At 67.8% G+C, this 101,329-nt stretch carries 95 protein-coding genes and 2 tRNA genes; 48 read left to right on the forward strand and 49 right to left on the reverse strand.

Annotated features, from left to right (window positions below; genetic code table 11):
* Positions 1–121 precede the first annotated feature (121 nt).
* The 3 genes from bcp to ACZ5ZX_RS07750 all read right to left on the reverse strand — a co-directional run bounded on the left by bcp (position 122) and on the right by ACZ5ZX_RS07750 (position 1,551).
* Positions 122–595 (reverse strand): thioredoxin-dependent thiol peroxidase, encoded by a 474-nt coding sequence (gene bcp / locus ACZ5ZX_RS07740; protein WP_465501218.1) that lies wholly within the window; start codon positions 593–595, stop codon positions 122–124.
* 27 nt (positions 596–622) lie between these two features.
* The gene (locus tag ACZ5ZX_RS07745; RefSeq protein WP_465501219.1) at positions 623–1,168 is read right to left on the reverse strand and encodes a hypothetical protein; all 546 of its coding nucleotides are present in this window, start codon (positions 1,166–1,168) and stop codon (positions 623–625) included.
* A gap of 200 nt (positions 1,169–1,368) precedes the next feature.
* On the reverse strand, positions 1,369–1,551 hold the full coding sequence (locus ACZ5ZX_RS07750) for a hypothetical protein (RefSeq protein ID WP_007028251.1): 183 nt from the start codon (positions 1,549–1,551) through the stop codon (positions 1,369–1,371).
* Between the two features lie 130 nt (positions 1,552–1,681).
* Here ACZ5ZX_RS07750 and ACZ5ZX_RS07755 point away from each other — a divergent pair, with 130 nt between their 5' ends.
* Entirely contained in the window at positions 1,682–2,644 is a 963-nt protein-coding gene (locus ACZ5ZX_RS07755; protein WP_465501220.1) for a glycoside hydrolase family 25 protein, read from the forward strand.
* A gap of 68 nt (positions 2,645–2,712) precedes the next feature.
* Here the strand turns inward: ACZ5ZX_RS07755 and ACZ5ZX_RS07760 are convergent, their stop codons facing one another.
* From ACZ5ZX_RS07760 to ACZ5ZX_RS07790, 7 genes are all read right to left on the reverse strand, one after another.
* A complete protein-coding gene (locus ACZ5ZX_RS07760) occupies positions 2,713–3,177 on the reverse strand; it encodes a (2Fe-2S)-binding protein (RefSeq protein ID WP_465501221.1) in 465 nt (154 codons plus the stop codon).
* The gene (locus tag ACZ5ZX_RS07765) at positions 3,174–4,025 is read right to left on the reverse strand and encodes an FAD binding domain-containing protein (RefSeq protein ID WP_465501222.1); all 852 of its coding nucleotides are present in this window, start codon (positions 4,023–4,025) and stop codon (positions 3,174–3,176) included. The genes ACZ5ZX_RS07760 and ACZ5ZX_RS07765 overlap by 4 nt, the downstream gene beginning before the upstream one ends.
* Positions 4,022–6,358, reverse strand: coding sequence for a xanthine dehydrogenase family protein molybdopterin-binding subunit (locus tag ACZ5ZX_RS07770; RefSeq protein WP_465501223.1), 2,337 nt, complete (start codon positions 6,356–6,358; stop codon positions 4,022–4,024). Before ACZ5ZX_RS07770 ends, ACZ5ZX_RS07765 begins: the two co-directional genes overlap by 4 nt.
* A gap of 71 nt (positions 6,359–6,429) precedes the next feature.
* On the reverse strand, positions 6,430–6,906 hold the full coding sequence (locus ACZ5ZX_RS07775) for a DUF3237 domain-containing protein (RefSeq protein WP_465501224.1): 477 nt from the start codon (positions 6,904–6,906) through the stop codon (positions 6,430–6,432).
* Entirely contained in the window at positions 6,903–7,181 is a 279-nt protein-coding gene (locus ACZ5ZX_RS07780) for a nuclear transport factor 2 family protein (RefSeq protein ID WP_465501225.1), read from the reverse strand. The genes ACZ5ZX_RS07775 and ACZ5ZX_RS07780 overlap by 4 nt, the downstream gene beginning before the upstream one ends.
* Positions 7,182–7,228: 47 nt before the next feature.
* A complete protein-coding gene (locus ACZ5ZX_RS07785; RefSeq protein ID WP_465501226.1) occupies positions 7,229–8,158 on the reverse strand; it encodes a LysR family transcriptional regulator in 930 nt (309 codons plus the stop codon).
* A gap of 5 nt (positions 8,159–8,163) precedes the next feature.
* Positions 8,164–8,685, reverse strand: coding sequence for a DinB family protein (locus ACZ5ZX_RS07790; protein WP_465501227.1), 522 nt, complete (start codon positions 8,683–8,685; stop codon positions 8,164–8,166).
* A gap of 223 nt (positions 8,686–8,908) precedes the next feature.
* Here ACZ5ZX_RS07790 and ACZ5ZX_RS07795 point away from each other — a divergent pair, with 223 nt between their 5' ends.
* Genes ACZ5ZX_RS07795 through ACZ5ZX_RS07810 form a run of 4 tightly spaced genes read left to right on the forward strand, consistent with a single transcriptional unit; the run spans position 8,909 to position 12,536 of the window.
* Positions 8,909–10,063 (forward strand): aminotransferase class V-fold PLP-dependent enzyme, encoded by a 1,155-nt coding sequence (locus ACZ5ZX_RS07795; RefSeq protein ID WP_465501228.1) that lies wholly within the window; start codon positions 8,909–8,911, stop codon positions 10,061–10,063.
* Between the two features lie 23 nt (positions 10,064–10,086).
* The gene (locus ACZ5ZX_RS07800) at positions 10,087–11,094 is read left to right on the forward strand and encodes a methyltransferase (RefSeq protein WP_465501229.1); all 1,008 of its coding nucleotides are present in this window, start codon (positions 10,087–10,089) and stop codon (positions 11,092–11,094) included.
* Between the two features lie 33 nt (positions 11,095–11,127).
* Positions 11,128–11,931, forward strand: coding sequence for a metalloregulator ArsR/SmtB family transcription factor (locus ACZ5ZX_RS07805; RefSeq protein WP_465501230.1), 804 nt, complete (start codon positions 11,128–11,130; stop codon positions 11,929–11,931).
* 5 nt (positions 11,932–11,936) lie between these two features.
* A complete protein-coding gene (locus ACZ5ZX_RS07810) occupies positions 11,937–12,536 on the forward strand; it encodes a dihydrofolate reductase family protein (RefSeq protein ID WP_465501231.1) in 600 nt (199 codons plus the stop codon).
* Here the strand turns inward: ACZ5ZX_RS07810 and ACZ5ZX_RS07815 are convergent.
* Positions 12,518–12,946: an effector-associated constant component EACC1 gene (locus ACZ5ZX_RS07815; protein ID WP_465501232.1), complete on the reverse strand. Its 429-nt coding sequence runs from the start codon at positions 12,944–12,946 to the stop codon at positions 12,518–12,520. The two genes, ACZ5ZX_RS07810 and ACZ5ZX_RS07815, sit on opposite strands and share 19 nt — an antisense overlap.
* The gene (locus ACZ5ZX_RS07820; RefSeq protein WP_465501627.1) at positions 12,943–14,400 is read right to left on the reverse strand and encodes a caspase, EACC1-associated type; all 1,458 of its coding nucleotides are present in this window, start codon (positions 14,398–14,400) and stop codon (positions 12,943–12,945) included. Before ACZ5ZX_RS07820 ends, ACZ5ZX_RS07815 begins: the two co-directional genes overlap by 4 nt.
* A 136-nt stretch (positions 14,401–14,536) precedes the next feature.
* Between ACZ5ZX_RS07820 and ACZ5ZX_RS07825 the strand changes: the two genes are divergently transcribed.
* Positions 14,537–15,160 (forward strand): nucleotidyltransferase domain-containing protein, encoded by a 624-nt coding sequence (locus tag ACZ5ZX_RS07825; protein WP_465501233.1) that lies wholly within the window; start codon positions 14,537–14,539, stop codon positions 15,158–15,160.
* Positions 15,161–15,182: 22 nt separating this feature from the next.
* Positions 15,183–15,446, forward strand: a complete 264-nt coding sequence (locus ACZ5ZX_RS07830) for a hypothetical protein (protein ID WP_465501234.1) — start codon at positions 15,183–15,185, stop codon at positions 15,444–15,446.
* A 49-nt stretch (positions 15,447–15,495) separates the two neighbouring features.
* Here the strand turns inward: ACZ5ZX_RS07830 and ACZ5ZX_RS07835 are convergent.
* Positions 15,496–15,569, reverse strand: a tRNA-Leu gene (locus ACZ5ZX_RS07835).
* A gap of 124 nt (positions 15,570–15,693) precedes the next feature.
* On the opposite strand from ACZ5ZX_RS07835, the gene ACZ5ZX_RS07840 reads away from it, so the two are divergent.
* The gene (locus ACZ5ZX_RS07840) at positions 15,694–15,915 is read left to right on the forward strand and encodes a DUF3618 domain-containing protein (protein WP_005165704.1); all 222 of its coding nucleotides are present in this window, start codon (positions 15,694–15,696) and stop codon (positions 15,913–15,915) included.
* A 3-nt stretch (positions 15,916–15,918) separates the two neighbouring features.
* Here ACZ5ZX_RS07840 and ACZ5ZX_RS07845 read toward each other — a convergent pair whose 3' ends face one another.
* The gene (locus ACZ5ZX_RS07845) at positions 15,919–16,326 is read right to left on the reverse strand and encodes a hypothetical protein (protein WP_465501235.1); all 408 of its coding nucleotides are present in this window, start codon (positions 16,324–16,326) and stop codon (positions 15,919–15,921) included.
* Positions 16,327–16,561: 235 nt separating this feature from the next.
* Entirely contained in the window at positions 16,562–17,119 is a 558-nt protein-coding gene (locus ACZ5ZX_RS07850) for a TetR/AcrR family transcriptional regulator (protein WP_465501628.1), read from the reverse strand.
* A gap of 121 nt (positions 17,120–17,240) precedes the next feature.
* Here ACZ5ZX_RS07850 and ACZ5ZX_RS07855 point away from each other — a divergent pair, with 121 nt between their 5' ends.
* Complete coding sequence (locus ACZ5ZX_RS07855) at positions 17,241–18,701, forward strand: flavin-containing monooxygenase (RefSeq protein ID WP_465501236.1); 1,461 nt, start codon at positions 17,241–17,243, stop codon at positions 18,699–18,701.
* A 131-nt stretch (positions 18,702–18,832) separates the two neighbouring features.
* On the opposite strand, the gene ACZ5ZX_RS07860 is transcribed toward ACZ5ZX_RS07855, so the two are convergent.
* The 4 genes from ACZ5ZX_RS07860 to ACZ5ZX_RS07875 form a co-directional block, all read right to left on the reverse strand.
* Positions 18,833–19,303: a helix-turn-helix domain-containing protein gene (locus ACZ5ZX_RS07860; RefSeq protein WP_465501237.1), complete on the reverse strand. Its 471-nt coding sequence runs from the start codon at positions 19,301–19,303 to the stop codon at positions 18,833–18,835.
* Positions 19,304–19,486: 183 nt separating this feature from the next.
* Positions 19,487–21,115 carry an LCP family protein gene (locus ACZ5ZX_RS07865; RefSeq protein ID WP_465501238.1) on the reverse strand — a complete coding sequence of 543 codons (1,629 nt, stop codon included), beginning with the start codon at positions 21,113–21,115 and terminating at the stop codon, positions 19,487–19,489.
* Between the two features lie 172 nt (positions 21,116–21,287).
* On the reverse strand, positions 21,288–23,450 hold the full coding sequence (locus ACZ5ZX_RS07870; protein ID WP_465501239.1) for a phospholipase A2: 2,163 nt from the start codon (positions 23,448–23,450) through the stop codon (positions 21,288–21,290).
* Between the two features lie 96 nt (positions 23,451–23,546).
* Positions 23,547–24,779, reverse strand: a complete 1,233-nt coding sequence (locus ACZ5ZX_RS07875; protein WP_465501240.1) for a GGDEF domain-containing protein — start codon at positions 24,777–24,779, stop codon at positions 23,547–23,549.
* A 66-nt stretch (positions 24,780–24,845) separates the two neighbouring features.
* On the opposite strand from ACZ5ZX_RS07875, the gene ACZ5ZX_RS07880 reads away from it, so the two are divergent.
* A complete protein-coding gene (locus ACZ5ZX_RS07880; protein ID WP_465501241.1) occupies positions 24,846–25,040 on the forward strand; it encodes a hypothetical protein in 195 nt (64 codons plus the stop codon).
* A gap of 431 nt (positions 25,041–25,471) precedes the next feature.
* Here the strand turns inward: ACZ5ZX_RS07880 and ACZ5ZX_RS07885 are convergent, their stop codons facing one another.
* The gene (locus ACZ5ZX_RS07885; protein WP_465501242.1) at positions 25,472–26,686 is read right to left on the reverse strand and encodes an MFS transporter; all 1,215 of its coding nucleotides are present in this window, start codon (positions 26,684–26,686) and stop codon (positions 25,472–25,474) included.
* A 372-nt stretch (positions 26,687–27,058) separates the two neighbouring features.
* On the opposite strand from ACZ5ZX_RS07885, the gene ACZ5ZX_RS07890 reads away from it, so the two are divergent.
* Complete coding sequence (locus tag ACZ5ZX_RS07890; protein WP_465501243.1) at positions 27,059–27,952, forward strand: SDR family NAD(P)-dependent oxidoreductase; 894 nt, start codon at positions 27,059–27,061, stop codon at positions 27,950–27,952.
* Here the strand turns inward: ACZ5ZX_RS07890 and ACZ5ZX_RS07895 are convergent.
* From ACZ5ZX_RS07895 to ACZ5ZX_RS07905, 3 genes are all read right to left on the reverse strand, one after another.
* Positions 27,949–28,605 carry a maleylpyruvate isomerase N-terminal domain-containing protein gene (locus tag ACZ5ZX_RS07895; protein ID WP_465501244.1) on the reverse strand — a complete coding sequence of 219 codons (657 nt, stop codon included), beginning with the start codon at positions 28,603–28,605 and terminating at the stop codon, positions 27,949–27,951. The genes ACZ5ZX_RS07890 and ACZ5ZX_RS07895 overlap by 4 nt on opposite strands.
* A gap of 183 nt (positions 28,606–28,788) precedes the next feature.
* A complete protein-coding gene (locus tag ACZ5ZX_RS07900; RefSeq protein ID WP_465501245.1) occupies positions 28,789–30,045 on the reverse strand; it encodes an HNH endonuclease signature motif containing protein in 1,257 nt (418 codons plus the stop codon).
* Positions 30,046–30,839: 794 nt separating this feature from the next.
* Positions 30,840–32,705: an AMP-dependent synthetase/ligase gene (locus tag ACZ5ZX_RS07905; protein WP_465501246.1), complete on the reverse strand. Its 1,866-nt coding sequence runs from the start codon at positions 32,703–32,705 to the stop codon at positions 30,840–30,842.
* Positions 32,706–32,854: 149 nt separating this feature from the next.
* Between ACZ5ZX_RS07905 and ACZ5ZX_RS07910 the strand changes: the two genes are divergently transcribed.
* The 7 genes from ACZ5ZX_RS07910 to ACZ5ZX_RS07940 all read left to right on the forward strand — a co-directional run bounded on the left by ACZ5ZX_RS07910 (position 32,855) and on the right by ACZ5ZX_RS07940 (position 39,495).
* The gene (locus ACZ5ZX_RS07910; protein WP_465501247.1) at positions 32,855–33,502 is read left to right on the forward strand and encodes a transcriptional regulator; all 648 of its coding nucleotides are present in this window, start codon (positions 32,855–32,857) and stop codon (positions 33,500–33,502) included.
* Positions 33,486–34,667: a kynureninase gene (locus ACZ5ZX_RS07915; RefSeq protein ID WP_465501629.1), complete on the forward strand. Its 1,182-nt coding sequence runs from the start codon at positions 33,486–33,488 to the stop codon at positions 34,665–34,667. The genes ACZ5ZX_RS07910 and ACZ5ZX_RS07915 overlap by 17 nt, the downstream gene beginning before the upstream one ends.
* 215 nt (positions 34,668–34,882) lie before the next feature.
* Positions 34,883–35,233, forward strand: coding sequence for a hypothetical protein (locus ACZ5ZX_RS07920; RefSeq protein ID WP_465501248.1), 351 nt, complete (start codon positions 34,883–34,885; stop codon positions 35,231–35,233).
* Positions 35,234–35,604: 371 nt separating this feature from the next.
* A complete protein-coding gene (locus ACZ5ZX_RS07925) occupies positions 35,605–38,130 on the forward strand; it encodes a sensor histidine kinase (RefSeq protein ID WP_465501249.1) in 2,526 nt (841 codons plus the stop codon).
* Entirely contained in the window at positions 38,131–38,541 is a 411-nt protein-coding gene (locus ACZ5ZX_RS07930; RefSeq protein WP_037341577.1) for a roadblock/LC7 domain-containing protein, read from the forward strand.
* A complete protein-coding gene (locus ACZ5ZX_RS07935) occupies positions 38,538–38,909 on the forward strand; it encodes a DUF742 domain-containing protein (RefSeq protein WP_061982202.1) in 372 nt (123 codons plus the stop codon). Before ACZ5ZX_RS07930 ends, ACZ5ZX_RS07935 begins: the two co-directional genes overlap by 4 nt.
* Positions 38,890–39,495, forward strand: coding sequence for a GTP-binding protein (locus ACZ5ZX_RS07940; protein WP_026466899.1), 606 nt, complete (start codon positions 38,890–38,892; stop codon positions 39,493–39,495). Before ACZ5ZX_RS07935 ends, ACZ5ZX_RS07940 begins: the two co-directional genes overlap by 20 nt.
* Before the next feature lie 72 nt (positions 39,496–39,567).
* Here the strand turns inward: ACZ5ZX_RS07940 and ACZ5ZX_RS07945 are convergent, their stop codons facing one another.
* A complete protein-coding gene (locus ACZ5ZX_RS07945; RefSeq protein ID WP_037306795.1) occupies positions 39,568–39,993 on the reverse strand; it encodes a DoxX family protein in 426 nt (141 codons plus the stop codon).
* 193 nt (positions 39,994–40,186) lie between these two features.
* Positions 40,187–40,636 carry a DoxX family protein gene (locus ACZ5ZX_RS07950; RefSeq protein ID WP_465501250.1) on the reverse strand — a complete coding sequence of 150 codons (450 nt, stop codon included), beginning with the start codon at positions 40,634–40,636 and terminating at the stop codon, positions 40,187–40,189.
* 140 nt (positions 40,637–40,776) lie between these two features.
* On the opposite strand from ACZ5ZX_RS07950, the gene ACZ5ZX_RS07955 reads away from it, so the two are divergent.
* Positions 40,777–41,244: an NUDIX hydrolase gene (locus tag ACZ5ZX_RS07955; RefSeq protein WP_465501251.1), complete on the forward strand. Its 468-nt coding sequence runs from the start codon at positions 40,777–40,779 to the stop codon at positions 41,242–41,244.
* On the opposite strand, the gene ACZ5ZX_RS07960 is transcribed toward ACZ5ZX_RS07955, so the two are convergent.
* Positions 41,234–41,878: an HAD family hydrolase gene (locus ACZ5ZX_RS07960; protein WP_465501252.1), complete on the reverse strand. Its 645-nt coding sequence runs from the start codon at positions 41,876–41,878 to the stop codon at positions 41,234–41,236. The genes ACZ5ZX_RS07955 and ACZ5ZX_RS07960 overlap by 11 nt on opposite strands.
* 196 nt (positions 41,879–42,074) lie before the next feature.
* Between ACZ5ZX_RS07960 and ACZ5ZX_RS07965 the strand changes: the two genes are divergently transcribed.
* The 3 genes from ACZ5ZX_RS07965 to ACZ5ZX_RS07975 all read left to right on the forward strand — a co-directional run bounded on the left by ACZ5ZX_RS07965 (position 42,075) and on the right by ACZ5ZX_RS07975 (position 45,908).
* The gene (locus tag ACZ5ZX_RS07965) at positions 42,075–43,613 is read left to right on the forward strand and encodes a discoidin domain-containing protein (protein ID WP_465501630.1); all 1,539 of its coding nucleotides are present in this window, start codon (positions 42,075–42,077) and stop codon (positions 43,611–43,613) included.
* 76 nt (positions 43,614–43,689) lie between these two features.
* Positions 43,690–44,928, forward strand: a complete 1,239-nt coding sequence (locus tag ACZ5ZX_RS07970; RefSeq protein WP_465501253.1) for an MFS transporter — start codon at positions 43,690–43,692, stop codon at positions 44,926–44,928.
* Positions 44,925–45,908, forward strand: coding sequence for a TolB family protein (locus tag ACZ5ZX_RS07975; RefSeq protein ID WP_465501254.1), 984 nt, complete (start codon positions 44,925–44,927; stop codon positions 45,906–45,908). Before ACZ5ZX_RS07970 ends, ACZ5ZX_RS07975 begins: the two co-directional genes overlap by 4 nt.
* On the opposite strand, the gene ACZ5ZX_RS07980 is transcribed toward ACZ5ZX_RS07975, so the two are convergent.
* From ACZ5ZX_RS07980 to ACZ5ZX_RS07990, 3 genes are all read right to left on the reverse strand, one after another.
* Positions 45,886–46,698, reverse strand: a complete 813-nt coding sequence (locus ACZ5ZX_RS07980) for an alpha/beta fold hydrolase (protein ID WP_465501255.1) — start codon at positions 46,696–46,698, stop codon at positions 45,886–45,888. The genes ACZ5ZX_RS07975 and ACZ5ZX_RS07980 overlap by 23 nt on opposite strands.
* Before the next feature lie 23 nt (positions 46,699–46,721).
* Positions 46,722–47,366, reverse strand: coding sequence for a DUF998 domain-containing protein (locus tag ACZ5ZX_RS07985; protein ID WP_465501256.1), 645 nt, complete (start codon positions 47,364–47,366; stop codon positions 46,722–46,724).
* A 125-nt stretch (positions 47,367–47,491) separates the two neighbouring features.
* Complete coding sequence (locus tag ACZ5ZX_RS07990) at positions 47,492–48,625, reverse strand: metallophosphoesterase (protein ID WP_465501257.1); 1,134 nt, start codon at positions 48,623–48,625, stop codon at positions 47,492–47,494.
* A 138-nt stretch (positions 48,626–48,763) separates the two neighbouring features.
* Here ACZ5ZX_RS07990 and ACZ5ZX_RS07995 point away from each other — a divergent pair, with 138 nt between their 5' ends.
* Positions 48,764–49,624: a hypothetical protein gene (locus tag ACZ5ZX_RS07995; RefSeq protein ID WP_465501258.1), complete on the forward strand. Its 861-nt coding sequence runs from the start codon at positions 48,764–48,766 to the stop codon at positions 49,622–49,624.
* A gap of 59 nt (positions 49,625–49,683) precedes the next feature.
* Here ACZ5ZX_RS07995 and ACZ5ZX_RS08000 read toward each other — a convergent pair whose 3' ends face one another.
* Positions 49,684–51,945 (reverse strand): ATP-binding cassette domain-containing protein, encoded by a 2,262-nt coding sequence (locus ACZ5ZX_RS08000; RefSeq protein WP_465501259.1) that lies wholly within the window; start codon positions 51,943–51,945, stop codon positions 49,684–49,686.
* A 78-nt stretch (positions 51,946–52,023) separates the two neighbouring features.
* Between ACZ5ZX_RS08000 and ACZ5ZX_RS08005 the strand changes: the two genes are divergently transcribed.
* From ACZ5ZX_RS08005 to ACZ5ZX_RS08025, 5 genes are all read left to right on the forward strand, one after another.
* On the forward strand, positions 52,024–52,806 hold the full coding sequence (locus tag ACZ5ZX_RS08005; RefSeq protein WP_465501260.1) for a TetR/AcrR family transcriptional regulator C-terminal domain-containing protein: 783 nt from the start codon (positions 52,024–52,026) through the stop codon (positions 52,804–52,806).
* 10 nt (positions 52,807–52,816) lie between these two features.
* Positions 52,817–53,248: a nitroreductase family deazaflavin-dependent oxidoreductase gene (locus ACZ5ZX_RS08010; protein ID WP_465501261.1), complete on the forward strand. Its 432-nt coding sequence runs from the start codon at positions 52,817–52,819 to the stop codon at positions 53,246–53,248.
* A gap of 108 nt (positions 53,249–53,356) precedes the next feature.
* A complete protein-coding gene (locus ACZ5ZX_RS08015) occupies positions 53,357–53,830 on the forward strand; it encodes a pyridoxamine 5'-phosphate oxidase family protein (protein WP_465501262.1) in 474 nt (157 codons plus the stop codon).
* Positions 53,831–53,860: 30 nt separating this feature from the next.
* Positions 53,861–55,408 carry a sensor histidine kinase gene (locus tag ACZ5ZX_RS08020; protein WP_465501263.1) on the forward strand — a complete coding sequence of 516 codons (1,548 nt, stop codon included), beginning with the start codon at positions 53,861–53,863 and terminating at the stop codon, positions 55,406–55,408.
* On the forward strand, positions 55,405–56,052 hold the full coding sequence (locus ACZ5ZX_RS08025; protein WP_465501264.1) for a response regulator: 648 nt from the start codon (positions 55,405–55,407) through the stop codon (positions 56,050–56,052). Before ACZ5ZX_RS08020 ends, ACZ5ZX_RS08025 begins: the two co-directional genes overlap by 4 nt.
* Positions 56,053–56,386: 334 nt before the next feature.
* Here the strand turns inward: ACZ5ZX_RS08025 and ACZ5ZX_RS08030 are convergent, their stop codons facing one another.
* Entirely contained in the window at positions 56,387–57,019 is a 633-nt protein-coding gene (locus tag ACZ5ZX_RS08030; protein WP_465501265.1) for a sigma-70 family RNA polymerase sigma factor, read from the reverse strand.
* 243 nt (positions 57,020–57,262) lie between these two features.
* Here ACZ5ZX_RS08030 and ACZ5ZX_RS08035 point away from each other — a divergent pair, with 243 nt between their 5' ends.
* Positions 57,263–59,032, forward strand: coding sequence for a chitinase (locus tag ACZ5ZX_RS08035; protein WP_465501266.1), 1,770 nt, complete (start codon positions 57,263–57,265; stop codon positions 59,030–59,032).
* Positions 59,033–59,108: 76 nt separating this feature from the next.
* Here the strand turns inward: ACZ5ZX_RS08035 and ACZ5ZX_RS08040 are convergent, their stop codons facing one another.
* The 3 genes from ACZ5ZX_RS08040 to ACZ5ZX_RS08050 all read right to left on the reverse strand — a co-directional run bounded on the left by ACZ5ZX_RS08040 (position 59,109) and on the right by ACZ5ZX_RS08050 (position 62,821).
* Positions 59,109–60,449, reverse strand: coding sequence for a cellulose binding domain-containing protein (locus tag ACZ5ZX_RS08040; RefSeq protein WP_465501631.1), 1,341 nt, complete (start codon positions 60,447–60,449; stop codon positions 59,109–59,111).
* Between the two features lie 38 nt (positions 60,450–60,487).
* Positions 60,488–62,128 (reverse strand): glycosyl hydrolase family 18 protein, encoded by a 1,641-nt coding sequence (locus ACZ5ZX_RS08045; RefSeq protein WP_465501267.1) that lies wholly within the window; start codon positions 62,126–62,128, stop codon positions 60,488–60,490.
* 261 nt (positions 62,129–62,389) lie between these two features.
* Positions 62,390–62,821, reverse strand: a complete 432-nt coding sequence (locus ACZ5ZX_RS08050) for an RpiB/LacA/LacB family sugar-phosphate isomerase (protein ID WP_465501268.1) — start codon at positions 62,819–62,821, stop codon at positions 62,390–62,392.
* 59 nt (positions 62,822–62,880) lie between these two features.
* Here ACZ5ZX_RS08050 and ACZ5ZX_RS08055 point away from each other — a divergent pair, with 59 nt between their 5' ends.
* On the forward strand, positions 62,881–63,510 hold the full coding sequence (locus ACZ5ZX_RS08055; RefSeq protein ID WP_465501269.1) for a TetR/AcrR family transcriptional regulator: 630 nt from the start codon (positions 62,881–62,883) through the stop codon (positions 63,508–63,510).
* Here ACZ5ZX_RS08055 and ACZ5ZX_RS08060 read toward each other — a convergent pair.
* Together ACZ5ZX_RS08060 and ACZ5ZX_RS08065 are read right to left on the reverse strand one after the other, a co-directional pair.
* Positions 63,507–64,055, reverse strand: a complete 549-nt coding sequence (locus tag ACZ5ZX_RS08060) for a DM13 domain-containing protein (RefSeq protein ID WP_465501270.1) — start codon at positions 64,053–64,055, stop codon at positions 63,507–63,509. The genes ACZ5ZX_RS08055 and ACZ5ZX_RS08060 overlap by 4 nt on opposite strands.
* A gap of 116 nt (positions 64,056–64,171) precedes the next feature.
* Positions 64,172–65,512: an aspartate aminotransferase family protein gene (locus ACZ5ZX_RS08065; protein ID WP_465501271.1), complete on the reverse strand. Its 1,341-nt coding sequence runs from the start codon at positions 65,510–65,512 to the stop codon at positions 64,172–64,174.
* Between the two features lie 86 nt (positions 65,513–65,598).
* On the opposite strand from ACZ5ZX_RS08065, the gene ACZ5ZX_RS08070 reads away from it, so the two are divergent.
* Positions 65,599–66,495 (forward strand): LysR family transcriptional regulator, encoded by an 897-nt coding sequence (locus ACZ5ZX_RS08070; RefSeq protein WP_465501272.1) that lies wholly within the window; start codon positions 65,599–65,601, stop codon positions 66,493–66,495.
* Here the strand turns inward: ACZ5ZX_RS08070 and ACZ5ZX_RS08075 are convergent.
* Positions 66,416–67,642 carry an MFS transporter gene (locus tag ACZ5ZX_RS08075; protein ID WP_465501273.1) on the reverse strand — a complete coding sequence of 409 codons (1,227 nt, stop codon included), beginning with the start codon at positions 67,640–67,642 and terminating at the stop codon, positions 66,416–66,418. The two genes, ACZ5ZX_RS08070 and ACZ5ZX_RS08075, sit on opposite strands and share 80 nt — an antisense overlap.
* Positions 67,643–67,706: 64 nt before the next feature.
* Here ACZ5ZX_RS08075 and ACZ5ZX_RS08080 point away from each other — a divergent pair, with 64 nt between their 5' ends.
* The 9 genes from ACZ5ZX_RS08080 to ACZ5ZX_RS08120 all read left to right on the forward strand — a co-directional run bounded on the left by ACZ5ZX_RS08080 (position 67,707) and on the right by ACZ5ZX_RS08120 (position 77,664).
* Positions 67,707–68,069, forward strand: a complete 363-nt coding sequence (locus ACZ5ZX_RS08080) for a MerR family transcriptional regulator (protein WP_465501274.1) — start codon at positions 67,707–67,709, stop codon at positions 68,067–68,069.
* A 443-nt stretch (positions 68,070–68,512) separates the two neighbouring features.
* Complete coding sequence (locus ACZ5ZX_RS08085) at positions 68,513–69,586, forward strand: substrate-binding domain-containing protein (protein ID WP_465501275.1); 1,074 nt, start codon at positions 68,513–68,515, stop codon at positions 69,584–69,586.
* Between the two features lie 83 nt (positions 69,587–69,669).
* Entirely contained in the window at positions 69,670–70,998 is a 1,329-nt protein-coding gene (locus tag ACZ5ZX_RS08090) for an ABC transporter substrate-binding protein (RefSeq protein WP_465501276.1), read from the forward strand.
* 31 nt (positions 70,999–71,029) lie between these two features.
* Positions 71,030–71,983, forward strand: a complete 954-nt coding sequence (locus tag ACZ5ZX_RS08095; RefSeq protein ID WP_465501277.1) for a carbohydrate ABC transporter permease — start codon at positions 71,030–71,032, stop codon at positions 71,981–71,983.
* Positions 71,983–72,837: a carbohydrate ABC transporter permease gene (locus ACZ5ZX_RS08100; protein ID WP_465501278.1), complete on the forward strand. Its 855-nt coding sequence runs from the start codon at positions 71,983–71,985 to the stop codon at positions 72,835–72,837. The genes ACZ5ZX_RS08095 and ACZ5ZX_RS08100 overlap by 1 nt, the downstream gene beginning before the upstream one ends.
* Positions 72,834–73,838 carry a hydroxyacid dehydrogenase gene (locus ACZ5ZX_RS08105; protein ID WP_465501279.1) on the forward strand — a complete coding sequence of 335 codons (1,005 nt, stop codon included), beginning with the start codon at positions 72,834–72,836 and terminating at the stop codon, positions 73,836–73,838. Before ACZ5ZX_RS08100 ends, ACZ5ZX_RS08105 begins: the two co-directional genes overlap by 4 nt.
* Positions 73,835–75,703: a DUF2264 domain-containing protein gene (locus tag ACZ5ZX_RS08110; protein WP_465501280.1), complete on the forward strand. Its 1,869-nt coding sequence runs from the start codon at positions 73,835–73,837 to the stop codon at positions 75,701–75,703. Before ACZ5ZX_RS08105 ends, ACZ5ZX_RS08110 begins: the two co-directional genes overlap by 4 nt.
* 24 nt (positions 75,704–75,727) lie before the next feature.
* Positions 75,728–76,522, forward strand: coding sequence for a sugar phosphate isomerase/epimerase family protein (locus ACZ5ZX_RS08115; RefSeq protein ID WP_465501281.1), 795 nt, complete (start codon positions 75,728–75,730; stop codon positions 76,520–76,522).
* Positions 76,519–77,664 carry a Gfo/Idh/MocA family protein gene (locus ACZ5ZX_RS08120; protein WP_465501282.1) on the forward strand — a complete coding sequence of 382 codons (1,146 nt, stop codon included), beginning with the start codon at positions 76,519–76,521 and terminating at the stop codon, positions 77,662–77,664. Before ACZ5ZX_RS08115 ends, ACZ5ZX_RS08120 begins: the two co-directional genes overlap by 4 nt.
* Positions 77,665–77,770: 106 nt before the next feature.
* Here the strand turns inward: ACZ5ZX_RS08120 and ACZ5ZX_RS08125 are convergent, their stop codons facing one another.
* Together ACZ5ZX_RS08125 and ACZ5ZX_RS08130 are read right to left on the reverse strand one after the other, a co-directional pair.
* Positions 77,771–78,517 (reverse strand): GAF and ANTAR domain-containing protein, encoded by a 747-nt coding sequence (locus ACZ5ZX_RS08125; RefSeq protein ID WP_465501283.1) that lies wholly within the window; start codon positions 78,515–78,517, stop codon positions 77,771–77,773.
* Positions 78,514–80,475, reverse strand: a complete 1,962-nt coding sequence (locus ACZ5ZX_RS08130; protein WP_465501284.1) for a GTP-binding protein — start codon at positions 80,473–80,475, stop codon at positions 78,514–78,516. The genes ACZ5ZX_RS08125 and ACZ5ZX_RS08130 overlap by 4 nt, the downstream gene beginning before the upstream one ends.
* Positions 80,476–80,739: 264 nt before the next feature.
* On the opposite strand from ACZ5ZX_RS08130, the gene ACZ5ZX_RS08135 reads away from it, so the two are divergent.
* The 5 genes from ACZ5ZX_RS08135 to ACZ5ZX_RS08155 all read left to right on the forward strand — a co-directional run bounded on the left by ACZ5ZX_RS08135 (position 80,740) and on the right by ACZ5ZX_RS08155 (position 87,054).
* A complete protein-coding gene (locus ACZ5ZX_RS08135) occupies positions 80,740–84,318 on the forward strand; it encodes a CARDB domain-containing protein (RefSeq protein ID WP_465501285.1) in 3,579 nt (1,192 codons plus the stop codon).
* Positions 84,319–84,415: 97 nt separating this feature from the next.
* Positions 84,416–85,015: a TetR/AcrR family transcriptional regulator gene (locus tag ACZ5ZX_RS08140; RefSeq protein WP_465501286.1), complete on the forward strand. Its 600-nt coding sequence runs from the start codon at positions 84,416–84,418 to the stop codon at positions 85,013–85,015.
* Positions 85,005–85,886 carry a crotonase/enoyl-CoA hydratase family protein gene (locus tag ACZ5ZX_RS08145; RefSeq protein WP_465501287.1) on the forward strand — a complete coding sequence of 294 codons (882 nt, stop codon included), beginning with the start codon at positions 85,005–85,007 and terminating at the stop codon, positions 85,884–85,886. Before ACZ5ZX_RS08140 ends, ACZ5ZX_RS08145 begins: the two co-directional genes overlap by 11 nt.
* Entirely contained in the window at positions 85,883–86,773 is an 891-nt protein-coding gene (locus ACZ5ZX_RS08150; RefSeq protein ID WP_465501288.1) for an AurF N-oxygenase family protein, read from the forward strand. Before ACZ5ZX_RS08145 ends, ACZ5ZX_RS08150 begins: the two co-directional genes overlap by 4 nt.
* A gap of 23 nt (positions 86,774–86,796) precedes the next feature.
* Positions 86,797–87,054: a hypothetical protein gene (locus ACZ5ZX_RS08155; RefSeq protein WP_465501289.1), complete on the forward strand. Its 258-nt coding sequence runs from the start codon at positions 86,797–86,799 to the stop codon at positions 87,052–87,054.
* Positions 87,055–87,142: 88 nt separating this feature from the next.
* Here the strand turns inward: ACZ5ZX_RS08155 and ACZ5ZX_RS08160 are convergent, their stop codons facing one another.
* The 3 genes from ACZ5ZX_RS08160 to ACZ5ZX_RS08170 all read right to left on the reverse strand — a co-directional run bounded on the left by ACZ5ZX_RS08160 (position 87,143) and on the right by ACZ5ZX_RS08170 (position 89,539).
* Entirely contained in the window at positions 87,143–87,865 is a 723-nt protein-coding gene (locus ACZ5ZX_RS08160) for a choice-of-anchor P family protein (protein WP_465501290.1), read from the reverse strand.
* A 68-nt stretch (positions 87,866–87,933) separates the two neighbouring features.
* The gene (locus ACZ5ZX_RS08165) at positions 87,934–88,734 is read right to left on the reverse strand and encodes a L,D-transpeptidase (RefSeq protein WP_465501291.1); all 801 of its coding nucleotides are present in this window, start codon (positions 88,732–88,734) and stop codon (positions 87,934–87,936) included.
* A 187-nt stretch (positions 88,735–88,921) separates the two neighbouring features.
* Positions 88,922–89,539, reverse strand: a complete 618-nt coding sequence (locus tag ACZ5ZX_RS08170; protein WP_465501292.1) for a TetR/AcrR family transcriptional regulator — start codon at positions 89,537–89,539, stop codon at positions 88,922–88,924.
* Positions 89,540–89,649: 110 nt separating this feature from the next.
* Between ACZ5ZX_RS08170 and ACZ5ZX_RS08175 the strand changes: the two genes are divergently transcribed.
* Positions 89,650–91,323 carry an FAD-binding dehydrogenase gene (locus tag ACZ5ZX_RS08175; RefSeq protein ID WP_465501293.1) on the forward strand — a complete coding sequence of 558 codons (1,674 nt, stop codon included), beginning with the start codon at positions 89,650–89,652 and terminating at the stop codon, positions 91,321–91,323.
* A 15-nt stretch (positions 91,324–91,338) separates the two neighbouring features.
* Here the strand turns inward: ACZ5ZX_RS08175 and ACZ5ZX_RS08180 are convergent, their stop codons facing one another.
* Together ACZ5ZX_RS08180 and ACZ5ZX_RS08185 are read right to left on the reverse strand one after the other, a co-directional pair.
* The gene (locus ACZ5ZX_RS08180; RefSeq protein WP_465501294.1) at positions 91,339–92,190 is read right to left on the reverse strand and encodes an SDR family NAD(P)-dependent oxidoreductase; all 852 of its coding nucleotides are present in this window, start codon (positions 92,188–92,190) and stop codon (positions 91,339–91,341) included.
* A gap of 73 nt (positions 92,191–92,263) precedes the next feature.
* A complete protein-coding gene (locus ACZ5ZX_RS08185; RefSeq protein ID WP_465501295.1) occupies positions 92,264–92,707 on the reverse strand; it encodes a MerR family transcriptional regulator in 444 nt (147 codons plus the stop codon).
* A gap of 78 nt (positions 92,708–92,785) precedes the next feature.
* Here ACZ5ZX_RS08185 and ACZ5ZX_RS08190 point away from each other — a divergent pair, with 78 nt between their 5' ends.
* Positions 92,786–94,357 carry an FAD-dependent oxidoreductase gene (locus ACZ5ZX_RS08190; RefSeq protein ID WP_465501296.1) on the forward strand — a complete coding sequence of 524 codons (1,572 nt, stop codon included), beginning with the start codon at positions 92,786–92,788 and terminating at the stop codon, positions 94,355–94,357.
* A gap of 153 nt (positions 94,358–94,510) precedes the next feature.
* On the opposite strand, the gene ACZ5ZX_RS08195 is transcribed toward ACZ5ZX_RS08190, so the two are convergent.
* From ACZ5ZX_RS08195 to ACZ5ZX_RS08215, 5 genes are all read right to left on the reverse strand, one after another.
* The gene (locus ACZ5ZX_RS08195) at positions 94,511–94,843 is read right to left on the reverse strand and encodes a hypothetical protein (RefSeq protein WP_465501297.1); all 333 of its coding nucleotides are present in this window, start codon (positions 94,841–94,843) and stop codon (positions 94,511–94,513) included.
* 2 nt (positions 94,844–94,845) lie between these two features.
* Positions 94,846–98,217 (reverse strand): hypothetical protein, encoded by a 3,372-nt coding sequence (locus tag ACZ5ZX_RS08200; RefSeq protein WP_465501298.1) that lies wholly within the window; start codon positions 98,215–98,217, stop codon positions 94,846–94,848.
* 3 nt (positions 98,218–98,220) lie between these two features.
* Positions 98,221–98,934, reverse strand: coding sequence for a hypothetical protein (locus tag ACZ5ZX_RS08205; protein ID WP_465501299.1), 714 nt, complete (start codon positions 98,932–98,934; stop codon positions 98,221–98,223).
* Between the two features lie 73 nt (positions 98,935–99,007).
* Positions 99,008–99,283 carry a hypothetical protein gene (locus ACZ5ZX_RS08210; RefSeq protein ID WP_465501300.1) on the reverse strand — a complete coding sequence of 92 codons (276 nt, stop codon included), beginning with the start codon at positions 99,281–99,283 and terminating at the stop codon, positions 99,008–99,010.
* Between the two features lie 424 nt (positions 99,284–99,707).
* Positions 99,708–99,780: transfer RNA gene (locus ACZ5ZX_RS08215), tRNA-Lys, on the reverse strand.
* Between the two features lie 196 nt (positions 99,781–99,976).
* On the opposite strand from ACZ5ZX_RS08215, the gene ACZ5ZX_RS08220 reads away from it, so the two are divergent.
* The gene (locus tag ACZ5ZX_RS08220; RefSeq protein ID WP_465501301.1) at positions 99,977–101,197 is read left to right on the forward strand and encodes a L,D-transpeptidase; all 1,221 of its coding nucleotides are present in this window, start codon (positions 99,977–99,979) and stop codon (positions 101,195–101,197) included.
* Positions 101,198–101,329: the final 132 nt, after the last annotated feature.

The raw sequence follows: 101,329 nt of genomic DNA on the forward strand, positions 1-101,329 counted from the left end.
GGGTCATGGGCGGGTTCTGGGCGCGGCGCTGGTCGCACACCTGGCCGGTGGTTGTCTGGGGTTCGGGCCCTTTTGGTTCACTCCCCCGAATCGCCACTCACGACCACCTGTACCGACGGCTTTACGCCAGGGAGAGGTCCCGCAGCAGCTTCGCGACGTGCCCGGTCGCGCGCACGTTGTACTGCGCCACGGCGATCTTGCCGTCCGCGTCGACGACGAAGGTCGAGCGGATGACGCCTTCGTAGACCTTGCCGTAGTTCTTCTTCTCGCCGAAGGCGCTGTACGCCTTGAGAACGGTCTTCTCCGTGTCGGAGAGCAGCGGGAAGGTCAGCTCCTCCGCCTCGACGAACTTCGCGAGCTTCGCGGGTTTGTCCGGGGAGATGCCGAGTACCTGATAGCCGGCGTCGTTGAGCTGCGCGAGGCTGTCCCGGAAGTCGCAGGCCTGCTTCGTGCAGCCCGGCGTCCCCGCGTTCGGGTAGAAGTACACGACGACCGACTTGCCGCGGAAGTCGCTGAGCGAGACGTCGTTGCCCTCGTGGTCGGGGAGGGTGAAATCGGGCGCGGTGTCGCCGGGGGAGAGTCGCTGCTCGGTCATGACGCACACGGTAGCGAACCGGTGCCCTCAGACCTTCCCGCAGTAGGTGGCGGCGACCGGCTCCGCGGGGTTCGGCCGGACCTGCAGACGCAGCCGCACCGGCTTGTCCGGAACGGCGAACGCCAGGTTCAGGTGTACCGACCGGCCGGGTGCGACGTCCTTGCCCGCGTCCGCGATGCCGTTGTAGCCCTGTACCGGATCGACGACCTGTTTGACCGACGAGCTTTCGCCGTCGACCTCACCGGTCACGGACAGCCCGGAGAGCCGGTAGACCCCGTCGCCGGCGTTCGTCACGTCGATGCCGAACGCCACCGCGCGCGGGCTCTGCGGATACGCCGACGTGCTGGGGCGGAACGACTTCGGCGCGGACACGGAGATCGTGACGCCGGTGGCGAAGCGGTGCGGGGCACCGAAGGCGAGGTCGCCTTCCGCGTGCGTCGCGGCCAGACCCTGCGCCGGGGTGTCCGCGCCTAGCGCCGCGGCCCCTTTTTCCGGTGCCGGAACCCCGCACGCGGCCGCCAGCAGCAACGAGCAGGCGGCGATCAAGAGCTTCGGGGTGCGCGGGGGCGCCATGTGCGGTTACTCCAGTCGGCGGGTCGGGTGGGCCGTTCGAGGTAGGTATTAGTGCCGAAGAGTCCAGAGTGACGGTCTTCGGCAGCTGAGAGGAGCGGCGCGGCCGGGTTGAGGCGCACCTGGTGTACACCCGTGGCCGTTCCGTGATCGGAAAGGTACGGCTAGTGACAGTCGTCACCTGAGTGGCACACCGGCCGCGCTCAAACGGCGAAGGCGAAGAACAGGATGAAGATCGCCAGGCCGGACACCCAGGCCACGATCAGCCAGCCGAAATCGCGCATCGGGTCGACCGCGCGGCTCTCCTCGCCGGGGACGTAGACACCGCGCTCTTCGAACCAGTCCGCCCACCGGGTCAGCCAGCGAAAGGGGCTTCGAGACGCCATGGCTGTCACAGTACGGGCACGGGTCAGCGGGGTCAGCCGGGGAGCCGCCGCCCAAAAGGGCGAATCGGGCGTACCTGTTATCGCCCGCTAGGCCCTTTTGTCCAACAGATTCACCCGTCAGGCTGTAGCAATGGCGCTGGGAATAGATGTCTACAGCCGCTTTCAGACTGTTACTGACTGGCAAGCCGTCAAGAAGCACGGCGTGACTTTCGTGTTCGTCAAGCTCACGGACGGTGGTGGTCTCCCGAACGGGGGGCGTAATACCGGCGACGCCTTGGTGGCCGGGGCGAGGGCCGCCGGTATTCCGGTAGGTGGTTACCATTTCGCTCAGGCGAGCCCGTCGCCTGAGGCACAGGCCGACTTGTTCATCGCGCAGGTCCGCAGGCTCGGGGCGACAGGCTGTGTCCCGATGCTCGACCTCGAGGACAACCCGCCGGGTTCGAGCGCACCGAACATCCCGGACGGGCGCAAGCGGGACTTCTCGATCAGATTCTGCAATCGCGTGGCGGAACACGGTTTCCGGCCCGGTATCTATCTGAACAACTCACTCGCGAAAATGCTGCGGCCGGATCGGTTCGGCGTACCGGACCTGGTGATCTGGATCGCGCGCTACGGCGCCAAACCCGACGCCGCAGCGGGCCGCTACGACGTGCATCAGTACTCGGACGCCGGCCAGATCCCCGGCATCCGTGCCAGCAGTGTCGACCTCAACGAGTCCTACACGAACGCCCACTTGACCGGCGGCGGCGGCGCCGCCCCGAAACGGAAGGCGACGACAGAACTCATGGAACGAAGGACCATTCCGGCCAGCCCGACCGTCACATCCGTGCGGTTGCTGCTCTCCGGCAGCGAAACGGCCGCGATCATCGTCCGGCCGCGTGTCGACGGCGACGGCACCACCGACGCTCCCGTCTGGCAGGGCAATATCTTCGCCTGGGGCAGCGACAAGGTCGGTGTCGGCGGGAATCCCTTGCAGACGCCCGGTTTCGATCCGAAAACGGTCGCGCACCGGCGGTACCACCTGCCGGGCGCGGTATGGGCCGATTTCGAATACAGCTCGAACGCGGATTTCGAGATCGACATCGTCGGCTGAGCGGCCCGAAAGTCCGTGAAGGCCTCCTTCCCTACCCTCAGAGTAGGGAAGGAGGCCTTCACGGACCTTCAGCTGTGGCCGGGAGCCGCGTCCCGGATGGCGTCCACGATGAACTGGTAACCCGTGCACCGGCACAGGTTCCCCGCGATCGCCTGCCGGATCTCGGCGTCCGTCGGGGCGGGGTTCTCCTTCAGCAGTTCCATCGCCGTCGCCAGCATCCCGGGTGTGCAGAATCCGCACTGCAGGCCGTGGTGCTTCCGGAACGACTCCTGCAGCGGACTCAGTTCACCATCTGAGGCGAGTCCTTCGATGGTGACGATCTCCGCCCCGTCCACCTGCACCGCCAGCAGGCAGCACGAACGCGCGCTCGCGCCGTCGAGGATGATCGTGCAGGAGCCGCAGACGCCGTGTTCGCAGCCGACGTGCACGCCGGTGAATCCCAGGTCGTGGCGCAGGAAGTCGGCCAGTGTCCGCCGCGGCTCGCAGTCCGCGCGGTAGGTCCGTCCGTTCACCGTCAGGGTGACCGTGATCATGCGCGCTCCTTCGCTCGCGCGATCGCCCGCCGGGTGAGGACCGCGGTCATCTCGCGCCGGTAGTCGGCCGGGGCGTGGAAGTCGCTTGGCGGATCCGTCGCGGCGGCGGCGAGTTCGGCCGCGACGGCGATCGCGTCGGCCGTCAGTGCGCTGCCGACGAGCGATTCCTCGGCGGCGGTGACCCGGATCGGCGTCGGGCCCGCGCCCCCGAGGGCGATCCGCGCGGTTTCGCAGACGTCACCGGACATCGTCACGGTGGCGAAGGCGGCGACCAGCGGCAGATCGCGGCTGCGGCGGCTCAATTCCTCGACAGCGTGACCGCCTTGACGCGTCGGCACCGAGATCCGGGTCAGCAGTTCGCCGGGACCCAGCGCCGTCCGATGCGGGCCGAGGAAGAAGTCGCGTGCGGCGACCAGCCGCTCACCCGCTGGGCCGTGGACACCGAATTCGGCGTCGAGCGCGACCAGCACCGCGGGCAGTTCCGCGGCGGGATCGGCGTGCGCGAGACTGCCGCCGATCGTGCCCCGGTTCCGGATCGCCGCGTGCCCCACGTAGCCGATCGCCTCGGCGAGCAGAGGGACCTCGGAGCGTACGGTTTCGGACAGTTCGACGACGCGGTGCCGGGTGAGCGCGCCGATCTCCAGCCGTCCGTTCTCCTCGCGTAAAAAGGAAAGCGCGTCGACGCGGTTGATGTCGACCACCAGCGGCGGCCGGATCCGGCGCAGATTCAGCAATGGCACCAGGCTCTGTCCGCCCGCCAGCACCCGCGCGTCCGGCGTGCCCGCCAGCGCGTCGACGGCCTCGTCGAGCGACGCGGCCCGGAGATAGTCGAACGGCGCGGCCTTCACCGGCGTGCTCCCCGTTTCATCGCGGCCAGCAGCCGGGGCGGGGTGATCGGCAGCGAGGTGATGTCGACGCCGTACTCGCGCAGTGCGTCTTCGACCGCGTGCGCGATCGCCGCGCCACCACCGATCACGCCCGCTTCCCCCATCCCCTTGAATCCGCCGGGAACGTGGTCGGCGGGCGTCGTCATATGGGATACGGAGAAGCGCGGGATCTCGGTCGCGGCAGGCAGCAGGTACCCGCTGAACGACGTGGTCTCCATCCGCCCGTCGGCGCCGTAGACCAGTTCCTCGTACAGCGCGCCGCCGATCGCCTGCGCCGCACCGCCGTGCAACTGCCCGTCCACGATCATCGGGTTGATCACGGTGCCGCAGTCGTGCGCGATCAGGTAGTCCAGCAGCGTCACCACGCCGGTCTCCCGGTCGACTTCGGCGAGGACGGCGGTGCAGCCGAAGGAGGTCGCGACGTTGACCGGGTCGTAGACTTCGCGCTCTTCCAGCGTCGGGGTCTCGTCCTCTGGCCATCCGCCGTTCAACCGCCGGTATGCCATGTCGCCGATCGCGGCGAGCGTGATCTCTTTGCCCGGCACTCCTTTCACCGAGACGACTCCGTCCTCGATGGACAGATCGTCGGGTGATACCTCCAGTAGGTGGCCCGCCACCCGCAGGATCTTCGCCCGCAACCTGGTCGACGCGTTCAGCACGGCCGCGCCGCCGACGGCCGCCCCGCGGCTCGCCGCCGTGCCGTATCCGGTGTACGGGCAGCTGTCGGTGTCCCCGGAAAGCACGGTGACGTGGTCGAGCGGGACGCCGAGTGTCTGCGCGGCCACCTGTGCCAGCGCCGTGTGGATGCCCTGGCCGATCGCCGACATTCCAGTGTGGACGGTCACATGCCCGGTCGAGTCGACCCGGACGACCTCCTCGTCGAACCCGGAATGTCCCAGTCCGGCGAGGTTGACGATCCGGCTCGGCCCGAACCCGGTCAGTTCGTTGTGGAAGGAATACCCGATGCCGACTCCGTTTCCGCGGCGCTTCGCCCAGCCCGCGTCTTCGACCGCTTTGAGGCAAAGGTCCAGGCAGTCTTCGTAGCGGCCGTTGTCGTAGACGAACACCGGGCTCTGGTAAGGAAACGCCTCTGGCGGGATGAAGTTCTTGCGCCGCACCGCGTGTGCGTCCACGCCGAGGTGTTTCGCCAGCTGTTCCACCAGATGTTCGTGGACGAAGTTCGCCTTCGGCAGCCCGTAACCGCGGAACGATCCGTACGGCGACCGGTTCGTCATCACGGCGACGAGGTTCAGTTCCACGTTCGGGATGGCGTACGGCCCGGTCAGCAGCGCGGTCGTCGTCCAGCACGGGCTGGCACCGGCGGAACCGAGCACACCGCCGAGGACGCCGTACACCGTGGCACGCAGCCCGGTGATCGTGCCGTCGCCTTTGGCCGCCAGTTCTACGTCGATCTTCTGCTCGCGCGAGTGCGCGTTGGCGACGAAGCTCTCCGCGCGATCTTCGATGAGCTTGACCGGTTTCCCGGTGCGCCGCGAGAGGATCGCCGCGACGACCTCCTCGGCGTAGAAGTCGAACTTGTTCCCGAAGCCGCCTCCGACGTCGGGAGTGCGTACGCGGATCCGGTCCATCGAGAGCCCGAAGATCTCGCCGAACAGCTCACGCGCGAGGTTGGGCGCCTGCGTCGAAAGCCAGACGTCGAGCCGGTCGGTGAACGGATCCCAGGTCGCCACCACGCCGCGTGTTTCGATCGGCGCGCCCATCTGGCGCGCGAAGCGGAACGATTCGGTGAGTACGACGTCGGCCTCGGCGAACGCGGCACTCACGTCACCCGTCGGGATCGTGCCGGTACCGGCGACGTTGTCCGGCCAGTCTTCGTAGAGCTTCGGCGCACCGTCCGCCAGCGCCTGTTCGAGGGTGCTGACGGCCGGGAGCTCCTCGTACTCGACCTCGATCAGTTCCAGCGCGTCTTCGGCGGTCGCGCGGTCCTTCGCCGCGACCGCCGCGACGCCTTGGCCGGGATACCGCACCTTGCCGACGGCGAGCGCGTGGTGCTCGGTCATCCGCATGTCCGGCAGGTTCGACCAGATCACCGGTTGCGGCGCCTTCGTGCTCGCGAGCACGTCTTCACCGGTGATCACGGCGAACACGCCGGGATGGGCGTTCGCGGCCGTGACGTCGACGCGGACGATCCGCGCGTGCGGCAGGGGACTGCGGAGGACGGCGGCCTCGAGCATCCCCGGTGCCAGGACGTCGTCGATGTACCGCGCCCGGCCGGTGAGCAGCCGGACGTCCTCCTGCCGGGTCACCCGCGCGCCGATCAGCCCCTCGCCCATGACCACACTTTCGCGCACCGACGGCCTTTCGCGCATCGTGCACACGGGTCACCCCCGGCGGGCGGATCCGGTCAGAGAATCCGTGCGACGCGGTAGGCGATCCCGCCGTCGACCAGATAGCCCGAGCCCGCGCACACCACGTCGTTCAGCCACGCGTAGCGCTCGTCGCCGGTTTCGAAGAGCGGATTCGTCCGGAAGTAGTACTCGGCCGGATCGACGAGGTGCCGGGTCGCGGGGTCGGCGAGTTCGGCGCGGCGTTCGGCCGGGATCCGCCAGCGGCCGCCGTAGGTCATGTGCAGCAGCGCGTCGTCGTGGGTGCGCAGGGTCAGCCGGACGTCGAGCACCATCGTGCCGTCCGTGCGGAACATCGCCCAGTCACCGCCGGTGGGCAGGACTTCGCCGCGCAGGTCAGGTCCGTCGAACGTGCCGCCTGCGGCGCCGAAGAACGTCCGGCCGCCGCCGATGTTCAGGGGAGGGTGCAGATCGACGACGATGTCGAAGAGCAGTTCCGTCCGGAGCTCGCCGACATCCTTCACGCGCGTGGTCATGAGCCGAACACCTTCCGCCGGACGGCGTCGGTGGAGACGCCGGACTGGGCGCAGAGCGTGGTGCCGTCGCTCGCGTGGCCGTCCAGGGCGACGTCGTAGTCGGGGAAGGCGGCGAAGAAGCGTGTCAGCGCCTTCTCGTTCTCGGCCCGGCCTTTCGCCGTTGTCCCGAAGGCCGGCGTCTCGAGCACCATGTCCGGATGCAGCAGCTCGAGTGCCGCGGGGATGTCTTGCCTGCTCTTGGCGACAGCCAGGGCGTGGGCGAGTGCGAAGCTCATGAACTAAACGTACGATCGTTCGTATAGTTAGGCAACCATTTAGTCCTCTAAACGCTCATGGCGGCCCGGTCCGCTTCCGGCAGCCATTGCCGTTCCGGGTCGAAGGGGCGGTAGCCGGACCGCACGTGCTCGATCAGCAGCGCCAGCGTGGGGTGCCGGTTCTCGCGCCGCCACAGCAGGGAGAACGGGTATACCGGCGTCGGATCGACGAGCGGGATCTGGACGACGTCCGGATTCCAGGGCACGTGCATCTTCGCGCCGACGAAACCGAGACGGTCCTTCGACTCGCTGAGGACCTCGATGTGGTGTTCGAGCCCGAAGTTCGGGCCATCGGTGTCGACGAGGACGCCGAACGCGGGGCACAGCTCCTGCCAGAATCCCGTCCATTCGCCGGCGCGCGCGTTGTACGGCATCCAGGCCGTCAGGCCGCCGAGTTCCGCCATGCCGACCCGGCGTCGCCGTGCGAGCGGATGCCGATGGCCGACCAGCAGATTCACGGGCTCCAGGTAGGCGGGTATGCGGTCGATCGCGGGATCCGGCACGGTGTTGACGCGGGCGAAGGCGGCATCGACCGAGTCGGGCAGCAGCGCCCTTCGCTTCGCGCCGAGGCCGGGCGTGACGAGTTCCAGCTCGTCGTCGTGGTCGGCGTGGAACGCCCGGATCACCTCCATGGTCGCCAGCCGCGTACCGAGGACGTCGACGCGCAGCGGACGGCGCCTGCCCTGGAGCCGCTCGACAGCCTGATCCGCGAGACTGATCAGCGCACGGGCGTGTTTGAGGAACTCTTCGCCGTCTTCGGTCGGCTCGGCCCCTCCGCGCGTCCGCGACAGCAGCCGCACGCCGAGATCCGACTCCAGCTTCGCGACCCGTTTGGAGATCGCCTGCTGGCTCACCCCCAGCTGGATCGCAGCCTCGCCGAAGTACCGGTCTTCGGCCACCGCGACGAACGCGCGGACCGCGCCGAGATCGAGCTCCATCTGTCCTACACCGCGCTGACGCGCAGCAACCGGAGCTGCCCGATCTCGGAGACGTTCTTCATCAGCTCGGAGTTCACCCAGGCGACGGTGTGCGCGAAGGTGAGGCCTGCTTCTTTGCCCCACGGGTAGCCAGAGGGAGCGTCCAGTTCGGCGTCGGTCAAGCGATCCAGGACCGTCAGCCATTCTTCGCGGAGTCCGCGCAGCCACTCGAAGGCGGAGTCTTCGCCGGGCCAGGTGATGTCTTCGCGTCCGCGCGGCGTCCGCCGGTTCGCGTGATCGAGGGCGACACTCCACCACCAGCCGATATGCCAGGTGAGCCAAGCGATCGTGGGGACGGGGACCGGGTCCGGTTCGGAGTCGGCCCAATCAGCGCGCCAGGCGCCGTCGGCGTCCTGGCGCACGGTCCAGCAGAGATGCCCGGGCTCCCAGAGGAAATCCTCGGGCTTCAGCTCCGCGAGGTGGTACTCGAACAGCGACCAGGTCAGCTCGAACTGCCAACGCGACAATGCGGAACTCGATGCGGGCACCCGCCGGATCTTCCCGGCGCGGTCGTCATGGGCGCAACCTGATTATCTTGGCGGGCATGAAGTGCTGGCCGCGTCCCGCTCCGTCGCGCGGTGCTACGTCGAGGCCATCGAGACCGCGAGCCTCACCGGGCAGACCCTCACCCCTTAAGTGGACACGGTGACCGGTTATCGGCTAGCTTCGGATCCATTGAAGTGGACACGGCGTTCACTTGAGGAGGATCCGATGACTCCACTGCCGCGTGACCAGTTCCCCGCCACGAACCGTTGGGCCTACCTCAATCACGCCGGGATCTGCCCGCTTCCCGCGTCCTCGGTGGAAGCCATGCACCGGCAGGCCGTCGAGGTATCGCTGGACGGCGAGTTCACCTACGCCGCCCACAGCGCGGCTGTCGAACGGTTTCGCGGTTCGGCGGCGGCCCTGATGGGAGTACCGGCCCGCGACGTCGCCTTCGTGAAGAACACCAGCACCGGCCTCGGTTTCGTCGCGAACGGACTCGACTGGTCACCGGGTGACCGGGTCGTCATCCCCGACTTCGAGTTCCCGTCCACGCTGTATCCGTGGCTCGCGCTCGCCGATCGCGGCGTGGTGGTGGACCGGGTGCGCCCGGACGGCCCCGGCGGGCGGCTCACCGTCGAGGCCTTCGCCGAGACGGTCGCCGCGGGCCCGCCGCCCAAACTCGTGGTGACCAGCTGGGTCCAGTTCGGTCGCGGCTGGCGGGTCGATCTCGCGGCGCTGGGCCGGGTGTGCCGGGAGGTCGGCGCGCTGTTCTGTGTCGACGTCATCCAGGGGCTCGGGGTGCTCCCGGCGCGGCTGGCGGAGTGGGGTGTCGACTTCGCGATGGCCGACGGACACAAATGGCTGCTGGGCCCGCAGGGCTGCGGCGTGCTCTATGTCCGGGAGTCCTGTTTGGACCTGCTGCGGCCGCTGGAGCCGGGCTGGAACTCAGTCGTCCATCGGGAAGAGTGGGACAACCTGGCCTATACGCCGGACGACACCGCCCGGCGGCTGGAAGGCGGAATGCCGAACATCGCCGGGATCGTCGCACTCGGCACCTCGATCGAGCTGATCCTGTCGGCGGGCGTCGACGAGATCTGGTCGCATGTGGACGGTCTCTGCGGCAGGCTCCGCGCCGGTCTCGCCGGGATCGGCGCGACGGTGTTGTCGGACAGCGCCGCGGCGCACCGGTCGGGAATCGTGAGCGCGCATGTGGACGGCCCGCCGATCCCCTTGCTGGCGGAACGGCTGAAGGCGCGGGGGATCGCGTGCTCGGCGCGCTCCGGCGGGCTCCGGATCTCGCCGCACGGCTACAACACCGAGGCGGAGATCGACCGCCTGATCGACGCGGTGGCCGAGGCCGGGGTCTCCAATTCCGCTTGACCGCGCTGCCACAGTGAATTCTCGTGGCGAACCATGACGACGACCGAAAAGAACTCCTCCGACTGGCCGGGCTGGCGACGCCGATGGCGCTGCGGGTCGCGGTCACCCTCCGGCTGCCGGACCGGCTGTCCGGTGACGGCGCGAACGCCGACGAACTCGCGGCGGAACTGGGCCAGTCCCCGCTCGCCCTCGGTCTGCTCCTCGGTCATCTCACGACCTTGGGCGTCCTCGAACGGACGTCGAGCGGCTACCGCACCACCGAATACGGCGCGAACCTCCGTGCCGACGCCGGGAACGGCCTCGCCGGGCTACTGGACATGGAGGCCGCCGGCGGGCGAGGCGAACTGGCGTTCGTCGAACTCGCGCACAGCGTCGCCACCGGCCAGGCGGGCTACATCCGCCGCTACGGCCAGGACTTCTGGGCCGATCTCGCCGAGAACCCCCGGCTGCGGGAGACGTTCGACCGGCAGATGACCCAGCGGTTCCTGGCGCAGGTACCGAGATTCGTCGCCGGATTCGACTGGTCCCGGTTCGGCACGATCGTCGACGTCGGCGGGGGTCACGGCAGCCTGCTCGCCGCGATACTGACGGCCAACCCCTCGATGCGCGGGCATCTCGTCGATCTCGCGCCCACCGCGGCCGCCGCCGAGAAGGAACTGCGAGCGCAGGGCCTCGGAGACCGGATCGAGGTGACGGCGGGCAGCTTCTTCGACCCGCTCCCGGCCGGCGCGGACGCGTACCTGCTGTCCGACATCCTCCACGACTGGGACGACGAGCACGCCCATCGCATCCTGGCCCGCTGCGCCGAGGCGGCGCGCCCGGGAGGCCGCGTCCTCGTCATCGAGGCGGTCGGCGGACTAGGGGCTCAGACCGAATGGGACCTGGTCATGCTCGTGCTCTACGGCGGCCGCGAGCGGCGTCTCGACGAGCTTCGTGAACTCGCCTCCGCCCACGGCCTGGTCTTCGACTCGATCACCTCGTTGACCGAGCAGCGCAGTCTCCTGGAGTTCCATCTTCAAGATATTCCTTGACAAGAATATTCTCTGAGGTGAATACTTCTCGGCATGGAGCAGATCGCAGCAGCACTGGGAGACGGAGCGAGGTGGCGCATCGTCGAGCTTCTCGCCGAGCGGCCCCGGTCCGTCGGTGAGCTCGCCGAGCTGACCGGCCTGCGGCAGCCGCAGACCACCAAACACCTCCAGACCCTCGCTCGCGTCGGTCTCGTGACGGTCTTCCCGCTCGGGCAGCGTCGCGTCTACGCGGTCGAGGCCGCCCCGCTGAAGGAATTCGGAAGCCGGCTGGGGGAGCTGATCGCGACCATCCAGGCGAACGAGGGCGAACGAGATGTCCTCACGCGCTATCAGGCCGCGATCAGCGCGGATTCCGCTGCCGCGGATCGTGCTCGGTGGGCGGACGGACGCGCGTTCTCGTTCGACCGCTCGCTCGCCGCGCCGCGAGACGTCGTCTGGCGGCAGTGGACCGAGCCCGCTCTGCTCGCGTCCTGGTGGGCGCCGCCGTCGATGACCGTCACCGACTGCGTCATCGAACCGAGGACGGGCGGACGTGTCGTCCTCGACTATCGCGACGCGGAGGGGCGGTATCGCTCGGAAGGAAAGGTCCACGCCGCGAAGGAACTCGAACACCTCGAGTTCGATCTCTCGGTGCTGGACGGCAAGGGAGAAACCTTCTTCACCGGTCACTACGACCTGACGTTCACCGACGCGCCCAACGGGACCCGGCTCCGGCTGGACCTGCGCATCACCGAAACCACCGTCGAGGCCGTCCCCTTCATCGCCGGGATCGAAACCGGCTGGGGCCAGGTGCTCGACAACCTCGCGAACCGACTCAGCACTCACGAAAAGGAATGAACGACATGACGAACTCGGCCGGCCGCCGCGTCACCGCGAACATCAGCCTCAGCCTCGACGGTCACTACAGCGGCCCCGGCGGCCCCGGTGACATGGGTGCGATCGTTTCGTACGCGACCACCGACGTCGCCCGCGGTCACCTCGCCCGCATCCACGAAAACGCGACGACGGCGCTGCTCGGCAGAAAGAACGCCGAGGGCTTCCTGGGCTTCTGGCCGACCGTCGCCGCCGACGAGAACGCCGACCCGCGAGACCGCGCCTACGCGAAGTGGCTGGTGGACGCGGAGAAGGTGGTCCTCTCCACGACACTGACCGAGTCCCCCTGGGAACGCGCCCGCGTGGTGAACGCCCCCGCCTCGGAGGTCGTCGCCGGACTCAAGGCGAGCGGCGAGGGCGAAATCCTGGTCAACAGCAGCGCGAGCGTGATCAAGGCACTGCTCGCGGACGACCTGATCGACCGGCTGTACCTGATGATCTGCCCCGAGATCACCGGCGGCGGGCAGCGGTTGTTCGTCGACGGCCTGCCTGCTTCGAAGTGGAAGCTGACCTATCAGGAGGTCGGGGAGCTGGGGGAGATGGCCGTGGTCTACGACCGCGTTCGCTGATCTTCGGGTGGCTCCGGCGTCTCGCCTTCGATGGCGGGACGCCGGTGTTCGCTCTTCTCGATCAGCTCACCGATTTCGCGGATCACGCCTTCCGCGTCTTTCGCCCGCTTCACGTCGATCTTGATTTGCGTACCTTCGCGGCTCTTGATCGTGAGCGTGACATCGGCCCGCGTCTGGGTGAGCCAGGTGGTCACCGAGCGGGCGAGGACGGCCCCTGCGCCACCGGAGCCGAGCGCTACGACGAGGACGTCGACGACGCTTCCCATCTCGCCGGGGCGGATCGGCTGTCGCCGGTCGGCGACTCGGCCGCGGAAGTCGTCCTCGTTCGCCAACCAGGATCGCAGGGACCGGAAGTACTGGTCGGAGTTGTCGCCTTCGACGGCGAGGAAGACTTCGGAGTGCGCTGTCATGGCGTCCCAGTTCCCTGATAGTCCTTGGTGATGATCACGATGACGCCAGGTCCGGCGTTCTGAATCCCCTCGAACCGGGGCTCGGCTCGGATTCCGAACCGGGCCGCCAGGGCCTTGGCAGCCGTCTCTTCGTCGGTTCCGGGACGGTAGTACGCGGCTGACGTGGGAAGTTTTCCCGCAAAGTTGCTTACGTCAACGACATTCCAGCCATCGGCTCTGAAGTCATCGCGGGCCTTCTCTCCGAGGCCGGGGACCGTCGAGTTGTTGTACACGCGCACGGTGACCGACTTGAAGCCCTGGCTACTGCCCGTCGCAGGCGCCGCGCTGCTGGTCGTCGACGGCGGTGTCGTAAGCGTGCTTCCGCTTGTCGTCGGCGAGCTGGAACTCGACGGAGGGGTGGTGGGTGGCGTCTTCGCGGAGTTCGCCGTCGTGTCCGGTGCGTTGGCGATCATGACGATGACGGTGGTGACGAGAGCGGCGACCGCCGCGATCACGGAGACGGCGATGACCCTCGTGCGCGATCGCGCACCGGAAATGCCAGGCGTCACCTCGTCCGGAGGAGGTGACGGTTCGGCGAAGGCGGTCGCCGGGTTGCGAGTGAGTGCCAGTTGGCCGACGGTGTCGGTGCCCCGCTGGGACGGCAAGGGCAAACCGCGGATGCGCATGGCGTGCCGGAGCTGGGTGTAGACCGTGCTGAGGGGAAGCAGTTCGAGGCCGTCCGCGACACCCCGGTTCAGCACGTCCAGCAGCGCGCCGGTGAACACGGTGAACCGCTCTCCAGCAGGAGCCAGCGAAAGGGCGTTCCCCGGCACGGAGGCCAACGTGTAGGAACCGGCGATCTCGGCCTGGCCGAGTAAAGCGTCGGTCTTGGTGGCCATGAAGTCGTGCACCGCGCGACCACTGAAGCAACAGTCCAAGATCAGAATGCGGTTGGTCGCCTTGCTGTTCAGGAACACCTGCCGCACGATCTCGAAAGGCAGGGCGCTGACCTCGAGTTCGTCGTGGTCGGTGTCGGGCAGCGCCAGATAGAGCTCTTGCTTGACCGGCCCGAGCAGGCCGTGCCCGGCGAAGTAGACCAGCAGGGTGTCGGTGGCCAGACTGGCGGATTCCCTCAACTGCCTGTACGCCGTGCGCACGGTGTCAGGATTGCTGACGATGGCACAGCGGTCGGAACTGAAGCCGCCGTAGTGGGGGTCGGTCAGGGCCAACGCCAAGGCCGTGAGGTTGTTGGACACGGCGGGAAGGTCCGGTATATCGGTGTCGTGGTAGCGGCTCGCGCCGATCAGGACGGCGTATGAGCGATCGGGATCCGGTAATCGCACCTGCTGACATCCGTAGTTCTGGGCCTGGAGGCCGCGGCGACTGACCGGGGTCAGTATTCCATCGCGGTACGTGCTTCCGGGAGGTATCGGGGTCCTCGGCGTGATCCGTGGAGAAGCGACCCGCAAACGCATGATTCCGTCGATGCGCACGTCAAGTGTCCTCACGGGCGCGATGCGAGGCTATCAACTACAATCCGGTTTCCTGTACTATAGTTGTTGTTCCTGTACTATAGTGGGTAACTCGGCGCGTACTTAGAGGAGGCGAATCGTGGATTTGAGCCGACCGTTGATGACGGTCACCCCCACGGTCGACGGCGATGTCCTCGCCGTACTCGCCAACCACGACGGCATCTTCACCACCGGGCAGCTGCATCGGCTGCTGGCACGGCATTCGGAGGAGGGCATCCGTAAGGTGCTGCGCCGCCTGACGAAGCAGGGTGTCGTGTTGTCCGACAGGGTCGGGAATGCCTTCGCGTACCGGCTCAATCGTGATCACCTCGCGGCGGAGCACATCGTCGGGCTCGCCCAAATGCGCAAGACACTCCTGGAGCGCATCGAGGATCGTCTGGAGTCGTGGGAGATCCCGCCGGTGTACGCCGCTGTATTCGGCTCGGTGGCACGCGGCGAGATGACAGACGACAGCGACGTGGACCTTCTGCTGATCCGGCCGGATGACGCCGATGACGATCCCTGGGAAACGCAGGTTCACGAACTGGCGGTCGAGGTGACCCGCTGGGTCGGCAACGACACTCGTCCCCTGGAGTTCACGGAAGCCGAACTCACCGACCGCGCATACGACGAGGTCGTCCTGCGCGATGTGGTGCGGGACGGGCTCACCGTCGCCGGGAGCCGGGCTTGGCTGGCCAGTCACTTGAGAACGAGAAAAGGCTGACGTGCGAACTCGACAGTGCGACGTGAGCGTCCAACGCGGGCGCCTGGGCAAGGCGAATCAGTTCCTCGAGGCAGCCGACACGATTCGCGAACTTGCCTGCGAGCACGAGGAAGTGACCGACGCGTACGTGACCTTGTGCGTCCACGCGGGCATCGCGGCGTCTGACGTCATCTGCTGCGCCAGGCTGGGTGAGCATGCGCTGGGTGAAAGTCATGATGAAGCGATCGGCTTGTTGGCCAAGGCGGACAAGGACGTCGCGAGACACTTGAGGGCCTTGCTCTGTTGAGAACTTGACGGGTCCGCCGCACGCGCCGGTGCGTGCGGCGGGGTTGGGGTGGGCCCGGAGAGACTCGAACTCTCACTGGCACGGACCTAAACCGTGTGCCTCTGCCAATTGGGCTACGGGCCCCAGTACCGCCTCGAAATCGTAGCGTGCGACACGATCGGCGTTTCTCGGCGTGGCCGGTGCCGCCGGAGGGGGTGACGTCCTCTAACGTGGGGCCCCTGCAGGTACGTTGCGGCGAGGAGGACACGTGGCTCGCGATCCGGAGACCATCGAGCGTGAGATCGAGCAGGCCAGGAACGCGCTGGTCGCCACGCTCGACCAGCTGGGCACGAAGGCGAACCCCGCGAAGCTGGTGGATTCCGCGAAGACCGGCCTGCGCGCGAAGCTGGACGAGCCCAAGGTGAAGTACCCGCTCATCGGCGGTGCGGTGCTGATCGGCGTGCTGCTGATCCGCAAGCTCCTGAAGTAGGTCTCAGGAGGTCTGGGCCGCCTTGGCCGGTGCCTTGGCGGGCTCGTCCTTCTTCTTGGACTTCGCCTCCTCGACGGCCTTCGGGAGTTCCTTGCCCTGGGGCACCGGCGGCTTGGCGATCTTCTCCTTGGCCTTGCCGTTCGCCGGGGGAGGAACCTCGAGGGGCTCGATCTCCGGGAGTGTGAGTCTCGCCGTCATGTAGGCGGCGGTGAACTCGAGCGCGCTGCCGTTGAGCAGGTGCACAACGGTCGACCGCTCCGGCGGGGACAGTTTCTCGACCAGCTGGTCGGCCCGGTCCCGTGCCGCGATGATGCCCGGCGCGCGACCGGTCAGTTCCTTACCGGAGCCGCTGACCGTGATTTTCCAGTCGTCGTCCTCCTGGACGTACGACGCGGTGATCGGTTCGGTCATCCGCCTCACCCCTCTCCCTCGCGAGCATGCGTCACTACTGTGGACTTCGCCACTCCGCCGCCATGACGCCGCTTTCGTGCAGCGGCGCCCCCTCCTGGTGGAGGTCGTGACTGTCCATCAGAGTTTCTACAGTGTCATCGATACAGTAGGACAACTCTGTGTCACAAGACACTGGCGGCAATGTGCTCTGAGTGACGACCGAATGGCCTAATGCACGCGCATCTTCACAGTCGCTTCAGCGGGCCCTCGCCGACAGGCCCGACCAGAGGATGTCCATCGCGTATCCGGTGGCCATTTCGGGGCTGACGTCCTCGTGTCGTTCGCACCAGATCGCGAGTCGTTCACACGCGCCGACGACGAATTCCGCGGACGCTTCGGCGCGGAAGTCGTCGCCCGCTTCGATGTAGTCGCTCATCAGCGCGGCGATCAGGTCGGTCTGCTGACGCCGGGTCTGCTCGATCTCGTCGGCGGCCGGCGTGCCGATGAGGGCCATCTCGTGCCGGAGAAGCGACCAGGCCTGCCGTCGTTCCCGGATGAAGACGAAGAAGGCGAGCAGACCTCGCCGCAGCGCTTCCTCGGCGGTGGTGGCGCCCACGGTCGCGCGTTCGGTCGCCTCGCGCAGCGCCGCCCGCGACTGCTGGATGCAGGCCAGCAGCAGTCCCTCTTTCGAGTTGAAGTACTCGTAGAGCATCGGCTTGGAGACGCCGACGCGTTCGGCGATCTCGTCCATCGAGGCCGCGGTGTAACCGCGTTCGGAGAAGACTTCTTCGGCGATCTCGATCATCTGCCGCATCCGCTCTGCCCGTGGCACGCGTTTGCGCTTCGCCGTCGTCACAGCAGCACTCTACCGAAGGTAACCTACTTCAAGTAAGGTGAACTCCCGGTAACAGGTAATACGAACGAGAGGTCGGGTCATGGGCAACCGCACCGAGACCGGTGTCGTCATCGTCGGGACCGGCTTCTCCGGTCTGGGCATGGCCATCCAGCTGCGGAAAGAGGGCCGCGAGGACTTCGTCATCCTGGAGAAGGCCGACGACGTGGGTGGCACCTGGCGGGACAACACCTACCCCGGCTGCGCCTGTGACATCCCCTCGCATATGTACTCGTTCTCGTTCGAGCAGAACCCCGGCTGGTCCCGCGCGTACTCGCCGCAGCCGGAGATCTGGCGCTACATGCGCGACGTCGCCGACAAGTACGAGCTTCGCCGCTTCATCCGCTTCGGCCAGGAGATGACCGGCGCCCGCTGGGACGCCGAGGGGAAGCGCTGGCACGTCGCGTCGAAGTCGGGTGACGAGTTCGTGGCGCCCGCGCTCGTGGCCGGGGTCGGCGCGTTGCACCTGCCGCAGATCCCGAAACTGCCGGGTATCGAGAACTTCAAGGGCCGCGCGTTCCACTCGGCGCGGTGGGAGCACGACTACGACCTGACCGGCAAGCGGGTCGCCGTGGTCGGCACCGGTGCGAGCGCGATCCAGTTCGTCCCGCGGATCGCGAAGGATGTCGAGGAGCTGACGCTCTTCCAACGGACGCCGCCGTGGATCATGCCGAAACCGGACCGCGAGATGCCGTCGGCCCTGCAGCAGGCGTTCCGCTCGGTGCCCCTGCTGCAGCGCGCCTTCCGCGACGTCCTCTACTGGGGGCTCGAAGCCCGCGCGATCGGCTTCAACGGGCATCCGTGGGTGATGAAGATCGGCCAGCGCATCGCGAAACGCAACATCCACAAGAGCGTCAAGGATCCGGAGCTGCGCCGGAAGCTGACGCCGGACTACACCATGGGCTGCAAGCGGGTCCTGGTCTCCAACGACTACTACCCGGCGCTCGCGCGGGACAACGTCGACGTCGTCACCGACGGCGTCACGGAGGTGCGCGAACACAGCATCGTCGACGGCGCCGGGGTCGAGCACGAGGTCGACGCGATCATCTACGGCACCGGATTCCACGTCACCGACGCCTTCGACGATCTGGAGATCATCGGCAGGGACGGGCGCAACCTCGGCAAGGAGTGGGCGACCGAAGGGATGCGGACGTACCAGGGAATCACCGTGTCCGGGTTCCCGAACCTGTTCTTCCTGCTCGGCCCGAACACCGGACTGGGGCACAACTCCGTGGTGTTCATGATCGAAGCGCAGATCTCCTACGTCGCGCAGGCGCTGCGGCTCGCCCGCGGCAAGGCGCTCGACCCGCGGCCGGAGGCGCAGGAGCGGTTCAACGGTGAGATCCAGCGCAAACTCGCCAAGGGCATCTGGACCCAAGGCGGCTGCAAGAGCTGGTACCTGGACGCGAAGGGCGTCAACCGGACGATCTGGCCCGGCTTCACCTGGCGGTACTGGCTGGACACCCGCAAGGTGCGGCGCGAGGACTACGAACTCCTCGGCTGAACCCGCCGGACGCGCGTGAAGGCCCCCTTCCCTCGGCTCAGCCGAGGGAAGGGGGCCTTCACGCGAAAAGGGGGAGGTCCGTGAGGGCCAGGATGGGGGGCGAGGCCTTCACGGACCAGGGAGCGCCGCGCTCATGAGGGGTTGAGCCGGCGAAGCCTTCCGATGAGATCGACGGTGGAGATGCCGCAGAGTTCGGCCATCCGCTCCAGTGCCGAAAAGTCGAGGTGGACCTCGGCGCTCCCGGCGTCGCCCGACCGTTTGAGCCGGTCGTCCGCCCACCGTCTCAGTGGGAGCAGTTCTTCCTGGTCGTCCTTGATCACCAGGCGCAGGTCGATCCGGACCCGGCCGGGTTCGTCGACGAACACGCGACGGTGCACCTTGGCCAGCAGATCCTGTGGCAGCTCGTCCATCGCGACGCACAGTTCGACCAGCCGCACCACGGAACAGTGCCGGGTGCCCAGCTCGTAGGTGGCCAGCGTCTGGAGCGAGATCTCGCTCTGCAGATGCTGGTTCAGCTCCTTGCGTGTCCAGCCACGCTTACGGCGGAGCTTGCGGAGCTCGTCTCCGAGTATCCGCTGATAGTTCTCAGCGTCGATCAGCACTCCCCATCCCCTGCCTTGCCAACCTTCTCCACCGCTCACCCCGGGTGACTGATCCGGGGCGAGCGCACTCACGTGAATGAAAGTCGGCAGGACGTCCGCTCTTACGCGGTTTCGGGGGTGCTTTTCACACTGATTTTGACCCGTTGGGCCAAATGGGTTAATCCTGCGCGTCCAACGAGCGCGTCAGTTGACGCAGGGGACGCCTTCGGCCGTGATCGGCTTCTCGTCGGACTGCTCGGGCGGCGGGGCAGCGGCCGACGAACCCGCGACGTTCTGTGAGGAACCGGAGCCCTGCGCGCCGCTCGCCGGCTTGTAGTCCGAGCCGAGGAAGACCATGACGCGGCCGGCTTCGACGCTCTTGTCCTCCTGGACGGTCGGGTTGCCCCCGAGTTCGGCGGCGACCGCCTTGCCTGCCGCCTGCTGACCCTTGGCGACCCAGATCACCGTCTTCTTGCGCGCGCTGGCCGTGGCCGTGTCGCCCGCGGTGAAGCCCTTGTCGACGAGCTGCTTCAGCACCGTCGCGGCCAGTCCGTCCTTGGTCGTCGAATTGCGGACGTCGACCGTGGTCGCCTTGTTGGGCGACTCGGCCTGCGGCGGCGCCTGCTCGCCGGGCGGCGGGCCTGCGACGCCCTGGACGAAGTCCTTGACCTGTTTGGGGTCGACCTGGATCGCGACGCCGTCTTCAGGGGTCTTGTACTCGATGTTGACGATCGGGATCGTCCGGAACTCGAGCTGACCGCCGGTGAGGCCCTTCATCTGCTGCGCGAAGCCGAAGATGTCCCAGTTCTGGTTGAGCACGACCGACTTCTTGATGGCCGTGATCAGGTCGTTGAGCTTGCCAGGGTTCGCGAGCGTGCCGGCGGAGAGCACCTTCCGCGCCATCCCGGCCATGAACACCTGCTGGCGGACCACCCGGTCGAGGTCGCCGCGCGGCAGACCGTGGCGCTGCCGGACGAAGCCGAGCGCTTCGACACCGGAGATGGTGTGCGGGCCCTTGGTGAACTTCGCGCCGGAGAACTGGTCGTTGACGTCGTCGTTGAGGCAGACATCGACCCCGCCGATGGCCTGGGTGATCTCGCTGAAGCCGAGCAGGTTGATCGCGGCGTAGTTGTCGATGGTCGAGCCGGTCAGCTTCTCGACCGTCTTGATCAGCGTCTTCGCGCCGGCCTCGTTGGCCTTCTGGTCGAGTTCCTTCGGGTCGGAGACGCCGTCTTCCTGCAGTTTCTTGCGTTCGCTGAGCATCGCGCGGGCGTAGGCGGAGTTGATCTTGTGCTTGCCGAAGCCGCCGGGGATGTCGACGTAGGAGTCACGCGGCAGAGAGATCGCGACGGCCTTGGAGCCGTCGTTCGGGATGTGCACGAAGATCAGCGAGTCGGTGTTCAGCTCGCCGTCGGCCTGCCCGGCGCGCAACTGTGCGAGGAGTTCCTTGGACAGCGGGTTGCCCTGCGCGTCCGTGCGGCTGTCGAGGCCGACCAGCAGGATGTCGCGCGCGCCGTCCGCGGGCTTGTCGCCCTCGTCGGCGCCGATGCCGACGTTCGCGAAGGTCAGCCCGTCCATCGCGGCCCACGCGTAGCCGGTCAAACCCATCACCAGCAGCGAGACGAGACCCAGTGCGATCTTGGGGCCGCGGAACGAGCGCCGCGGGGCTCGCCGGGGTTCGTTCCGCCGGGGCGGCGTGCCCGCAGCTTGCCGGGCGGGTGCCGGGCGCGATCCACGGGGCGGGGCCGGACGGGGAGGAACGCGTCCGGGCGCGTCCTGCCTAGGCCGGGCGGGACGTCGGTCCCCATGCCCATTCCGAGGCGGGTACTCCACGCGGTCTGCTCCTTCTCTTCGTTACCGGTCGACGGTCTTCTCAAGGGACGCATGGTGCCTGTTGAGGGTTGTCGCAGGATTACACATCCCCCCGAAGATGTGGCACGCACCACCGGTTTCCTTCCAATGGTACGGAGAAGGCCTGGTCAGCGCCGTGTGACTCGCGGCGGAGTCAGGGGAGCACACGGCGGGCGGCGCGTGCCGGGACCAGGCTGGCGGCGGCGGCGAGCATCGCGACGACGATCGTCGCGACGGGCAGCGCGACCGCCGCGGCGCTCACCTGCTTCCCGTCGAGGGCGCCCATCAAAGGCGGCGCGCACGCGACCGCACACACCAGCCACGTCCCGGTCATCCGGCTCGTTCCGTTGCGCACGGTGTGCAGGAGGTAGACGCCGAGTAGCAGATTGACCAGGCTCTGCACCGGCCCGAGCCGTAACCCGAGGAGGTCGGCGTCGGCGGAGGCACCACCGAAGCGGGCCAGCGCGAAGCCGAAGACGCCGAGCATCGCGTACGCCATCCCGACCGTCGCCGCGGCGCGGCAGAACACCGCGGCGCGCAGGCCCGGCTCGTCGACCACCCGCTGTTGTGGTCCTGAATGGCGCTCGAACCACCAGAAGACCAGTACCGCGGGGACGGCCAGCAGCGCGAGCGCGAGCAGGACCCTCGGCCTGGCCAGCCAGCTGAGGCCGTCCACGAACGGATCCGGCAGGTAGACGACGGCCACGAGCAGCAGCATCGCGGACAGGAAGCCGAGGTAGAGGCTCATCGGAGCACGGAGGATGAGGCGGGCGGTGGCGACGACCGCCGGCCGTTCGCCGAGCCCGGCCAGTGGCCGCGCGAGGAGCCCGAGCAGCGCGAGCTGGACGAGACCGAGCAGGAGCACGCCCCACGGCGCACCCGACAGCGCGGCCGGAGCGCCGGGGCCGCCGAGCAGCATCACCCCTTCGCCTCGGACGGCGATCGCGAGGCCCAGCCCGGCGGCACCGGTGAACGCCACCGCCAGAAGGACGCCACGCGGCGGCCGGACGCCGTCGGCGTGGGCGAACGCGAGCTGCTGGACGAACAGCGCGAGGAACAACGTCTCCGCGTAGCGCGGGATGGCCGAGCCCGACCACTGCGCCGCGGCCTCGCTCGCCAGCGTCAAGGCCAGCAGCCCGGCGACGGAGGCGGTTCGCGTCCGGCGGTACAGCGACAGCAGGGCGGGCGCGAGGACGACGGTCAGCAGGAAGACGCCGAGCAGCCAGAGCGGGTGCAGCGCGATCCGCATGACGGTGGCGTTCGTGCCGGCCGGGATCCCCAGCACCTCCAGCGCGAGCGGGACGACCAGCGCGACGACGGCGAAGATCAGCGCCGGGCGCAGCAACGGACTCGCGCGGTCGGCGAGGTACTGCGAATAGCGGCCGCCGGTCGCGCGGATCGAGCGCCAGCCCGCTTCGTTGATCCGGCCCACCGCGAAGAAGATCAGCGGACAGAGCTGAGCGAGCCAGGTGAACGGCCACAACGACCGCTCCGGCACGCCCGTCCAATGCACGAGCGCGACCGCGGATTCGCCGAGCAGCATCAGCACGACCCCGGCGACACCGAGCAGGGCCCATCGGCCGACCGGGGCCACCGGACGCGGTTCGCGGGGGAGTGTGACGGCGGTCCGGCGGGTGCGGACCCAGCCGCGGAGGCGGAACACCAGCAGCGCGCCGATCACCAGCACCCCGACGACCATCGGGCCGAGCGGATCGCCGACCGGTGGCCCCCACCGCTGGTGCCAGGAGTTGAGCACGAGACCGGCGGTATAGAGGGAGGCGACGACCTCGCAGGTGCCGCCCGAGTCCATCGGGTTGAGCACGCAGGTGTGGCGCATGTCGGCCGAGAGCCGGTCGTCGAGCGCGCTCCTCGCCTCCTGGCCGAGCGGGTGACCTTTCCGTTCGGCGTAGCGGAGGATGTCGTAGCCGAGGTCGTGGGCCTTGCAGGGGACGGCGTAGTCCCACTTGGTGTTGTCGTCGCCCCACGGTGCCGAGCAGCCGCCGTCGGTGTGGACGGCGCGCACGGTGCCGTCCCGCGCCGTCATCACCCCGGGGGTGATCCCGCTGACCGCGGTGAAGTCGGCGGGCAGCTTCGCGATGGCGTCTTCGACCGGGCCAGGGCGCACCAGGGCGTCGACGGCGTTCTGCGCGGCGAGGATGTCACCCGCCGGTGGCCCCTGGACCGGCGGCGAGGCAGGCCGTGACGCGATCAGGCCGAAACCGAACACCAGCACCGTGACCAGCAGTAACCAGCCGGACGTCGACCATGGCCGCCGGATCCTGGCAGGACGAGCGTCGGCGTCGGCTGTCGCTGGCATGCCGTCCAGGGTGCCATCCGCCGATCGGGGCCGACATCCGGATAACCCCCGGGTTCACCCCCTGGCGCCCTGAGCAAGAGCGACCACCGGCCGCGTTCAGTCCGCCAAACGCGTGGCGCGGTCTTCGGGAGGAGGGGGTCGTTCCACATCCTGGGCGAACCGGACCTGGTTCCGGCCGTTCTCCTTCGCCACGTAGACGGCCGCGTCGGCGGCGTGGAGAAGTTCTTCCAAAGATTCACCGTGACGAGGGAACAAGGCAGCCCCGATCGAGGTAGTACGGCCCGAGATGGTGACGCGGCTGCCTCGTTTGTCGGTAGTCACTATATGCAGTTCGGCGATTGCGCTGCGCACTCGCTCGGCGGCGAGTTTCGCGGCGGTTTCGTCGATATCCGGCAGAAGGACTAGGAATTCCTCGCCGCCGAACCGGCCGATGACGTCGGCGGGCCGGGTGACCTCGTCCAATTTCCGTGCCACATCGCGGAGGACGTCGTCGCCCGCGGGATGCCCATATGTGTCGTTAATCCACTTGAAGTGGTCGAGATCAATCATCAGGAGGGCAAGGTTGTCGTCCGATCGGGCAGTCCTTCCGAGTGCCCGATCGGCCGACTCCGACCATCCGCGCATGTTGAGAACACCGGTTTTCGGGTCCGTCCGCGCGTCGTTTTGCAGTTGGTCGATCTCGGCGAGGCGATTGAACACCACCGTCACCACGGCCATCACGATCACCATCGGTGGCATGATCAACAGCAGTACCGCGGTGACCGCGCCGAGGCCGATCGTGATGGCCTCCAGCAGGTTGTCCGCCGCATTGCCCAGTACGGTCGACACCGACGGCCGCTTCGGCGAGCCGAGCGTGAGGATGCCGCCGATGTAGGCGATCTGCACCGCCTCGAAGACCATCCCGGTGATGATCAGGACGCCGAATTCGCCGAGTGTGTCCCAACCGGAAATCCGTCCCCATTCATGCGGGCCGAACGCGGCGAAGGTGAGCGAGGCCAGTGTCACCGAAACGCCGTGGGTGACCGAGGAGAACACGAAGTTGTGCGCCGGTCGCCGGGCGATGAACCAATGCTGGATCCGGACGAGTGCGATGATGGAAAGCGTCAGTGAAAGCGGCAGGATCACCGCGGCCGGAAATGTCCAAACGGCGGTGAGGTCGATGAGAACGGTATGGCTGCGGTCGCGGCGCCTTTCCTCTTGCCGCTGGGTCAGCTGAATATGCGCCGTGGCGCCGACGGCGAGAATCGCGAATCGAACCCAGTCCGTTTTTCCCGGTGCCGTCGAATTCATCGTCGCGATGACCATGACCGCGATTCCGACCGCCTCCATGGCGAAAAGGAACGCGATGAAGCGTTTCGGCCGCTGCCACAGCGCCCACGCCCTGGGGTCGTAGGGATGACGTCGCGGCGGTTCGGCCTGGTCACCTTCCGGGCTTGTCCGCCCGCGTTCGGTCACCGGGACATCGCTCTCGGCGGCGGCTGTCGCAGCCACATCGTCACGGTCGCCGGTACCGTCGCCGTGCTGGCGGCGATCGCCGGTCTCGGCTGGCAATTGCTACCTCTTTTCCGCGCGGTTGGCACGGCTGAGTAATCTCACCGGTACCGACTGATACACCGTTCGTATTCCACGGCCGGTATCATCCCATCGCATCAGTTGTTCGACACCGGCAAGGGCGGCCGCGGCCGTGTGCCCCTGACTCGCCTTGCCCGCGAACACGGACCGGAGGTGGCAATCGTGTCCCGTGATTTCTGATCTTGCTTGCTGAATGTTTTTCGAGACGTGGTGTGGAAGGGGTGACCGATAGTGTCGAGCCGTGACTTCTGAGCCCGGACAAGGTATTAGTTCGCAGCGAGGTGTGCCGGAGGTGAGTGACCGTGTCGAGCCGTGACTTCTGATCCAGAGCCGTTTCAGGTCGGATGATTGTTTTAGACCGAGGTGCCCCAGCAGTGTCCCGTCGAGATTTCCGCGTACGAACCCGCCGGGCGGCCGTGCCGCCCCAGGGGTCGTCCAGTGTGGATTCCTCATGACAGCAGCGGTTCCGGGGTGGTTCCGTTGATGTGCCCCCAGCTGAGCGCGACCAGGACGGCCAGCAGCAGGCCGACCACGCCTGCCAGTGCGATGGCCGAGGTCGCGGCCCCGAGCCGATCGGCGGCGAGCCCGCCGAGTCCCGCCCCTATGCCCTGAGCCACCCGCAACCCCGTGCGGTACACCCCACCCGCACCGCCCCGGAGCTCGTTCGGGACCCAGGTGATGAACGTGGCGCTCACCGTGATCAGGTACGCCCCCGCCGCACCCGCCGCCGCCAGCAGCAGCAACGCCGGAATCAGCCCCGGCTTGAGCGCGAAGGCGATCAAGGCGACCATCGGCAGTGCCGCCAGCACACCGAGCAGCTTCCGCCGTTGTTCCGCAGAGACGAACCGCGAGAGCAGGAACGCGCCGATGACGAAGCCCAGCGGATCGGCGGCCAGCAGCCAGCCGACGGCCTGTTTCCCCACGCCCATCTCCGCGGCGAGCGGTGCGGCCAGTCCTTCGGGGATGACGGCGAGGCCGACCAGCCACGAGAACCAGACCAGCACCCGCAGGTGACGGTTGCCGAAGACCTGCTTCACCGCCCCGAACCAGCTGCCGCCGCCATCGGACGCGGCCGCCCGCCGGGATACGGAGAACCGGACGACGGCCGCGCTCAGCAGGAACGTCGCCGCGTCCAGCGCCAGTGCCCAGCTCGCCCCGACCTGCGACACCAGCAGACCGCCGCCCGCCAGGCCGAGCAGCATGGCGGTGTTGGTCGAGATACCGCGGATGTCCTGGCTCTTGAGATAGAGGTCGTCGTCGGTGAAGACCTCGCGCGTCAGCGCGTTCTGCGCCGCGTTGCCCGGCGCGTTCGCGAGCCGCGCGAGCACCACCAGCCCGCACAACAGCGCGAGCGGGGTGCCGGGGATCGCCATGATCGCGATCAGCACCCCCTGGATCAGGGACGAGACGACGAGAACGGTGCGCCTCGGATAGCGGTCGGCCAGCTGGGAGAGGCCGAGACCGCCTGCCAGCGCGGGCAGGAAGGTCAGGGAGTAGACCACCGCCGAGAGCAGCGCGGAACCGGTGCGGTCGTAGACGAGGATCGCCAGCGCGACGATGGTGAGCTGATCCCCGATCAGGGACTGCACCTCGGCGAGCCAGAGTGCGCGGAACTCGCGGTTCGCCAGGGCGGCGGTCATCCTCGGCGCCGCGTTCGTCCTCACTGCGTGACCACCTCCCCCCGATCGGGTGAACTTAGCTCCCTCGCATTCTTGCCTGCCCTGTTACGTGGCGGACTAGGGAGTCACTGCGGAGGGCCCGCCGAACAACGTTCAGTATGCCTCCGGCTACAGGGAGACGAACAGAAGACCGGTGATTCCTTCCCCTGTTGGGCCGATCGAGCTACGCCGTCTGATGGGCGAGTGACGTCGGTCTGACTCGTGCGTGGGTATCTGCGCACCGATCGCCCCGCACTCGCTCGGCGCAGCCGGGGCGCCGCTTGCCGCCGCCCGCGTTCCGGTTGGGCTGAATGGGCCAACACTGAGAGGAGACCGGTCTGGACGCTGAGGCCGGCCGGGTACAAAAGGGGTGAGGCCATGAACGGTTTGCTCGACGACAAGGCCGTCGTCGTGACCGGGGCGGGGCGGGGGCTCGGCGAGGCGTTCGCGGTGCACGTGGCGAGAGCGGGCGGGGCCGTCGTGGTCAACGATGTCGACGCCGAGCTGGCCGAGCGGACGGCGGAGAACATCCGCCGGTTCGGCGGCCGGGCGGTCGCCAGCGGGCACAGCGTCGCCGACCCGAAGCAGGCCCAGGAGATCGTCGACCTCTGCCTCGCCGAGTTCGGCGCCATCGACGGGCTGGTCAACAACGCGGGCCTGAACTACGAGGCCCTCCCGTGGGAGGACGACGTCGAGCAGGCCCGCGAACTGGTCGAGGTGAACGTCCTCGGCGTCATGTACACCGGCCTCGCCGCGATCAAGGCGATGGTCGCGCGCGGCACGCCGGGCTCCATCGTCAACATCTCCTCCGGCGCGTCGCTCGGCCAGCGCAAGCTCGGCGTGTACGCCGCCAGCAAGGGCGCCGTCGCCTCGCTCACCTACTCCTGGGCGCTCGACCTGGAGGAAAGCGGGATCCGCGTGAACGCGGTCTGCCCGCTCGCGCACACCCGGATGGTGTGGAAGTCCGAACGATCGCTGCGGGCGTGCCCGCCGGACCGGACGCCGTCGCGGATCGCGCCGGTGGTGCTCTTCCTGCTCGGCGCCGGATCCGACGGGATCACCGGGCAGATGATCCGCTGCAACGGGCCGCAGCTGCACGTGATGGGGCAGCCGTACCTGAAGGAACCCATCCTCGAGCGCCCGGTGTGGGACACCGAGACCGTGCAACGCGCCTTCGACGAGGTCTTCAGCGCGCACCTGGAGAACTACGGCCTCGAAAAGCGTGTCCCGCCCCGGTTGCGCAAGTGGACGGAGTCGACCCGGACCGCTTAGCCGACGACGAACGGAAGCTTCGCGGCCAGGTCGCCGAGTGCGGCCTTCTCCGCGTCGGTCGGCTGGCGACGTCCGGTGCCGATCAGCAGCGCGTCCGTGTCGGAGAACGACGCCGGGAACTTCTCCCCGGTGCGCTGCTCCAGGATCTGCCGAGTCTTGGCGAGGCTGTCGTCGGCAGGGCCCTTGAGATGCGGCAGGTGCGCGACCAGGTCGAGGTGGTGCAGCGTCCACTCGAGGACGTACGCGGAAAGGAAGTCGCCCGCGGACAGGACGATGTCCCGGGTGGCGACCCGCATCCCGGGGTCGGCGAGGTCGGCGGCCCGGCCGGCGGCGGAACCGACGTCGTCGAGGTGGAACTTGAGCAGCCGCGGCTCCTGGTAGGCGGCCGCGAGACGGACGATCAGCGCGTCGAGGTCGTCTTCCCCGGTCGGCGGCTTGTCGGAGAGCTCCCAGTAGGTGACGGCGTTGCGCGTCGGCTCGGTTTCGGCGGGGGTGGCGAGGGTGATCAGGACGTCCTGCGCGTCGATCACCAGGTGACACACCAGGTCCTGGACCAGCCACCCGGCGCAGCCGGACGGTTTGGCGAAGTCTTCGTCGGGGGTTTCGGCCACGGCGGCGAGGAGCGCCGCCCAAGAGCGGGAGAAGAGATCCACGGCGGCAAGTTAGCAGTGGCGGCGCTGTGGTGGCGACCCTTTTCGGGACGCTTCAGGAACCGGACCGCTACCGAACCCGCCCGTCGGTAGGTACCTGAAACACCTGTGGCTCTAGGCCGAATCGTCACTCATGACCCGCGGAGGCGTCGTGGGTGAAGGCATGGTCTGTCCCTGTCGGTCGGTCTATGTCCTGAGGTGCATGGTGTTGCGTCTGGGTTGGCCGGTGGGGTCGAGATAAGCGGGTGGGGTGAACTCCGGTAGTCCGTCTTGGGCGATCTGGACTTTCCATTCGCTGTGGTGGATCAAGCGGTGGTGCTTCGTGCAGAGCAGCACGAGGTTGTCGATCTTCGTTTCGCCGTGGTGTCGCCAGAAGATGATGTGGTGTGCGGTGCAGCGGGGTACGGGCATGTCGCAGCCGGGGAAGGCGCAGCCGCTGTCGCGGAGGGTGAGTGCGTATTTCTGGGCCAGCGACACGGTGCGTTTGGATCGGCCGATGTCCAGTGGTTCGCCCGCGGTCCCGAGGACGCCGGGTCGGACGCGGGCGTCGCAGGCGAGGATGCGGGCGTCGGTGGCGCTGATCGGCCCGACCAGGTCCAGATGTGCTTCACCGATGTCCCGGATCAGGTCCTCGTACGACAGGGTGACGAGAATGTGGGTGGCTTCCCCGGCCTGGCCGGGGAGGTTCCGGCTGGTGGTCTTGAGCCGCACGTAGTCGGTGAAGGCGTCGCCGTAGCGTTCGTCCTGGGTGCGGGAGTCCCGGACCCCGTCGATGGCTTTGTGGGGTTTGGCCATTGGGTCGAGGTCGGACTTCAACCGCGCGTAGGTTTCGAGGTCGAGTCTGGCTTTGAGGCCGAGTGTTCCGTCGCGGTGTTTGACGAACCGTAACTCTGGCCGGGTGTCTGTGGGGTCTTCGTTGCGGGGTTCTTTGCCGTCGGGATCGAGTGTGTCCAAGAGTCGTCGTCCGGCACGGGCGATCTGCCGAGGACCAGCACACCGGGCCAAGTCGACGAGGATTTTCTCCCCGCCCCGCACGGCCTCCTCCGGGACGGTGGAGGGGATGCGGGCGAGGGTGCGGATGATCGCGTCGATCTGCGCACCCCCGATCGCGCCCTCCGTGGCGGCTTCGGCGGTCAACGGCGCCAGCGGCGGCTGAGGGTCTCCGCCGATAGACGGCCCGGGATGCAACGCCAAGACCCGATCGGCACGGGCCCCGGCTTCCGCGTCCGTGACCTGGAAGTCTTCGAAGATCATCGCCGCCAGCGTGGAATGGCCGGAGCAGCCGCGGATACCGCGGGAATTGATTTCCGCGAGGATCGCGTACTGCTCTGCCTCCAACTGTCGCTTCAAGACTTCGATTTCCTGTTTGCGGGCGTGCAGCGTCGCAGTATCGGCACGCCACCACTCGGAGCGCACTACCTGGGGACTGTTTTCGCTGGCCACGACCCCAACAATACCGGTGCTCGAACAGGTGTGCCATCGCATATTCAGACTACTGCGGCAACGAAACTACGTGGAGTGCCAAACTTAAAGGCGCGTAGCGCGCGTAGGCACCTTCGCTGGGGCTTGAAACGTCACTGGCCGACCGAGATATGGAAGTGTCCTTTGTAGATATTGGTGCCTTTTTCCGCGTTGAAGTACATGAAGGCGTGCTGGTTGAGTTTCCTCGGCTGAGCCTGGGAGCTGCGTCACCGAAACTACGTGGAGCACCAAAATTAAGGGCGCGTAGGCACCTTCGCCGGGGCTTGAAACGCCACTGGCCGACCGAGATATGGAAGTGTCCCTTGTGGACATTGGTTCCGTTGTCCGGGTACTGGGAAGGCGTGACGGTCCAGTTTCCTTGGGTGAGCCTAGGAGCTGCGGCACCGAAACTACGTGGAGCACCAAACTTACAAGACGCGTAGTGCGCGTAGGCACCTTCGCTACGAAGCCTTCCGGCGGATGCGCCGAGGTGGTCGCAAGAGCCGAGTGCGGGGCCCGTCGCGGGCGATGAGCCTTCTTCATCCTGGGGTTAGGAGGTGTCGTTAGTGGTAAGTGTCGTTCTAACGACACTTACCACTAACGACCACCTTTCGGGCCCGGTGACGTGGGCGGTGGCTCTGACCGGCGGCGTTCGAGCGTGTCTCACGGGTCCTGACCTCGCAAGAGCACCGCCAACCAGGATGAAAAAGGCGCCATGAAAGGTCCTTTCCTTGCAAAATTTGCAAGGAAAGGACCTTTCATGGCGTTCTCGGGGCTCAGGAACCGGCGGCGGCCGGAGCAGGTTCCGGAGCGGCGGCGTAGAGATCGGCGATCGCGGGCCCGTACCGGTCGTTGATGATCCGCCGCTTCAGCTTCAGCGTCGGCGTCAACTCGCCGGTTTCCGGCGTCCACGCCTTCGGGATCACGTGGTAGCGCTTGATCTGCTCGATCCGCGCCAGCCGCGAGTTCGCCGACTCGACGGCCTTCTCGATCTCCGCGAGCACCTGCGCGTTGTCGGCGAGCGATTCGCCTTCGGTGAGCTGGACGCCGTTCGCGGTCGCCCAGCCCGGGGCGATCTCGTCGTCGACGACGATCAGCGCGGTGACGTAGGGCCGGTCGTCGCCGATCGCGACGGCCTGTCCGATCAGCGGGTGTTCCTTGAGCAGGCCCTCGATTTTCGTCGGGGCGATGTTCTTGCCGCTCGAAGTGATGATCAGTTCCTTCTTGCGGTCGGTGATCGTGACGAAACCGCGTTCGTCGATCGTGCCGATGTCACCGGTGGCGAGCCAGCCGTCGGCGTCGACGTCCGGTTTGATCGAGCCGTCCTCCTGCAGGTAGCCGAGGAAGACGATCGCGCCGCGGACGAGGAGTTCGCCGTCTTCGGCGACCTTCACCTCGATACCTTCCAGCGGGCGGCCGACCGAACCGGCCTTGAACGCCGACGGCGTGTTGGAGGTGACCGCGCCGGTGGTCTCGGACAGACCCCAGACCTCCTGGATCTCGACGCCGAGCCCGGCGATGAAGTACAGGATCTCCACCGGCAGCGCGGCGGCACCGCTGGAGGCGACTTCGATCTGGTCCAGGCCGAGCATGGCCCGCACCGGCGCGAGCGCGGCGGCGTCGGCCTGCGCGATCTTCTCGGCCAGTTCCGGCGGCACCTCCTTGCCGTCACTGCGCAGTTTGTAGCCCTGCTGCAGCAGTTCGTTGGCACCGAGCAGCGCGGCGCGTTTGTCCTCAGGTACCGAGCCGAGCAGGTTCTTCAGCCCCGCCACCATTTTTTCCCAGACGCGCGGGACACCGAAGAAGCTCTTCGGATGCACTTGGCCCAGCGCGCCGACGACGGCGCTCGGGTCGCCGACGGTGTGCACGTGCCCGGCCCACACGATCGGCATGTAGATCGACAGTTCGCGTTCGGCGATGTGGGCGAGCGGCAGGTACGCGATGTTCGTGGCGTGCATCGGCGAATCGTGCAGCCGCTGGACCGCGACGGCCTGGTAGATGGCGTTGCGGTGGGACAGCACGACACCTTTCGGGTCGCCGGTGGTGCCGGAGGTGTAGATCATCGACAGCGGATCGTCCGGGGTGATCGCGGACCACGCCGTCTCGAACGCCGCCGGATCGGCCGCGTGCTGTTCGGCGCCCGCCGCGCGTAGATCGGCGAAGGACAGGAACCTCTTGTCGTCCGGGGGAATCACGGACGCGTCGAGTACGACGACGTGCCGCAGCGCGGGCAGGTCGTCGAGGACCTGTGACCAGCGGCCGAGTTCGTCGGCACCGGCGAGCACCACGACACCGGCGGCGCTGTGCCGGGCGACGAACCCGATCTGCTCCGGGCTGAGCGTCGCGTAGGCGGTGCAGGGGATCGCGCCGAGATGGGCCGCGGCGAGGTCGGCGATCAGATGTTCGGGACTGCTCGGCGCCATGATCAGCATCCGGTCGCGGGCGCCGAGACCGAGCCCGGCGAGGCCGCGTGACACCTCGGCGATGGCGGTGCGGAACTCACGCCAGTTCAGGGTCGGCTTGCCCTCGATGTCGAGTGACGTGACCGCCGGCAGTTCACCGAACTCCTCGGCGTTGCGGTGAAGCAGGGCGGGGATGGTCTGGCCTTCGATCTGCTCGGCGACGGTCGGCTGGGTGGTCAACGCTGGCCTCCTCGATGCTGCCTGATCAGGCACACTGTAAGCGCTGTCGGCGGTGCTGGATAGAGAATCGCGGCCATGGTCGCGGGCTGCGAAATGTCCACATTTTCCGTTTTCATCGCGTCAGTTCCGAACGAAGGGGAGCCTTGACGATGACCGGTTCGGCACGTGAGCTGATCGACGCGGTGCAGGCGGAACTCGCACCGCACGACGACGACAACCGGCTCGTCCCGTTGGTGGGCCGGGGGAAGGCGGCACGAGAGGTCTTCGCCGCGATCGCGGCGGAGGAGTACCGGATCGTCCGCAGTGATTGGCGCAGCTTCCTCATGCTCGCGTCGCGCTCGCAGGAGCAGGGCGCGCGGGAGTTCTTCGCGACGCTGGCCTCGGGCGAAGGGCTCGCGCTCGGCAAGCTGCCTTCGCTCGCCGAGGAATCGCCTGATTTCGAGCCGCGCGCGGGATGCCAGGCGTATCCGGCGTTCGTCGCCTGGCTGGCGCTGAACGGCGAACCCGCCGAGGTCATCGTGGCGATCGTCGCCAACTTCGCCGCTTTCGGCCGGTACTGCGCCGCGATCGCCGCCGCGATGCGGGAGCGGTACGGCTTCGACGACGAGGCGTGCGCCTTCTTCGACTTCTTCGGCGCGCCGTCGCCGGAACTGGAGGAGCTGGCCGTCAAGGCCGTGCAGGCCGCGCTCGACGCCGGTCGTCTGTCCGAAAAGGACGCTCGGACGCATGCGCGGCTGTTCCAGGCATACGAGCTGGACTTCTGGAACACCCTCGCCGACGATTACCGCCGTGACTGACCTCGTAGCCGAGGCCGCGGCGCTGGACGCGGCCGATCCCTTGGCGCCGGTACGGAACGCCTTCGACCTCGACCCGGAGATCGCCTACTTCGACGGGAACTCGCTGGGCGCGCCGCCGAAGCACGTGGCGGAGCGGGTCGCCGCGGTCGTGCGCGAGGAATGGGGCGGACGGCTGATCCGGTCCTGGTCGGAGGGCTGGTGGGAGGCGCCGGTGCGGGTCGGCGAGCGGATCGCGCCGCTGGTGGGGGCCGCGCCGGGGCAGGTCGTCGTGGCGGATTCGACGAGCGTGAACCTGTTCAAGGCGCTGGTCGCCGCGACTCGGCTCAACCCCGGCCGCGACGAGCTCCTCGTCGACGCGGACACCTTCCCGACCGACGGTTACATCGCCGACGAGGTCGCCAGGCTGACCGGGCGGACGGTACGGCGGGTCGTCGCCGAGGACATGCCGTCCGAGGTGAGCGAACGGACGGCCGTCGCGTTGATCAACCACGTCGACTACGTCAGCGGACGCGCCCACGACCTGCCCGCGCTGACCGAGGCGCTGCACCGCGCCGGGGCGCTGGCACTCTGGGACCTCTGCCACAGCGTCGGCGCGCTCCCGGTCGAACTGGACGCGGCCGGTGTCGACCTCGCCGTCGGCTGTACCTACAAATTCCTCAACGGCGGGCCTGGCGCGCCCGCTTTCCTCTATGTGGCAACGAAGTGGCTGGACCGGTTCGAGCAGCCGCTGGCGGGCTGGGCCGGCGATCGTGATCCGTTCGCGATGCGCGGCGCGTATGAGGCGCACGCCGGGGTCGAGCGTGGCCGTGCAGGCACTCCCGACATCCTTTCGCTGCTCGCGCTGGACGCCGCCCTCGACGTCTGGGACGGCGTGGATCGCGCTCTGCTGCGGGAGAAGGGCCTCGCGCTCGGCGAGTTCTTCTTCCGGTGCGCGGACGAACTCCTCGGCGGCGCGACCATCCTGACCCCGCGCGGGAGCGATCGCGGGCACCAGATCTCGGTCGTCGACGACGACGCGGCCAAGACCATGGCCGCGTTGATCGAGCGCGGGGTGATCGGGGACTTCCGCCCGCCGAACGTGCTGCGGTTCGGGCTCGCGCCGCTCTACACCACCTACAGCGAGGTGCTCCGCGCCGTCACCACGCTTCGGGAGCTCCGGAGCTGAAACAATGAATTTCATTCGGGAATCGGTGGCAAAAAGGTGACCGCCCTCGCCCCTCCGGGGGAGACGAAGCGATCTTCCGCGAATTCGCTGTTAATCTCGTCTTTCGCTCTCGCCGCGTGTGTGACGTAGATCCTTCCCCTGTGGCGTAAGGGAAACCCACGTCGCCCGGCTCAGCGGCGAGGCGCGGGCCATGGCGCCGGGAGAAGGAGGGATTCGTGTCGCTCAACTACGTCCTCGTCGCCCTGTTCGGGATCGCCTCCGGTTTCCTGCTGAACGAATTCGGCGCGCGTTACCCCGTCGAGACAGTGCTCGTCGCGATCCTGATCTGTGGGGTGGCGACCCTCTGCTGGGCGGGAGTCCGGATGCTCCGGGACGCCTCCGGGAAGGTTGACGCACTCCTCGATGACGAGCTCGGCGACGCCGACGAAGATCATTTCGCCGAATCGGTGGCGATAAGTGTCCGTGATTCTCGATTTCGTGGTGCGAACGGCGTTACGACGGCGTTCCTCCGCGGTGATGTCGTTCGCAAACCGAACGGTATGTGGAGCGCTGGTCCGAAAGCGTGAGCGACGTCACGGCCAGTAGTTTTCGACGACTTTTTCACGGCGAAGCGAGCGTGACGAGACGTGACTCGATCGAGTCCGGAGAGCGTCGATCAAGCCGCTGCCTGCGGTAAACCGCCAGGTGACCTACTGGTGAGTCACTTGGCTGGTGCCCTGGTCCACGTGGTGGACTCACCAGGTCGACAACCCTCTGGTCAGAGAGTCACCGCGAGACGTGACTACTCTTCGCGTCTGGACTTGACTCACCCGTTTGGGTCTCCTAGCGTCTTCGCGGGCGGAGCGGACCACGCTGTGTTGATCCGGCTATCGGATCCCGCGGGTGAAGAGATCCCCGGCGACCCGACACCAAACTGCCGGAAGGAAAACGGACCACGGTGAAGCAAATTCCACTTCGACGAGGCCGCGGCTCATCGATTCGTTCGCGCGTTCTGACGATCGCGCTCATTCCGAGCATCGCGCTGATGCTCGTGGGTCTCGCGATCGGCGGTTACCTGATCTTCGACGCGGTCAACGGCCGTGACTACGCGCAGCGGATCCGGGCTTCGGAAGCGCCCACGGTCCCGTTCTTCGGTCAGATCCAGGAGGAGCGCCGTCTGACGCTGCGCGAGCTCGCGGGCGACCGTTCGCAGCATGCCGCGCTCGTGGAGCAGCGCGCCAAGACCGACGCCGCCACCCAAAACGTCGTCAGCTATCTCCAGACGTTGGTCGGCAACTCGCCCGACAGCGTGCAGCGCAACGTCGCCACGGTGAACGGGCTCTTCCAGAAGATGCCGCAGATCCGGCAGTCGGCCGACTCCGGTCAGTTGCCGCTGCTCGACGCCTTCACCTTCTACAACCAGATCGTCGACCAGTTCGTCGAAGGTCTCACCGGTTTCGCCCAGGACGCGCCGAACGCGGAGAACGCCTACCAGCGGATCACCGCGGTGCCGCTGTTCACCGCGATCGACCAGTTGCAGCGGTCGAACTCCCTCGCCGCCGCGGCCGTGGCGGGTGGCGGCTTCACCGACGAGACCTACCGCGCGTACGTCACCCAGGTCGGTTCGTACCGGTCTCTGCTCGAGTCGTCGGTGACGAGGATGGCCCCGGGCGTCAAGGCGAAGTTCGACCAGCTCGTCGCGAGTGACCCGTGGAAGGCCGTCAGCACGGTCGAGAACACCTTCCTGCAGAACAGCAAGGCCACGCTGCCGATACCCGAGCAGGTCTGGCTGCAGTCGGCCCGCGGCGTCGGTGACGCGATGATGCGGGGCTTCGTCGAGCAGAGTGGCGCGGCCACGACGGAAGCCATCGACGAGGCCGACCGGACGCTGATCACCTCGGCCATCGCCGCGGCCATCGCGCTGCTGATGGCCATCGGCGTGTTCGTCGTCGCCCTGCGGCTGTCCAACCGGCTCATCGGCAGGCTGGCCCGGCTGCGCGAGGACACCCTCGACGTCGCCGAGATCCGGCTGCCGGAGCTGGTGGACCGGGTGCGGGCGGGCGAACCCGTCGACCTCGACGACAAGGGTCACTTCCTCGACCACGGCGACGACGAGATCGGCCAGGTCGCCGAGGCCTTCAACAAGGCGCAGCAGACCGCCATCGCGGCCGCCGTCGAAGAGGCGAGGACCCGTGAGGGCACCAAGGCGGTGTTCCTCAACATCGCGCACCGCAGCCAGGTCATCGTGCACCGCCAGCTCAAGGTGCTCGACCAGGCCGAGCGCAAGCAGGAGGACCCGGAGCAGCTGGAAACGCTCTTCCAGCTGGACCACCTCTCCACCCGCGCCCGCCGCAACGCGGAGAACCTGATCATTCTCGGTGGCGGCCAGCCCGGCCGTCAGTGGCGCAAGCCGGTCACCCTCGCCGAGCTGACCCGTGGCGCCTCGGCCGAGACCGAGGACTTCGCCAGGGTCAAGACGGCGAAGATGCCCGCGATCGCGGTGCAGGGCCCGGTCGTCGGCGACCTCGTGCACCTGCTCGCCGAGCTGATCGACAACGCGACCTCGTTCTCGCCGCCGCAGTCGCGGGTCGAGCTGCGCGGCAACGTCGTCGGCAAGGGTGTCGTGATCGAGGTCGAGGACCAGGGTCTCGGCATCGAGCCGGAACAGGCCGCCGAGCTGAACGCGATGTTGGCCGATCCGCCGGACTTCGGCATCATGGCCCTGTCAGCCGAGCCACGGCTGGGCCTGTTCGTGGTCGCGCGGCTCGCCGCCCGCCACGGGATCTCCGTGCACCTGCGCGAATCCGCGTACGGCGGCACCAGGGCCATCGTGCTCGTCCGCACCGACCTGCTCGCGCCGGTCCCGTCTGATCAGCCGGAGGACGAGGTGGACCCCGAGAGCACCGAGGTGCCGGACGCCGCACCGCTGCGCCCTGGCCGTCGTGCCCGTCACCGCACCGAGCTTCCCGCGGAACGGCCGGAGCTCCCGGTGCCGATGCCGGTCGCGCCGCAGGCGCCGGTCTCGCAGTCGCCCGCGCATCAGCCGCCGGGACCCGATTCGCCGGGTGCCGCGCTGCCGCCGCTTCCTCCGCGGCTCCGGCCCGGCATGCCCCGGCCCGAGACGCCGCGCCCCGAGCCGATCCGGCCCGAGCCCGCGCGTGCCGAGGCACGGCCGCAGCCGGTGCAGCCGCCTGCCTGGCCGCCGGCCGATTCCCGACCGCAGGACGGCCGTCCGCCGCAGACCCGGCGGCCCGGCCCCGAGGCGCCCGGCAGGCCACCGCTGCCGCAGCGCCGACGTCAGACGAACCTGGTCCCCCAGCTGATGGAGGACCGGCCTGCCGCGCAGCAGGAGGAGGTCCGCGAGGACACCCCGGAGCTGGCCAGGAACCGTCTCGCCGCGTTCCAGCAGGGAACCCGGCGTGCCAGGGACACCGAACCCACCGACGACTACACCGACCTCGACATGTACGGAGATCGTGACTAGATGGCCAACGCGGGAGTCAGTGAACTCGACTGGTTGCTGGATGACCTGGTCAAGCGGGTCAGCGGTGCCGACAGGGCGGTAGTCCTCTCTTCGGACGGCCTGCTCATCGGACGGTCCGGCAACCTGTCGGAGCAGGACGGCGAGCACCTGTCCGCGGTCGCGTCGGCGTTCCAGAGCCTCGCTCGGGGCACGGGACGGCACTTCGGCGGCGGCAACGTCCGCCAGACCATGGTGGAGATGGACCACGCGTTCCTCTTCGTCACCGCGGCCGGTCGCGGCGCGTGCCTCGCGCTGCTGGCCAAGGAGGACGCGGATATGGGCCTCGTGGCCTATGAGATGAACCTGATGGTCAAACGAGTCGGCGCGGTGCTCACTTCGGCTCCCCGTGCCGCGACACCCACGTCGCCATGAGCGGGCGGCACGAGTCGTGGTTCGAGGACGAGGCCGGGCCGCTGGTCCGGTCGTACGCCGTCACGGGCGGGCGCACCCGCTCGGACACGATCGGCCTCGACCTGATCACACTGGTGGTCGCCATGCGCAGTGCGCACGAGGTCGCCGGTTTCGAGCCGGAGTACGGGCGGATCCTCACCCTCTGCCAGAGACCGACCTCGGTCGCGGAGGTCGCCGCGCGCATAGATCTGCCGTTGCCGGTGGTGAAGGTGCTGTTGAGCGACCTCATCGAACAGAACCTCGTGCTGTTCCGCACCGCGACACCGGTCACCGACACCCCCAACAAACACGTACTCCAGGCGGTTCTTGATGGCATCCGGAAACTCTGAGCCCCGGCGATCCTTGACCGCGAACGCGGTCAAGGTCCTCATCGCCGGCGGGTTCGGGGTCGGTAAGACCACGATGGTCGGTTCGGTCAGCGAGGTTCCCCCGCTGCGCACCGAGGAGGTCATCACCGCGGCGTCCGAGGGCGTCGACGACCTCACCGGTGTCGAGAAGAAGACGACCACCACGGTCGCCCTCGACTTCGGCCGGATCACCATCAACCCCGAGCTGATCCTGTACCTGTTCGGCACGCCGGGGCAGGACCGGTTCTGGTTCATGTGGGACGAGCTCGCCGAAGGTGCGCTCGGCGCCGTCGTGCTGGCCGACACGCGCCGACTCGACAGTTGCTTCGCGGCTGTCGACTTCTTCGAGCGTCGTGGGCTGCCGTTCGTCGTCGCGGTCAACTGCTTCGACAACGCGTACCGCTATGGCACCGAGGAGGTCCGGCAGGCGCTCGACGTCGGCATGGACGTCCCGCTGCTGCTGTGCGACGCGCGGGAGCGCGAGTCGACGAAGCAGGTGCTGACCGTGCTGATGGAGCACGTGCTCGCGCTTTCCGACCTGGCGGCGGGACTGCCTCAGGGCCGTTGACCCTCGCTCCCTGAAGGACGCTTTCCTTGTAATTTTCACCGGGAAAGCGTCCTCCACGGCATTCGGGAACGGTCAGGATCGACGGCGGCGAAGCAGGGTGTCGAGCGCGTACGTGCCCGGTCCCACCACCGCGAACAGCAGGAAGATCCAGGAGTACAGCGCTGCCGTTTCCCCCTTGTTCTGCAACGGCAGCAGTGCGTCCGGCTGGTGGACGACGAAGTACGCGTAGGCCATGGTGCCCGAGAGAAGCACCGCGACCGGGCGGGTGAACAGGCCTGCCAGGATGAACAGCGAGCCGACCAGCTCGATCACCCCGGCATACCAGCCTGGCCAGGTGCCGACCGGTATGGCCGGCTTGTCGAAGAAGCCCATCTTCTGCAAACCGTGACAGAGGAACAGGAACGCGACCACTACCCGGACGATGGAGAGGGTCAGGCCTTGCCACTTCGTTCTGGTCTGCCCGACCTCGGCACTCGTGGCGGCGGTTGTCTGGGTCATGACACATCCTTCCGGCTCAAGGTGGTCTAAACCATTAATAGGTGTTCAGGATGACGGATGGCCCTGCCTGAAGGGAACTTTCTTTCGTGGGTAATACCACGGCTCGTCTGACCCCAACAACGTTGTGCGCACGCGAAAAGAGGGCCCCTTTCCTGGATTCGTTCCAGGAAAGGGGCCCTTTCGTTTTCTTTGTTCAGCGGCGGCGGCGCAGGGTGTCGAGTGCGAAGGTGCCGGGGCCGATCGCGGCGATCAGCAGGAAGATCCAGCAGTAGAGGGTCGAAAGCTCGCCCATGTTCTGCAGCGGCAGCAGGCCTTCCGGTGCGTGGACGGTGAAGTAGGCGTAGGCCATGACACCGGAGAGAAGCACGGCGACCGGCCGGGTGAACAGGCCCACGAGCACGAGCGCGGCGCCGACGACCTCGATCACGCTGCCGTACCAGCCGGGCCAGGAGCCGAGCTCGACGGCGCCGCCCGCGCCGTCGACGCCACCGAAGAAGCCGAATCCCTGCAAGCCGTGGCAGAGGAAGAGGAACGAGACGACGATCCGGACGGCCGACTGGATCGCGCCCTGTGCCTTGGCGGACCGGCCGGTGGCGGTGGTCGTGGTGGCGGTGGTCTCGGCGGGGGTGATGGTCTGCGTCATCGTTCTGGTCCTTCCGGAGAGTCTGTGTGGCGGCTTCTGACAACGCGTCGGACGAGCACGACGCGATTCGACATCGCTGCCGGAACTTTTTTCCTGAGGCGGTCACATCACCCGATCGGCGCAAGGGCACACTGGACGCCGTGGCGGGTAAGACGAGTGCCGGGATCCTGCTTTTCCGCAGGTCGGGCGAGACGACCGAAGTACTGCTCGGGCATATGGGCGGACCGTTCTGGGCGAAGAAGGACGCGGGCGGCTGGTCGGTGCCCAAGGGTGAGTACGAGCCGGACGAGACGCCGGAGGCCGCGGCGCGGCGCGAGTTCCAGGAGGAACTGGGGCTGCCGGCACCGGAGGGGGAGTACCTCCCGCTCGGCGAAGTGAAGCAGTCCGGCGGAAAGGTCGTCACGGTCTGGGCGGTGGAGGGGGACCTCGATCCCGCTCAGGTGGTGCCGGGCACCTTCGAGCTGGAGTGGCCGCCGCGGTCGGGCCGGACGCAGGAGTTCCCGGAGGTCGACAGGGTCGCCTGGTTCGGGCTCGCGGAAGCCGAGGAGAAGCTGCTCAAGGGGCAGCGTCCGTTCCTCGCGAGGCTGGCGGAGTCGCTCAGCGGCTGAGTAACTCGCTCAGCGGCTTGTCGGCCAGCGATCCCAGTACGAGATCGGCGTGGTCGAAGTTGAGCACCGCGGTGATCGGATTCGGCACCGCGACGCACTTCAGCCCGGCGGCCTTCGCCGCGGTGACCCCGTGGGGCGAGTCCTCGAACGCGATCGCTTCGGACGGCGGCAGACCCAACGCCGCGAGTGCGGCAAGGTAGAGGTCCGGACTCGGCTTCGCCTCGTGGAGGTCGCCGGTGAGGACGGCCTCGAACGCGTCCGCGAGGCCCAGCCGGTTCAGATGCGTGGTGACCCAGTCGCCGGTCGAGCTGGACGCGATGGCCAGCCGCAGGCCCTGCTCCTTCGCCTCGTCGAGGTACTCCTGGACGCCGGGGCGCGGCCCCTCGGATTCCAGCAGTGCGGTGACCCTGGCGCGGACGCCGGTGCGGACCGCGATCCTGTCGAGGTTCTCGTCGTTCTTCTCGAGCAGCTCGAACATCGCGACCGCGGTGTTCTGTGTGCCGATCACGGTGTGCCAGACGTCGAGGGGGAGCTCGCCGCCGCGTTCGCGGAAGGTCTCCTGCCAAGCGGTGAGGACGGCTGCCTCGGTGTCGACCAGCGTTCCGTCGAAGTCGAAGATCAAGGCACCGGTCATGGGACGAGTCTATGTCTTGACTCACTGAGTGGCACGGATTACCGTACGCATTCGTTAGGAAAGTTACCAAACGAACAAGTGTTCACCGAACAAACGCCGCGCACCCGTCCCTCTCAACCCGCCGCCACGGATTCCCGGGGAGATCGATGTGAAGGCCCGAACCCGACTATTGCCCTTAGGCGCGGCACTCATCCTGCTGCCCACTCTGCTCAGCGGGAACGCTCAAGCCGCTGACGTGCTTTTGTCCCAAGGAAAACCCGTCCTCGTCTCCTCGGTGGAGTCCTCCAGCTACGGCGGACCGCTCGCCGTCGACGGGAAGACCACCACCCGGTGGGCGAGTGCTGAAGGCGTGGACCCGCAGTTCATCCGCATCGACCTCGGTGGCCCTTCCACCATCAACAGGGTCAAGCTGAACTGGGAAGCGGCGTACGCCACCGCGTACCGGCTGGAAGTCTCCAACGACGGCTCGGCGTGGACCTCGATCAAATCCGTCACCGGCGGCAACGGCGGAACCGACGATCTCACCGGGCTGTCCGGCCGTGGCCGGTACCTGCGCCTCGTCGGCACCAAACGGGCCACCAGCTATGGCTATTCCCTCTGGGAGATGCAGGTTTACGGTACGTCGGACTCCTCCGGCGACACGCAGGCGCCGACCGCGCCGACGAACCTCAAAGCGGGTTCGATCACAGCGTCCACTGTGGACCTGACGTGGACCGGATCGACGGACAACGTCGGTGTCACCGGCTACGAGGTGCTGCGAAACGGCCAGGTCGTCGGCACGACCGAGACCACGGCCTTCACCGACAGCGGGCTGAGCGCGTCCACCGCGTACACCTACACCGTCCGCGCGAAGGACGCCGCCGGCAACACTTCGGCGGCGAGCAACCAGATCCAGGCGACCACGCAGGCGGGCGGTTCTTCGTTCGTCCTCGCCGCTTCCGGTGACATCGCCGAACAGTGCACCGCCTCCTCGTCTTCGTGCGTGCACCCGAAGACCGCCGCGCTGGTCGGCCAGATGAACCCGGCCGCGGTGATCACCATGGGCGACAACCAGTACGACGACGCCCACATCGAGGACTTCACGAGCTACTTCGACAAGACCTGGGGCAAGTTCAAGAGCATCATGCACCCGATCCCGGGCAACCACGAGACCTACGACGACACCCCGCTGGGCGCCTACAAGCAGTACTTCGGCAAGATCGCGACGCCGAACGGGAAGACCTACTACAGCTGGGAAATGGGCAACTGGCACTTCGTCGCCATCGACAGCACGGAGTTCTCGCCCGGCCTCGCCGCGAACGCGATCAGCGATGAGCAGCTGAACTGGATCAAGCAGGACCTGGCGAGCAACACCAAGCCCTGCGTCGCCGCGTACTACCACCACCCGCGCTACACCTCGGGTGACCACGGCGACAACAGCAAGATGGCCACCCTCTGGGAGACCATGGTGCAGAACAAGGTCGACCTCGTGCTCAACGGGCACGACCACCACTACGAACGGTTCTATCCGCAGAACGCCAGCGGGGCCAAGGATCCGAACGGTCCGGTGCAGATCATCGGCGGTGGCGGCGGGGCGACCCTGTACCCGGTGAAGACGGAACACCCGGCCACGGCGAAGGCGATCTCGACCTACGGCGTGCTCAAGCTGAACATGTCGGACAACGCCTTCTCGACCCAGTTCATCGGGCTCGACGGCAAGACCATCGACTCGTCTCCCACCTACACCTGCCACTGATCCCCGTGATCAGGTGCCGGGTCGCGGCTCGTGTGCACCGCGGCCCGGCGCCTTCTCGCGGCGTTGGAGGTCTCCCATGTACATAGCCACCAGCAGGGCGGCGGTGGACGTACCGAAAAGCAGCGGTGTGAAGCGGGCCGTCACCGGGAACGTCGTCGCGCTCGGCCTGGTCAGCCTCGTCACCGACATCTCGTCGGAGATGGTGACCGCGGTCCTCCCGCTCTACCTCGTCCTCGGTCTCGGCCTGAGCCCGCTGCAGTTCGGCGTGCTCGACGGCCTCTACTCCGGTGTCACCGCCGTCGTCCGGCTCGCCGGCGGGCATCTCGCGGACCGGTGGCAGCGGCTCAAGGCGGTCGCCTGTTTCGGTTACGGGCTTTCGGCGCTGGGCAAGATCGGCCTGATGCTGGCGGGATCGTCCACCGTCGCGATCGGTGCCGTCCTGGCGGCCGACCGCACCGGGAAAGGCGTCCGGACCGCGCCGCGGGACGCGCTGATCACGTTGAGCAGCGATCCCGAACATCTCGGCCGCGCGTTCGGTGTGCACCGCGCGATGGACACCTTCGGCGCGTTCCTCGGCCCGCTGGTCGCGATGGCCGTGCTGTGGCTCAGTCTCGGCAGCTACGACTCGGTGTTCTTCACGAGCTTCTGTATCGCCGCGATCGGTGTGATCATCCTCCTGGTGCTGGTCAAGGACCATCAGCCGAAGCCTGGTGCCGAACGACCCAAGGTGTCCTTGCGGGAGACCGCGGGGTTGATCCGGCAGGCGTCGTTCCGCCGGATCTGCGTCTGGGCGGCGCTGCTGGGCCTGGTCACCCTCAGCGACTCGTTCCTCTATCTCGTCCTGCAGCGCCGATGGGATCTCGGCGCGGTCTTCTTTCCCTTGCTGCCGCTGGGAACCGCGGGCGTGTACCTGCTGCTCGCCGTACCGCTCGGCAGGCTTTCGGACCGGATCGGCCGCTGGAAGGTGTTCCTCGGCGGGCACGTCGCGCTGGTCGTCGCGCTGCTGGCACTGCTGGGACCGGTGGACGGCGGCGTCCTCGCGGTGCTGGCGCTGGTGCTGCACGGTGTCTTCTACGCCGCCACCGACGGGGTGCTGATGGCCGCCGCCGGACCGCTGCTGCCCGAGCATCAGCGGGCGAGCGGGCTGGCCCTCGTGCAGACCGGGCAGGCGACGACGCGGATGCTCGCGTCCGTCCTTTTCGGACTCGCTTGGACCGCGTGGGACCTGCGCACGGCGGTTTTGGTCGCCGTCGGAGCGCTGGCCGTCGTGATCGTCGCGGCCGCCGTCATCCGTCCTTTGCGGACATACGCGTGAAGGCGCGGATCGTGGGGGTGGCCGGGGCGGTCGTCCTGCTGATCGCGGCCGCCGTCGGCTACGGCCTCCATTCGCGGGATCGCGGCCCGGCCGTCAACTCCGTGGCCGTCGTCACCGGGCAGCCGGTTTCGGTGCAGGAGAAGGGACAGCTGCTGTTCCGCAACACCGCCGAAGGCCCCGACTTCGGTCATCTCGCCACGGTCCCGGCCGACCGGCCGGGCGAACCCCGGAAGGTTTCCGGGCTCAGCTGCGACCGGTTCGCCGCTTCGGCGGGGACCGCGCTGTGCCTGGCCGCGCAGCCGGGGGTGCTGCCGCCGATGACCGACGTCATCGTGCTGGACAAGGACCTCCACGAGATCCGCCGGGTCGAACTGCCCGGCACCCCCAGCCGCGGCCGGGTCTCGCCGGACGGGAAGCTCGTCTACTGGACGCTGTTCGTCAACGGGGATTCCTATGCGGAGACCGGGTTTTCGACCAGGGCCGGGATTCTCGACCTGAGGACCGGGAACCTGATGAAGAGCATCGAGGAGATGGGGCTCCTGCTCGACGGCAAGCCGTACTACGCGTCCGACGTGAACTACTGGGGGATCACTTTCGCCCCCGACGGCAAGCGGTTCTACGCGACCGTGGGGACGAAGGGGAAGACCTACCTGGTCGAGGCGGATTACGAGAAACTCGTCGCGAGGATGGTCCGGGAGAACGTCGAATGCCCGTCCCTCTCGCCGGACGGGAAGCGGATCGCCTTCAAGAAGCGGGTTTCCGCCGATCCCGCGACCCCGTGGCGGCTGGCCGTCCTCGACCTGGCGTCCGGGCAGGAGACCTTGCTCGCCGAGACGCGCAGCGTCGACGACCAGCCCGCCTGGCTCGACGACCGGACCGTCGCGTACGGGGTGGATGCGGGGATCTGGGCGGTTCCCGCCGACGGGAGCGGGGCGGCGCGGCTGGTGGTCGAGCGGGCTAGTTCGCCTGCGGGCGGGTAGCGAAGTACTCGATCAGGACCGGGGCCACCGCTTTCGGTTTGAGCATATGCGTCTGGCCTTCGATCGTCCGGTGTTCGGCGCCGGGGACGGCCTTGGCGAGCGCGGCGACGCCGTTGCGGATCCACGCCGGGCTCTTGCCGCCGTCCATGACCAGCGTCGGCATGGAGACGCCCGCCCAGCGGCCTTCGGGCAGCGGGGTGCCGTCGTGCAGGCCGTCGAAGAGCGCGGCGTCGTAGCGCAGGGTCGGCGCGACCTTCTTCAGCTTCGGCCAGGCCGGCATGAACCGCATCATGAACACGACCGGCGCGGGGACGCGGACGCCTTCGCGCATGAAGGTCTTGATCGCGGTGCCGGGGCGTCCGGCGGCGATGGCCCGCTCCAGCCGCTCCGCGTAGTCGGCCGGAACCGGCGGCCGGGTGTCGTCGACGACCAGCGGGAATTCGTACACCGCCAGTTTCGTGATCGGGAGCCCGGCGTTCGCGGCTTCGAGGGCGAGCGCGGCACCGGAGGAGATCCCGTAGACGTAGGCGGTGCCGCCCGCTTCCTTGATCAGCGCGTCGAGGTCCTCGACTTCGCGGGCGACGGAGAACGGCTCGGTGTCCGTGCTCCCGCCTCGGCCGCGGCGGTCGTAGGTGTAGACGGTGAAGTGCGCGGCCAGTTCGGCGGCCAGCGGGGTGGCCGGGCCGAACTCACGGTGGCACATGGCGCCGTCGACGAGGATGACGGCGGGGCCGGAGCCGGTGCGGGTGTAGGCGATGGTGGTGCCGTCTTGCGAGGTCACGGTGCTCATGGCGAGGATTCTCCTGGTTCGGGTCAGCGGGTGGTACGGAGGATGACGGCGGTGACCCAGCCCCAGGCCAGCAGCACGGCGGCCCAGAAGGCGAGCATCACGACGGCGTTCGCGTTGCCGGAACTGATCCCCGCGAAGGTGGCGAAGAACGCGATGCCGGTGGCGCGGGAGTAGAAGGCCCAGCCGCGGTGTCCCTCACGGGAGAAGCGACTCGCGAACACGAAGGTCGCCACGATCAGCGACAGGAAGCCGACCGAGCCGGCGGCCATGTGCAGGATCCCCGCGGTGCTGATCGTCGCCGGGCCGGTGCCGACGGGAAAGCCGTTGCCGGGGTCGGCCTTGAAGACCGCCGCGAAGAGCAGGCTGGCGCCGAAGAGGCCCAGCAACCGTGGTCCCCAAACGGTTCCTCTGCCCGGCTCCAGTGTTCGCCGCAGCCCGACCGCGCCCGCGATCATCAGGACCCCGGTGACCAGGAAGTTCGTCACCTGGATCCAGCCGGCGTCGCCATTGCTCAGCATGCTGGCCGGGTGCTTGGTCAGGTCGAAGCCGTCGCGGACGGCGGCCTGGGTGAGCGCGGTGAGGAAGTACAGCGGGCCCGAGACGGCGCCGCAGGCGAGCAGGGCGCGGGTCGGGATCGCGATGGCGGTCCGGGTGGCGGTGATGGTCATCGTCTCGGCCTTTCGGGGCGGGAGTTCGTTGAAGACCACTCTCGCTCCGAAGGCCGAAGTTGTCAAGACAAAAAAAGTTGTCGGTGATGCCCGTCGCAACGCCCGAGGACGTCGCATTCAGCGGACTAAACGCGGTTCCGCAAGGTCAGGAGGGTGATCTCGCTGGGCGCGAAGACGCGCAGGGGCGGGCCCCAGAAGCCCGTGCCTCGGCTCGTGTACAGCTGGGTGCGCTCACCGTGGCGCGACAAACCGGCCAAAACCGGCTGGTCGAGCCGGACGAGGAGATGGAACGGCCAGATCTGGCCGCCGTGGGTGTGCCCGGAGATCTGGAGGTCGATACCCGCCTCGGCGGCCTGCTTGACCTGCTTCGGCTGGTGGGCGAGCAGGACGACCGGCGTGCTCGCGGGGACGCCGTCGAGCGCGGCGGGCAGGTCCGGGCCATGGCCGGGGAGGCCGGAAGCGGCGCCCGTCGGGTCGTCGATCCCGGCGAAGACGAGCGTGTCCCCGCCCTGTCGCACCGGCACGTGCCGGTTGTGCAGCGGCTCCCAGCCGAGATCGCGCATGTGGTCGAGCCAGGCCTGCGCCTCGCCGAAGTACTCGTGGTTGCCGGTGATGTAGAACTTGCCGAGTTTGGCGCGGACCTTCCCCAGCGGCGCGACCTGGCCCTCGCGTTTGGCGACCGAACCGTCCGCGAGGTCGCCCGCGTGTGCCACGACGTCGGCGTCGAGTTCGTTCACCACCTCGACGACCTTCTCCGACCACCTCGTCCGGTTCAGCGGGCCGAAATGCGTGTCGGTGATGATCGCGAACCGGAGACCGTCGAGCCCGGCGCCGAGGCGGGGGAGGACGACGTCGAGCTCCTTGAGCCGCGGAACGCGCCTGGCCTCGACCATCCCGTACGCCGCCAGTGCCACGAAGGCCGCCACGACGACACCGGACACGATCTCCGCCGCACTGTCCACTCCGGACACCGCGAGCACGAGCCGCAGCACGTTTCCGAGTACGGACAAGGAGAACAGGAGCCAGATCAGGCCGAGGGCGAGATCGCCGATCTTCGCCGCGAGGTCGCGTTGCCACGGACCGTGGCCGAGGACCATGCACGCGGGCATCGCGAGCACCGCGACGGCGAAGACGATCGTGCCGAGGTACTCGAGCGCGGCCGGGAGTTCGGGGGAGCCGACGACCGTCCACCACGGCACCCCGAACAGCAGGGCGAGGGCGGCGACCAGCGTGAGAACGCGGACAAGGATGCGGGGCATGATGTCGGCCAGACTAACAGACCATTGGTCTCTACCGCCGGTCTCGCTGAGGGGTGTCTCAGGTACGTAGGCGGGCGTACGCGCGATGTCGCTTCCTGGCCGACGCTTTTCGCGGCGCCTCGGAAGACACTCTTCGGCATGAAGGAATTACGACCGATCGAGCGAGTCGCCTACGTGACCGGGGCGCTCCTGTTCCTCAGCGGCGCCGTGCACGCGGTCGTCCTGATCGCCTCGGGCGGTTCGTGGACCGGGCCGCTGTCGATGCGCAAGGCGGTGACGTTCGGCCTGTCGTTCGGGCTGACGCTGGCCACCGTCGCGTGGGCGACGTCGTACGTCGCGGTGCGGCCGCGGACGCGCGACGCGCTGCTCGGCGTCTTCACCGGGGCGAGTGTCGTCGAGACGGTGCTGGTGAGCATGCAGGCCTGGCGAGGAGTGCCTTCGCATTTCAACTTCGAGACCGGCTTCGACAACGCGGTGTCGACGACGCTCGCGGCGGGCGGCGGCGTGATCATCCTGACGGCCGTCTCGTTCACCGCCGCGGCGATGCGCGGCGAGGGGGAGACCACCGCCAGCATGCGGCTCGCGGTCCGGTTCGGGCTGGTCGCGCTACTGGTGGCGCTCGGCGCGGGCGCGGCGATGATCGCGAGCGGCGTCGTCGAGGCGAGGGGCGGGAACCCGCAGGCCGCGTACACCACCGCGGGCGCGCTGAAGCCGCTGCACGCGGTGGCGATGCACGCGATCCTCATCGTGCCGGGGCTCGCCTGGCTGCTGCGGCTCGCGGACTGGCCGGAACGGCGGCGGGTGTGGGTGGTGTGGGTGGCGATCGGTGCCTACTCGCTGCTGACCGCCGTGGTGGGGGTGGAGTCGGTGACCGGGGTTTCGCCGCTGGCGGCTTCTCCAGTCGAGATGGTGACTTCGGGGGTCGCCTTGGGGGTGCTGGGGCTGACCGGTGCAGCGGCCCTTCGTGAAGCGGTTCGTAGGCGCTCGCGAGTGCTATGAAAGGTCCTTTCCTTGCAAAATTTGCAAGGAAAGGACCTTTCATGGCGCGCGCTACCGCCCTACTCGCCCACGTAAGCGCGCAGGTGCTGTGCCGTGAGGGTGCCACCGGAAGCGACCAGATCGGCCGGAGTGCCGGTGAACACGACCTCGCCGCCGTCCACGCCTGCCCCGGGCCCGAGGTCGACGATCCAGTCGGCGTGCGCCATCACGGCCTGGTGATGCTCGATGACCACCACCGTGTTCCCGTCGTCCACCAGCCGGTCCAGCAGCGCCAGCAACTGGTCGACGTCGGCGAGGTGCAGACCGGTGGTCGGCTCGTCGAGGACGTAGGTCGCCGACTTCTCCGCCATCCGGATGGCCAGTTTGATCCGCTGCCGTTCCCCGCCGGAAAGGGTCGTGAGCGGCTGCCCGAGGCCGAGGTAGCCCAGCCCGACGTCGGAAAGCCGGTCCAGGATCGTCCGCGCCTGCCCTGAGGTGAAGAATTCGCGTGCCTCGGCGACCGGCATCGCGAGGACCTCGCTGATGTTCTTGCCCCGCAGCTTGTACGTCAGCACCTCCGCGGTGAAACGCTTGCCCTCGCACTCTTCGCAGACCGTCGCCACACCGGCCATCATCGCCAGGTCGGTGTAGATCAGCCCGATGCCCTTGCACTTCGGGCACGCGCCCTCGGAGTTCGCGCTGAACAGCGCCGCCTTGACGCCGTTGGCCTTGGCGAAAGCGGCGCGGATCGGGTCGAGGAGGCCGGTGTAGGTCGCCGGGTTGCTTCGCCGCGAACCGCGGATGGCCGACTGGTCGAGTACCACCACGTCGTCCCTTGTGGACAGTGAGCCGTGGATGAGTGAGCTCTTTCCGGAACCGGCGACCCCGGTGACCACGGTCAGCACCCCGAGCGGGATGTCGACGCTGACGTCCTTGAGGTTGTGCCGGGTGGCGTTCCGGATCGGGAGCTGCCCGGTCGGCGTGCGGACGTCGGTGCGCAGTCGCGCGCGGTGGTCCAGGTGCCGCCCGGTCAGCGTGCCCGACGCGCGCAGCCCGGCGACGTCGCCGGTGAAGCAGATCTGCCCGCCGTTCGGCCCGGCGCCCGGTCCGAGGTCGATGACGTGGTCGGCGATCTCGATCGTCTCCGGTTTGTGCTCGACGACGAGGACCGTGTTCCCCTTGTCCTTCAAGAGCAGCAGCAGCCCGTTCATTCGCTGGATGTCGTGCGGATGCAGGCCGACGGTCGGCTCGTCGAAGACGTAGGTGACGTCGGTGAGGCTGGAACCCAGATGCCGCACCATTTTCACGCGCTGGGCCTCGCCGCCCGACAGCGTCCCGGATTCGCGATCGAGGCTCAGGTAACCGAGGCCGATCTCCACCAGCGAGTCCAGTGTGCCGCGCAGGGTCTGCATCAGCGGGCCGACCGACGGATCGTCGAGTTTGCGGACGAAGTCGGCCAGATCGCTGATCTGCATCGCCGAACAGTCCGCGATGTTCAGCCCGTCGATCTTCGACGACAGCGCCGCCTCGTTGAGCCGGGCGCCGGCACAGGCGGGACACCCTTCGAAGGTGACCGCCCGGTCGACGAACGTGCGGATGTGCGCCTGCGTCGCCTCCTTGTCCTTCGCCAGGAACAGTCGCTTGACCTTCACCAGCAGGCCTTCGTAGGTGGTGTTCATCCCGCCGAGCTTCATCTTGGTGGCGGGTTTGTACATGAAGTCTTCCCACTGCTGGGGCGTGTAGTCCTTCAGCTTGACGGCGGGGTCGACGAAGCCGGACTCCGCGAGCCCCTTCCAGTACCAGCTGCCCGGTGTGAAGTTCGGGACGGTGATCGCCCCTTCGTCGAGCGAAAGCTCCTTGTCGACCAGCTGGTCGACGTCGATGCTGGAAACCTTCCCGAGCCCCTCGCATTCGGGGCACATCCCCTCGGGCAGGTTGAAGCTGAACGCCCCCGAAGTCCCGATGTGCGGCTTTCCCAGCCTGCTGAAGACGATCCGCAGCATCGTGTGCGCGTCGGTCGCGGTGCCGACCGTGGAACGGGAATTGGCCCCCATCCGCTCCTGGTCGACCACGATCGCGGCGCTCAGGTTCCGCAGCGCGTCCACGTCGGGCCGTCCGACGGGGGCCATGAAGGACTGGATGAAGGCGGTGTAGGTCTCGTTGATCAGCCGCTGCGATTCCGCGGCGATGGTGCCGAACACCAAGGACGACTTGCCGGAGCCGGAAACACCGGTGAAGACGGTGAGACGGCGTTTGGGGATGTCGACCGAGACGTCGGCGAGGTTGTTCTCTCTGGCTCCGCGCACCTGGATCATGTCGTGGCTGTCGGCGGCCGAAGGCATGGCTCTCCCCTGATTGGAACTCTTTAGCCTGTAAAGTGAGGGTAGCAGAGGTTAGTTTATGCTGTAAGGAGTTCGCAAGTGGTCGTCTACGCGGCGCAGGGGGACCCCCGGAAGTCCATGGCCCTGCTGTGGCGGACGGAGCAGGCCGACGTCGAGCGGCCGGGGCCGAAACCGGCGCTTTCGGTGGATCTGATCGTCGACGCCGCCATCGCGATCGCCGACGCCGAAGGCATGACGGGCCTTTCGATGCGCGCGGTCGGCGACAGGCTCGGCAGGACGGCCATGGCGCTCTACACCTACGTCCCGAGCAAGAGCGAACTGATCGACCTCATGTACGACAAGGCGCTCGCCGAACTGCCCGCCTCCCGTGACGGCGACGACTGGCGGTCCGGCGCCACTCAGTGGGCGTACGACCTGTGGGACTTCTACCTGCGGCATCCCTGGGTCCTGCAGGTCTCGCAGGCGCGGCCGGTGCTCGGACCGCACGAGTACGTCGTGCTGGAGTCGCTGGTGAGGATCCTGCGCCGGACCGGATTGCCGCCGGTGGTGCTGCGGCGGCTGGTCAGCGCGCTGTACTCGTGTGTCCGCGAGCCCGCCAGGACGGCCGCCGAGTCCCGGTCCGCGGAGAAGGTGACCGGGCAGGCCGACGACGAATGGTGGTATGCCCGCTCGGCGCTCCTGCGGGAGGTGTCGCCGGACTTCGCCGAGCGGTTCCCGACGCTGACCTGGATGGAGAGCGAGCAGGCGTTCCGGATGGAGGACGAGACGGTTTCGTATCTGGAGCAGGAGGCGAGGGAGGCCTTCGAGATCTCGCTGGCCGTTCTCCTGGACGGGATCGAAGTCGCGATGAAAGCGGAGTAGTCTTCTCCGCATGCCCAGTGATTTCGCCTTGAAGACCATGAACGCCGTCCACCGCGTCATCCAGAAGGTCAGTGGCGGCCGCGCCGGCTGGGAGGTCGCCGGGATGACCGTCCTGGAACTGACCACCATCGGCCGGAAATCCGGTCAGCCGCGCACGGTGCTGCTGACTTCGCCGCTGCGCGAGGGCGACGCGTACGTCATCGTCGCCTCCCGTGGCGGCGACGACCAGCACCCCGCGTGGTTCCTCAACCTCCGCGACAACCCCGAGGTCCAGGTCAAGCTGAAGGGCGAGACCGCCCGGCCGATGGTCGCGAGCGTCGCCGACAGCGAGCAGCGTGCCCGCCTGTGGCCCAAGATCACCGCCGACTACAAGAACTACGCGCAGTACCAGACCAAGACCGAGCGGGAGATCCCCGTCGTCCTGCTGACGCCGAAGGCGTAACACCCGGCATCCCCCGCGTGGGCCGGGTCCATCGGCCCTACCGGCGAGTCGGCAGGCCAGGGACCGTGGACCTCGAAGCCAATTGGCCACGAGAACGCGGGGATGCCGATGCCAGACTCCTTGGGTCTCGAGACGCTCGATCGCGAGCAGTGCGTCGCGCTGCTCGCGGGTACGGGGCTGGGCCGGGTGGTGTTCACCTCCCGGGCCCTTCCGGTGATCCAGCCGATGCGGTTCGTCCTCCACCACGGTGCGATCGTGCTCCGGACGCCGTCACAGAGCGCGTTGTTCGCCGGAGTACTCGACAGTGTGGTCGCGTTCGCCGTCGACGAGTTCGCCCCCGACCTGGGATCCGGCTGGTATGTCACCGTCCTCGGCCGTGCCTCCGAGGTGCGTGACCCGATCGTGATCGACGAGCTCGCGACCCTGCCGCTGGACTGCTGGACTGGTCAGCCGGACGCCCGGTACCTCCGGATCCCGATCGAGTCGGTCACCGGACGGAGGATCCTCGGCGCCGGCGGTAACGAAGCGCGGTCCGTGATCGACGCACCAAGTGAGCTTTCCGGGCGCGTTTGTCATTCCTGACCCCACTGCCCGGGGAGTTACTCCGGGACGGTGACGCCAGTGCGGCGGGTGAGTGCGGCGAGTAACGCCAAGGCGCCCAGGATCCTGGACGCGGTGGCCGGGATCGCCCACGATCTCAGCCTCTCCGACGTCCTGCGGCGGATGGTCGAATCCGCCTGCGAGCTGACCGGTGCGCCGTTCGGCGCGCTCAGCGTGCTCGATTCGGACGAGTTCATCCGCGTCGGTGACGCCTGGGAATCCCCGCCGTCGGAGGACGAGTCCCGGGTGATGCCCATCCGCATGCGCGGCCGCATCTTCGGGATGCTGTACCTCCCCCGCAAACCGGCGGGTGAGGAATTCACCGAAACCGAAATCGATCTCCTCGTCGCGCTCACCGCGGCGGCCGGTGTGGTGATCGAGAACGCCGCGCTGTTCGACCAGGTGCAGCGGCGCGAACGCTGGCTCGAAGCCTCCTACCACGTCACCGGCGCGCTGCTGGCCGACCAGGATCTCACCGCGACCCTGCGCCTGATCGCCGAACGCGCCCGCGTCGTCGCCGGTGGCACCGCGGGTGCGGTGGCCCGTCCTCGTGGCGACGGCCAGCTGGTCTTCGAGATCGTGGAGCCGCCTGGTCCCGACGCCGACAAACTCGCCGGGATCGCGGTGCCCATGGAAGGCACCGCGACCGGGATGGCGTTCACCTCGGGCAAACCCGTCGTTGTCCGGGACTACGGCGAAAAGGTGCTCGAGTACCAGGGTGACCGCGCCGCCTCGATGCCCGCGGTGATCAAGGACCTGGACTCCACGGTCGCCGTCCCGCTGATCGTCGGCGACGAGAAACTCGGCGTGCTGCTGGTGGCGAAGTTCCGCGACAAGACCCCGTTCTCCGCCTACGATGTCCAGCTCGCCGAGACCTTCGCCGCGCACGCCGCGCTCGCGGTCGAGTTCGCCCGCGCGCAACAGGACCGCCAGCGGCTCGCCGTCTTCGAGGACCGCGACCGGATCGCCCGCGACCTGCACGACCTGGTGATCCAGCGGTTGTTCGCGATCGGGCTCGGCCTGGAGGGACTCGGCAGGCTCGCGGGCGAACCCGCCGTCGCCGAGCGCGTGACCGGGTTCGCGCACGAGATCGACCGGACGATCCGCGAGATCCGCAACAGCATCTTTTCCTTGCAGGAACCCGCCGAGGCGCAGGGCAGCCTCCGGTCGGAGCTACTGCGCGTCGCGCTCGACGCGGGCTGCGCGTCCGAACCGAGGGTAGGGTTCGAAGGGCCGTTGGATTCGACCGTGCCGGACACGGTTCGTTCCGATCTGCTCGCGACCCTGCGCGAAGCACTGTCCAATGTGGTCAGGCACGCCGCGGCGACGGCGGTGTCGGTCGACGTCTCGGTCGACCGCGACGGACGGTGGCTGAAGCTTTCGGTGGTGGACGACGGGGTCGGCATGCCGGCCGAACCCGGCCATCGCAGCGGGGTGGCGAATCTCGCCGAACGCGCGGCCCGCTGGAACGGGTCGTTCCTCGTCGAGGCCAGGCCGGAAGGCGGCACGAGGCTCGACTGGTCGGTGGCACTGCCGGCCCGAGAGGGGAATGTGGGATGACGATTTCGGTGTTCCTGCTGGACGATCACGAACTCGTCCGCACCGGGCTGAAGACCGTCTTCGAGGCCGAAGACGATCTCACGGTGGTCGGTGAGGCGTCCACGGCGGCCGAGGCGTTCGTCCGGATCCCCGTGGTCAAACCGCAGGTCGCGGTGCTCGACGTCCGGCTGCCGGACGGGGACGGGGTCAGCGTCTGCCGCGAGATCCGCTCGTCCATCGACCCGCCGCCCGCCTGCCTGATGCTGACGTCCTATTCGGACGACGACGCGTTGTTCGGCGCGATCATGGCGGGCGCGGCCGGGTACATGCTCAAGCAGGTCTCCGGTGGCGCCCTGGTCAAGGCCGTCCGCACGGTCGCGACGGGCGGATCGCTCCTGGACAGCACGCTGACGGCGTCGGTGATGAACCGGCTGCGTGGCGACAGCGCCCTGCCGGACCCGCGTTACGAACAGTTGAGCCCGCAGGAGCGGCGGGTGCTCGACCACATCGCCGACGGGCTGACCAACCGGCAGATCGCGGAAAAGCTGTACCTGGCGGAGAAGACGGTCAAGAACTACGTGTCGTCCCTGCTGCACAAGCTCGGCTTCGAACGCCGCACCGCCGCCGCCGTCTACGCTTCCCAGCGCCGCAAGCCCACGTCGTGAGTGGCGATTCGGGTTCTGTTGAGGGGTAACCCAAATATGGCGTGATCCGCGCGACTGTCCACAAGGGATACCTTTCGGGAACTCGATGCCCGATTGATGCCGCTATGTGCGGTTCCGCGTGGGGGTCGTGAGTGGCGAATAGGGTTAGAACCCTCATTGCCACTCACGACCCTGCCCAAAACCGCACAAACCACCCAAGTCGGACAGTTCTCTTCGGAAAAGTGTCCCTTGTGGACGCTGGGGCGCGGCGCGGCTTCCGTCAGCCGGCCCGGTCCCGCGCCGGGGAACGCCATGTTTGCTTTACTCCTCAATAACCCGAATCGCCACTCACGACTTAGAAGAGCGTGAGCCCGTCGGCGAAGCCCGGGTCCTGACGCAGCACTCGGCGCAGTTCGTTGAGCGCCCGGTGCTGGGTGACGCGCACCGCGCCCGCGCTCGCCATGCCGAGCGCGACGGCGGTCTCCTCGGCGCTGAACCCGAGGATCACGCGGAGTACCAGCACGTCCCGCTGCTTCGGCGTGAGCACCTTGAACAGCCGCGCGAGCCGATGGCTCCGGTCCGCCTTCTCGACCTCTTCGAAGGTCGGGTTCCACGGCCCGTTCTGTTCCGGTTCCGGATCGGGCACCGGTGCGGACGGGTCACGGGCGAGGTTCCGCCGGACGTCGGCGACCTTGTGCGCGGCGATCCCGAACACGTACGGCAGGAAGCTGTCGTTCTGGTAGCTGTAGCGCGGCAAGGCGGCGAGGACGGCCATGAGGACTTCTTGCGCGCAGTCGTCGGCGCTGGAGATCCCCCGTGTCGTCACGCCCAGTTTGCCCACGCAGTAGCGGAACACGATCGGCCGGAGCAGGGTCAGCAGGTTCCCCATGGCCCGCCGGTCGCCATCGATGGCCGCGCGGATCAGTTCGCCGTCCGGTTCTCCCGGACGAGGCGAATAGGTCGGACGCACGGCTTCGGACACGGTCATCGTGCCGGATGAGTGGTTCTCGGCGTGTACCTGTGCGTTCCCATCGTCCCCACCTCCCTGAACCCCAGTCCTGCTTGATCCTTGAGACGTTACGGAAGGCGTAGGCGCGTCACACCGGTAATGCAGCCCGGAGTAGTCGGGTCTTTCGGCCCTGGTGCGGCCCGGCTCTGGACTTTCGCCAGATTGGTCTAGACAATTAACCGGATGCGGCAGTCGGCCGCCATGATCCGGAGAGGAATCGCGATGAGGCGTTCCAGATCCCTGGCCTTTCTGGCTGTTTTGGTGCTCACCTTCGCCGGTCTGATGACCGGTGGCGGCACCGCGAGCGCGGCCAATCTGCTCCTCAATCCCGGCTTCGAGGCCGGTTCGACGTCCGGCTGGTCCTGCGCGGCGGGCGCGGCCGTCACCGCACCGGTCCGTTCGGGCGGTTACGCCGTCTCGGTGACACCCGGCTCGACGACCGGGAAATGCGCACAGACGGTGTCCGTCCAGCCGAACACCACCTACGCGGTGTCCGCCTGGGTGAACGGGAACCCGGTGTACCTCGGGGTCACCGGCGGGCCGTCGACCTGGACCGCCGCGACCACCTACACACAGCTTTCACTGTCGTTCACGACGTCGTCGACGCAGACGACGGCCGAGGTGTACGTCCACGGCTGGTACCGGTCGGGCACCTTTTACGCGGACGACCTCAGCCTCGACGGCCCGGGCGGTGGCACCCCCGGCGCGCCGCCCACGCCGGGAAATCCCGCGGTGGGCGCGGTGACGAACTCGTCGATCACGCTCTCGTGGGGCGCGTCGGCGGGCACGGTGACCGGGTATCGCGTGTACGAAGGCGGCACGGTGCGTGCGACGGTGACCGGCACCTCGGCCACCATTCCGGGACTGACGGCCTGTTCTACGCACAGTTATTCGGTGGCCGCGTACAACAGCGCGGGTGAATCGCCGAAGACCTCGGAGGCCGGCGCGACGACCGGCGGCTGCGTCGACACCGGTCTGCCCAAGCACGCGTTGATCGGTTACCTGCACGCGAGTTTCGCCAACGGCTCCGGCTACACGCGGATGGCCGACGTCCCGGCGGCATGGGACATCGTCAACCTCGCCTTCGGTGAGCCGACGTCGGTGACCTCCGGCGACATCCGGTTCACGAGGTGCCCGGTGGCGGAATGCCCGACGGTGGAAAGCGACGCGGACTTCATCGCGGCGATCCGCGCGAAGCAGGCGCAGGGCAAGAAGGTCCTGATCTCCATCGGCGGCCAGAACGGTCAGGTCCAGCTGACCACGACCGCCGCGCGGGACGCCTTCGTCAGCTCGGTGTCCGCGATAATCGACCGATACGGGTTGAACGGGCTCGACATCGACTTCGAGGGCCACTCGCTGTACCTCAACTCCGGTGACAACGACTTCCGCAATCCGACCACGCCGGTGATCGTCAATCTCATTTCGGCGCTGAAGACGCTGAAAGCCAGATACGGCGCGGGATTCGTGCTCACGATGGCGCCGGAGACGTTCTTCGTGCAGACCGGTTACCAGTACTACGGCGGGCTCGGCGGTGCCGACAACCGCACCGGTTCGTACCTGCCTGTCATCCACGCGATGCGGGACGCGCTGACCGTGCTGCACGTCCAGGACTACAACTCCGGGCCGGTGATGGGCCTGGACAACCAGTACCACTTCATGGGCGGCGCGGATTTCCACATCGCGATGACGGACATGGTCAAGGCCGGGTTCACCGTGGCCTCGACCGGGTTCCGGTTCCCGGGCCTGCGTGAGGACCAGATCGCGTTCGGCCTGCCCGCCGCGGTGAGCGCCGGCAACGGGCATACCGCGCCCGCCGCGGTGCACTCGGCGTTGACCTGCCTGGTGAAGAACTCCGGATGCGGGTCGTACACGCTGCGCGGCGGTGCTTCACCCGCGCTGCGCGGGCTGATGACGTGGTCGATCAACTGGGACCGGTACTACGGCTGGGAATTCCAGAACGCCCACGAACCCTTCCTGAACGCCCTGCCCTGATCGCTTCGGTCCGCGCGTGAAGGCCCCCTTCCCTCGGCTCAGCCGAGGGAAGGGGGCCTTCACGCGCAAAGGGACGTCAGAAGGCCGCGGTGATCCGCGTGAAGTCCCAGTCGTTCTGCGCGATGCCACTGCAGTTCTCGGCGACCCCGCCGTTCGGGCAGCCACGGTCACGGTTCGTCGACCAGAACGCCAGCCTGGCGATCTTGTTGGTCTTGGACCAGTTGGTGATCCGGGTCCAGGTGTCGAGGCTGGTCAGTTCCCGCTGGTCCGAAAGGCCGTTCATCCCGCTGATGCCCAGGTGGCCGTACGCCGTGGCGTCGGTCCAGCCGAACGTCGACTTCAGCTTGTCCCGCAGGCCGTTCGCGGCGCTGATGGTGTTGCCGTACATGTCCGCGCCACCGCCGAAGTCGAACGGCATGATCGTGTAGACGTCGATCCCGGCGTTCAGCGCCTTCGACTGGTCGATCAGCCGCTGGCCCCAGGAGTTCGGGCCGCTGGTCGTCGTGCCGAAGGTGAGAATCGTCTGGATACCGGGGTTGTTCGCCTTCACGATCTTCAGCGCGTTCAGGACGCGGTCCTGCACGGTCGCGTTCTCGAACTCGTCGGTGTTCTCGATGTCGATGTCGATCGCCTTGAGGCTGTAGGCGTCGATCACCTTCTGATAGGCACCGGCGAGCGCTTCCGGCGTCGAGCAGTTCGGACCGAGCTTGTTGCCGCTCCACCCGCCGAAGGACGGTACGACCTGGCCGCCCGCCGCCTTGATCTGCGCGATCGCGTTCGCGTCGGCGCCGCCCTGCAACGGCCTGCTGCCGTCCCACGCGGGGTTGCAGCCGCCCGAAGACAGCACGAACGCCATCGTGAACCACTTGATCCCGGTCGCGTTCATGACCGTCTGCGGGTTCGGCGGGCTGCCCCAGCCCATGTACAGATACGGCGCTCCACGGCCGCCGGGCAGCGGCGGGTTGCTCGTGGTCGTCGTGGGCGGGTTCGACGTCGTGGTGGTCGGTGTGGTCGGCGTCGTGGTCGGAGTGCCGCCGCCCGGGTCACAGGAGCCACCGTTGATCTTGCAGTTCGCCGGGGCGACGTAACCCCCGGAGTACTTGACGTTGAAGCCGAAACTGGTGGAACCACCGTTGGAAAGGTTGCCGTTCCAGGTGTTCTTCACCGTCACGTGCTGGCCGGAGACCGAATAGCTGCCGTCCCACAGCGAAGCGATCGAATGCCCCGAGGGGAGATCGAATTCGACCGTCCACGTGGGAAGGGACGAACCCGAGTTGTTGCTGATCGTGTATTTGCCTTCCCAGCCCGAGCCCCAATCGGAGCCCTTGCTGAAGGCCGCACCGATACCACCGGCCGCGGAGGCCGGCGCGATCACGAGGACCGCGCCGGCCGTTGCGGCAGCGGCGGCCAGGCCCACGGCCTGGATCCAAGTCCGCTTGCCCACTGTCAAACCTCTCAGTTCAGGCCGTTGCGCATGGCTGTCACGAGCTCACCATTGGAGGTGTCACCACTGAGCTCCCAGAAGAACGCGCCGCCGAGACCCTGGTTCTTGGTCCAGCCCATCTTTCCGTTGATGGTCGCGGGAGTGTCGTAGCTCCACCAGTTGTTGCCGCACTTCGCGTACGCGGTGCCCGCGATCGTGCCGGTCGACGGGCAGCTGTTCTTCAGGATCTTGTAGTCCTCGATGCCCGCCTCGTAGGTGCCCGGTGCCGCGCCGGTCGCGGTGCCGCCCGGGGCGTCCTGCGTGACGCCGGTCCAGCCGCGGCCGTAGAAACCGATGCCCAGCAACAGTTTGCTCGCCGGAACACCCTTGGCCTTGAGCTTCTGGATGGCTTCGTCGGAGTTGAAGCCCTGCTGCGGGATGCCGGGGTACGCGGTCAGCGGCGAGTGCGGGGCCGTCGGACCCTGCGCCGCCCACGCGCCGAAGAAGTCGTACGTCATGACGTTGTACCAGTCGAAGTACGCCGACGCGGGGCCGTAGTCGGCGGCGTCGATCTTGCCGCCGCCGCTGGCGTCCGCGGTGATCGCGGCGGTGATCAGGAACGAGGAGCCGAACTTGGTGCGCAGCGCCTGCGCCACGTTCTTGATCGCGCCGGGGCCGCTGGTGTCACAGGTGAGCCCACAGGCGTTCGGGTACTCCCAGTCGATGTCGATACCGTCGAAGACGTCGGCCCAGCGCGGATCCTTGATCAGCTTGTAGCAGGATTCCGCGAAGGCGGCCGGGTTCTTCGACGCCTGGCCGAAGCCGCCGGACCAGGTCCAGCCACCGAACGACCACAGCACCTTCAGGCCCGGGTACATCTTCTTCAGCTTGCGCAGCTGGTTGAAGTTACCGCGCAGCGCGCCCGCGTCCCAGGTGTCCGCGACACCGTCCACACTGGACCCGGCGTCGTAGAACTTGTCGTAGTCGGCGTAGGTGTCGTCGTTCGCGCTGCAGGAACCGTTGGTGACGTTACCGAACGCGTAGTTGATGTGCGTCAGCTTCGCCGCGGAACCGGAAGTGTGGATGTTCTTCACGTGGTAATTGCGGCCGTAGACGCCCCACTGCACGAAGTAGCCGAGGTTCTTCTTCGCGCCCGGGTTCGGGTTCGAAGTCGTCGTCGTGGTCGGCGGGTTGCTCGTACTGGTCGACGTCGGGGGATTGGACGTCGTGGTGGTCGGCGTGGTCGGCGTCGTGGTCGGGGTGCCGCCGCCGGGGTCACAGGAGCCGCCGTTGATCTTGCAGTTGGCAGGCGCGGTGTAGGTGCCGGAGTACTTGACGTTGAAGCCGAAGCTGGTGGAACCGCCGTTGGAAAGGTTGCCGTTCCAGGTGTTCTTCACGGTCACGTGCTGGCCGGAGACGGTGTAGCTGCCGTCCCACAGCGAAGCGATCGAGTGTCCGCCGGCGAGGTCGAATTCAAGGGTCCAGGAGGTGAGGGCTGCCCCCGAGTTGTTGGTGATCGTGTACTTGCCCTCCCAGCCGGACCCCCAGTCCGACCCCTTGGTGAGCGTGGCGCCGACCCCGCCCGCCGCGTTCGCCGGAACGGTCACCAGACCGACAGCCAGCGCGGCGACGGCCGTGAACAGGCCGATCAGATGCCATCTTTTTCTCGACATTTCACTCCTTACAACCCGGTGCAGGGAAATGATCTTGGAGAGGATTTCGTCAACGCGAAATCAGCGACATCGCGTTGCCTCGGCCGAAGCCGGGCAGGCGGGGATGCGTCTTCATCGACCACCTCCATGGCGGAACGCTTTGTTGCCGGAGACGGTACGTGGTCTGGACCAATATGGGAAGCGTCACTACGGAGAGTGGTAATTTTCCTGCGAACGGCCTAATACGTTCGACAGCGTTAGTCGTTCACTGGTTCGGTGCCGCTATCGGCGAGGTTCGTCCATTTCCCCGAGCCGGGCGATATTCGCGGATTCGCACGCGTCGGGCGCTATACCGGAAAGGAACACGTCGGTGATTTCGACGGCCACATCGGGGGCGAGCCGTTTGAGGCTCAGCGCCAGCACGTTGGCGTCGTTCCATTTGCGCGCGCCCGCGGCGATCCAGGTGTCCCAGGCCAGCGCCGCGCGGACGCCGGGGACCTTGTTGGCCGCGATGGCCGTACCCGTCCCCGTCCAGCACATGACGATGCCGTAGTCGGCCTCGCCGTCGGCGACCGCCTTGCCCACCGCCGCGCCGAGTTCCGGCCAGGCTTCCGACGTCACCGGCAGGAGCACCTCGTGACCGGCTTCGGCGAGGAAGGCCCGGACGGCGTCCGTGGTCGAGTTCCGGTCGTCGGCCGCGAAGGCGATCTTCATGCTCGGATCGTACGCCGCGTCGACAGGTGACGAACCGGAACTCGTGGGAGGATCTCGACGTGGACTCGTTTGCCGAGGAGCGCCAGGTCCAGCGCGATCAGGAGATCGCGAGGAGGCGGATTCTCGACACCGCCGCCCGCCTCATCGGCGAGGCTGGGTTCGCCCGGCTCAAAATCGGCATGATCTGTGCCAGGACCGGCTATCCCAGCGGCGTCGTCTACCAGCTGTTCGGCTCGAAGGAGACGCTGGTTCAGCGGCTCGTCGAGTTCGCGGCGGAGAAGTTCGCCGACGCCTTCAGCGCCGCCGTCGCCACGAGGACCGGCGGTCTGACGCCGAGCCCGATGGACATGCTGCGAGCGTTGCTGGACATCTTCTTCGAGCTGCTCACCGACATGCCGCCGCTGAACCGGGCGTTCGTGGTGCTGTGGACGGACGCGACCGTCGGCGATCCGGCGGTGCGGTCGGCGATGACCGAGGCCGATCGCCGGTACCGGTTCGCCATCGCGCAGACCGTCGCGGCCGGGATCGCGGACGGATCCATTTCGGGTGTCCGCGATCCCGACGCGTACGCGGCGGCGATGGTCGGGCAGCTGCGGGGGATCGCCGTGGCCTCGATCATCGATCCGGGCGGTATCGATCTGCGCGCCGTCCGCGCGGAGCTGGAGTACGCCGTGGATCGCCTGGCTTAAGCCGATTTGCTCAGCTTGGCCGCGCCGAAGGAGACGCTGAACCGATCGCACCAGATGGTCACGCTCGAATAACGCGCCAGATCGGTGCCGGCCGGCAGGGTGTAGTTCTGGCTTCCCTTGTTGCCCTTGAGTTTCCCGGCGCTCACATACGCGCCGTCGTCAAAGACGAACCAACCGTCCTTGCCCGGCAGGACCGGCGCGTCGGTGAGCCAGACCCGCAGATCCGGGCCGTTGCTCGTGTCGAGGTTCTCCAAGCGCAGCACCAGTGATCCGTCGGCCGCGCGCAGGATCTTGACGCTGCCGCTGGTCGCGTGCTCGTGACTGATCAGTTCGCCGGTCGCCACGACGGCGGGCTCCTTCGGGGCGGAAGCGCTACTTGGGGGAGCGGTGCTCTCCGAAGACGGGGTGGCGGTCTGGACGGCGGGCAGTGCCTCCTGGACCGTCTCGTTCACCCAGAGCTTCCAGGGCTGGAACCAGTACAGCCCCGCCGCCACCACCACGACCAGCCCCACCGCCAGGACGGTGAGCACCCGCTTGCGATTCATGGCCGTCATTCAACCGTGTGCGGAGTCCGGAATGCCGGGTTGGCGCGCTTACCGATCTCTTACGGCGTGAGCACCACCTTGCCCGCGACCGTCCCCACGCCACCCCGGCTCACGACTCAAATCCCGAACCGCGCGCAAGCGTCCCCGATGGCCTCGTCCAGCACGGCGATCCCCTCCGCCAGTTCCTCCTCGGTCGCCGTCAACGGCGGAGCGATCCGGAACACCCCGCCCATCCCCGGCAGCTGCACGATGTTCATGTGCAGCCCCAGTTCCAGGCAGCGTCGCGTCACCAGCGCGCCCAGCTCGTCCGAACTCCGCTTCGTCGCGCGGTCCACGACGAGTTCGACGCCGACGAGCAGGCCTCGGCCGCGGATGTCGCCGATGACGGGATGGCGGACGGCGAGGTCGTCGAGGCCTCGGCGAAGGAAGGCGCCCAGTTCGGTGGCGCGTTCGTCGAGACGGTCGCGGGTGAGGACGTCGAGCACGGTGTTCCCGACGGCCGCCACCAGCGGGTCCGCGACGTGCGTGGTGAAGAACAGGTAGCCGCGGTCGTGTGCCTCCTGTTCGATCTCCGCGCTCGTGATCACCGCCGCCAACGGGAGTCCGGCGCCCAGGGTCTTGGACAGGGTCAGGATGTCGGGGACGACGCCGTCGCGTTCGAAGGCGTACCAGTTTCCCGTGCGGCACAAGCCGGTCTGGGCTTCGTCGAGGATCAGCAGCATCCCGCGTTCTCGGCATTTTTCTCGCAGAGCGGCGAAATACCCCACGGGCGGTTCGACGATCCCGCCCGAGCTGAGGATCGGCTCGACGACGCACGCCGCGAGACTGCCGACGGACTGGGCGTCGATCATCTCGAACCCGAAGTCCAGCTGGCGCCTCCAGTCCAGCTCGCCGTCACCGTCCACGAAGTCCGGACGATAGGAATTCGGCGCGGGGATCGCGAAGTTGCCCGGCGCCGACGGGCCGTATCCCTTGCGGCCCGCGCTGTAGGTCGCGCTCGCCGCCGCGTGCGTCATCCCGTGCCACGACCGGGCGAACGACACGATCTCGTGTTTCCCCGTGACGAGCTTGGCCATCCGGATCGCGGCCTCGTTCGACTCCGCCCCGGTGGTCAGCAGCAGCGCTTTTTCCAGCGGTGAGGGCAAAGTCTCGGCGAGCCGCCGGGCGAGGTCGACGACGGGACGGCTCAGCATCCCGCTGAAGAGGTGGTCGAGCGAGCCGATCTGACGCCGCACGGTGGCGACGATCTCGGGATGTGAGTGACCGAGGATCGCGCTCATCTGCCCGGACGTGAAGTCGAGGATCCGCCGTCCGGATTCGGTGAACAGATAGCTCCCGGCGGCGTGGTCGATGATCTCGCGGGTGAAGTCGCCGGCCCCGGCGTAGCGCACGAGGTGCCGGTCGGCGTCGGCCCAGAAACGGTCCGCGGTGGACAGGTGGGTGGTCGGAGCAGCCATGTCCCGACGGTAAGGCGCGGCCGAGCGACACGTCCAGCTCACAATTCCGGCTGTGCTGTTCGGCTGATCCGTACAACAATGCTTTCATGCTCAACCCGTGGAGGCTCAGCCTGCTGAGCCGGCTGGACACCCTCGGCACCGTCCGCGCGGTGGCGAAGGCGGCCAACCTGAGCGCGTCCAGCGTGTCGCAGCAGCTCGCGGTCCTCGAAGCCGAGACGCGCACGCAACTGCTGGAGCGCACCGGCCGCCGCGTCCGGCTGACTCCGGCAGGGCTGATGCTGGCCCGCCGGGCGAGAGCGATCCTCGATCACATGGAGACCGTCGAGGCCGAGTTGCGCAGTCTCGGCGAAGCACCGGCGGGACTGGTCCGCCTCGGTGCCTTCCAGAGCGCGATCCACACCATCGCCGTCCCCGCGGTGACCCGGCTGGCCCGCTCGCATCCGCAACTGGACATCGAACTGCTCGAACTCGAACCGCACGCCAGCCTGCCCGCGCTCCGGGTCGGTGACGCCGACGTCATCATCACCACCACGGATTTCGTCGAGCAGCCGCTGGGGCCGGACGTCGACCTCGTGCCGATCGCGACCGATCCGATCGTCCTCGTGGTCCCGCCCGGCCATCCGGCCGCGGGCCGTGGTCCCGCCGACCTGTCCGCCTACGCGAACGAACCCTGGGCGTTCGACATCCCCCAGTCGTACATGGCGAACCTCGCCACCCGGCTCTGCCGTGAAGCCGGGTTCGAGCCGCGGGTGGTGTGCCGGTTCAGCAATTACATGCTGACGTTGCAGCACGTCGAGGCCGGGCTCGCGATCGCACTGCTGCCCGGCCTCGCCGTCGACAAGCGCTACCGTGTCGCCACTCGCGAACTCGCGACGCCGGTCAACCGCTCCATCACCGCGGCGATCAGGCGCGGGTCCGCGCCTCGCGCCGCTGTCGACCTGGTTCTCGAGGCGATCCGGAGTCATCCGGAACTGCCGCTGTGAACCCGTTCCGCCGTGCCAGCAGGACCACGGCCAGCGTCGGTACCAGCAGTACCAGCACGCTCCAGGGGAACGACCCGGCGCCGAAGCCGTCGAGGAGGACACCGCCGGCGATCCCGCCGCCCGCCATCGCGGCGTTCCACAGTGTGACGAGCATGGCCTGCGCGATGTCCGCCGCGCCGCCTTTGTCGCCTGCCTGCGCGGCCGCGGTCTGCAGCAACGTCGGGACGCCGCCCCAGCCGAGCCCCCACAGTGTCACCGCGAGGTAGACCAGTACCGGGTTTTCGCCCAGCAGAGCCAAAATCGTCGCGCCGAAGGCGACGAGGACGGTGCTCGCGACGGTCAGGAAGCGCAGCCGCCGGTCGATGAAGAGACCGACGACCCAGATGCTGACCATCGACGCCAGCCCGAACACCAGGAGGATGCGGTCGACCGAGCCGCCCATCGACACAGATTCGAGGAAAGTGGCGATGTAGGTGTAGAGCACATTGTGCGCCAGTACGAAAGTCAGCGTCACGAAGAGAACCGCCGCCACACCGGGGACGGTGAGGGTCGCCCGCACGGGGAGCCTGCCACCCTTGCCCTGTCCCGGGAAGTCGGGGACGGCCAGCGCGATCCAGCCGAGCAGGCCGAGCGCGATCACCGACATGATCGAGAACGTCACCTGCCAGCCGAAGGCGCCACCCAGGAACGTGCCGGCGGGGATGCCGAGCGAGAGCGCGAGCGGGATACCCGTCATCACCACGGCGATCGCCTTGCCCTGCACCGGCTCGGGCGCCAGCCGCCGCGCGTAACCGGCCAGCAGCGCCCAGACCACACCTGCGGCGACACCGGCGACGAAGCGCGCGCCGAGGGTCAGCAGGTAGTTCGTGGACAGTGCCGTGACCGTGTTGGCGACCGCGAAACCGGCGACGCCGGTCAGCAGCAAGCGTTTGCGCCGCCAGCCCGACGTGGCCGCGGACAGGGGGATCGCGGTGAGCGCGGTGCCGATCGCGTACACCGTCACGAGTTGGCCGGTCGCGGCTTCGCTCACGCCGAGACCGGCGCTCATCGCGGGCAGCACGCCCGCGGGCAGGGCTTCGGTGAGGACGGTGACGAACGCCGCGGTGGTCAGTGCGAGGAGCGCGCCGAGTGGGAGTTTCGGAGTCATGATCCGTATGCTCGAACCATCACATAGATGTGAAGGTCAAGTCGGCCGGGGTGAGGTGGCGCACATGCGGATCGGAGAGCTTTCGGAACGGACGGGGACGTCGCGTCGTCTGCTGCGGTACTACGAAGAACAGGGTCTGATCGTCTCGCGACGGCAGGCCAACGGCTACCGGGATTACGACGAGTCGTCCGTCGACAGGGTCATCCAGGTCCGTGGCCTGCTCGACGCCGGGCTGCCGACGCGGATCATCAAACAGATCCTGCCGTGCCTCGACAAGCCCCGGCAGATCTACTTCCCCGACGCGACCCCGGAAATGCTCCAAACCCTGGAGGCCGAACGCGACCGGATGACCCGGCGCGCCGAATGCCTGCTCCGCAACCGGGACGCCATCACCGAGTACCTCGACGCCGTCCGGGCCTACTCGTGAGTGGCGATTCGGGTTCTGGCCAAGGGTGTTTTAGGTATCTACGGCGGGCGAGCCTGGTATCGGCCGGGCCGTGAAGGACTCCTTGAGGGACCCAGAGTCCCTCACCTGTCGCGGACGACCATCACGAGCCTCAGTAGCACCACCCGCCGCAACGGCTGCGCGTGAAGGCCCCCTTCCCTCGGCTCAGCCGAGGAAACTCGACCTTCACACCTTCCCCAGTACATGATGGCCCCCTTCCTTGCGCTAGGCGCAAGGAAGGGGGCCATCATGTACCTCACGTCGGCAAGTCCGCAGGACACGACTAGGTACCTGAGAGGGTTCGCTCTAACCCGAATCGCCACTCACGACCCGCTGTACCGACGCCTCACCGCCCGGTCGCATTCTTGACGGACCCCCGTTGATCGTTATTCTCGGCTGAAACGGTCAAACGAACAGGCGGAGCGATGCGAGAGCTGGGTGGCGACCGGCGCCGGAGGATTCTGGCGGCCGTCGAAGCGCGCGGAGAGGCGCGGGTGGCCGATCTCGCCGCCGAACTCGAGGTCTCCGTGGTCACGGTGCGCCGTGACGTCGAAGAACTCGCGCGCGAGGGCAGGCTCCGGCGCGGGCACGGTGTGGCGAAGGCGCTGGTGCCGCATGTCGTGGCGAAACCGGCGCGTGAGGACGGCGGCGGCGCGGTCGCGCTGGTGGTCCCGGAGCGGCATGCGTACCTGAACGAGGCCGTGCACGGCGCGAGGTCCGCGCTCGAAGAGGCCGGGATGCGGGTGGTCCTGCACATCGCGCCCCGGATCGAAGGCGGCGCCGAACATTCGATCGTCGAGCGGGTGCTGGCGGACGACGTGCGCGGCCTGCTGATCGCGCCCCGCTGGCTCACCGTCGAAGCGGAAGAGGCGGACTACGGCTGGATCGCGGAAATGCCGGTACCCACCGTGGTGATGGAGCGGCGGCCGCGCGCCGGCAGCGTCCTGCACGCGACGGATTCGGTCTGCACCGATCACTGGTACGGCGTCCACCTCGCGGTCGATCACCTCGTTTCCTTGGGACACAAGCGGATCGTCCTCGCTGCCCGCGACGACAGCCCGACCGCGCGCGCCTTGCGGACCGCGTTCGCCGAGATCGCGGTCAGGCCGGAGATCGAAGAGAGCACCGTGATCCTCAGCGCTCCGGACGCCGGTCCAGGACATCCGGCGTCGCCGCGTGACGAGCGGGAACTCGCGGAACTCGTCGGCGACGGCGGGTTCACCGGCGCCGTCCTGCACGGGGACGTGGACGCGTTGATGCTCGTCGAGCGGCTGGCCGAAGCCGGTCTCCAGGTGCCGCAGGACTATTCGGTGGTGGCCTACGACGACGTCGTCGCGGCGCTCGGCAGCACTCCGCTCACCGCCGTCGCGCCGCCGAAAGCCGAGGTCGGGCGGGTGGCCGCCGAACAGTTGCTCCGCAGGCTGGCAGGCGGCGGCCGTCCTCAGCGCGTCCAGCTGATGCCGGAACTGAAGATCAGGGGCTCCACCAGGGCGATCTGATCGTTTGACCGTGTTAACCGAAACTATTGACCGTAAAACGCTCAGGCGATCAGAATGCGCTATCCGAATCGCAGGAGGCATCGATGCCTGGTCGACCGAGCCGACGGTCCGTTCTCGCCGCGAGTCTGGCGCTCCCACTCGGAGCGGCACTAGGGGCCTGTACGTCGACGGCGGCGCCCACACCGGCCTCGGGACGGGCGACCAGGATCGTCTTCTGGTCCGCGCTGCGCGGCAGCCAGCAGGTCGTCGACGCGTTCAACAAGGCGCAGAACCGCATCCAGGTCGTCTTCCAGCAGATCCCGTCGGCCGATTTCGGCGGCTACGCGAAATTGAGCAACGCCGCCCGCGCCGGTAACGCGCCCGACGTCGCCACGATCGAATACCCGCAGGTGCCCGGCTTCGCGATCGATGGCGTGGCAAGGGATATCACCGATCTCGTCAGCGATTCCCTGCGCGCGAAGCTGCTGCCGCAGGCGCTGAATCTGACCACGTTCGCGGGCAGGGTGTTCACCGTTCCGCTCGACATCGAGCCGATGGTCCTGCACTACCGCAAGGACCTGTTCGACCAGTTCGGCTTCGCGGTGCCGCGCACTTGGGACGAATACGCGGCCTTGAGCCGCGAGATCCGCGAGAAACTGCCCGCCTCGCGGGTGGGTGTGTTCCCCACGGACGGCGCGACGCAGTTCGCCGCGTTCTCCTGGCAGGCCGGCGCCCAGTGGTTCGACACCCGTCAAGGCGCGTGGAACGTTTCGATCGCCGACGCGCCGACCCGCAAGGTCGCGGACTTCTGGCAACGCCTGGTCGAAGGTGGCGACGTATTCATCAACGCCGCCTCCGGCAGGCAGTACGACGCCCAGCTCGCCCAGAACCTGGTGCTCACCAAGCTCAGCGGTGCCTGGGACGCGGGTGCTCAGATGAAGTCACGGCCCGGCCAAAAAGGAAAGTGGCGGATCGCGCCGATGCCCCAGTGGGATCCGGCGAACCCGGCCGTCGGCACGCATGGTGGTTCGACGTTCGCCGTCACCAAGGACAGTCAGCATCCCGAAGCCGCCATGGAATTCATCGAATGGCAGGTCTCGCATCCCGACGCCCTGCGCGCCAGGCTCTCCAGCGGCGCCAGCAGCCAGTACCCGGTGGCGCCCGCGCTCGTCGACGTCGGCAGGCAGGCCTTCGACCGCGCCTACTACGGCGGCCAGGACATCTACAGCCTGTTCTCCGAGGAAGCAGGCAAGGTTCGCAACGGCTGGACCTGGGGGCCTCGGATGTCCGCGACGAACCGGGTCATGCAGGACGGTTTCGCGAAGGTGGCAGGCGGCGACAGGACGATCCTCGACGCCGTCCGCGACGCGCACGACGGCACGATGCCGGACCTCAAGGCACTCGGCCTTGCCATCACCGAACTCAGTTCCTGAACCGCCGAAAGAGAAAGGTGGTGCCCCCTCGATGACCGCGACCCTGTCCCCACCAGTCGCGCGGCCGCCCGCGAAGAACGGGCCACGCGTGAGATCGCGACGCCGCGAGCATTTCGCCGCCGGTGTGCTGATGACACCGTTCTTCGCCCTCCTCGTGACGATCTTCCTGATCCCGGTCGGCACCGCCGTCTGGCTGAGCTTCTTCGGTGACGACCAGCCAGGACTCGGTTTCGGCCCGGAGGCCACGGTGTTCGCCGGGTTCCGCAGCTACGCCGCCGTCCTGTCCGATCCGACGTTCCTCAGCGGACTCGGCGTGGTCGCCCTGTACTGCTTGATCTACATCCCGCTACTGGTCCTCGGCTCGCTCGTGCTGGCGCTGCTGCTGGATTCCGGCGCGGCACGGCTGCGCGCGTCGGCGCAGCTCGCCTTGTTCATGCCGCACGCCATCCCCGGCATCATCGCCGCGCTGATCTGGGTCTACCTCTACACACCGGGACTCAGCCCGGTGGTGGAGCTCTTGGGCAAGGCCGACATCGAGGTGAACTTCCTCGGGGTGCACGGTGTCCTCCCGTCGATCGTGAACATCGCGCTGTGGAGCAACCTCGGCTACTACATGGTGGTCTTCTACGCCGCGCTGCAGGCGATCCCGCGTGAGGTGATCGAGGCCGCGGTGGTGGACGGCGCCGGTCCGGTCCGGACCGCGGTGCGCATCAAGGCGCCGCTCATCCGGTCTTCGGTGGTCATGGTCGTGCTGTTCGCCCTGATCTGGGCACTGCAGCTGTTCACCGAACCGATGCTGCTCAGTCAGTCGACGCCGATGGTCGGTGCCCGCTTCTCGCCGAGCATGTACATCTACGACGCGGCCTTCACCCGCAACAACTACGGGCTCGCCGCGGCGGCGTCGGTGATCCTTCTGGCCTGCACCATCGCGCTGTCCTACGGCGTGACGCGCTGGTCCAACCGAGACCGGGGAGAGAACAGCTGATGACCGCTCCCGCCTTGAGGCCGCGTCTGCTCGGCCGGTCGGCCGTCAACGTCGTCGTCGGTGTCTCCGTGCTGTACACCGTGCTGCCGATGTTGTGGCTGGTGCTCGCCGCGTCGAAGGATCGTGACGCGCTCTTCGGCAGTGATCTCTTTTCCGCCAAGGGTTTCTCGTTCCTGCAGAACGTGGGCGACCTGTTCGCGATGGACGGTGGGATCTACGGCCGCTGGTACGTCAACAGCCTGCTCTACGCCGTCGTCGGCGCCGCGGTCGGTTCGCTGGTGAGCATCGCCTGTGGATACGCCTTCGACAAATACCGGTTCCGGCACAAGGAGAAGCTCTTCGGCCTGGTGCTGGCCGCGGTGATGGTGCCGCAGACGGTGCTCGCGCTGCCGCTGTACCTGATGGCTTCGGAAGCGGGTGTGGTCAACACCTTCTGGGCGGTGTTCATCCCGGTGCTGTTCAACCCGTTCGGCGTGTACCTCGGCCGGATCTTCAGCCAGGGCTATGTACCCGACGAGGTGCTGGAAGCCGCGCGGATCGACGGCGCGAGCGAGCTGAAGATGTACTGGACGGTCGCCCTGCGCATGCTGGCGCCCGGCGTGGTCACCGTCTTCCTGTTCCAGCTCACCGCGATCTGGAACAACTTCTTCCTGCCGATGGTCATGCTTTCCGACCAGAAGCTGTACCCGGTCAGCCTCGGTCTCTATTCCTGGAACAGTTCCGCGTCGGTCTCGCCCGAGTACTATCCGGTGGTGATCATGGGTTCTCTGCTCGCTGTCGTCCCGCTCGTCGTCGCTTTCGCGATGCTGCAACGGTTCTGGCGATCCGGGCTGACCGCGGGGGCGGTCAAGTGAGGGTTCGCGCCGCGCTGGCGATGAGCAAGGAGGCCGCGGCCGCCGTGCTCACCCCCGCACCCTTGGCCGAACTGGGCCGGGTCTGCGACCTCGTCGCGGATCCGGTGCTCGACGACTTCACCACCCCCGAAGCGCTCGACGTGCTGCGGGACGTCGAGGTACTGGTCACCGGCTGGGGCTGCCCGCCGCTCGACGCCGCCGCGCTGGCGGCCGCACCACGGCTGCGCGCGGTCGTCCACACCGCCGGATCCGTGCACGGGCACGTCACCGGCGATTGCTGGGACCGGGGGATCGAAGTGTCGTCCGCGGCGTCGGCCAACGCGCTCCCGGTGGCCGAGTACACGGTGTCGATGATCCTCCTGACCGGCAAACGCGTCTTCGAAAGCGCCCGTGACTACCGGAGGACCCGAGAGCGGAAAGACTGGCTTTCGACTCCGGCCGACGTCGGGAATTTCGGCCGTACCGTGGGGATCCTGTCGGCGTCGCTGATCGGGCGCCGGGTGATCGACCTGCTGCGGCCGTTCGACCTCCGGATCCTGCTGCACGACCCCTACGTGACCGACGCGGACGCGGCGGCGCTCGGCGTGGAGCGGGTCGGGCTCGCCGAGCTGTTCGCGCGCGGCGACGTCGTCAGCGTGCACACCCCGCTCCTGCCCGAGACCCGTGGCCTGGTGAGCCGGGAGCTGCTCACCGCGATGCGCCCCGACGCCGTCCTGATCAACACCGCGCGCGGGGCGGTCGTCGACCAGGACGCGCTCGCCGACGTCACCGCCGACGGCCGGATCAGGGCCGTCCTCGACGTCACCGATCCCGAGGTGCTGCCGAGCGACCATCCTTTGTGGACCATCGAGAACGTCTTGATCACCCCGCATCTGGCCGGATCGCAGGGCAACGAATGGCGGCGGCTGGCCGATCTCGCCGTCGCCGAGGTCGCACGCTGGGCTTCGGGTGCGGGCTTCGCCCATCCGGTCAAGCGCGAAAGGCTCGGAAGGATCGCATGAAGGTCCCCGCTGAGGACAGGGAACTGAGCCCGCACACCGGGTACACGCGGCGGCACTGGGAGGCGGTCGCGGACGGTCTGCTCGACGCGGCCTGGCGCTGGACGAGCCCTGGTGGCGCGTTCCTCGACCTGCCGGGCAGGCCGTCGGGCAGCGGTGTCCGCTCGGACGGGCTGGAGGGTTACGCGCGTACCTTCCTCGCCGCGGCGTTCCGGGTGGCCGGTGCCAAGGGCGACGATCCGCACGGCTGGCTCGGCCGGTACGCCGAGGGGATCGCCGCGGGTACCCGCGAACCCGGCCGCGAGGACGCCGAATCGTGGCCGCTCATCCTGGACCACGACGTCCAGGGACAGCCGATGGTGGAATCCGCGTCAGTCGCCCTGGGGCTGCGACTGACCAGGGAATGGCTGTGGGACCGGCTCGACTCGGGCGTCCAGGACCGCGTCGAACACTGGCTGCGGGGCGCGCTGCGGCAGGTGCCCGCGCCGAACAACTGGTACCTCTTCCCGTACGCGGTCGCGGGTTTCCTGGAGGCGGTCGGGCGAGGTGACGCCGAAACCGCCCGTGCCCGCGAACGGGCGCTGGCCCTGCTGGAGACCTGGTATCGCGGCGACGGCTGGTACGCGGACGGTGACGGCCGCGCGTTCGATCAGTACAACGGCTGGGCCTTGCATCTGTATCCGGTGCTCGACGGGTATCTGGCGGGGGAGACGTCGGTCCACGGGCAACGGCTGCGTGAACATCTGGAGGGTTTCCGGCTGCTCTTCGGCGGTGACGGCGGGCCTGTCTACTTCGGACGGTCGATGGTCTACCGGTTCGCCGCGACCTCGGCGATCGGCCTCGGGGCGCTCACCGGGCATACGCCGCTCGATCCCGGTGTCTCGCGGCGCCTGATGAGCGGGACGCTGAAGTACTTCCTCGATCGTGGTTCGGTGGGTGAAGACGGGCTGCTGAGCCTCGGCTGGCACGGTCCGCACGACGCGTCGTTGCAGCACTACTCGGGGCCGGGCTCCCCGTATTGGGCGTCGAAGGCGTTCGTCTGCCTGCTGGCTCCGCCGCACGATCCTTTGTGGACAGATGTCGAGGGCAGGGCGCCGAGCGAGGGGCCGGATACGGTGCTGGCCGTACCGTCCGCCGGTTTTCTGGTGCAGACGACGCGAGCCGACGGGGTCGTCCGGCTGCACAACCACGGCAGCGATCACGTCCGCCCGTACGAACCGGACTCCGCCGAGGGCGAAGACCCGCTGTACGCGCGGCACGCCTACTCGACCAGGACGGGGCCGACGGCGGCGGGCAATGTCCGGGACAACCATTTCGCCGTCGTCCTCGGCGGCGTGCGGAGTGCCCGGCGCCGGATCCAGCCGCTCGGGGCCGGGAACGGGGACGGCTGGGGGTGGGCGGCGTCGTGGCACAAGCCGGTCTTCGTATCCGGGCCGCCGATGGTCCCCGGCCTGCGGGTCGAGAGCGTGACGGTCGCGCGAGGCCGGTACGAACTGCGGGCGCACCGCGTGCTCGGCTCGCCGCCCGGGGCCAAGGTCGAACTCACCGGCTGGGCCACCGACCCTGGCGAGTCGGTGCTGCGACCGCTGCACGGCTGGACCGGGCACGACGAACTCCGCGCGCCACAGGGCACGGCGTTCACCCGGTGGGCCGTGGTCCCGCGGCTGACCGCGGAGGTCGAAGGCACCGGGATCTACCTCGCCCTCGCGTCTCTTTCCGCCGAACCGCCGGAGGACGTCGAGGTCGTCACCGGACCGGCCGGTTTCGAGGTCCGTTGGCCCGACGCCTTCGTCACCCGGGTCACCTTCGACCCGATCGAGGTGACCAGTCCCTCACTTGACACCGTGAGAAAGCGCTTTCAAGATTGAGCGGCACCGGTCGAGGGAGGGTATGTGAACCGACGGTTCGCCGTGAGCACACTGGGTATGCCCGGTGTGCCCGTGGCCGTGGCGGCCGAGGTCGCCGCCGCCAACGGCTGTCACGGGCTCGAACTGCGGGCACATCCCGACGAAGCCGTCCATAGTGGACTTTCCGAACGCGGAACGGCGCAGGTGCGGGCGCTGATCGCCGACGCCGGCCTGGAAGTGGCCTGCGTGGCCGGATACGCGAAGGTATGCGCTCCTGGCCCGGACGAGCCGGTGATCGCCGAATTGCGTGCGCTGATCAACCTCGCGCACGGTCTCGGTGCCCCTTCCATCCGGGTCTTCCCCGGCGGCGACGGCCCTTCGCACGACCGGATCGCCGCGGTGCTGGAGGAACTGGCCTCCGCCGGCGTTCGCCTGCTGGTCGAGACCCACGACTCCCATCCGACCGGCAAGGCCGCGATGGGGCTGGTCGAACCGTTCGGCGACCCCGCCCGCGTCGCGGTGCTGTGGGACGCGCTGCATCCGTGGCGTTCCGGCGAGACACCCGCCGAGACCCGGGCGGCGCTCGGCGATCATCTCGGATATTTCCAGGTCAAGGACGCCGTCTCGGCCGTGGACACGACACCCGTCCCGCCGGGGGAAGGCGCGGTCCCGCTCGGCGAATGCGCCCGACTGCTGCGGGATTGGGCGGGCTGGATCTCCCTGGAATGGGAGAAGGCGTGGTACCCGGACATCGCGCCGGTGGTCGCGCCGTTACGCGCGGCCGCCACCTGGTTCTTGAGTCTCGATAGTGAGAAAGCGCTTTCAAAGGAGAACGGATGACCACGCGGACACTCGGCGTCTTGATGAACGGCGTCACCGGGCGGATGGGCTACCGTCAGCATCTGGTGCGCTCGGTCCTGGCGATCAACGAGGCGGGCGGCGTCGAACTGTCCGACGGGTCACGGGTCCGGCTGGAGCCGGTACTGGTGGGCCGCAACGCGGACAAGCTCGAAGAGATCGCCACGCGGCACGGGCTGACTCGCTGGACCACGGACCTCGACGCGGCACTCGGCGACGACGACCTCCCGCTCTACTTCGACGCGCAGCTGACCGCCGTCCGGGAGAAGTCGATCGTCCGCGCCATCGACGCGGGCAAGCACATCTACACCGAGAAGCCGGTCGCGGAATCGGTCGAAGGCGCGCTCGCCTTGGCGCGGCACGCGGAGGCGGCCGGGGTCAAGAACGGCGTCGTCCACGACAAGCTGTACCTGCCCGGTCTGCTCAAGCTGAAGCGGCTGCTCGACAGCGGCTTCTTCGGCCAGGTGCTCTCCGTGCGCGGCGAGTTCGGGTACTGGGTCTTCGAGGGTGACTGGCAGAGCGCGCAGCGTCCGAGCTGGAACTACCGCGCCGAAGACGGCGGCGGCATCGTCGTCGACATGTTCTGCCACTGGAACTACGTGCTGGAGAACCTCTTCGGCGCCGTCAACGCCGTGACCGCGAAGGCCGTCACCCACATCCCGGAGCGCGTCGACGAGAAGGGGGAGCGGTACACGGCCACCGCCGACGACGCGGCGTACGCGATCTTCGAGCTCGAAGGCGGCGTCATCGCCCAGCTCAACTCGTCCTGGTGCGTGCGGGTCCACCGCGACGAACTGGTGGAGTTCCAGGTCGACGGCACACGCGGGAGCGCGGTCGCGGGACTGCACCGGTGCGTCATCCAGCCGAGGGAGGCCACGCCGAAGCCGGTGTGGAACCCCGACCTTGCCGAGACCCAGTCGTACCGCTCCCAGTGGCAGGAGGTGCCGGACAACGAGGAGTTCGGCAACGGCTTCCGCGCCCAGTGGGAGCAGTTCATCCGGCACGTCGTCGAGGACGCGCCGCATCCCTACGACTTCATGGCGGGCGTACGCGGCATCCGGCTCGCGGAGGCAGGCCTCGAGTCGTCACGGGAGAACCGCCGGGTCTCGCTGGCCGGTTCGTGAGTGGCGTTTCGAACGTGCGGCACTGTGTGGATTTTGTTTCATCTAACGCATCAAAATCCACACAGTGAATCGCGCTCTCGCCGAACCGGCACTTTGCCTTACCTGCCTAGCGTCCGAAGACCGCTCCCGGGTCTTCGGCGATCAGCACCGAGATCTCCCGGATCTTCCGGTTCGTGTGCTGTGACGCCTCCGTGAGCCACCGGAACGCCTCGTCGGCGTTCAGCTCCAGACGCGCCATCACGATGCCCTTCGCGGTGGCGATGGCGTCCCTGGTCTCCAGCGCGGCGACCAGGGTCGCCGCCTGCTTTTCGGCGGCGGCCCAGCGGGACGCGGTCAGGATGATCGCCGAGATCGCCGAGGTGAACATCGCGATCAGCGCCGACTCGACCGGGTCGAAGGCGTTCTCGGTGTAGCTCCAGACGTTGAGCGCGCCCGCCAGCGGCTCGGTTTCGCGCCGCCGGTAGCCGTGGCCGTCGTCGGGGAGGAACAACGGGCAGGCCAGCGCGGTCCGGACACCGAGTTGCTCGGCCGCGGCCGCGAAATCGGGCCAGCGGACGGCCGCGGTCTCCAGCCGGGTCCGGACGATCGTCCCGGTTTCGGCCGCGGTCAGGCACGGCCCCTCGTCCGCGCTGTACTGGGTCTTGTCCAAGGGAAGCAGGGAATCGTCGGTGGCGGCGACGGTGCTCGGTTCGTTGTCCTCGTAGAGCGTGACGGTGGCCGCGTCCGCTTGGGGCAGTAGACCGACCACTTTCTTCGCCACCCGCACCAGCAGCTCGTCGCGGGACTCGTCGAGCCGGATCGACTCGGTGAGCTCTCGCAACGCCGAGGTGGTGTCGCGAAACTGATCCATCATGTCCCTTCCCCCTGGCCGGCCTGGTTGCGCCGGCCTTCCGAACTTACTCGGTCCGGGTGCGGGGGCATTGCACGATTCGGCCTAACCATGGGCCGGTGGCCGCCCGGCTCACTGGTCAACAGGCCCTCGCCGTGGGAAAGCCCGGGAAGTTGCCGTTCGAACCGGGTGACCTGTCCGGTCGGGAGGGTGCCGGTCAATTCGGCCCGGTTGCCGCGGAGCACCGAACCGGTGACGACGCCGCCGAGTTCGATCAGCCGGGACAGTGTCGCGTTCACCACATCGGCGGGCAGCTCCAGTTCGACGCGGCTGATCGGTTCCAGCACCTCGGTCCCCGCCTCCGCCAGTGCCTCCCGTAACGCGAGCGGAGCGACCTTGCGGAAGTCGCCCGCCGCGCTGACCGGGCTGAAGTAGCCGGTGCGGGTCACGGTCACCGCGCAGTCGACGACCTCCCAGCCGGACGGCCCGTGCCGCAGTGCCGCCTCGACCGTCTCCTCGATGGCCTTGTGGAAGGCGAGGGGGAGGGAGCCGAGTTCGACGTCGAGGCCGAAGGTCAGTCCCGAACCGGGAGCGCCGGGTTCCACACGGAGGCCGAGCGTCGCGAAGTACGGGTTCCGCGGCTCGGTGATCTCCCACAGCGAGGATCCGGTGCCGATCGGCCGCTCGACACAGATCGTCCGCGTGGCGGCGAACCCGACGTCGAGACCGTGCTGTCCGGCGAGTGTCTCCGCGATGATCTCCTTCTGCACCTCGCCGTAGAGCCGTACGGAGATCTGGCGTGTCTCGTCGTCCTGCCGGACGGAGATCAGCGGATCCTGTTCCGCCAGTTCTTGCAGGGCGGCGAAGACCGAAGGCGTTTCCCCGAGCCGCGCGGGAACGACCACGGTCTCCAACGCGGGCGGCGGGAACTGGGCCGCGGCCCCTTCGGCGTCGAAGACACCGACCTGGTCGCCGATCCGGATCTCCTTGAGGCCGGTGACCTTGGCGATCCGCCCGGCCCCGGCGCGGGCCTCCACGGTGCCGTCGCCGACCTCGAAGACGCGCACCGCGCTCACCTTCGCCTCCGTCGTGATGACCCCGCCGGGGCCCCGGCGATGGAACCGGACGACGTCCCGCGCGCCGATCTCGCCGGAGAACACACGGAGGTAGGCGATCTTCTCGTGGGCGCGGCCGCGTTCGATTTTGAACACCGTGGCCCGCAGCCGGTCGTCGATCGCGGGTTTCGCCGTCCCCGCGAGGAATTCGCGGATGCCGTCGGTCAGTTCGGCGATCCCCTCGCCGCTGTGCGCGGATCCGAAGAAGACCGGGGAGACGACGCCGCGCCGGGTCTGACGGACGACTTCGGCCCGGTAATCCCGGGCGGTCGGCATCCCGTCGAGGTACGCGGAGAGGAAGTCGTCGCTGTGCTCGGCCAGCGTTTCGGCGAGCCCTGCCGACGGTGAGACCGGTCGCGACCGGACCCTCGCGGCCGCCGTGCCGAGGTCGTCGACGTCGGACATCGGCACGCACGCGACGCCGAGGCGTTCGGTGAGGTCGGCGAGGAGCCCGTCGTAGCGGGCACCGGCGCGGTCGATCTTGTTGGCGAAGATCACCACGGGGAGCCGCAGCCGGGCGAGGGCGCGCATGAGTACCCGGGTCTGCGCCTGTACTCCCTCGACGGCGGAAACGACGAGGACGACGGCGTCGAGCACCCGCAGCGCGCGCTCGACCTCGGCGATGAAGTCCGGGTGCCCGGGGGTGTCGATCAGGTTGACCCGCAGGTCACCGACGCGGAAGGCGACGACGGCCGAGCGGATGGTGATGCCGCGGCGGCGTTCCAGCTCCATCGTGTCGGTGCGCGTGTCCCCGGCGTCGACGCGGCCGAGGGTGCCGATGGCCCCGGTGTGATGGAGCAGGCGCTCCGTCAGGCTCGTCTTACCGGCGTCGACATGGGCGAGAATTCCGATGTTCAGGTGTTCCATGGATGAACGGCTCCAGGGCTGTCGAAAGGTCCGTACGACTCGGGGACTCGACAGCGCACCGCACGCGGTTCTCCTTCTCTCGGAAACACCTGGCCGGGCCGGACGTTAGCAGCGTGTTTCCGGCCGGTCACGCGATTTACCGACGGAGCGTTGACTTGGCGCGGCCCATGAGCTGTAATTCTCGAACAAATTAGTGCAAGAACCTGACAAGAGTCAGGAAGATCCGCTCAGCTCTCCCTCCCTTCCCCGGATCAGAGGAATGCCATGAGCACGAAGCGCCTTCTGTCGCGCGCGGTGACGTACGCCGCCCTGTCCCTTCTCCTGGCCCCACCCGCCATCGCGGCGAGCGAAGCTCCAGCCACCGTCGCGACCACTGCCGCGGTTGAAACCGCCTCGGCGACCTACACCGCCAGTAGCCAGCTCGCCGGATATCCCGTCTCGAACGTCGGTGACGGGAATCAGGCCACCTATTGGGAGAGCACGAACAACCAGTTCCCGCAGTGGATCCAGGCCGATCTGGGCGCGGCGACGAACCTCGCCAGGCTCGTGCTCAAACTGCCCGCGAACTGGGAAGCCCGCACCCAGACCATCGCGGTGCAGGGCAGCGCGAACGGCACGGCCTTCACCGATCTCGTGCCCTCGGCCGGCTACCGGTTCGACCCGGCGGCCGGCAACACGGTCAACGTCGACCTCACCGGGAACACCCGCTTCGTGCGGTTGAACATCACCGCCAACACCGGCTGGCCCGCCGCCCAGCTCGCGGAGTTCGAGGTGCACGGCCCGGCCGGTGGGGACACGCAACCGCCGTCCGCGCCCGGGAATCTCGCCTACACCGAGCCGTCGAGCGGCAAGATCCGGCTCACCTGGACGGCGTCGACCGACAACACCGGCGTCGCCGCCTATGACGTGTACGCCAATGGCCGGCTCCGCGGCAGCGTCGCCGGGGACGTGCTGACCTACACCGACGATCAGCCCGACAGCGCGACCGTCGCCTACGTCGTCCGTGCCCGCGACGCCGCCGGGAATTACTCGGCGAACAGCGGCACCGTGACCCGCCCCGGTACCCAGGCCGGCACGAATCTCGCGCTGGGCAAGCCGATCACGGCGTCCTCCGTCCAGCATTCCTACGTCGCGGCCAACGCCAACGACGACTCCGTGACCACCTATTGGGAAGGCTCGGCGTACCCGAACCTGCTGACCGTGGCGCTCGGCGCGGGTGCCGACCTCGACCGGGTCGTGGTGAAACTCAACCCGGATCCGGCCTGGAGCCGGCGGACGCAGACGATCGCCGTCGAAGGGCGTGACCAGGGTGCGGCGGACTTCACCACGCTGGTGCCCGCGCAGACGTACACCTTCACTCCGTCGAGCGGAAACACCGTCACCATCCCGGTCGGTGGCCGCGCCGCCGACGTCCGCCTGCGGATCACCACCAACTCCGGTGCGCCCGGTGGGCAGGCCGCGGAGTTCCAGGTCTTCGGTGTCCCCGCGCCGAACCCCGACCTGACAGTCTCCGGCGTGTCCTGGTCGCCGCGGAATCCGGTGGAGTCCGACGAGATCACGGTGTCGGCGACGGTCCGCAACGCCGGGACCGCGGCCTCGGGCGCGACGAACGTCAACCTCTACCTCGGTACGACGAAGGCCGGGACGGCGCAGGTCGGCGCCCTCGCGGCCGGGGCGTCGACGACGGTGTCGGCGAACATCGGCACCCGGGACGCGGGCAGCCACCAGGTCACCGCGAAGGTCGACGAGGCCAACGCCGTCATCGAACAGGACGAGAACAACAACTCCTACACCGCTTCGACGGCACTCGTCGTCAGCCCGGTGGCCAGTTCCGACCTCGTCGCGGCCACCGCCTGGTCGCCGAACAACCCCACAGCGGGTGACACGGTCACCTTCAGCGCGACGCTGCGCAATCAGGGCACGGTCGCCTCCTCGGGCGGGGCACACGACGTCACGGTGACGATCACCGACCAGAACGGTGCCGTCGTCAAGACGCTCACCGGCTCCTACACCGGGGAGATCGCGGCCGGTGCCACCGCCGCGCCGGTGAACGTCGGCACCTGGACCGCGGGCAACGGCCGGTACACGGTCAAGACCGTCGTGGCGAACGATGCCAACGAGCTGCCCGCCAAACAGGGCAACAACACGAGCACCCAGGCGCTGTTCGTCGGCCGCGGCGCGAACATGCCGTACGACATGTACGAGGCCGAAGACGGTGTGGTCGCGGGCGGCGCGTCCGTGATCGGCCCGAACCGGAAGATCGGCGACCTCGCGGGTGAGGCGTCGGGCCGCAAGGCCGTGACGCTGAACGCGACCGGCGGCTCGGTGGAGTTCACCACCCGCGCGGCGACGAACACCCTGGTGACCCGGTTCTCGATACCGGACGCCGCGGGCGGTGGCGGGCAGAACTCGACGCTGAACGTCTACGTCGACGGCACCTTCCTCAAGGCCATCGACCTGACCTCGCGCCACGCCTGGCTCTACGGTCCCGAAGCGTCCCCGCAGAACTCGCCGGGGGCCGGGCCGGCACGGCATGTCTACGACGAGGCCAGCATGCTGCTCGGCACCACCGTGCCCGCCGGGCACAAGATCAAGCTGCAGAAGGACGCGGCGAACGGTTCGACGTATGCGATCGACTTCGTGAACTTCGAACTGGCGACCGCGGCCGCGAACCCCGATCCGGCGCGTTACGCCGTCCCGGCCGGATTCAGCCAGCAGGACGTGCAGGCCGCGCTGGACAAGGTCCGGCAGGACCCGAACCTCACCGGTGTCTACCTGCCGCCGGGGCAATACCCGATGTCGAACAAGGTCACCGTGTACGGCAAGCCCATCACGATGATCGGCGCCGGGCCGTGGTTCACCAGGTTCACCGCGCCGTCCGGGCAGGAGAACACCGACATCGGGTTCGACGCGCAGGCGAGCGCGAGCGGGTCGACGTTCGGTGGGTTCTCCGTGTTCGGGAACTACACCTCGCGTATCGACGGTCCGGGGAAGGTCTTCAACTTCACGAACGTCTCGAACATGACCATCGACAACATCTGGGTGGAGCACCAGATGTGCCTGCTCTGGGCGACCAATGTGGACAACACCACGGTGAAGAACACGCGGATCCGCGACACCTTCGCCGACGGGGTCAACTTCACCAACGGCAGCACCGGGAACCGGATTACCAACAACGAGGCCCGCTCCACCGGTGACGACAGTTTCGCGCTGTTCACCGCCACGGACATCAACCAGGGCAACCAGTACGACAACGTGTTCGAGAACCTGACCGTGCTGCTTCCGTGGCGTGCGGCCGGACTGGCGGTGTACGGCGGGTACGACAACACCTTCCGGAACCTCTACATCGCGGACACGCTGACGTACTCGGGGATCACGATCAGCTCGCTGGACTTCGGCTATCCGTTCCTCGGGTTCGGTCCGCGGCCGACGACCGTCCAGAACGTCTCGCTGGTCCGTACCGGTGGTCATTTCTGGGGGCAGCAGACGTTCCCGGCGATCTGGATGTTCTCCGCCTCCAAGGAGTTCCGTGGTATCCGGGTGTCCGATGTGGACATCCAGAGCCCGACGTACAGCGGCATCATGTTCCAGACCAAGTACACCGGCGATCGTGCGGAGTTCCCGGTCGAGGACACGGTGCTGACGAACGTGTCGATCACCGGCGCGCAGCGCAGCGGTGACGAGTTCGACGCCAAGTCGGGGATCGGGATCTGGGCCAACGAGCTGCCGGAACCCGGTCAGGGTCCGGCCGTCGGCTCGGCGACGTTCACGGGGCTGACCCTGAGCGACAACGCCGAGGACATCCGCAACAAGACGACCACGTTCACCATCAACCGCAACTGAGTGCCCCGCGGTAGTCCTCTGAGTGCCGCGCAAGTGCCGCACTCAGAGGACGAAACGCGGCGTTGCTGAAGTGCGGAATCCGTGCTTCACTCTTTGCGTGCCGTACCGACGTACCCCGAAGACACAGGCCAGGCTGGATTCCCAGCGCGGGGAGATCCTGGCCGCCGCCATCGCGTTGCTGGCCGAGACCGGCTACGCGGGGTGCTCCATGGCCGCGGTCGCCGCGCGGGCGGGCGTCGGCACCGGCAGCGTCTACCGGCAGTTCCCGTCCAAGGCCGATCTGGTCGTCGAGGTCTTCCGTGAAGTGGTCTCCCGGGAGGTCACCGCCGTCGAGGCCGCCGCGTCCCGAGGCGACGTCCGGGAGCGGGTCGTCGCGGTGATCGAGACGTTCGCCGGCCGGGCGTTGAAGGCGCCGAGGCTGGCGTACGCGTTGCTCGCCGAGCCCGTCGACGCCGTGGTGGAGGCCGAACGGCTGGTGTTCCGCCGCGCGTTCCGCGAGGTCATCGCCAGGAACATCGCCGACGGCGTCGCCAGGGGATTGCTGCCATCGCAGGACGCGGAGGCGACCGCCGCGGCGCTGGTCGGCGCGGGCGCCGAAATGCTGGTCGGCCCGCTGGCAGGCGACGGCGGTCCGGACACGATCCCGCACCTGGTCACCTTCACCCTCCGTGCGCTGGGAGGCTCCGATGGCGTTTGAGACGCTCACTTATCGCGTCGAAGACCGAAAGGCCTACCTGACGTTGAACCGCCCCGAGCGGCTCAACGCGATCAACGACGTCATGCCCGGCGAGATCCGCCAAGCCGTGGAGCGGGCGAACGAGGACGACGCGGTCCGGGTCATCGTGGTGCGCGGCGAGGGCCGGTCGTTCTGCGCCGGATACGACCTCAAGCAGTTCGCCGAGGGAGACCGCGAAGGCCGCTGGAATCAAGGCCCGGTCTGGGATCCGGTCAAGGACTACCGGGTGATGAAGCGCAACACCGACGACTTCTTCAGCCTGTGGCGGTCGCTGAAACCCACGATCTGCCAGGTGCAGGGACACGCGATCGCCGGCGGCAGCGACATCGCGCTCTCGTGCGACGTGCTGATCATGGCTTCCGACGCGCGTATCGGCTATCCGCCCGCACGGGTATGGGGGTGTCCGACGACCGCGATGTGGGTCTACCGCGTCGGTGCCCAGCGCGCGAAGCGGATGCTGCTCACCGGCGACACCATCGACGGCACCACCGCGGCGGACTGGGGGCTCGCGCTCGACGCGGTGGAACCCGATCGGCTCGAAGCCGCCGTCGAAGAACTCGCCGACCGGATGGCGGGCGTGCCGACGAACCAGCTGGTGATGCAGAAACTGATGATCAACCAGGCCTACGACAACATGGGCCTCTCCGGCACCCAGACCCTCGCGACCTTCTTCGACGGCGTCACCCGGCACACCCCGGAAGGCCGCTGGTTCCGCGAGTTCGCCGAACGCGACGGTTTCCACGAGGCGGTGGCCTACCGCGATTCCGGACAGGTCATCCCGGACGGCGGCGGACCGCTGCCGGACAGTACCGATTCGAGGAGGTCGTCATGACCGCGAACACCGAAAGCGAACGGGTCGCCGAACGCCTGCAACGTTCCTCCGCGCGGCTTTCCTACGACCCGGACATCGACGTCGACTGGCAGGCGCCGCTGGTCGAAGGCGCGTACGGCAAGGCTCCGGAACGCTGTTCCTTGTACGGCACCGAATTGTGGGAACGCCTCGACGAAGACCAGCGGGGCGAACTGAGCCGCCAGGAGGCCGCGGCCGCGGCGGCGTCGGGGATCTGGTTCGAGCTGATCCTGATGCAAGGCCTGGTACGGCACGTGTACAACAGCGACCCGACCACGCACAACGCCCAGTACGCGCTCACCGAGATCGCCGACGAATGCCGTCACAGCACCATGTTCGCCCGCTCGATCGCGAAGACCGGCGGCGTCGTCCGGCGCCCCAGCCGTTCGGCGCACCGGGCGGGCAAGGTGTTCGGCGCCCTCTGCGGCCCGGCGTTGCTGTTCGCCGGAGCCATCTACGTCGAAGAACTCGCCGACGGCATGCAGCGCGAGATGATGCGTGACTCCGACCTGCAACCGATGATCCGGATGATCTCGCGCATCCACGTCCTCGAAGAAGCCCGGCACATCAGCTTCGCCAAAGACGAACTGGGCAGGGCCTGGGCCCGCCACGGCCGTGTCGGCCGCGAGCTGATCCGATGGGCGATCGCCGCCATGGCCTATGTCGCGACGTCGGAGTTGTTGCATCCCAAGGCATACACCTCGGTCGGACTGGACCCCCGCGAAGCCCGCCAGGTCGCCGCCGTGAACCCGCACTGGCGCCGGACCAAGGCGACGTGGGCGGCCAAGGCCGTCGACCACTTCACCGAAATCGGCCTCATCGGCGGCCCCAGCCGTCGGCTGTGGCGCCGCGCAGGCGTCCTCGACTGAACGAAAAACCGGAAAGGTAACCCATGTCCGCACGTACCGGCCAGGTCCTCGGCCTCACCATCGCCGCGACCGGCCTCGCCCACTTCGCCGCCCCGGCCGCCTTCGAACCCGTTACGCGGATGGCGTTCGCGGACGACGTCCGTAACTGGACCTATCGCAACGGTGCCACCGAACTCGCCATCGGACTCGCGATCGCGGCCCGGCCCACGCGGAAGGCCGGTGCCGCGGGGCTGGCCGTCTACGCCGGATGGCTGGCCAGGCGGGTCCTTTCGCGGCGTTGAGGCCGTCGCGGTCAGGAAGATCCGTGAAGGCCTCCTTCCCTACTCTCAAGGTAGGGAAGGAGGCCTTCACGGACTTCGCGGGGAGAGGTCAGCCGGTGACGTCGAGGTGAGCCTTGGCCGGGGTGGGAGTGGGGGCCTTGCCGTCGGCGGTGGGCCTGTCGCCGGCGGGCTTCGTGGTGGTCGAGGTCGCCGGGACGCTCGGCTTGGCGGTGGTCGGCTTACCGTGGGTCGGCTTGCCGGAAGGCGGCTCGGTGGTCGAGCCGTCGCCGTCTCCGATGCCCGCGGCGCAGGTCACCGAGGCGAGGTCGAGCGTCTGGATTCCGTCGACACTGATCGACAGCGCGGTGACGGTGAACGAGCCGTCCTTGTGTTTGACCTGCTTGTTCAGCGTGACCGAGGCCAGCCCTTCGACGCCGACGGCGGTGTTCGGTGCGGCGGCGACGTCGAGCTTGGTGGCGCCGATGCTCGCCTTGGCGAGCGACGAGGTGCCCTTGCCGTTCTTGCACTCCGCTTCGATGGCCGACGCGCTGACCAGCGGTTTGCCCTGTTCGCCGATGAGCCCGCCGAGGTTCACGCTGACTTCCTTGATGCTGGCCTTGGCCCTGTCCTCGCTCGCCCGCGCGTTGAGCAGGTTGAGCTTGACCAGCTGCAGCGGCAGGGAGAATTCCGCGAGCGACTTCTGCTGGAAGCCGTCCGAGCCGTCGACTGCGGGGACCGGGTCGATCTTCAGCAGACCGGAGGCGGACAAGGCGAACGCCGAGCTGCCGTGGCCGGTGGCGCCTGCCGCGGGTGCGATGGCCGTGAGCGCCACCAGACTGAGGGTGACTCCGCCGACGAGAGCTTTTCTGGTGAACAAATCATTACCCTTTCAAGAATTGTTCAGACGATGTTGACAATGGCGCCCAAGGGAACTTTCGCGAGCTCGTCGAGTGCCGCCTTCGGGACGCGGATACAGCCGTCGCTATTCGCTTGCCCGAGGAAACTGTCGTCCGGCCAGGTGTGGATGCCGACCGTGCCGGGACCACCGCCGAACGTCTCGTGTGATTCCGAATGCGCACTCAGCGGCAGGACTATCGGGCTGTACTTGTTCACGGTTTCTTCGATCGACGCCAAGAGGAATGCCCGGCCTCGCGGGGTCGGATATTCCGGTTTCCCGGTGCCGATCGTCCACTTGCCCAGTGCCTCGCCCGAACGCGTGAGCTCGAGTGAGAAGGCCGCCCGGTCGACGTTGATGGTGTAGTCGTTCTGGGCGGTTTCGACCTTGGCCGGGTCGAGGTGTATCCAGCCCGCGGAAGCGTTGGGCCTGGTCGGGAGCAGGATCTCCGCCCACGGGCCCTGTTCCGCGATCACCGGGACCCAGGTGGGGGAGCCGACCTGGATCGACGGGAGCTTGGCGACGGCCTTGCCGCCGATGCCCTGGTAGACGACGAGGTCGTCCTTGGGGTGCACGACCTTGCCGGTGGCCGCGCCGCCGGAGTCCTTGGCCGCGTCGGCGAGCGTGCCGAACGTGGTGGCCTCGGGCAGCTGGGTCAGATCCTCTTGACCGACCGCTGCCGGGGCCGGGAGCACCGGGTCGCTGCCGCAGCCCGCGGCCAGCAGAACGATCAGCGCGGCGAAACCGCGGATTCGCGCCCGGCGACGCTTTCGCGGCCGGGGGTAGGCGACATCACTGCTTTCCATACATCCCAATCCCTGAACGGTGAGAATTGACGAGCAGGCAAAGAAAGTGTGGCCTGATCAGGCGACGCGACGAGAGCGTAGCGCCATCGATATCCCGGTCCAACCCGGGGCGCGTAAAAATTGAAAGAAAGGTGTTTTTGTTATGCGTATACGAAAGCGCGGTGCGGAAATACGCACATCCGGCCGCTCATCGATCTTCTCGGGACGGGCCGGCTGCGACGGCGTCGAAGATGAGGGGGAGGAACGCCCGGTCGAGGCTGCCCGGTGGCAGCTCGCCGGGTTCGACGTAGCTCTGCGCCAGGCCACCTTCCCGGATGGCGATGAACAGCCTGGCGAGCTGGTTCAGATCGACGTCGGTCGTCCGGCCGGTCCTTTGGAGCAGCGCTTCCAGGACGCGGACGATCTCGGCGCGGATGCGGGCGTCGTGCTCGGCGAGCCGTGCCGCGGCTTCGGGGTCGCGGATGGCGTGGAGGGTGAACTCGGTGCTGACCAGGAACCAGCTCCGGTCCTCCTCGTCGGTGTGTGAGATCAGGACCGCGAGTTCTTCGAGCGTCCGTACTTCGAGATCGGCGGCGATCGCGGTCAGCCGGTCGATCTCCTTGGCCGCGTGCCGGTCGAAGAGGGCGAAGAACAGCTCGTTCTTGCTGGCGAAGTTGGAGTAGAAGGCGCCGTGGGTGTAGCCGGCCCGGCGGCAGATCTCCGGGATCGTCGCGGCGTGGAAGCCGAGTTCGGCGAAGGCGTCGAAGGCCGCGTCGAGCAGGCGGGCGAGCGTTTGCGGTCGCCGTTTGGTCGGTCCCTTCGGCACGGCGCCCTCCCTCTCGACTTGACAGCGGTGGCTGCGCCGCTCACGATACAACAACCAATCGGATTGGCCGACCAATCCTTTAGCGTCGACTCTGAACCGGAGATCCGCTCATGACCGAATTCGAACCCGATGTCATCGTGGTGGGCGCGGGCCTGGCCGGACTGGTCGCGACGCACGAACTCGCCCTGGCAGGCCGCCGGGTGCTGGTGCTCGACCAGGAGAACCGGGCCAATCTCGGTGGGCAGGCGTTCTGGTCGCTGGGCGGACTGTTCTTTGTGGACAGTCCCGAGCAGCGCAGGCTCGGTATCAAGGACTCCTACGAACTGGCGTTGCAGGACTGGCTCGGTTCGGCCGCCTTCGACCGGCTCGATGACGAAGACGTTTGGCCGAGGAAGTGGGCCGAGGCGTATGTGCGGTTCGCCACCACGGAAAAACGCCGGTACCTGAGGGATCTCGGCCTGCGCGTGCTGCCCGCGGTCGGCTGGGCCGAACGCGGCGACGGCAGCGCCGACGGGCACGGGAACTCGGTCCCTCGGTTCCATCTGACCTGGGGCACCGGCCCGGAGGTGGTGCGGGTGTTCGCCGAGCCGGTGCTGCGTGCCGAACAGCGCGGCCTCGTCAGGTTCGGCTTCCGGCATCAGGTCGACGAACTCCTCGTCGAGGACGGCCGCGTCACCGGCGTGCGCGGCACGCTGCTGGAGGAAAGCGACCAGCCGCGAGGCATCGCCTCGTCGCGACGGAAGACCGGTGAGTTCGAGAAGCGCGCCGCGGCCGTCGTGGTGACCTCCGGCGGCATCGGCCACAACCACGACCTCATGCGGGCGAACTGGCCGGCCGAGCGGGTCGGCCCGGCGCCGGAACACCTGATCAGCGGTGTACCCGCGCATGTGGACGGCCGGATGCTCGCGATCACCGAACAGGCGGGCGGCCGGGTCGTGAACCGCGACCGCATGTGGGCCTACGTCGAAGGCATCCACAACTGGGATCCGATCTGGCCCGACCACGCGATCCGGATTCTGCCCGGCCCGTCGTCACTGTGGTTCGACGCGAACGGCCGCCGGCTGCGGGGGATGTCCGGCGTCCCGGGCGCGGACTCGATCGGGAGCATGAAACAGATCCTGGCCACCGGATACGACTATTCGTGGTTCGTGCTCACCCAGTCGATCCTGGAGAAGGAGTTCATGTTGTCGGGCTCCGAACAGAACCCCGATGTCACCGGCAAGGACGTCAAGGAGCTGCTGCGCGCGAAGCTGGGCAAGGGCGCACCGGGCCCGGTCGAGAAGTTCGTCCGGCACGGCGAGGACTTCGTCGTCGCCAACGGTCTGGCCGACTTGGTCGCCGGGATGAACAAGATCACCCGCGGGCCCGAACTGGTCCTGGAGGACCTCGAACGGCAGATCGCGGCGCGGGATCGTGAGCTGGACAACCCGTTCGGCAAGGATCTCCAGCTGATGGCGATCCACAACGCCCGCCGCTCCCGTTCGGACCGGCTGGTCCGGGTCGCCAAACCGCACAAGATCCTCGACCCGGCACACGGTCCGCTGATCGCGGTCCGGCTCAACATTCTCTCCCGCAAGACACTCGGCGGGCTGGAGACCGATTTGGACAGTCGCGTCCTGCGGGCGGGCGGGGACCCGATGCCGGGGCTCTACGCGGCGGGCGAGGTCGCCGGCTTCGGCGGAGGCGGGGTGCACGGCCACAACGCGCTCGAAGGAACCTTCCTCGGCGGCTGCATTTTCTCCGGCAGGGCGGCGGGCCGCGCGCTCGCGAAGGCTTTGCCCTGACACATACCCGAGTTCTCAGCTGGTAGCGGTTTTCCGGGCCCTTTTGAACTCTTTCCCGGCTTTGGTGCCTCCGTCGACGAGGATGTCGACACCGGTCAGATAGCCGGGGGCTTCGCTCGCGCAGAACGCGAGAACGGCAGCGACCTCCTCGGGTTTGCCGAATCGTTTGATCGCGGCCGCCTTCACCAGTTCGCCGGCGCCGTGGTTCTCTTCGAGGCGTCCCATCGCGGTATCGAAGCTTCCCGGGGAGACGGATACGACCCGTGCACCGCGCGCGCCGAACTCGGCCGCGAGGAAACGGCTGTACCACTGGACGAAGTTCTTGCTGATCGCGTAGGCAAGTCCGGGCTTCAGCTTCCGGCCGGCGAATTTCGCGCGGCTGACGATCGCCTTCTCGAAGTCGTCGGGGCGTTGTTCGGCGAGGTGGAACGCGCGGAAGGGGACGAGGATCCTGGGAATACTGTGCCCGGCGGTCGAGGCCACGTTGACGAGTGCGTCGCCGTCGGCGGCTCGCGGGAGGAAGGCTCGTGCGATGGTGACGGTGCCGGTCGCGTTGATACGGGCCATGCGTTCGGCCGTACCCATATGCGGACTGACTCCGGCGGCGTGGACCACCGCGCGGACGTGACCACCGCCGGCCTCAGCGCGCTGGAACAGTCGCTCCACAGACGCCTTGTCGGTGATGTCGCAGACCACGCCGGTCGCTTCCACGTCGGCTTTGGTCAGCTCCCGCACCGCGTCGTCGAGGCGCGCCTGGTCGAGGTCCGCCAGCACGATCCGGTGGTCGCGGCCCATGAGCTTCGCCGTCGCCAGTCCCATACCGCCGGTCCCGCCGGTGATGATCGCGGCGGGTTGTGCAGTCGGCATGTTCGATCCTCGTCGTCGAGAGCGGAGTCCGGAATTGGGGGCATCCTTCCCCAGCTCCGCCATCGCCGCTCGCTCAGGGATCACCTTCGGACATGGGCTCGGCCCTCCCGTTGGCGTTGAGTGCGGTGTCGATGGTGTCCTCCAACTGCGCCCGCAGAACGGGGCAGTCTCGAATGGGGTCGTCGCGGGGACAGGTGAGCAGGTGCTCGAGGACCTGTTGCGCCGCACGGAGCCGCTCCATCTGGTGGTGCATCACGCGGATGGACTCGGTCACGACGTGCCTGGCCGCGCCGCCGGGCGGGTTGTCGGCGAGTGTGGCGGCGGTGTCCGCCAGGCTCATCATCCCGTCGTGGTGGAGCAGCTGGACGAGCGCGAGCCGGCGTAGCTCATCACGGCCGTACATGCGGACGGTCCCGCGTCGCCCGGCCGGATGCAGCAGACCGACCTGGTCGTAGTAGCGCAGCGCGGAGACCGCGATACCGAAGTACCGCGCTACCTCGCTGATCGAGTAGCGCACCACACGATGATCGCACGTTGCGCTCAAGTCCACTTGAGCGAGCACGGTGGACCCAGCGTGATCAGTGAGGAGAACACCGTGGAGCGATACGAGGTAGTGGTGGCCGGCGCCGGGCCGGTGGGGCTTTCGACAGCGTTGTTCCTGGCGGATCGGGGGATACGGGTGCTGGTGGTGGACAAGCGTGACCCGCTCGGCGGTCCACCGCGCGCCAGTACGACGATGCGGACCCTGGAGCTGTTCCGGGCCATCGGGCTGGGGCCGACGCTGGACCGCCTCGGCTGCGACGGCCCGCGGCCGATGCGGTCGATGGTCAAGGACAGCGCGGTCGGAACCGTCCTGCACCGGGCGGCCCCGCCGCCGGGCCACGCGGAACTGCTGGACGCCTGCAGCCCGGTGGATTCCCGCCACGCGATGACGCAGGACGAGGTGCAGCGAATCGCGCTGACGGAGTTGCTCCGCCGCGGCGGGCAGGTCCGGTTCGGCGCCGAGCTGGTCGAGTTCACCGCCGACGCCGAGGCCGTGCGCGCCAGGGTGACCGAGGCAGGCACCGGCCGCGAACACCAGGTGGTCACCAGCTATCTGATCGGGGCTGACGGTGCCCGCAGCCGAGTGCGCGCGTCACTCGGCATCGACCTGCCCGACCGGCGGGTCGACGCCAGGCTCAACACGGCCTTCTTCCGCGCCGACCTGCGAAGCCTGATGCCGGAGTCGGCAACGCACGCCTGTTTCATCCGCAACGAACAGGTCTACTGCACGCTGTTCGCGAAGGGCGAGGCCGGTGACCGCTGGTCATCGCACATCATGGACTATCCCGGCAAACCCGCCGAGCTCGCCCAGCTGTCGCCGGCGCGGACGCTGCGACTGCTGCGCGCGGCGATCGGCGACGACACGGTGCCGATCGACCTGATCGAGTGCAACGCCTGGGAGGCCGCGATCGGCATCGCCGCGGCGCTACGGCGCGACCGGGTGTTCCTGGTCGGGGACGCCGCCCACGTACAGAGCTCCGCCGGCGGGCTCGGCATGAACACCGGCATCCAGGACGGGCACAACCTCGCCTGGAAACTCGCCGCCGTGCTCCGCGGACAAGCCGGCGACACCCTCCTCGACAGCTACGAGCCCGAACGCCGGGCCGCCGCCGAGGCGTCCCTGGCGCTGTCCCGCCGCCTGCTCCGCGGATACCAGGCCCAGCAGGACACCAACCAGTTGTACGCGCAGGCGGCCACCGACTACCTGCGCGGCATGATGTTCTATCGCTACAGCTCCAACGCCGTGCTCACCGACGAGACCGCGACGCCCGACATCCTCGACAACCAGGCGATGCCCGGCTTTCGCCTCCCGCATCGATGGCTCACCGGCAGCGAACGCCGACTGTCCACACTCGACCTAGTCGGTGTGCGGTGGACCCTGCTGACCGGCCCGAACGGCACCGGCTGGCTCACCGCGAGCACAGACGACCTTCAGGTGCGGCAGATCACCGAGGCCATGGTCGACGGCGATCCCGCGGCCTTCACCGAGATGGCCGGCACCGACCCGGATGGCGCGCTCCTGGTTCGCCCCGACGGCTTCGTCGCCTGGCGGTCGCGCAGCCTTCCCGCCGATCCGAACGGCACCCTCCGCTCCGTCATGCGCACCCTGCTCGGACAAACCTGAGCGCGCCATCCAGCAGGTGGAATGGGAGCCGAGTTCGCGTTGGCGGGCTTCGCTTACTTGCCGCGGTGTAGCGACAGCCGATGGCTGGGGTGGCAGGAATTCATGCCACCCCAGCCATCGGCGAATACAGCGGTTCAGAACAGCAAACCGCACTCACTCCGAAAATTGCGAAACCTTCTCGACAACGAAGCCATGTTTCTCCGCGGCCGCCAAGATTTCGGCCCGGCAACTCTCGACCACGTCGGCGGCAACAGGCTCGTTCAGGTAGCTCAGGTTCAAGTACCAATGCGTCGCATCGGTTCGCCACAGTGACAACTTGACAAAATTGTCGGGCTCATCTCGAAGGTAACGGTAGCCAAACTGTGCATCTTCGTCGTCAGTAAGACGGCCGCGCTTCGTCAAGGTCAGCGACTTGCGAAGAGCTTCCAGCTTGTCCTGGGGCATGGCCCCGGCAAGGCGGACATCGAGTAGGCGTTTCATGGGCATTTTCAGGCACCTCCTGGCCGGTGGACGATCCAGTCGACGTCGTCGCGGAAATGAGTGTCAAAGTTTGGGTCGAATTTTGGCCCAGTCGACGGAAACACTGCATGAGACACCTCGCGACCCAATCGCTCCGTCCATTCCTCCGCCCATCTCGCCAGGTTGGGGAAAACTTGTTCAGCGATGTCTTTGTTCACATATTCGTGCGTACCAGAGAAGAAGCTTTCAGGGCGTTCCTCCTCCGGTAGTGATTCATAGTATTCCTTGGCTCGCTCGACCAGCTTATCACCTGAGATGTTCGTATCATAGTCACTCGGTTCGCCACCTTGATCCTTGCCGACGCCAAAATGATATCCCGAATCAAAGGGACGGTGCACCAATCGGCCAGGTTCGCCATCAAGCCATTCGCGAATTTTGGCCAGCGCTTGGGGCCTGGAGGCGAGATCCTCATCGGACCACAACGGCTTGTGCGGGCCAGAGAAACCCAGGGTCGATGAGCCGAGCAGCCGAGCATCATAATCGTCAGGCGTGATTCCGTCGCGTCCCAGCGCCTCTTGCAGGCTCTGCGCCCATTCATTGTACTCTTCGGGAGTCATACCCATCGGTGCCGCGCCACTCATGAAGTTCCGAACCGACTCCATGCTCCATCCGAGCATCTTGAGATCACGCCCGGTGAGCGGGTTGCCCGTGGTCGGATCGGCAGGCCAGTCCCGGCGAACACCGTATGGATGCACAGAATCCACTGCCCCGAGTTGCTCTCGCACTTCGTCGTCAGTCGCGTCCAGGTCACTATCACCGGCCTCACCCGGATCAGCACCAGTGTCGGACGTGGAGTCGTCCGATGAGCCCGACGAGCCCGACGAGCCCGACGAGCCCGATGGTGGCCCATCCGCTGAGGCCATCGGAAGCCCGAACGGAGGCAAGGACACTGGCAGGGTCAACGGTATCTGCGGCACTGGCAGATCCGGCGGGGCGACTTCAGGTACCTCAGGATCGAAATCGGGTGAAGGCGCGGTCGGCGGTGAAGGCGCGTCCGCGGGAGGCGCCACTTCGGGTCCGCGCGGCTGTTCCGGCGTGTCCTCCGGATCGTCGTCGGGTGTACCGAACGGAAGAGGGACAGGGACCGGCGGACGTCGTTTCGGCGCTGGTGGCTCCGGCGCCTGATCAGGTGCTTTGTCCGGGGGAATGATCAGCGGAGGCTCCGGCGCAACCGCTGGGGCCTCGGGGATGGGCAGCGCCGGCACCGGTAGCGCCGGAGCGCCAGGTGCCGGCCGTGCTGGGACGTCGGGCACCGGCAAGGTCGGCAGGACCGGGGTCGGTGACTGTACGAAGGGAGCCTCGGCCGGTTTGGCGACCGCAGGCGGATTGGCCCGCTCGAACTCTTCCATCGATTTTGCGGCGAGATCGGCGATACCAACCCCGGCGAGCGTCGCGCCCGCGCCCGTCAGCACAGCTGAGCCGCCCGCCACCGGCACACCTACCGGCGCGCCGACACCGGTCGCGGTGGCCGCAGAGCCCGCGGCGACCCCGGTGGCGCCCGCCGCGGCCATCGCTCCGCCACCGATGATCGCCGCCACATCGGCAGGGTTGTTCACCATGGCGGTTCCCACGGCGTGGGCCGCCGGCGGGATGAGCGCGGCAACGGTCTTTCCCGTCTCCAGCACTTGCTCTCCCCAGCTGGGGCGCCCGACCGGTGGAGTCGGCTCAGCCGGGGGCAGCGCCGCATGCCGCTGCACCGGTGAACCGGGGACCGGAGACCCCGCTGTTCCCGTGCCCGCGGGACGCGGCCCCGTGCCAGTGCCTGTGGTGGTGCGAAGCGCCAACGCCGGATCTACCTCGGTACCAGGCTTTCCACCGCTCTTCGAGCCCGCCAGGCCCATCGCCGCGTTCCGGATGACCGGTACGGAAGCCGGAGGCGCGGTGGCCACAGTGGGGTTCCCGACACCAGGCATCACCACGGGCTTGTCGTTCAGCGACTTCAGCCCCTCGGGCTTCACCTCACCCGACTTCACCTCCGCCAGCGTCACCTGCCGCCGCACAACCGGAGCGACAGCCCGTGCGGACGCCTCCCGGTCAAGGACCCCAGGACGCGGAACCGGTGCGGCCGAAGCCAGACTCGGATCTGCCAGGCCGGTCTTACCGCCCACCGATCTCAACGCCTCAAGCTTCACCTCACCCGAACGCGCCTCAGACCGAGCCACCCCCAGCTTCGCCGCTGGATCACGCCGCTCGGCAGGCAACTGGCTCTTCGGTAGCTCCGAATCCGCGGAAAGAACCGCCTTTTCCTTGCCCCCGGTGTCCTTGCCCTGCGGCGTACCCAACTGCCGCGCGGCCTCCACCACCTTCCCCACAGAACCAGGCCGCCCTGCAGGCAACTGCTTCTTCAGCAGCTCCGCACTCACCTGAACAGCCGCCTTGCCCTTAGCTCGTTCATCCTGTGAACTCCCCAGCTGCCGTACAGCAGCGGAGTTCTTCAACGAAGACTTCCCGCCCGCCGACTTCAGCGCCTCAGGCTTCACATCACCCGATCGCACATCCGCCCGCGACACCTCAGGCTGCCGATCCTTCGCGGCGTCGCCTGCTTCCCGTGCCTGCCCAACCTTCTGGCCCGGCAACGACGTTTGAACACTGTCCTTGCCGTTGCCCCTACCGGGGCTTCCCTTGCCCTGCGACGTGCCTAGCTTCTTGCCGGCAGCCTTCAACGTGGCCTGGCCATCCGCCGACTTCAGCGCGTCGGACCTCACTTCACCCGACCGCGTCTCCCCAGACCCCCGTGAAAATGCCTGCACGATCTCCTTATCGCCGCGCTTACCGGCATCTTCACCGGCGGCCTTGTCTTTACCCTTGTCAGAATCACCCTTATCGTGCGAAGCACCTGACTGCCACGCAGCAGCGGAGTTCTTCAACGAAGACTTGTCACCCGCCGAGTTCAAGGCCTCAGGCTTCACATCACCCGATCGCACGTCCGCCCGCGACACCTTCCGCTTCTCGTCTGTGACAGCCCCCTTATTGTCGCCAGACCCCCGCGAAGATGCCTGAACAGCTCCCTTGTCGTTGCCCTTTTCCTTCACCGCTCCCTTGTCGTCCGGGGCGGATTTCTGCTTCGAGTCTTTCTCCGGTGCGGACTTTTTCTCTTGCGCGGCAGGTTTGTTCGCCCTCGTCTTGACGTCGCGCAGCTCTTTCTGTTGCTGCTGCGGGGTTCCACCAGGAGGAGTTTTCGACGGCGGAGCGGTGCTCGCAGCCTTGCCGCCACCACCGGCGTCCGTCGGCATCTTCGGGCCGGCCTGGGCGGCGCTGGCTCCCAGGACGCCGAAGACCACCGAGATGAAGCCGCCGGAGACGGTGTACAGGATCGTTCGTCGGACTCTGGTGATCTTCATGGTCTAATCGCCATTCGTGACGGAGACGGAGACCGAGCCGTTCGAGGTGTTTTTGGTGATGGTGCGGCTTTCGCCGGGCTTCACGTCCGCGGAGCTGAGCTTGATTTCGACCTTGCCGGGCTTCTTCTGGTGCTCGGTGTGCTTCTCGCGCGGCTTCTTGCCGAAGTCGCGGTCGTGCTGGCCTGCCTTGCGCGCCTGGTCCAGTTCCCTCTTGGCTTCCTTGAGCTTGGACTTGGCCTCACCAAGGGATTTCTCGGCCTCGCCGACGTGCTTCTCCGCCGTGTCGACGGCGGCCTTCGCCTTGTCCAAACGGGACTGCGCGGGCGGAGCGACCGGCTTTTCCGGGATGACGGCAACGAAATTGGGCTTTTCGGTGGCCTGCGGCGGTCGCACTGCCTGGCGCACCGGGGAGCGCTGTGGCTGCTCCTTGACCACCGGAGCGACCTTCACCACAGGAGCGGGCTTCTTGACTCCGGGTTTCACCCCGGCCTTCGGGGCGACCGCGGGGGCGGCGATGGCCGGGGCCACTACGGGCGCCGCCACCGGGAGCACTGGAGCGGCGGCGGTTTTCACCGGTGCGGGTTGCGCGGCGGCGGTTTTCACCTGCCCCGCGTCGCCGTCATCGCTCATCAGGTTGGCCGTGGTCACTCCGACCGCCACTCCGGCCAGTCCGGCCACGCCCGCAGCGGCTACCCGCTTCACCATGTTCGACGTCATCGGTCACTCATCTCCAGTTCGCTATTTCGTTTCGCTTTGCGGTCACTGGCCTCTTCGGCCAGAGAACTTCCCATCAGGCCACCGAAAACTCCGGCGGCCTCGCCCGGGACTCATGGCCGGGCGGGCAGGCACCTCGGTCATGAAGCGCCTGGCCGACGATCTGCTCGAGGTGGGTCTTGTGGTGCTCGCGCAACTTCTTGCCGGACTCCGCGACCGTCTTCTTGCCGTCGGTCACGGTGGCGTAAGACTTCGCGGCCGGGCCGCTGGGGCCGGTGCCGCGGCGGTGATCAAGCCCGCCATCCCGCAGACGTCGGCGCGCTTCGGGTAGTTCGGTTTGGGCATCGGGCACCCCTCATCGGTCCGGACGGCAGCGCCGCCATCAGTTCCGGGAGAGCGTGGTCCCGGCCGGTCCAGCGGCCGTACATCGCCGATACATCCGCGCACGAAAAAACGCCATGGGCTCGGTCGGAATCAGCCGAGCCCATGGCGTCGAACAGGAGGATCACTCCGAGGTGAAGTCACCGGCCGGAGCGAGCGCGCGGGCACGTCCTTGGCCCACGGTCCCAATCTTTGCGGCCCGCACCGTCACGCGCTGATGGTGCTCGGACCACGGAACGAGGCGCAGCCATGCTTTCCACGATCGACGCGCTGTGAGCTCGCCGGCGAAGCGTCGGGCGCGGGACCGGACACAAAGGACAGTAAAGAAGTGGAAGAAAGACATCCGCATAGCACAAAGCCCCACGTCATCGACCTGAAAACGTGGGGCTTGAGTGTGCGCCATCAGGGACTCGAACCCCGAACCCGCTGGTTAAGAGCCAGCTGCTCTGCCAATTGAGCTAATGGCGCCTGCTTGTTCCCGCCGCTTTGGTGTTCCCCTCGGCGACGTGGAAAACATTAACACAGGGTTGCTGACCCCCGATTCAGGGGGGTCCCCTAACGGCGGGCCGGGACGGATTCGGCCATCCGGCCGCAGGCGTTGCGGCCGGTCAGGCAGACTATAGCCAGACGTTGGGGTTGGTACCACGCGAAACGGGCGGTGTGCATGAGGGTCTGGGGAGCGACGGGGCGGTCGCGGGTGGGGTTGGTGGCTGTGGTGGCCGGGTTCACACTCGCCGCGTGCAGTAGTACACCGTCGAGTGAACCGCCTGCCCCGGGTGGCGCTCCCGGTGGTTCGCAGCAGAGCAGTGTGGCCGCTCCGGCCCCGAAGCCCGCCGTGATGACACTGACGCCGGCGCAGGGCGCGGCGAATGTGGCGCCGGGCGAGCCCGTCACGGTCGCCGTCGCCGACGGCAAGGTGGGCGAGGTGAAACTCACCGGTACGGACGGCAAGGTCGTCGCGGGCAAGCCGAAGGAGGACGGTTCGGGCTGGGAGTCGGCGGAACCGCTCGGCTTCGGCAAGACCTACACCGTCACCGCGGCCGCGACCGGGACCGACGGCAAGCCGGTCACCGCGACCTCGACGTTCTCCACGGCCAAGCCGGGTCGCCAGATCGGTGTTTCGATCAACCTCGTCGAAGGCGAGACGGTCGGTGTCGGCCTCCCGCTGATCTTCAGCTTCACCGGCAACGTGCCGGACAAGGCGGCGACCGAGAAGATGCTGAAGATCGTCACCGAGCCGCAGGCCGAGGGCGCGTTCCACTGGTTCGGCGAGAAGACCGTGATGTGGCGGCCCAAGGAGTATTTCAAGCCGGGCACGAAGATCTCGGTCAACGCGGCGATCTACGGCAAGAACCTCGGCAACAACACCTTCGGCCGCGAGGACAAGCCCGCCAACGTGGTCGTCGGCGACAAACTGGTCGCGACCGCCGACGGTGGCACGCATCAGATGAAGGTCGTCGTGAACGACCAAGAGGTCAAGCAGATGCCGATCTCGATGGGCAAGCCGTCGAGCAGCACCCCGGCCGGGACCTACACGGTGATGAGCGAGCACACCGGCTACACGATGGACTCGAGCACCTACGGCGTCCCGTCGGACAGCAAGGCGGGCTACCGGACCTTCGTGAAGTACGCGGTGCGGATGTCGAACAGCGGCATCTTCTACCACTCGGCGCCGTGGTCGGTCGGTTCGCAGGGGAAGCGGAACGTGAGCCACGGCTGCATCAACCTCTCGACCGAGAACGCGAAGTGGCTGATGGACACCTCGAAGAAGGGCGACATCATCACGGTCACCAACTCGGGTCCGCAGGTGCTGGAGCCGACCGACGGCTGGTCGGTGTGGCAGATGTCGTGGGACGACTGGAAGACCGGCGGCGACCGGAACTGACCTGAGGTCATGTGGGGTCCCCCATGGGAGATTTTAGTCCCAATGGGACCCCACAAGGCCTTACCGGCGGAGGAGTGGCGTTTAGGTTAACCCACAGCCTTTAGCCGCAGGTCGTTTAAAGGCAAAAGATCG

It is taken from the genome of Amycolatopsis sp. NPDC033938 (genome assembly GCF_055575975.1).

Bases quoted from the DNA above. Each gene is read 5' to 3' on its own strand.
- bcp (WP_465501218.1), bottom strand. From the start codon at position 595: ATGACCGAGCAGCGACTCTCCCCCGGCGACACCGCGCCCGATTTCACC.
- ACZ5ZX_RS07745 (WP_465501219.1), bottom strand. From the start codon at position 1,168: ATGGCGCCCCCGCGCACCCCGAAGCTCTTGATCGCCGCCTGCTCGTTG.
- ACZ5ZX_RS07750 (WP_007028251.1), bottom strand. From the start codon at position 1,551: ATGGCGTCTCGAAGCCCCTTTCGCTGGCTGACCCGGTGGGCGGACTGG.
- ACZ5ZX_RS07755 (WP_465501220.1), top strand. From the start codon at position 1,682: ATGGCGCTGGGAATAGATGTCTACAGCCGCTTTCAGACTGTTACTGAC.
- ACZ5ZX_RS07760 (WP_465501221.1), bottom strand. From the start codon at position 3,177: ATGATCACGGTCACCCTGACGGTGAACGGACGGACCTACCGCGCGGAC.
- ACZ5ZX_RS07770 (WP_465501223.1), bottom strand. From the start codon at position 6,358: ATGGGCGAGGGGCTGATCGGCGCGCGGGTGACCCGGCAGGAGGACGTC.
- ACZ5ZX_RS07775 (WP_465501224.1), bottom strand. From the start codon at position 6,906: ATGACCACGCGCGTGAAGGATGTCGGCGAGCTCCGGACGGAACTGCTC.
- ACZ5ZX_RS07780 (WP_465501225.1), bottom strand. From the start codon at position 7,181: ATGAGCTTCGCACTCGCCCACGCCCTGGCTGTCGCCAAGAGCAGGCAA.
- ACZ5ZX_RS07785 (WP_465501226.1), bottom strand. From the start codon at position 8,158: ATGGAGCTCGATCTCGGCGCGGTCCGCGCGTTCGTCGCGGTGGCCGAA.
- ACZ5ZX_RS07795 (WP_465501228.1), top strand. From the start codon at position 8,909: ATGACTCCACTGCCGCGTGACCAGTTCCCCGCCACGAACCGTTGGGCC.
- ACZ5ZX_RS07805 (WP_465501230.1), top strand. From the start codon at position 11,128: ATGGAGCAGATCGCAGCAGCACTGGGAGACGGAGCGAGGTGGCGCATC.
- ACZ5ZX_RS07810 (WP_465501231.1), top strand. From the start codon at position 11,937: ATGACGAACTCGGCCGGCCGCCGCGTCACCGCGAACATCAGCCTCAGC.
- ACZ5ZX_RS07815 (WP_465501232.1), bottom strand. From the start codon at position 12,946: ATGACAGCGCACTCCGAAGTCTTCCTCGCCGTCGAAGGCGACAACTCC.
- ACZ5ZX_RS07820 (WP_465501627.1), bottom strand. From the start codon at position 14,400: ATGCGTTTGCGGGTCGCTTCTCCACGGATCACGCCGAGGACCCCGATA.
- ACZ5ZX_RS07845 (WP_465501235.1), bottom strand. From the start codon at position 16,326: ATGACCGAACCGATCACCGCGTCGTACGTCCAGGAGGACGACGACTGG.
- ACZ5ZX_RS07850 (WP_465501628.1), bottom strand. From the start codon at position 17,119: ATGCGGCAGATGATCGAGATCGCCGAAGAAGTCTTCTCCGAACGCGGT.
- ACZ5ZX_RS07855 (WP_465501236.1), top strand. From the start codon at position 17,241: ATGGGCAACCGCACCGAGACCGGTGTCGTCATCGTCGGGACCGGCTTC.
- ACZ5ZX_RS07870 (WP_465501239.1), bottom strand. From the start codon at position 23,450: ATGCCAGCGACAGCCGACGCCGACGCTCGTCCTGCCAGGATCCGGCGG.
- ACZ5ZX_RS07875 (WP_465501240.1), bottom strand. From the start codon at position 24,779: ATGGAGGCGGTCGGAATCGCGGTCATGGTCATCGCGACGATGAATTCG.
- ACZ5ZX_RS07880 (WP_465501241.1), top strand. From the start codon at position 24,846: ATGACGTCGCGGCGGTTCGGCCTGGTCACCTTCCGGGCTTGTCCGCCC.
- ACZ5ZX_RS07890 (WP_465501243.1), top strand. From the start codon at position 27,059: ATGAACGGTTTGCTCGACGACAAGGCCGTCGTCGTGACCGGGGCGGGG.
- ACZ5ZX_RS07910 (WP_465501247.1), top strand. From the start codon at position 32,855: ATGACCGGTTCGGCACGTGAGCTGATCGACGCGGTGCAGGCGGAACTC.
- ACZ5ZX_RS07930 (WP_037341577.1), top strand. From the start codon at position 38,131: ATGGCCAACGCGGGAGTCAGTGAACTCGACTGGTTGCTGGATGACCTG.
- ACZ5ZX_RS07935 (WP_061982202.1), top strand. From the start codon at position 38,538: ATGAGCGGGCGGCACGAGTCGTGGTTCGAGGACGAGGCCGGGCCGCTG.
- ACZ5ZX_RS07940 (WP_026466899.1), top strand. From the start codon at position 38,890: ATGGCATCCGGAAACTCTGAGCCCCGGCGATCCTTGACCGCGAACGCG.
- ACZ5ZX_RS07945 (WP_037306795.1), bottom strand. From the start codon at position 39,993: ATGACCCAGACAACCGCCGCCACGAGTGCCGAGGTCGGGCAGACCAGA.
- ACZ5ZX_RS07950 (WP_465501250.1), bottom strand. From the start codon at position 40,636: ATGACGCAGACCATCACCCCCGCCGAGACCACCGCCACCACGACCACC.
- ACZ5ZX_RS07960 (WP_465501252.1), bottom strand. From the start codon at position 41,878: ATGACCGGTGCCTTGATCTTCGACTTCGACGGAACGCTGGTCGACACC.
- ACZ5ZX_RS07970 (WP_465501253.1), top strand. From the start codon at position 43,690: ATGTACATAGCCACCAGCAGGGCGGCGGTGGACGTACCGAAAAGCAGC.
- ACZ5ZX_RS07980 (WP_465501255.1), bottom strand. From the start codon at position 46,698: ATGAGCACCGTGACCTCGCAAGACGGCACCACCATCGCCTACACCCGC.
- ACZ5ZX_RS07985 (WP_465501256.1), bottom strand. From the start codon at position 47,366: ATGACCATCACCGCCACCCGGACCGCCATCGCGATCCCGACCCGCGCC.
- ACZ5ZX_RS07990 (WP_465501257.1), bottom strand. From the start codon at position 48,625: ATGCCCCGCATCCTTGTCCGCGTTCTCACGCTGGTCGCCGCCCTCGCC.
- ACZ5ZX_RS07995 (WP_465501258.1), top strand. From the start codon at position 48,764: ATGAAGGAATTACGACCGATCGAGCGAGTCGCCTACGTGACCGGGGCG.
- ACZ5ZX_RS08000 (WP_465501259.1), bottom strand. From the start codon at position 51,945: ATGCCTTCGGCCGCCGACAGCCACGACATGATCCAGGTGCGCGGAGCC.
- ACZ5ZX_RS08010 (WP_465501261.1), top strand. From the start codon at position 52,817: ATGCCCAGTGATTTCGCCTTGAAGACCATGAACGCCGTCCACCGCGTC.
- ACZ5ZX_RS08015 (WP_465501262.1), top strand. From the start codon at position 53,357: ATGCCAGACTCCTTGGGTCTCGAGACGCTCGATCGCGAGCAGTGCGTC.
- ACZ5ZX_RS08025 (WP_465501264.1), top strand. From the start codon at position 55,405: ATGACGATTTCGGTGTTCCTGCTGGACGATCACGAACTCGTCCGCACC.
- ACZ5ZX_RS08030 (WP_465501265.1), bottom strand. From the start codon at position 57,019: ATGACCGTGTCCGAAGCCGTGCGTCCGACCTATTCGCCTCGTCCGGGA.
- ACZ5ZX_RS08035 (WP_465501266.1), top strand. From the start codon at position 57,263: ATGAGGCGTTCCAGATCCCTGGCCTTTCTGGCTGTTTTGGTGCTCACC.
- ACZ5ZX_RS08045 (WP_465501267.1), bottom strand. From the start codon at position 62,128: ATGTCGAGAAAAAGATGGCATCTGATCGGCCTGTTCACGGCCGTCGCC.
- ACZ5ZX_RS08050 (WP_465501268.1), bottom strand. From the start codon at position 62,821: ATGAAGATCGCCTTCGCGGCCGACGACCGGAACTCGACCACGGACGCC.
- ACZ5ZX_RS08060 (WP_465501270.1), bottom strand. From the start codon at position 64,055: ATGAATCGCAAGCGGGTGCTCACCGTCCTGGCGGTGGGGCTGGTCGTG.
- ACZ5ZX_RS08065 (WP_465501271.1), bottom strand. From the start codon at position 65,512: ATGGCTGCTCCGACCACCCACCTGTCCACCGCGGACCGTTTCTGGGCC.
- ACZ5ZX_RS08070 (WP_465501272.1), top strand. From the start codon at position 65,599: ATGCTCAACCCGTGGAGGCTCAGCCTGCTGAGCCGGCTGGACACCCTC.
- ACZ5ZX_RS08075 (WP_465501273.1), bottom strand. From the start codon at position 67,642: ATGACTCCGAAACTCCCACTCGGCGCGCTCCTCGCACTGACCACCGCG.
- ACZ5ZX_RS08080 (WP_465501274.1), top strand. From the start codon at position 67,707: ATGCGGATCGGAGAGCTTTCGGAACGGACGGGGACGTCGCGTCGTCTG.
- ACZ5ZX_RS08085 (WP_465501275.1), top strand. From the start codon at position 68,513: ATGCGAGAGCTGGGTGGCGACCGGCGCCGGAGGATTCTGGCGGCCGTC.
- ACZ5ZX_RS08090 (WP_465501276.1), top strand. From the start codon at position 69,670: ATGCCTGGTCGACCGAGCCGACGGTCCGTTCTCGCCGCGAGTCTGGCG.
- ACZ5ZX_RS08095 (WP_465501277.1), top strand. From the start codon at position 71,030: ATGACCGCGACCCTGTCCCCACCAGTCGCGCGGCCGCCCGCGAAGAAC.
- ACZ5ZX_RS08100 (WP_465501278.1), top strand. From the start codon at position 71,983: ATGACCGCTCCCGCCTTGAGGCCGCGTCTGCTCGGCCGGTCGGCCGTC.
- ACZ5ZX_RS08110 (WP_465501280.1), top strand. From the start codon at position 73,835: ATGAAGGTCCCCGCTGAGGACAGGGAACTGAGCCCGCACACCGGGTAC.
- ACZ5ZX_RS08120 (WP_465501282.1), top strand. From the start codon at position 76,519: ATGACCACGCGGACACTCGGCGTCTTGATGAACGGCGTCACCGGGCGG.
- ACZ5ZX_RS08125 (WP_465501283.1), bottom strand. From the start codon at position 78,517: ATGATGGATCAGTTTCGCGACACCACCTCGGCGTTGCGAGAGCTCACC.
- ACZ5ZX_RS08130 (WP_465501284.1), bottom strand. From the start codon at position 80,475: ATGGAACACCTGAACATCGGAATTCTCGCCCATGTCGACGCCGGTAAG.
- ACZ5ZX_RS08135 (WP_465501285.1), top strand. From the start codon at position 80,740: ATGAGCACGAAGCGCCTTCTGTCGCGCGCGGTGACGTACGCCGCCCTG.
- ACZ5ZX_RS08145 (WP_465501287.1), top strand. From the start codon at position 85,005: ATGGCGTTTGAGACGCTCACTTATCGCGTCGAAGACCGAAAGGCCTAC.
- ACZ5ZX_RS08150 (WP_465501288.1), top strand. From the start codon at position 85,883: ATGACCGCGAACACCGAAAGCGAACGGGTCGCCGAACGCCTGCAACGT.
- ACZ5ZX_RS08155 (WP_465501289.1), top strand. From the start codon at position 86,797: ATGTCCGCACGTACCGGCCAGGTCCTCGGCCTCACCATCGCCGCGACC.
- ACZ5ZX_RS08165 (WP_465501291.1), bottom strand. From the start codon at position 88,734: ATGGAAAGCAGTGATGTCGCCTACCCCCGGCCGCGAAAGCGTCGCCGG.
- ACZ5ZX_RS08175 (WP_465501293.1), top strand. From the start codon at position 89,650: ATGACCGAATTCGAACCCGATGTCATCGTGGTGGGCGCGGGCCTGGCC.
- ACZ5ZX_RS08180 (WP_465501294.1), bottom strand. From the start codon at position 92,190: ATGCCGACTGCACAACCCGCCGCGATCATCACCGGCGGGACCGGCGGT.
- ACZ5ZX_RS08195 (WP_465501297.1), bottom strand. From the start codon at position 94,843: ATGCCCATGAAACGCCTACTCGATGTCCGCCTTGCCGGGGCCATGCCC.
- ACZ5ZX_RS08200 (WP_465501298.1), bottom strand. From the start codon at position 98,217: ATGAAGATCACCAGAGTCCGACGAACGATCCTGTACACCGTCTCCGGC.
- ACZ5ZX_RS08205 (WP_465501299.1), bottom strand. From the start codon at position 98,934: ATGACGTCGAACATGGTGAAGCGGGTAGCCGCTGCGGGCGTGGCCGGA.
- ACZ5ZX_RS08220 (WP_465501301.1), top strand. From the start codon at position 99,977: ATGAGGGTCTGGGGAGCGACGGGGCGGTCGCGGGTGGGGTTGGTGGCT.